The organism is Oscillibacter sp. GMB15532, assembly GCF_041020825.1.
Taxonomy (GTDB): domain Bacteria; phylum Bacillota; class Clostridia; order Oscillospirales; family Oscillospiraceae; genus Oscillibacter.
Window position 1 is genome coordinate 1 of record NZ_JBEVTO010000010.1, and the last position, 114,021, is coordinate 114,021.

120 protein-coding genes, 2 pseudogenes and 2 riboswitches (1 of these 124 only partly in view) are annotated in these 114,021 nt (G+C 52.8%); of the genes and pseudogenes, 95 read left to right on the forward strand and 27 right to left on the reverse strand.

Features of this window, described 5'->3' with window-relative positions; translation table 11 throughout:
* From ABVS15_RS12045 to ABVS15_RS12285, 49 genes and pseudogenes are all read left to right on the forward strand, one after another.
* Positions 1 to 1,945 (forward strand): S-layer homology domain-containing protein (locus ABVS15_RS12045; protein WP_369283928.1); only part of this gene is annotated, 1,945 nt, incomplete at its 5' end.
* A gap of 17 nt (positions 1,946 to 1,962) precedes the next feature.
* A riboswitch (cyclic di-GMP riboswitch) is annotated at positions 1,963 to 2,052 on the forward strand.
* A 496-nt stretch (positions 2,053 to 2,548) separates the two neighbouring features.
* Positions 2,549 to 3,136 carry a recombinase family protein gene (locus ABVS15_RS12050; RefSeq protein WP_369283929.1) on the forward strand — a complete coding sequence of 196 codons (588 nt, stop codon included), beginning with the start codon at positions 2,549 to 2,551 and terminating at the stop codon, positions 3,134 to 3,136.
* A 32-nt stretch (positions 3,137 to 3,168) separates the two neighbouring features.
* Positions 3,169 to 3,366 carry a recombinase family protein gene (locus tag ABVS15_RS12055; protein ID WP_369283930.1) on the forward strand — a complete coding sequence of 66 codons (198 nt, stop codon included), beginning with the start codon at positions 3,169 to 3,171 and terminating at the stop codon, positions 3,364 to 3,366.
* 811 nt (positions 3,367 to 4,177) lie between these two features.
* Positions 4,178 to 4,918 (forward strand): LytR/AlgR family response regulator transcription factor, encoded by a 741-nt coding sequence (locus ABVS15_RS12060; protein ID WP_369283931.1) that lies wholly within the window; start codon positions 4,178 to 4,180, stop codon positions 4,916 to 4,918.
* Entirely contained in the window at positions 4,911 to 6,197 is a 1,287-nt protein-coding gene (locus ABVS15_RS12065) for a GHKL domain-containing protein (RefSeq protein ID WP_369283932.1), read from the forward strand. Before ABVS15_RS12060 ends, ABVS15_RS12065 begins: the two co-directional genes overlap by 8 nt.
* Before the next feature lie 160 nt (positions 6,198 to 6,357).
* The gene (locus ABVS15_RS12070) at positions 6,358 to 8,337 is read left to right on the forward strand and encodes a metallophosphoesterase (protein ID WP_369283933.1); all 1,980 of its coding nucleotides are present in this window, start codon (positions 6,358 to 6,360) and stop codon (positions 8,335 to 8,337) included.
* Positions 8,338 to 8,422: 85 nt separating this feature from the next.
* Positions 8,423 to 8,638 (forward strand): hypothetical protein, encoded by a 216-nt coding sequence (locus ABVS15_RS12075; protein WP_369283934.1) that lies wholly within the window; start codon positions 8,423 to 8,425, stop codon positions 8,636 to 8,638.
* A gap of 37 nt (positions 8,639 to 8,675) precedes the next feature.
* Positions 8,676 to 9,392, forward strand: a complete 717-nt coding sequence (locus ABVS15_RS12080; RefSeq protein ID WP_369283935.1) for a LytR/AlgR family response regulator transcription factor — start codon at positions 8,676 to 8,678, stop codon at positions 9,390 to 9,392.
* The gene (locus ABVS15_RS12085; protein ID WP_369283936.1) at positions 9,389 to 10,159 is read left to right on the forward strand and encodes a sensor histidine kinase; all 771 of its coding nucleotides are present in this window, start codon (positions 9,389 to 9,391) and stop codon (positions 10,157 to 10,159) included. The genes ABVS15_RS12080 and ABVS15_RS12085 overlap by 4 nt, the downstream gene beginning before the upstream one ends.
* A gap of 155 nt (positions 10,160 to 10,314) precedes the next feature.
* Positions 10,315 to 11,952: a bifunctional UDP-sugar hydrolase/5'-nucleotidase gene (locus ABVS15_RS12090; protein WP_369283937.1), complete on the forward strand. Its 1,638-nt coding sequence runs from the start codon at positions 10,315 to 10,317 to the stop codon at positions 11,950 to 11,952.
* Between the two features lie 189 nt (positions 11,953 to 12,141).
* Positions 12,142 to 13,152: a GGDEF domain-containing protein gene (locus tag ABVS15_RS12095; protein ID WP_369283938.1), complete on the forward strand. Its 1,011-nt coding sequence runs from the start codon at positions 12,142 to 12,144 to the stop codon at positions 13,150 to 13,152.
* Positions 13,149 to 13,400 (forward strand): hypothetical protein, encoded by a 252-nt coding sequence (locus ABVS15_RS12100; RefSeq protein WP_369283939.1) that lies wholly within the window; start codon positions 13,149 to 13,151, stop codon positions 13,398 to 13,400. The genes ABVS15_RS12095 and ABVS15_RS12100 overlap by 4 nt, the downstream gene beginning before the upstream one ends.
* Before the next feature lie 161 nt (positions 13,401 to 13,561).
* A complete protein-coding gene (locus ABVS15_RS12105) occupies positions 13,562 to 13,804 on the forward strand; it encodes a hypothetical protein (RefSeq protein WP_369283940.1) in 243 nt (80 codons plus the stop codon).
* A gap of 438 nt (positions 13,805 to 14,242) precedes the next feature.
* Positions 14,243 to 14,431, forward strand: a complete 189-nt coding sequence (locus tag ABVS15_RS12110; RefSeq protein ID WP_369283941.1) for a hypothetical protein — start codon at positions 14,243 to 14,245, stop codon at positions 14,429 to 14,431.
* Between the two features lie 40 nt (positions 14,432 to 14,471).
* The gene (locus tag ABVS15_RS12115) at positions 14,472 to 14,657 is read left to right on the forward strand and encodes a hypothetical protein (protein ID WP_369283942.1); all 186 of its coding nucleotides are present in this window, start codon (positions 14,472 to 14,474) and stop codon (positions 14,655 to 14,657) included.
* A gap of 66 nt (positions 14,658 to 14,723) precedes the next feature.
* Entirely contained in the window at positions 14,724 to 14,981 is a 258-nt protein-coding gene (locus tag ABVS15_RS12120) for a hypothetical protein (RefSeq protein WP_369283943.1), read from the forward strand.
* A 14-nt stretch (positions 14,982 to 14,995) separates the two neighbouring features.
* Positions 14,996 to 15,472 (forward strand): hypothetical protein, encoded by a 477-nt coding sequence (locus ABVS15_RS12125; protein ID WP_369283944.1) that lies wholly within the window; start codon positions 14,996 to 14,998, stop codon positions 15,470 to 15,472.
* An 8-nt stretch (positions 15,473 to 15,480) separates the two neighbouring features.
* Positions 15,481 to 17,664, forward strand: coding sequence for an NHLP family bacteriocin export ABC transporter peptidase/permease/ATPase subunit (locus ABVS15_RS12130; RefSeq protein ID WP_369283945.1), 2,184 nt, complete (start codon positions 15,481 to 15,483; stop codon positions 17,662 to 17,664).
* Between the two features lie 18 nt (positions 17,665 to 17,682).
* Positions 17,683 to 19,893 (forward strand): NHLP bacteriocin export ABC transporter permease/ATPase subunit, encoded by a 2,211-nt coding sequence (locus ABVS15_RS12135; protein WP_369283946.1) that lies wholly within the window; start codon positions 17,683 to 17,685, stop codon positions 19,891 to 19,893.
* Positions 19,894 to 19,918: 25 nt separating this feature from the next.
* Positions 19,919 to 20,137 carry a hypothetical protein gene (locus ABVS15_RS12140; RefSeq protein ID WP_369283947.1) on the forward strand — a complete coding sequence of 73 codons (219 nt, stop codon included), beginning with the start codon at positions 19,919 to 19,921 and terminating at the stop codon, positions 20,135 to 20,137.
* A 49-nt stretch (positions 20,138 to 20,186) separates the two neighbouring features.
* Positions 20,187 to 20,405, forward strand: coding sequence for a hypothetical protein (locus ABVS15_RS12145; protein ID WP_369283948.1), 219 nt, complete (start codon positions 20,187 to 20,189; stop codon positions 20,403 to 20,405).
* A gap of 51 nt (positions 20,406 to 20,456) precedes the next feature.
* A complete protein-coding gene (locus ABVS15_RS12150) occupies positions 20,457 to 20,645 on the forward strand; it encodes a hypothetical protein (RefSeq protein ID WP_369283949.1) in 189 nt (62 codons plus the stop codon).
* Positions 20,646 to 20,708: 63 nt separating this feature from the next.
* Positions 20,709 to 21,089, forward strand: coding sequence for a hypothetical protein (locus ABVS15_RS12155; protein WP_369283950.1), 381 nt, complete (start codon positions 20,709 to 20,711; stop codon positions 21,087 to 21,089).
* A 13-nt stretch (positions 21,090 to 21,102) separates the two neighbouring features.
* Positions 21,103 to 21,660 (forward strand): hypothetical protein, encoded by a 558-nt coding sequence (locus tag ABVS15_RS12160; RefSeq protein ID WP_369283951.1) that lies wholly within the window; start codon positions 21,103 to 21,105, stop codon positions 21,658 to 21,660.
* A gap of 16 nt (positions 21,661 to 21,676) precedes the next feature.
* Positions 21,677 to 21,973 carry an STAS domain-containing protein gene (locus tag ABVS15_RS12165; protein ID WP_369283952.1) on the forward strand — a complete coding sequence of 99 codons (297 nt, stop codon included), beginning with the start codon at positions 21,677 to 21,679 and terminating at the stop codon, positions 21,971 to 21,973.
* Positions 21,974 to 22,023: 50 nt separating this feature from the next.
* Entirely contained in the window at positions 22,024 to 22,947 is a 924-nt protein-coding gene (locus ABVS15_RS12170; RefSeq protein ID WP_369283953.1) for a DUF2156 domain-containing protein, read from the forward strand.
* Positions 22,940 to 23,860: a DMT family transporter gene (locus ABVS15_RS12175; protein WP_369283954.1), complete on the forward strand. Its 921-nt coding sequence runs from the start codon at positions 22,940 to 22,942 to the stop codon at positions 23,858 to 23,860. The genes ABVS15_RS12170 and ABVS15_RS12175 overlap by 8 nt, the downstream gene beginning before the upstream one ends.
* Positions 23,847 to 24,752, forward strand: coding sequence for a hypothetical protein (locus ABVS15_RS12180; protein ID WP_369283955.1), 906 nt, complete (start codon positions 23,847 to 23,849; stop codon positions 24,750 to 24,752). The genes ABVS15_RS12175 and ABVS15_RS12180 overlap by 14 nt, the downstream gene beginning before the upstream one ends.
* Positions 24,753 to 24,766: 14 nt before the next feature.
* A complete protein-coding gene (locus tag ABVS15_RS12185) occupies positions 24,767 to 27,301 on the forward strand; it encodes a SpoIIE family protein phosphatase (protein ID WP_369283956.1) in 2,535 nt (844 codons plus the stop codon).
* 20 nt (positions 27,302 to 27,321) lie between these two features.
* On the forward strand, positions 27,322 to 29,193 hold the full coding sequence (locus ABVS15_RS12190) for a M3 family metallopeptidase (RefSeq protein WP_369283957.1): 1,872 nt from the start codon (positions 27,322 to 27,324) through the stop codon (positions 29,191 to 29,193).
* A 35-nt stretch (positions 29,194 to 29,228) separates the two neighbouring features.
* On the forward strand, positions 29,229 to 30,098 hold the full coding sequence (locus ABVS15_RS12195; RefSeq protein ID WP_369283958.1) for a hypothetical protein: 870 nt from the start codon (positions 29,229 to 29,231) through the stop codon (positions 30,096 to 30,098).
* A 16-nt stretch (positions 30,099 to 30,114) separates the two neighbouring features.
* Positions 30,115 to 30,375, forward strand: a complete 261-nt coding sequence (locus tag ABVS15_RS12200) for a hypothetical protein (protein WP_369283959.1) — start codon at positions 30,115 to 30,117, stop codon at positions 30,373 to 30,375.
* Positions 30,376 to 30,467: 92 nt separating this feature from the next.
* Positions 30,468 to 30,746, forward strand: coding sequence for a hypothetical protein (locus ABVS15_RS12205; protein WP_369283960.1), 279 nt, complete (start codon positions 30,468 to 30,470; stop codon positions 30,744 to 30,746).
* A 13-nt stretch (positions 30,747 to 30,759) separates the two neighbouring features.
* Positions 30,760 to 31,014 carry a hypothetical protein gene (locus ABVS15_RS12210; protein ID WP_369283961.1) on the forward strand — a complete coding sequence of 85 codons (255 nt, stop codon included), beginning with the start codon at positions 30,760 to 30,762 and terminating at the stop codon, positions 31,012 to 31,014.
* Positions 31,015 to 31,201: 187 nt separating this feature from the next.
* Positions 31,202 to 31,447, forward strand: a complete 246-nt coding sequence (locus ABVS15_RS12215) for a hypothetical protein (RefSeq protein ID WP_369283962.1) — start codon at positions 31,202 to 31,204, stop codon at positions 31,445 to 31,447.
* A 127-nt stretch (positions 31,448 to 31,574) separates the two neighbouring features.
* Positions 31,575 to 32,978, forward strand: coding sequence for a radical SAM protein (locus tag ABVS15_RS12220; protein WP_369283963.1), 1,404 nt, complete (start codon positions 31,575 to 31,577; stop codon positions 32,976 to 32,978).
* 26 nt (positions 32,979 to 33,004) lie between these two features.
* On the forward strand, positions 33,005 to 33,466 hold the full coding sequence (locus tag ABVS15_RS12225) for a DUF3574 domain-containing protein (protein ID WP_369283964.1): 462 nt from the start codon (positions 33,005 to 33,007) through the stop codon (positions 33,464 to 33,466).
* 46 nt (positions 33,467 to 33,512) lie between these two features.
* Positions 33,513 to 36,527, forward strand: a complete 3,015-nt coding sequence (locus tag ABVS15_RS12230) for an ABC transporter permease subunit (RefSeq protein ID WP_369283965.1) — start codon at positions 33,513 to 33,515, stop codon at positions 36,525 to 36,527.
* Positions 36,524 to 37,240, forward strand: a pseudogene (locus ABVS15_RS12235) (amino acid ABC transporter ATP-binding protein); the annotation flags it as partial. The gene ABVS15_RS12230 and the pseudogene ABVS15_RS12235, both read left to right, overlap by 4 nt.
* An 816-nt stretch (positions 37,241 to 38,056) precedes the next feature.
* A complete protein-coding gene (locus ABVS15_RS12240) occupies positions 38,057 to 43,465 on the forward strand; it encodes an S-layer homology domain-containing protein (protein ID WP_369283966.1) in 5,409 nt (1,802 codons plus the stop codon).
* 16 nt (positions 43,466 to 43,481) lie between these two features.
* A riboswitch (cyclic di-GMP riboswitch) is annotated at positions 43,482 to 43,573 on the forward strand.
* A gap of 411 nt (positions 43,574 to 43,984) precedes the next feature.
* Positions 43,985 to 44,479: an RNA polymerase sigma factor gene (locus ABVS15_RS12245; protein WP_369283967.1), complete on the forward strand. Its 495-nt coding sequence runs from the start codon at positions 43,985 to 43,987 to the stop codon at positions 44,477 to 44,479.
* 553 nt (positions 44,480 to 45,032) lie between these two features.
* Positions 45,033 to 47,390, forward strand: coding sequence for an ATP-dependent DNA helicase (locus ABVS15_RS12250; RefSeq protein WP_369283968.1), 2,358 nt, complete (start codon positions 45,033 to 45,035; stop codon positions 47,388 to 47,390).
* Between the two features lie 76 nt (positions 47,391 to 47,466).
* Positions 47,467 to 47,670 (forward strand): DUF6870 family protein, encoded by a 204-nt coding sequence (locus tag ABVS15_RS12255; protein WP_369283969.1) that lies wholly within the window; start codon positions 47,467 to 47,469, stop codon positions 47,668 to 47,670.
* 146 nt (positions 47,671 to 47,816) lie between these two features.
* A complete protein-coding gene (locus ABVS15_RS12260; protein WP_369283970.1) occupies positions 47,817 to 49,454 on the forward strand; it encodes a recombinase family protein in 1,638 nt (545 codons plus the stop codon).
* On the forward strand, positions 49,454 to 51,142 hold the full coding sequence (locus ABVS15_RS12265; protein ID WP_369283971.1) for a recombinase family protein: 1,689 nt from the start codon (positions 49,454 to 49,456) through the stop codon (positions 51,140 to 51,142). The genes ABVS15_RS12260 and ABVS15_RS12265 overlap by 1 nt, the downstream gene beginning before the upstream one ends.
* Entirely contained in the window at positions 51,139 to 52,668 is a 1,530-nt protein-coding gene (locus ABVS15_RS12270) for a recombinase family protein (RefSeq protein WP_369283972.1), read from the forward strand. The genes ABVS15_RS12265 and ABVS15_RS12270 overlap by 4 nt, the downstream gene beginning before the upstream one ends.
* A 151-nt stretch (positions 52,669 to 52,819) precedes the next feature.
* A complete protein-coding gene (locus ABVS15_RS12275) occupies positions 52,820 to 53,110 on the forward strand; it encodes a hypothetical protein (RefSeq protein ID WP_369283973.1) in 291 nt (96 codons plus the stop codon).
* The gene (locus tag ABVS15_RS12280) at positions 53,107 to 53,445 is read left to right on the forward strand and encodes an FRG domain-containing protein (protein WP_369283974.1); all 339 of its coding nucleotides are present in this window, start codon (positions 53,107 to 53,109) and stop codon (positions 53,443 to 53,445) included. Before ABVS15_RS12275 ends, ABVS15_RS12280 begins: the two co-directional genes overlap by 4 nt.
* 66 nt (positions 53,446 to 53,511) lie before the next feature.
* On the forward strand, positions 53,512 to 54,198 hold the full coding sequence (locus tag ABVS15_RS12285; protein WP_369283975.1) for a hypothetical protein: 687 nt from the start codon (positions 53,512 to 53,514) through the stop codon (positions 54,196 to 54,198).
* Here the strand turns inward: ABVS15_RS12285 and xerC are convergent.
* The 4 genes and pseudogenes from xerC to ABVS15_RS12305 all read right to left on the reverse strand — a co-directional run bounded on the left by xerC (position 54,103) and on the right by ABVS15_RS12305 (position 56,871).
* Positions 54,103 to 54,873, reverse strand: coding sequence for a tyrosine recombinase XerC (xerC, locus tag ABVS15_RS12290; RefSeq protein WP_369283977.1), 771 nt, complete (start codon positions 54,871 to 54,873; stop codon positions 54,103 to 54,105). The two genes, ABVS15_RS12285 and xerC, sit on opposite strands and share 96 nt — an antisense overlap.
* Positions 54,874 to 54,909: 36 nt before the next feature.
* Entirely contained in the window at positions 54,910 to 55,314 is a 405-nt protein-coding gene (locus ABVS15_RS12295) for an N-terminal phage integrase SAM-like domain-containing protein (protein WP_369283978.1), read from the reverse strand.
* A pseudogene (locus ABVS15_RS12300) lies at positions 55,278 to 56,479 on the reverse strand (tyrosine-type recombinase/integrase). The gene ABVS15_RS12295 and the pseudogene ABVS15_RS12300 overlap by 37 nt, the downstream one beginning before the upstream one ends.
* 2 nt (positions 56,480 to 56,481) lie before the next feature.
* Positions 56,482 to 56,871, reverse strand: coding sequence for a PrgI family protein (locus tag ABVS15_RS12305; RefSeq protein WP_369283979.1), 390 nt, complete (start codon positions 56,869 to 56,871; stop codon positions 56,482 to 56,484).
* 88 nt (positions 56,872 to 56,959) lie between these two features.
* Here ABVS15_RS12305 and ABVS15_RS12310 point away from each other — a divergent pair, with 88 nt between their 5' ends.
* Positions 56,960 to 57,382 carry a VOC family protein gene (locus ABVS15_RS12310; protein ID WP_369283980.1) on the forward strand — a complete coding sequence of 141 codons (423 nt, stop codon included), beginning with the start codon at positions 56,960 to 56,962 and terminating at the stop codon, positions 57,380 to 57,382.
* Between the two features lie 48 nt (positions 57,383 to 57,430).
* Here ABVS15_RS12310 and ABVS15_RS12315 read toward each other — a convergent pair whose 3' ends face one another.
* The 4 genes from ABVS15_RS12315 to ABVS15_RS12330 are packed head-to-tail and all read right to left on the reverse strand — an operon-like array spanning position 57,431 to position 59,479.
* Positions 57,431 to 57,826 (reverse strand): hypothetical protein, encoded by a 396-nt coding sequence (locus ABVS15_RS12315; RefSeq protein WP_369283981.1) that lies wholly within the window; start codon positions 57,824 to 57,826, stop codon positions 57,431 to 57,433.
* A 38-nt stretch (positions 57,827 to 57,864) separates the two neighbouring features.
* Positions 57,865 to 58,332, reverse strand: coding sequence for a septation protein SpoVG family protein (locus ABVS15_RS12320; RefSeq protein ID WP_369283982.1), 468 nt, complete (start codon positions 58,330 to 58,332; stop codon positions 57,865 to 57,867).
* A gap of 56 nt (positions 58,333 to 58,388) precedes the next feature.
* A complete protein-coding gene (locus ABVS15_RS12325; RefSeq protein ID WP_369283983.1) occupies positions 58,389 to 59,255 on the reverse strand; it encodes a VirB6/TrbL-like conjugal transfer protein, CD1112 family in 867 nt (288 codons plus the stop codon).
* Between the two features lie 11 nt (positions 59,256 to 59,266).
* Positions 59,267 to 59,479, reverse strand: coding sequence for a Maff2 family mobile element protein (locus ABVS15_RS12330; protein ID WP_010723056.1), 213 nt, complete (start codon positions 59,477 to 59,479; stop codon positions 59,267 to 59,269).
* A gap of 289 nt (positions 59,480 to 59,768) precedes the next feature.
* Here ABVS15_RS12330 and ABVS15_RS12335 point away from each other — a divergent pair, with 289 nt between their 5' ends.
* Both ABVS15_RS12335 and ABVS15_RS12340 read left to right on the forward strand, forming a co-directional pair.
* Complete coding sequence (locus tag ABVS15_RS12335; RefSeq protein ID WP_369283984.1) at positions 59,769 to 60,230, forward strand: hypothetical protein; 462 nt, start codon at positions 59,769 to 59,771, stop codon at positions 60,228 to 60,230.
* Positions 60,227 to 61,282, forward strand: coding sequence for a serine/threonine-protein kinase (locus ABVS15_RS12340; protein WP_369283985.1), 1,056 nt, complete (start codon positions 60,227 to 60,229; stop codon positions 61,280 to 61,282). Before ABVS15_RS12335 ends, ABVS15_RS12340 begins: the two co-directional genes overlap by 4 nt.
* A gap of 96 nt (positions 61,283 to 61,378) precedes the next feature.
* Here ABVS15_RS12340 and ABVS15_RS12345 read toward each other — a convergent pair whose 3' ends face one another.
* The 7 genes from ABVS15_RS12345 to ABVS15_RS12375 form a co-directional block, all read right to left on the reverse strand.
* Entirely contained in the window at positions 61,379 to 63,205 is a 1,827-nt protein-coding gene (locus ABVS15_RS12345; RefSeq protein ID WP_369283986.1) for a VirD4-like conjugal transfer protein, CD1115 family, read from the reverse strand.
* Positions 63,195 to 63,665 carry a PcfB family protein gene (locus ABVS15_RS12350; RefSeq protein WP_369283987.1) on the reverse strand — a complete coding sequence of 157 codons (471 nt, stop codon included), beginning with the start codon at positions 63,663 to 63,665 and terminating at the stop codon, positions 63,195 to 63,197. The genes ABVS15_RS12345 and ABVS15_RS12350 overlap by 11 nt, the downstream gene beginning before the upstream one ends.
* Before the next feature lie 75 nt (positions 63,666 to 63,740).
* Positions 63,741 to 64,538 (reverse strand): DUF6674 family protein, encoded by a 798-nt coding sequence (locus ABVS15_RS12355; RefSeq protein ID WP_369283988.1) that lies wholly within the window; start codon positions 64,536 to 64,538, stop codon positions 63,741 to 63,743.
* A gap of 51 nt (positions 64,539 to 64,589) precedes the next feature.
* Entirely contained in the window at positions 64,590 to 65,294 is a 705-nt protein-coding gene (locus ABVS15_RS12360; protein ID WP_369283989.1) for an antirestriction protein ArdA, read from the reverse strand.
* Entirely contained in the window at positions 65,287 to 65,640 is a 354-nt protein-coding gene (locus ABVS15_RS12365) for a hypothetical protein (protein ID WP_099204727.1), read from the reverse strand. The genes ABVS15_RS12360 and ABVS15_RS12365 overlap by 8 nt, the downstream gene beginning before the upstream one ends.
* A 299-nt stretch (positions 65,641 to 65,939) precedes the next feature.
* Positions 65,940 to 67,385 carry a ParB/RepB/Spo0J family partition protein gene (locus tag ABVS15_RS12370; RefSeq protein WP_369283990.1) on the reverse strand — a complete coding sequence of 482 codons (1,446 nt, stop codon included), beginning with the start codon at positions 67,383 to 67,385 and terminating at the stop codon, positions 65,940 to 65,942.
* 424 nt (positions 67,386 to 67,809) lie between these two features.
* On the reverse strand, positions 67,810 to 68,811 hold the full coding sequence (locus ABVS15_RS12375; RefSeq protein WP_369283991.1) for a radical SAM protein: 1,002 nt from the start codon (positions 68,809 to 68,811) through the stop codon (positions 67,810 to 67,812).
* A 489-nt stretch (positions 68,812 to 69,300) separates the two neighbouring features.
* On the opposite strand from ABVS15_RS12375, the gene ABVS15_RS12380 reads away from it, so the two are divergent.
* The 9 genes from ABVS15_RS12380 (at position 69,301) to ABVS15_RS12420 (ending at position 74,140) form a co-directional block, all read left to right on the forward strand.
* Complete coding sequence (locus ABVS15_RS12380; protein ID WP_369283992.1) at positions 69,301 to 69,756, forward strand: SufBD protein; 456 nt, start codon at positions 69,301 to 69,303, stop codon at positions 69,754 to 69,756.
* A gap of 20 nt (positions 69,757 to 69,776) precedes the next feature.
* Entirely contained in the window at positions 69,777 to 70,454 is a 678-nt protein-coding gene (locus ABVS15_RS12385) for an alpha/beta hydrolase (protein WP_369283993.1), read from the forward strand.
* 450 nt (positions 70,455 to 70,904) lie between these two features.
* Positions 70,905 to 71,360: a hypothetical protein gene (locus ABVS15_RS12390; RefSeq protein WP_369283994.1), complete on the forward strand. Its 456-nt coding sequence runs from the start codon at positions 70,905 to 70,907 to the stop codon at positions 71,358 to 71,360.
* Entirely contained in the window at positions 71,357 to 71,563 is a 207-nt protein-coding gene (locus ABVS15_RS12395; protein WP_369283995.1) for a hypothetical protein, read from the forward strand. Before ABVS15_RS12390 ends, ABVS15_RS12395 begins: the two co-directional genes overlap by 4 nt.
* Before the next feature lie 57 nt (positions 71,564 to 71,620).
* Positions 71,621 to 71,830: a hypothetical protein gene (locus tag ABVS15_RS12400; protein WP_369283996.1), complete on the forward strand. Its 210-nt coding sequence runs from the start codon at positions 71,621 to 71,623 to the stop codon at positions 71,828 to 71,830.
* Between the two features lie 56 nt (positions 71,831 to 71,886).
* Complete coding sequence (locus ABVS15_RS12405; protein WP_369283997.1) at positions 71,887 to 72,780, forward strand: helix-turn-helix transcriptional regulator; 894 nt, start codon at positions 71,887 to 71,889, stop codon at positions 72,778 to 72,780.
* 66 nt (positions 72,781 to 72,846) lie between these two features.
* Positions 72,847 to 73,287, forward strand: coding sequence for a GyrI-like domain-containing protein (locus ABVS15_RS12410; RefSeq protein ID WP_369283998.1), 441 nt, complete (start codon positions 72,847 to 72,849; stop codon positions 73,285 to 73,287).
* An 18-nt stretch (positions 73,288 to 73,305) separates the two neighbouring features.
* Positions 73,306 to 73,695, forward strand: coding sequence for a VOC family protein (locus tag ABVS15_RS12415; RefSeq protein ID WP_369283999.1), 390 nt, complete (start codon positions 73,306 to 73,308; stop codon positions 73,693 to 73,695).
* Between the two features lie 25 nt (positions 73,696 to 73,720).
* On the forward strand, positions 73,721 to 74,140 hold the full coding sequence (locus ABVS15_RS12420; protein WP_369284000.1) for a pyridoxamine 5'-phosphate oxidase family protein: 420 nt from the start codon (positions 73,721 to 73,723) through the stop codon (positions 74,138 to 74,140).
* 298 nt (positions 74,141 to 74,438) lie between these two features.
* On the opposite strand, the gene ABVS15_RS12425 is transcribed toward ABVS15_RS12420, so the two are convergent.
* The 3 genes from ABVS15_RS12425 to ABVS15_RS12435 all read right to left on the reverse strand — a co-directional run bounded on the left by ABVS15_RS12425 (position 74,439) and on the right by ABVS15_RS12435 (position 76,949).
* Positions 74,439 to 75,110 carry a hypothetical protein gene (locus tag ABVS15_RS12425; RefSeq protein WP_369284001.1) on the reverse strand — a complete coding sequence of 224 codons (672 nt, stop codon included), beginning with the start codon at positions 75,108 to 75,110 and terminating at the stop codon, positions 74,439 to 74,441.
* Position 75,111: 1 nt separating this feature from the next.
* Complete coding sequence (locus tag ABVS15_RS12430) at positions 75,112 to 75,438, reverse strand: PadR family transcriptional regulator (protein WP_369284002.1); 327 nt, start codon at positions 75,436 to 75,438, stop codon at positions 75,112 to 75,114.
* A 1,148-nt stretch (positions 75,439 to 76,586) separates the two neighbouring features.
* The gene (locus ABVS15_RS12435; RefSeq protein WP_369284003.1) at positions 76,587 to 76,949 is read right to left on the reverse strand and encodes a hypothetical protein; all 363 of its coding nucleotides are present in this window, start codon (positions 76,947 to 76,949) and stop codon (positions 76,587 to 76,589) included.
* A 757-nt stretch (positions 76,950 to 77,706) separates the two neighbouring features.
* Here ABVS15_RS12435 and ABVS15_RS12440 point away from each other — a divergent pair.
* From ABVS15_RS12440 to ABVS15_RS12480, 9 genes are all read left to right on the forward strand, one after another.
* Positions 77,707 to 77,874: a cysteine-rich KTR domain-containing protein gene (locus ABVS15_RS12440; RefSeq protein WP_369284005.1), complete on the forward strand. Its 168-nt coding sequence runs from the start codon at positions 77,707 to 77,709 to the stop codon at positions 77,872 to 77,874.
* 295 nt (positions 77,875 to 78,169) lie between these two features.
* Complete coding sequence (locus tag ABVS15_RS12445) at positions 78,170 to 78,706, forward strand: DUF6838 family protein (RefSeq protein ID WP_369284006.1); 537 nt, start codon at positions 78,170 to 78,172, stop codon at positions 78,704 to 78,706.
* A complete protein-coding gene (locus ABVS15_RS12450) occupies positions 78,703 to 79,785 on the forward strand; it encodes a phage tail sheath C-terminal domain-containing protein (protein ID WP_369284007.1) in 1,083 nt (360 codons plus the stop codon). The genes ABVS15_RS12445 and ABVS15_RS12450 overlap by 4 nt, the downstream gene beginning before the upstream one ends.
* 11 nt (positions 79,786 to 79,796) lie before the next feature.
* Positions 79,797 to 80,225, forward strand: a complete 429-nt coding sequence (locus ABVS15_RS12455) for a phage tail tube protein (protein WP_369284009.1) — start codon at positions 79,797 to 79,799, stop codon at positions 80,223 to 80,225.
* On the forward strand, positions 80,222 to 80,623 hold the full coding sequence (locus ABVS15_RS12460; protein ID WP_369284010.1) for a hypothetical protein: 402 nt from the start codon (positions 80,222 to 80,224) through the stop codon (positions 80,621 to 80,623). The genes ABVS15_RS12455 and ABVS15_RS12460 overlap by 4 nt, the downstream gene beginning before the upstream one ends.
* Positions 80,624 to 80,652: 29 nt before the next feature.
* Positions 80,653 to 80,784, forward strand: a complete 132-nt coding sequence (locus ABVS15_RS12465; RefSeq protein WP_369284011.1) for a hypothetical protein — start codon at positions 80,653 to 80,655, stop codon at positions 80,782 to 80,784.
* 60 nt (positions 80,785 to 80,844) lie between these two features.
* Complete coding sequence (locus ABVS15_RS12470; protein ID WP_369284012.1) at positions 80,845 to 82,506, forward strand: hypothetical protein; 1,662 nt, start codon at positions 80,845 to 80,847, stop codon at positions 82,504 to 82,506.
* Positions 82,507 to 82,515: 9 nt separating this feature from the next.
* Entirely contained in the window at positions 82,516 to 83,154 is a 639-nt protein-coding gene (locus ABVS15_RS12475) for a LysM peptidoglycan-binding domain-containing protein (RefSeq protein ID WP_369284013.1), read from the forward strand.
* Positions 83,155 to 83,278: 124 nt separating this feature from the next.
* Positions 83,279 to 84,265 (forward strand): hypothetical protein, encoded by a 987-nt coding sequence (locus tag ABVS15_RS12480; RefSeq protein ID WP_369284014.1) that lies wholly within the window; start codon positions 83,279 to 83,281, stop codon positions 84,263 to 84,265.
* A 38-nt stretch (positions 84,266 to 84,303) separates the two neighbouring features.
* Here the strand turns inward: ABVS15_RS12480 and ABVS15_RS12485 are convergent, their stop codons facing one another.
* A complete protein-coding gene (locus ABVS15_RS12485) occupies positions 84,304 to 84,666 on the reverse strand; it encodes a DUF2500 domain-containing protein (protein ID WP_369284074.1) in 363 nt (120 codons plus the stop codon).
* A gap of 164 nt (positions 84,667 to 84,830) precedes the next feature.
* On the opposite strand from ABVS15_RS12485, the gene ABVS15_RS12490 reads away from it, so the two are divergent.
* From ABVS15_RS12490 to ABVS15_RS12535, 10 genes are all read left to right on the forward strand, one after another.
* Entirely contained in the window at positions 84,831 to 85,247 is a 417-nt protein-coding gene (locus ABVS15_RS12490) for a DUF2577 family protein (protein WP_369284015.1), read from the forward strand.
* Entirely contained in the window at positions 85,244 to 85,663 is a 420-nt protein-coding gene (locus tag ABVS15_RS12495; protein WP_369284016.1) for a DUF2634 domain-containing protein, read from the forward strand. The genes ABVS15_RS12490 and ABVS15_RS12495 overlap by 4 nt, the downstream gene beginning before the upstream one ends.
* Positions 85,656 to 86,747 (forward strand): baseplate J/gp47 family protein, encoded by a 1,092-nt coding sequence (locus ABVS15_RS12500; RefSeq protein WP_369284017.1) that lies wholly within the window; start codon positions 85,656 to 85,658, stop codon positions 86,745 to 86,747. Before ABVS15_RS12495 ends, ABVS15_RS12500 begins: the two co-directional genes overlap by 8 nt.
* The gene (locus ABVS15_RS12505; RefSeq protein WP_369284018.1) at positions 86,744 to 87,286 is read left to right on the forward strand and encodes a putative phage tail protein; all 543 of its coding nucleotides are present in this window, start codon (positions 86,744 to 86,746) and stop codon (positions 87,284 to 87,286) included. Before ABVS15_RS12500 ends, ABVS15_RS12505 begins: the two co-directional genes overlap by 4 nt.
* A complete protein-coding gene (locus ABVS15_RS12510; protein ID WP_369284019.1) occupies positions 87,279 to 88,553 on the forward strand; it encodes a glycine-rich domain-containing protein in 1,275 nt (424 codons plus the stop codon). Before ABVS15_RS12505 ends, ABVS15_RS12510 begins: the two co-directional genes overlap by 8 nt.
* A 3-nt stretch (positions 88,554 to 88,556) precedes the next feature.
* Entirely contained in the window at positions 88,557 to 89,180 is a 624-nt protein-coding gene (locus tag ABVS15_RS12515) for a hypothetical protein (RefSeq protein ID WP_369284020.1), read from the forward strand.
* Between the two features lie 267 nt (positions 89,181 to 89,447).
* A complete protein-coding gene (locus tag ABVS15_RS12520) occupies positions 89,448 to 89,927 on the forward strand; it encodes a holin family protein (protein WP_369284075.1) in 480 nt (159 codons plus the stop codon).
* A 154-nt stretch (positions 89,928 to 90,081) separates the two neighbouring features.
* A complete protein-coding gene (locus ABVS15_RS12525; protein WP_369284021.1) occupies positions 90,082 to 90,279 on the forward strand; it encodes a holin in 198 nt (65 codons plus the stop codon).
* On the forward strand, positions 90,276 to 90,851 hold the full coding sequence (locus ABVS15_RS12530) for a YcbK family protein (protein WP_369284022.1): 576 nt from the start codon (positions 90,276 to 90,278) through the stop codon (positions 90,849 to 90,851). The genes ABVS15_RS12525 and ABVS15_RS12530 overlap by 4 nt, the downstream gene beginning before the upstream one ends.
* Before the next feature lie 219 nt (positions 90,852 to 91,070).
* Positions 91,071 to 92,240, forward strand: coding sequence for a DEAD/DEAH box helicase (locus ABVS15_RS12535; RefSeq protein WP_369284023.1), 1,170 nt, complete (start codon positions 91,071 to 91,073; stop codon positions 92,238 to 92,240).
* A 114-nt stretch (positions 92,241 to 92,354) separates the two neighbouring features.
* On the opposite strand, the gene ABVS15_RS12540 is transcribed toward ABVS15_RS12535, so the two are convergent.
* Positions 92,355 to 93,635: a S1C family serine protease gene (locus ABVS15_RS12540; RefSeq protein WP_369284024.1), complete on the reverse strand. Its 1,281-nt coding sequence runs from the start codon at positions 93,633 to 93,635 to the stop codon at positions 92,355 to 92,357.
* Between the two features lie 267 nt (positions 93,636 to 93,902).
* Between ABVS15_RS12540 and ABVS15_RS12545 the strand changes: the two genes are divergently transcribed.
* The 7 genes from ABVS15_RS12545 to ABVS15_RS12575 all read left to right on the forward strand — a co-directional run bounded on the left by ABVS15_RS12545 (position 93,903) and on the right by ABVS15_RS12575 (position 101,552).
* Positions 93,903 to 94,889 (forward strand): MBL fold metallo-hydrolase, encoded by a 987-nt coding sequence (locus ABVS15_RS12545; protein WP_369284025.1) that lies wholly within the window; start codon positions 93,903 to 93,905, stop codon positions 94,887 to 94,889.
* Positions 94,890 to 94,911: 22 nt separating this feature from the next.
* Complete coding sequence (gene deoC, locus ABVS15_RS12550; RefSeq protein WP_369284026.1) at positions 94,912 to 95,568, forward strand: deoxyribose-phosphate aldolase; 657 nt, start codon at positions 94,912 to 94,914, stop codon at positions 95,566 to 95,568.
* A gap of 74 nt (positions 95,569 to 95,642) precedes the next feature.
* A complete protein-coding gene (deoD, locus tag ABVS15_RS12555) occupies positions 95,643 to 96,359 on the forward strand; it encodes a purine-nucleoside phosphorylase (protein WP_369284027.1) in 717 nt (238 codons plus the stop codon).
* Between the two features lie 150 nt (positions 96,360 to 96,509).
* Positions 96,510 to 97,715: a BMP family ABC transporter substrate-binding protein gene (locus ABVS15_RS12560; protein ID WP_369284028.1), complete on the forward strand. Its 1,206-nt coding sequence runs from the start codon at positions 96,510 to 96,512 to the stop codon at positions 97,713 to 97,715.
* A 234-nt stretch (positions 97,716 to 97,949) separates the two neighbouring features.
* Positions 97,950 to 99,458, forward strand: a complete 1,509-nt coding sequence (locus ABVS15_RS12565) for an ABC transporter ATP-binding protein (RefSeq protein ID WP_369284076.1) — start codon at positions 97,950 to 97,952, stop codon at positions 99,456 to 99,458.
* A 1-nt stretch (position 99,459) separates the two neighbouring features.
* The gene (locus tag ABVS15_RS12570) at positions 99,460 to 100,611 is read left to right on the forward strand and encodes an ABC transporter permease (protein WP_369284029.1); all 1,152 of its coding nucleotides are present in this window, start codon (positions 99,460 to 99,462) and stop codon (positions 100,609 to 100,611) included.
* Complete coding sequence (locus ABVS15_RS12575; RefSeq protein WP_369284030.1) at positions 100,611 to 101,552, forward strand: ABC transporter permease; 942 nt, start codon at positions 100,611 to 100,613, stop codon at positions 101,550 to 101,552. Before ABVS15_RS12570 ends, ABVS15_RS12575 begins: the two co-directional genes overlap by 1 nt.
* A gap of 173 nt (positions 101,553 to 101,725) precedes the next feature.
* Here ABVS15_RS12575 and ABVS15_RS12580 read toward each other — a convergent pair whose 3' ends face one another.
* The 7 genes from ABVS15_RS12580 to ABVS15_RS12610 form a co-directional block, all read right to left on the reverse strand.
* Entirely contained in the window at positions 101,726 to 103,942 is a 2,217-nt protein-coding gene (locus tag ABVS15_RS12580; protein WP_369284031.1) for an ATP-dependent RecD-like DNA helicase, read from the reverse strand.
* A 40-nt stretch (positions 103,943 to 103,982) separates the two neighbouring features.
* Positions 103,983 to 104,303 (reverse strand): hypothetical protein, encoded by a 321-nt coding sequence (locus ABVS15_RS12585; RefSeq protein ID WP_369284032.1) that lies wholly within the window; start codon positions 104,301 to 104,303, stop codon positions 103,983 to 103,985.
* A 42-nt stretch (positions 104,304 to 104,345) separates the two neighbouring features.
* Positions 104,346 to 104,624 carry a hypothetical protein gene (locus ABVS15_RS12590; RefSeq protein WP_369284033.1) on the reverse strand — a complete coding sequence of 93 codons (279 nt, stop codon included), beginning with the start codon at positions 104,622 to 104,624 and terminating at the stop codon, positions 104,346 to 104,348.
* Between the two features lie 9 nt (positions 104,625 to 104,633).
* A complete protein-coding gene (gene ybeY / locus ABVS15_RS12595) occupies positions 104,634 to 105,137 on the reverse strand; it encodes an rRNA maturation RNase YbeY (protein WP_369284034.1) in 504 nt (167 codons plus the stop codon).
* The gene (locus ABVS15_RS12600; RefSeq protein ID WP_312613282.1) at positions 105,134 to 106,120 is read right to left on the reverse strand and encodes a PhoH family protein; all 987 of its coding nucleotides are present in this window, start codon (positions 106,118 to 106,120) and stop codon (positions 105,134 to 105,136) included. The genes ybeY and ABVS15_RS12600 overlap by 4 nt, the downstream gene beginning before the upstream one ends.
* Before the next feature lie 240 nt (positions 106,121 to 106,360).
* Positions 106,361 to 107,551 carry a sporulation protein YqfD gene (gene yqfD, locus ABVS15_RS12605; protein ID WP_369284035.1) on the reverse strand — a complete coding sequence of 397 codons (1,191 nt, stop codon included), beginning with the start codon at positions 107,549 to 107,551 and terminating at the stop codon, positions 106,361 to 106,363.
* A complete protein-coding gene (locus ABVS15_RS12610) occupies positions 107,544 to 107,837 on the reverse strand; it encodes a YabP/YqfC family sporulation protein (protein WP_369284036.1) in 294 nt (97 codons plus the stop codon). The genes yqfD and ABVS15_RS12610 overlap by 8 nt, the downstream gene beginning before the upstream one ends.
* A gap of 125 nt (positions 107,838 to 107,962) precedes the next feature.
* On the opposite strand from ABVS15_RS12610, the gene ABVS15_RS12615 reads away from it, so the two are divergent.
* The 8 genes from ABVS15_RS12615 to ABVS15_RS12650 all read left to right on the forward strand — a co-directional run.
* A complete protein-coding gene (locus tag ABVS15_RS12615; protein WP_369284037.1) occupies positions 107,963 to 108,871 on the forward strand; it encodes a sporulation protein in 909 nt (302 codons plus the stop codon).
* A 151-nt stretch (positions 108,872 to 109,022) separates the two neighbouring features.
* The gene (locus tag ABVS15_RS12620) at positions 109,023 to 109,271 is read left to right on the forward strand and encodes a helix-turn-helix domain-containing protein (protein WP_369284038.1); all 249 of its coding nucleotides are present in this window, start codon (positions 109,023 to 109,025) and stop codon (positions 109,269 to 109,271) included.
* A complete protein-coding gene (locus ABVS15_RS12625; protein ID WP_369284039.1) occupies positions 109,268 to 109,966 on the forward strand; it encodes a ComF family protein in 699 nt (232 codons plus the stop codon). Before ABVS15_RS12620 ends, ABVS15_RS12625 begins: the two co-directional genes overlap by 4 nt.
* Positions 109,967 to 110,100: 134 nt before the next feature.
* Positions 110,101 to 111,126 (forward strand): rod shape-determining protein, encoded by a 1,026-nt coding sequence (locus ABVS15_RS12630; RefSeq protein WP_369284040.1) that lies wholly within the window; start codon positions 110,101 to 110,103, stop codon positions 111,124 to 111,126.
* Between the two features lie 297 nt (positions 111,127 to 111,423).
* The gene (locus ABVS15_RS12635; RefSeq protein ID WP_369284041.1) at positions 111,424 to 112,773 is read left to right on the forward strand and encodes an APC family permease; all 1,350 of its coding nucleotides are present in this window, start codon (positions 111,424 to 111,426) and stop codon (positions 112,771 to 112,773) included.
* Between the two features lie 202 nt (positions 112,774 to 112,975).
* The gene (locus tag ABVS15_RS12640) at positions 112,976 to 113,446 is read left to right on the forward strand and encodes an NUDIX domain-containing protein (protein ID WP_369284042.1); all 471 of its coding nucleotides are present in this window, start codon (positions 112,976 to 112,978) and stop codon (positions 113,444 to 113,446) included.
* 77 nt (positions 113,447 to 113,523) lie between these two features.
* The gene (locus ABVS15_RS12645) at positions 113,524 to 113,916 is read left to right on the forward strand and encodes a DUF3783 domain-containing protein (protein ID WP_369284043.1); all 393 of its coding nucleotides are present in this window, start codon (positions 113,524 to 113,526) and stop codon (positions 113,914 to 113,916) included.
* Positions 113,913 to 114,021: the start of a DUF523 domain-containing protein gene (locus ABVS15_RS12650; RefSeq protein WP_369284044.1), read on the forward strand. 323 nt of this gene lie beyond the right edge of the window; 109 of the gene's 432 nt are visible here — the first part of the coding sequence; the start codon lies at positions 113,913 to 113,915; its stop codon lies off the right edge, out of view. Before ABVS15_RS12645 ends, ABVS15_RS12650 begins: the two co-directional genes overlap by 4 nt.

Consider the following 114,021-nt stretch of genomic DNA (forward strand, 5'->3'; position numbering starts at 1 on the left):
ATTTACCGTTACACCGAAAACCGATCTTGCAGTGGGGAATTATAATGAAACCCTGACCGTAAGCACCGACCACAGTACCAATGCTACGATAGAACTGAGTTTCTCTGTAACGGCGGTTCCGGACTACACCGTTACCTTCAACCCGAACGGAGGCACTGTCAGCGAAACAACGCGCTCGGTTGTACCCGGTACGGCGGTAGGGGCACTCCCGACACCGACACGCTCCGGCAGTTACAGCTTTGACGGCTGGTATACGGCGGCAAGCGGCGGAACTCAAATCTCCGCAGGCACAACTGTCAGTGCAAATGTGACCTACTATGCTCATTGGACTTACACCGGCGGCGGTGGCTCTGGAGGTGGTGGCGGAAGCTCCTCAAACGACAACAGCAGCCCTGTCATCGTCACCCCACCCGCACCGGACAAGCCAAATTCCCCTACACAGGGGGAAATCAAGGTTCCCGGCACAGTGGACGGCAAGGGCAATGTCACAGTGAGCCTCACTGACAAAACTGTGACTGACGCTTTTAACAAGGCATTGGCTGAGGCCAAGAAAAATGGCACGGAGCAAAACGGCATCACAGTAGTTCTCCGTGTGGATACCGGCAATAAGACAGGCTCCAATATTACGGTCAATCTGCCTAAGGCCGTGCAAGATACCATCATCAGCAAGAAAATTGTCAACACCATTGTGGTGGTAGATAACCCCGACATCCGAATCGGCATGGATTTGGCTACCGTGCAGGAAATCAACAAACAGGCAAAATCCGATGTCAACATCGCAGCCACACGCACCGACAGCGGCAAGCTGACTGGTGATGCAAAAAAAGCCATCGGCAGCCGCCCGGTATTTGACCTCAAGGTGAACTATGGCAACGGCAAGGCAGTCAGCAGCTTCGGCGCAGGCAGCGTATCGGTAATTATTCCCTACACCCTCGGCGCAAATGAAAAGGCTGGGAATGTGCAGGCGGTCTATGTGGATGCCAAGGGCAAGGTACACTGGCTCACAAACTCGGTCTATGACAGTGCGGAAAAGGTACTGCGTTTCAGCACCAATCATTTTTCCACCTACGGCATCGGCTATAAACAGGCCAACCCCGCATTTACTGACATTGCAGGCCATTGGGCAAAGGAAGATATTGAGTTTGTGGTAAGCCGTGGATTGTTTAGCGGCACTTCTGAAACCAAGTTCAGTCCGAATGCCGCTATGACGAGAGGAATGTTCGTCACCGCCCTCGGACGGTTGGCAAACGCCGATGTAAGCGGCTACGCAAAGAGCAGCTTCAGCGATGTGAAAAGCGACGCCTACTACATGGGCTACATTGAGTGGGCAAGCAAAAACAACATTGTAAACGGGGTTGGCAATGGAAGGTTTGCCCCGGATCAGTCCATCACCCGTGAGCAGATGGCGGTCATTATGAGCAACTATGCCAAGACCATCGGTTATACTCTACCGAAAGTTCATGTCGAAAACATCTTCGCTGACAATGGCAAGATCAGTGCCTATGCCAAGGAAGCCGTGAAGCAAATGCAGATGGCAGGGGTTATCAGCGGCAAAAACGGCAATCTCTTTGACCCGCAGGGTACAGCCACAAGAGCCGAGGTGTCTGCTGTACTGCGCCGCTTTGTGGAGCTGGCAATTTCCAGTGACACGGCGCAGGGCTGGACCATGAACGATTCCGGCAAATGGATGTACTTCAAGGATGGCAAACCCCTCACCGGCAAGCAGGACATTGATGGTGGCGCCTATACCTTTGACCAGTACGGCGTGACAGCGGATGTACCCAAAAATCTCCGCTATACAACCTACATCGTACAAAAGGGCGACAGCTTCTGGCTCATTGCACACAAGCTGGGATGCACAATGTCCGAGTTGGAACGGCTGAATAACAAGAGCCGGTTTTCTATCATTTACCCCGGCGATGTACTTCGAGTGCCGGAAAAGTAACAGAAACAACAAATCAATAGAGCTATGGGCAAACCCGGTTAAAATCGGGGGACGCAAAGCCGAGGGTCTAAGGTGTCTTAGGGCGCTATGATAGTCTGGCTGCCAAAACCCACAAGGGCGTGCCCTCTCCAAACAGAGGGTGCGCCTTTGTCATTTCTTACGGTTTTTAACGGAATATATGGCATCCAGATACTTTGACTTTGCTATGCGCTATGGCGAAAGGGATGCTTCTATGAAAACTTCTTGTTTTGATATGAGGTGGAAATAAAGACGGTGGACTTTATATCTACCATTTCCTTTACATACAATTTCATATCCAGATTGTAAAAAAGTCAGTATTTTGCCATTGGCAATCTACTGACTTTTTTTAGTGTGCCCGGCATGGGCACACTCTCAAGGGTGAAAGTCGTGTGTTCTGAAAGCTGTCATCAGCTTGCCGGTGAAAGTCCGGTCAAGGTAATCGCCAGTGAGCCTTGTAGCAAGCCTCCAGTGCTCTTGCCGTGGTCGCGCGGTTCATACAGGAGAATAAGGAGCCGGACTACTTCGCGTAGCCCGATTGTTGACCCGCTTTTTCGGAGCAAAAAATAATCGGGAGTGATAAAAATGAATCATACAGCCATAAGCGGAGCTGCCCCAACGGCAGCTCTTTATGCCCGTTTCGGCACTTATGCCCAAACCGGCTTGGAAGTATCCCGCGCGGGCCGCTATGTCAGGCTTTCGCGCAAGGACGGCGACAAAGAGGAATCGGACAGTATCGCCAACCAAAAGGAACTGATCCGCGCGTTTGCGCAGGATAAATCGGATATTGAAATTAAAGAAATCTATGAGGACGACGATTATTCGGGCGTGAATTTTGACCGCCCCGGCTTTCAGCGCATGATGGAGGACATTCGCAGCGGTAAGATCGACTGCGTTATTGTGAAAGACCTGTCCCGGCTTGGCAGGAACTACATTGAAACCGGCAAGCTGCTGGAACGCTTTTTCCCCTTTATGAATGTACGCTTTATCGCCATCAACGACGCCTACGACAGCAAGCATCACAACGCGCAGACCGACAGCCTGATTATTCCGTTCAAAAATCTGATTAACGATACCTATTGTGCGGATATCTCGAAAAAATCCGCAGCCAGTTTGAGGTGTGCCGTCAAAACGGGGAATACATCGGCTCCTTTGCGGCCTTCGGGTATCTGAAAGCAAAGGATGAAACCGGCCGCAACCAGCTTGTGATTGACGAAAATGCCACTCCCATCGTCCGGGACATTTTCCAATGGAAGATTGAGAGGCAAAGCGCCCAGGACATCGCCGATAAGCTGAACACCCTGGGGTCCCCTCGCCGCTGGAATATAAAAAGCAGTGCGGCTCCAACTACACCACGGTATTTGGCAAGGCCGCGCGCTCCAAGTGGACAGCGGTGGCGGTAGGACGCATTCTTAGAAACGATTTGTATGTCGGCGTTCTGACCCAGGGCATCAGCACCACGGCAAATTATGAGATCAAACAGCGCATTGCCCGGAGTTTTATCCTGAATCGTGATTGGACGAATCGGCTTATTGAGATGGGCATAGCGCTTATTATAACGGATTGCCCACGTATGGACAGTGATCTTTACAGAAGAAACACCGCTTTCACTTAGGAGCGGCGTTTCTTAAAAAAACTAAAATATTTTTGCGACCTTACTTGACATCAGCCCATTTGCATTGCTCGCCGGTTTAATCGGAACAAAAGATATAATTGAGCCTTCGGACCACAATTTTTATAAAGATACGAGAAGCGGGGTTGGTCGTTTCTATTGATCGGTGAACTATTCGGCGTTGCGCTTGACACTCGTCTCGGAATGGCTTGGTCACGCCGACTGGAATACTTGGCTGACCTATTGTGCTCACGCGAGCACAAAATTATCCACGATTATTGAAATCGACATTTCCATCGTTTCTTGACTAACCGAGGAATAACTTTTTGTGTATGTCATTGAAACTATACTGATATTCGTATATAATATATAGTGTCTTTTTATATCTGCACGGAGGTGAAATGCTTGAGCAGTTTGCAGGGATATATCTCGGCGCGAGAAGCGTCATACAAATGGGGCGTATCGGAACGGCGCGTACATCAATACTGCCAAGCTGGACGCATTCCGGGGGTCTCCCGCTTCGGGCGTTCTTGGGCTATTCCCGCTGATGCACAAAAGCCTACTGATCCCAGAAAAGAAAATACCATAAGGAAGTGAAGCCTATGCTGCGTATAGCCATCTGTGATGATCAGCCGAAGGAATTGGCAATCATCAATGAACACATAACAGAATACCTTGACACTCATACATTGGAGGCCGAGGTGAGAAGCTTTTCTCACCCAGATCAATTGCTCACCGCCATTGAGTCCGAAAGTTTCCATCTTTACATATTGGATATTGTTATGCCTATGGTCAGCGGCATTGAGCTTGGCAAGGAAATTCGACGTCTTGACCGTGAAGCGCAAATTATTTATGCCACTACCGAGCCGCAGTTTGCTTTGCAGGCCTATGCCGCAAGTCCTATCAATTATCTTGTGAAGCCCGTCGAAAAGCAGACGCTGTTTGATACATTGACCCTCGCCATCTCAAAGGCAGACCTTGCCGAGGAACAGACTTTTGCGGTTAAAACTGCGGATAGCTTACGGGTAATAAAACTGTCAGAAATCTTATGCTGTGAGTATAGTAATCATGCAGTCTTATTTTGGCTGTCAAACGGAGAGAAGGTGCAAAGCCGAACGATTCGAGAGAATTTTACGGAATACACCTCACTTATTTTGAAGGACAGGCATTTTTTGCAATGTCATACTTCATTTGTGGTCAATCTGCGGCGGGTGGAGCGCTTTGCCAAGGATAGCTTTACATTATGCGACGGCAAGATGATTCCCATTGCCGTTAAGCAATATGCGGCTGTACGGGATACTTATATGGACTATCTTATGGCAAGGAGGCGCAGTGATGACTGAACTCATACCAGACCTGTTACGAGCAATCATTTCAACTACTGCCAATGTCCTGCTGATGACATCCCTTTTGCAGCCGAAGTATTCTAAAAAAGCCACGCTGCTGACCATGCTCGGTGTTCTTGCTGCCGATTTAGGTACCGCTATTTACTGCTATGTCAGCGGAAACCTGACACTGCTTTCAAAGCTTGATATTATCCTGTTTGCGGTGCTTTGTTTTGCGGTGCGTCCAATGTTCAAGGACAACTTTATGCAGTGGCTGTTTTCGTATATTACCGTTCAAAATATAAGCGATACCGTAATTATTTTAAGCTTCCAGGGCTCAAGACATTTACCTTATCCTCCCTATGCGAATTCATTGCTGCGCATACTTCTGTTTGGTGCTTTTCTGCTGGTTTTATGGCGTTATGTGCGTCCGCTGTATCGACAGGCGGTGGAGCATTGGACGGCATATTTTGCCGTGGCCTTGGGACTTTACATTACCTTCAACTATTATGTTCTAACTGCGAATGACGTTGTGGCGATGCTGACCGAACAGGCCATACCACTGCTTTTGGTGATTTTTATTGGACTTGCCTCCTATGGTTCCATTTTACTTTCTCTTAAGAATCTTCAGAGAGAGTTTCGGGTCAAAGAGGAAAACCGAAAAATGCAGGCGGAACGGGAGTACCTGCAACTGGCCGCTGGCAATATGTCGCAGCGGTTGGAGTTGATGGAGGAAGTATCGGCCCAGAACAGCCGCGCTGCGCATGACCGCCGTCACTTCAACAATGTGCTTCTGGAGCTTTTGGAGCAGAAAAAAAGCGATGAAGCGGTTGTTTTGCTAAAAAATCAAAATCAAACGGCACACAAGATCAGTAAGGTTTATTGTGAAAATCCAGCTGTAAATGCCGCCGTCTGCCACTATGCAGGGCTTGCGGATCAGGCGGGTATATCCACAGAGATTGAACTGGATATTCCAAGAGACCTGACTGTGGACTCCTTAGAGCTTTCCATGGTGGTTTCAAACCTTTTGGAAAATGTAATCCGTGCCTGTGGAAAGCTGCCGCAAAATTGTTCTCCATATCTCCGCTTTACCTGCCGGAGCGTGGGACGGCTGTTGCTGGAAATGGAAAATCCCTGCACGGAGGATACCGTATTGAATGAAAGTGGTTATCCGATTGCACGTGAAGAAGGACATGGAATCGGCAGCAAAGGCGTGATTGCCTTTGTGAAAAAGTATGATGGCGAACTGCTGTATAAAATCGAAAAAGGTATTTTTCGTGTACGCATTTTGGTGTAAAATCACTCTGCTTCCTGTTTGTCAAGAGCAAATTTTAAGTGAATAGCTTTTTTTAAGTGTAAAAATGAGCCTTTTAAGTGTAAAGGCTCATTTTTTTTGCTTTTCGGGATATTCTCACAATAGAAATTTTAAAAATATCAACTTGTAGGAGGAAACGAATATGAAAGCAAAAATTCTCTCATTGCTGCTGGCGTCCAGTATGGTCATTTCTTTGGCTCTGTTCACAAGCGGCTGTGCGCAAAAAAGCAGTGCGTCTGCTTTGTGGGAGGCTGGGAGTACAAGAAACAAGATTGTGGTCATAAGCGATGTTCACATCGGAGTGGATGACAAGTATGCCGAAAATGTGGCGAACCGTCCAATATTGATTGATTTCTTAAAGCGGCTGCAAAGCACAAAGGATGTGCGGGAGCTGGTCATCGACGGTGATTTTCTGGATGAATGGTTTCTGCCGGTGGATTACCCCAGCTATACCGATGTGCAACAATTTTACAAGGACGTCATTGCCAACAATCAGGGGGTCATTGATGAACTGAACAAAGTAGCTGACAGCGGAATCAAGCTGGTCTACATACCTGGCAATCACGATATGACGCAGGGGGATGCAGTTTTACAGGAGGCAATCCCCAAAATTGTACAGGTTCGGGATGCCAAAGGGCTGGGAACCTATTACACAGGAGACCGAAACGAAATTGCAATTGAGCACGGCCACCGTTACGATGTATTTTCAGCACCGGATACAGTAACCAACGCAGAGTTGGTGGGTAATAACGATACCATGCTGCCGGCTGGCTATTTTTACGCACGTTATGCCGCTACATGGGTATTGGAGGGGCGCCCCAAAGTAGAAAAGAATTTACCTGTGGTAACAACGGTTCCCGACAAATCCGATGCTGACCAGTATGGTGCTTATCTGTATTATTCGCTCCTTAAAAGTATTTCCACAAGAATGACACCCAACGAAGGTCTTGAGGAAAAAATATTTGATATGCACATGGATGGCTTTGACGATTCCTATACTTATCTGGACTTTTATCCTGCCCAGCAGGCGGACGGAACTATTTCCGCGCCGGTGTTGTTCAAGAATATTCAGCGCACATGGGCGGAACGTCAGAGAGTCAATCAGGTCAAGGTTCCCAACAGCTTTGTTGAAGCAGTCGCCGGAGCCGTGGACTGGGAGTACTATTTCAGACAGGCAAAGGCGCAGTATCTGGAAAATCCGGACGAAAACGTGGACGTGGTAGTGTTCGGTCATACACATGTACCCTCATATCGTGCTATGGACAACGGAAAATACTACATTAACGAGGGCACATGGATTGACCATAACACCGACTATCCGGATGCTACCCGTACCTTTGCCGTCATTACCACCGGCGAGAAAACCACCCCCGCACTGTATATGTACAACGAGGACGGCTCTTTGACGGATATAGCCGCTAGTGTCAGCAAAGCAGCAGAAGCCGAAGCGGCATCCTCCGCAGATTCATCGGACAATGTGTCCTTTGATACCAAAGCGCTTGAAAATTACGGCGATGAAAACACACAGGCACGCTATGTAGAGGTAAGCGGCTTAAACGATACGACTGTGCAGGAAAAGCTGAATCAGGCGATGAAAGAGTTTTGCCTTGCACCAGCCTCTTCTTCCGAAAAAGATACCACTTACGATATTATGCCTGTTTTTGAAGTGCTGGACGGCGATTTGCTGAGCCTTAGAACCTACGACACGGCGTATACGGCGGGAGCGGCATACCCGGTTAGCTCCATACGCACCCAGCTTTTCAGCTTAGCTACGGGTGAAACGGATTCAGAAAATCTATGGGGCTTTATAAAGGACAAAGCCGCATTTAAGCAGTTGATATTAGACAAAAAATTTGGTTTTGCAGCGGCGGGAGTCGAGGGTGGAGTGCCCGAAGAAGTTAAAACAGCGGCCTATCAAAAGCTTGCGGAAAGCATCGACGCAGAAGGCTTTGCAACTCAGTTTTACTTTGGCGATGGCGGTAACTTAAATGTATGGTGCGAGGGTGAAAACCATGCAAGCGGAGACTATTGGCTGTTTGATATTCCTGTCACAGAGCTGGAGGGAATTGCAACAGACCGGCTGCTCCCCATAATTGATGCCATCAAGAGTCTTGGTAATTAAAATTCGGATATGATACTCAAGCACAAGCGACATTCCGAATGCTTCGGGATGTCGCTTGTGCTCTTGCCGGAAGGAGCGTGATGGAATGGAAAAGCGCAGGCGTGAGGATGTGCCGCTCCTTGCCCCCAATACAGAGGGAAATGTGTGGCCCAAGCAGGTTTGCCCGGTCTTTGAGCCGAGGGCCGGCGCGCCCGAGGGACTGCGGCAGTGCTGGTACTGCCGGTGCGCCGACTTTCATCTGGACAGGCCACGCTCATTGGATGTGGGCGTATGCTATTGGCCGAAAAAGATATCAAGATAAGATGGTAGAAAATTCAAACGGGAAGGAGGAGTTATCGATGCACATTGCTATTTGCGATGACAGCGCTCATGACAGAAAATCGCTGTGTCAGGCTTTACAGGCATTTTCAGTCGAAAACGGCTTGGGTGCCGAAATCGATTTAATAGAGGACGGTGAGCTTCTGCTCGCCATGGAACCGGAACTCCTCTCCGAAGTAGAGCTCTTTTTCCTCGATATTTACATGGAGCGTTCCAACGGCTTCGATGTAGCCAGGGTTTTAAGGGCCAGAAGGGTTGCGGCACCCATTGTCTTTCTCACTTCCTCTCCGGACTTTGCGGTACAAAGCTATGAAGTGGAGGCGTTTTCCTATCTGCTCAAGCCTGTCCCGCAGGGCAAGCTGAAAGCCTTGATGCAGAGGTTCCTCCAAGGTTACCAGCCCCGCAGCATTTTTCTGGCCGGCCGTCTCTTTGTGCAGGAGGACATCGTATTTGCTGAGAGCGACCTTAAAAACGTTACCCTTCACCTCCGGGACGGAACCAGCGCACGGGTGCGGGAGAAGCTGGATACCGTGGAGCAGCGTCTGAAAGGCTCCTCTTTTCTGCGCTGTCACCAGAGCTATCTCGTCAATCTTCGCTACGTCTGCAGATTGGAGAATGAGACCTTTATCACGAGCCTTGACCGTCCGGTACTAATTCGCAAGCGGGATTTTCCAGAGCTTCGCAAGCGTTATTATGATTATTTGAAATCCGTGGCGGGGGTAGGTGGATCGCTATGACCGTGGGGATATGGGAGGGCATCCGCCGCTTCAGACAAAAGTTTGCGGTTCATTCTGAAATGCGGGCAGAGGAATCCAATTTGAAGCTTTACGATGAGCTGCTGCGCCTCTCGATGGACGGCGTAAAAGCGCAAATTGAGTTGATAGAGCAGGAACACCGGGCTGATCTGGACAGTATGGAACAAATCCGGAAAATGCGCCACGATTTAAAGCACCATCTGGCCGTACTCTCTGCCCTGCTGGAGGAAAACGACTTAGACGGCGCAAAGGGTTACATAATGGAGCTCTCCGGGGAACTGCCGCAGGCGCCGCTGGACGGAAAAAATCGGCTTACCAAGGGATTTCTTCGCAAGTATGCACAGCTGTGCAGGGACGGCGGGATTACGATGATCTCCGATATCAGGTACGACGAGGACGCGCTGCACGACAAGACGCGGTTGGGACTTATTCTGGGAAATGCCCTGCAAAACGCTTACGAGGCTGCCTTAAACGCGCCGGGCGAGCTGCGGCAGCTTAGAATGGAAGGGCGAACAGTGCAGGGTACGTTGCTGCTGGTGGTGGAAAACGGTTACGACGGCCATTTGAATCCGAACTACCGAACCACTAAATCAGGAGCCCTCCACGGCTATGGTCTACTCGGTATACGCAAGGCTGCCGAAAGCACGGGTGGTTATGTGGAGATTGAGTATACTCATCAGAAATTCCGTCTGACCGTTGCGTTACCGATTGGAGAAAGGACATTGCCGCATGAAACAATGCCCCTTTGAGAAATCGGAAATTAGGAGAAGGGCTTGAGCTGTGCTGAAGAAAAGGATACCTCTTTTTTCGGAGAATCATGTGCATGATAAGTGTTTTATTGTGGTGAATCCCACGTAACCGTCTCCCTGAGAAGAATATAGAATCTGGAATGGAGAAAAGAAATATGAAACGACGAAACAACCTCTCTTATATATTAATAATGATCGTACTGGCGGCACTTTTTCTGACTTTGGCTGGTTGTGGCGGGACGGGAAAATCAGAGCGGACCGCAGACATTGCCGTACTCTACACGGGGGACGTCCATTGTGCGGTAGACGAAAATATCGGCTATGCGGGACTGGCATCATTTAAAACGGAGCTGGAGACACAGGGCACCCAGGTGCTGCTGGTGGACACCGGGGATGCCATTCAGGGTGCGCCCCTCGGCTCGATGTCGAAGGGGTCCATTCCTATTGAAATTATGAATCAGCTGGGCTACTGCGCCATGACGCTGGGCAACCATGAATTCGACTATGGACAGGATGCTCTGCGTACGCTGTCGGAGCAGGCCAAGTTCCCGTTCCTGTCCCTTAATTTTGTGGATGGGGTGACTGAGAAGCCGGTTTATCAGCCCTATATCATTGTGGAACGCGATGGAATCAAGATTGCCTTTGTGGGTGTTTCCACACCTAAGACGCTAACCTCCAGCAGACCCGCCTATTTCATGGATGAAAACGGAAATTACAACTACTCCTTTTTACAGGATCAAAGCGGAAAGAAGCTCTGGGATGCGGTCCAACAGACGGTGGATGCCGCTAAAAAAGACGGCGCGGATTACGTGGTTGCGCTGACCCACCTGGGAATTGATACGGCCACTGCTCCCTATCTTTCCACCGAGATGATTGCGGGTACCAGCGGCATCGATGTGGTTCTGGACGGCCACTCCCATAGTGTCGTGGAGTGTGAACGCGTTCAGAATAAGGAGGGTAAGCGTGTTCTGCTCTCTTCCACCGGAACGGCACTCAACCATATCGGCTACCTGCTGATTGGCCGGGACGGCAATCTCTCTACCGGTCTTGTTTCCGACTATACAGAAAAAGACGCAGATATCAGCGCGTACATCAACGGCTTGAAGGCTGAGTCTGAGCAGCAGTTAGCGCAGCCGGTGGCGGTAGTCAAAGACAATTTGGTTACGGATGATCCGGAGACCGGAGTGCGCATCGTACGGAATGCAGAAACCAATTTGGGCAATCTCTGTGTCGATGCAATCCGGGCTGCTGCAGGTACCGATATTGCTGTGATGAATGGCGGCGGAATCCGCGCAGGCCTGAGAGCCGGAGAAATTACCTATGGCGATGTGCTGGGCGTGTTTCCCTTTGGAAACCATCTGCGCACGATTGAGGTGACAGGCCAGCAGCTCCTGGACGCACTGGAGCTTTCCGTCAGTAAGATTCCGGAAGAAAACGGCGGATTTCTGCAGGTTTCCGGGCTGACCTTTACCTTCCGCACCGACATACCCTCCCCGGTTACATGGGACGATGCGGGTATGTTCAGCGGTGTAGAGGGGGAACGGAGGGTTCAGAGTGTGATGGTTGGCGGCAAGCCATTGGAGTCCGCGCAGACCTATTCCCTGGCGGGCACTGACTATACCCTGCGTGACAGCGGTGATGGATATTCCTTGTTTGCCGGCTGCCCCGTGCTGGAGGCGGATTTGGGACTGGACTTCGATGCCCTGTCAGATTTTCTGTCAGACGGATATTTAAAAGACACGTCTTTGTATGCGCAGGCTTATGGAGATGGGCGAATTGTGGCGGTTCCATAAATAAAGCAAACCGGCGAAACCGTTTTGCATCCGCAGCGGACAACAGATAGAAAAAGAAATCGATGGAAAAGACGTTTGGGAACATCATCTGCATATTCTGTCGTAAAATCTGCGGAAAATGGCAAACCCATTGAGGTGTTTTATACAAATCGCTACACTGAACATAGACTTGGGAAAGGAGGAATCAGGGTGACGAATGAATGGTGTGCGGAATTGATGAGCTGTGCAGAGGGACTGTATGTATTGAACGAAATAAGCAAGGAAATCATCTGGGCCAATCCCTATTTTACGGAGAGACTAAAAACGCCCTGCGTGGGTGAGACTTGCTGGAAGGTGTTTCTGGGACGTAAGACTCCATGTCCTTTTTGCCCAAGGCTCTCTGAACAGGATGGCGTCTATGCTTGGGACTATTATGAGCCGCAGAGCAGACGCTGGATGAAGATTAAGCACCTCGTTTTCCGCAGGGACAACCTCCTCTATAGGGCGGGCAACGTCAATATGATGGATGATGTAATGCGCCTGAACTATGAGACTGTACAGGAGATAGCCATGCTGCAAACGGTTCTGTCGAAAACACAGGGTGAAATGGCCAGCCTGACGAAGGAAGCAATTTATGATACCCTGACCGGTCTTTTCAACCGCAACTGCTTTCAGATGGATCTGGAGCGGGAATATGCGAAAATCCCGGGGCTTGGTATCCTTTACTTTGACCTTAATAATCTGAAATTCATAAATGATAAATACCGGCATACGTCGGGAGATGCGCTGCTGAAACGCATGGCAGATGTGCTGCGGCTGGTGTGTTCACAGGTCAAAAATGCCAAAGGTTACCGCATCGGTGGTGATGAATTCACTCTGTTACTCGCCCAAAGCACCGAGGAGGAGTTGGCGTATTGTGCAAATCTGTTCACCGGTTATTTGGAGGATTATAACAAGGGAGCAGAGCATTCCTGCAGCGTCGCTGTAGGACGAGCATTTTCCAAAGAATTATGTGACCCGGAGCTGTTGGTATCCAGAGCCGATCATGACATGTATTGCTGTAAACAAAGAATGAAAGAGAAAACACGGGAGGAGTCACCATGGACGTGGAGAACAGAGACTAAAAAAGCGGACAAATTGACCAAAGATGAGCTGGAGCAGGAAGCGCAGGTTGATTCAACAAACGCAACAGATAACGATAAAAGGAGGAAATTACTATGACAACACAAGAAGTAATCACGATCGCCAAGGAAAAACTCGGCAAGGACATTACCGAACAGGAGGCGCAGGATTATCTCGACGGCAAAGCGGCCATCCCCGACGAGGCAATGGACATCGTGAGCGGCGGAGGGGATTGCGGCATACAGTCCATATGCCCTGTATGCCAGCAATCTCTGGCGTATGGAGGAATCTATACCTCTCCTTACTGCAATAACCCCAATTGCTCCAGGTACCGCCAGAGCGTGTGAGCGATATCAATCGATATCAGTAAGGAAATTCCAACCTGAGCTTCATTTGGAGCTACTGTTTCCTCTTCCCGGAAAATGTGCCGGTATTGTGGGAAAGAAGAAACAGAATACGAAGAATAGCAGGAATTCAGCACAAAATTTTAATTTAGGAGGAAATTATTATGACAACGCAAGAAATCATCGCCCTCGCCAAAGAAAAGCTTGGCAAAGATATAACGGAACAGGAGGCACAGGATTATCTTGATGGCAAAGCGGCCATCCCTGATGAGGCGCTCGACCTCGTGAGCGGCGGCAGTGGCTGCAGGACCCTAACGTGCTTCAGCTGTGGCTCGACCAATGTATACGACGGTATTACTTATTCGAAGTGTCTTGACTGCGGATATTCCAGATCTCTCTTCAGGTGAAAACGCTAGTCAAATTGCAATAATTAAATACCAATTAACATTCAAACTATAGGGAGGGAATCACAATGACAACGCAAGAAATCATCACCCTCGCCAAAGAAAAGCTTGGGCGGGACATCTCGGATCAGGAAGCACAGGACTACCTCGATGGCAAAACGGCCATCCCTGACGAGGCGCTCGACCTCGTAAGCGGAGGCGGGTGCATCAAATATGTAACGTGCTCCCGCTGCGGCTCGACCAACATACACGAGGGTATTACTTATATTAAGTGCCTTGATTGCGGACTCCTAATGTGCCCTTGCTGCGGCTCGACTAACATACAAGATGGTATTACTTATACTAAGTGCTTCAACTGCGGATTTTCCAAGCCTTCTGGCAGGTAGACTCCAAACACCATTCAGCTTCAAGTCCGACTGAGACCATAAGGAGGAAATTACAATGACAACACAAGAAATCATCACCATCGCCAAGGAGAAGCTTGGCAAAGACATCACTGAACAGGAAGCACAGGACTATATTGACGGCAAAGCGGCCATCCCCGACGAGGCGCTGGACCTTGTCAGCGGGGGCGGAGCCACGATGTATCCACCTCATATCCCGGAGGAATATAAGAAGTGCGGCACGTAAGCAATCTAGCTTGCCAACCAACAAACAAGGAGGAATCAGTATGACCATACAGCAAATTATCGCCCTCGCGAAGGAAAAACTCGGCAAGGACATCACCGAGCAGGAAGCACAGGACTATCTCGACGGTAAAGTAAAAATTCCCGATGACGCACTTGATATCGTGAGCGGAGGCTACGGGAGGTGGGATCTCCCCTATGTCGAGGGAGCAGGCGGGCAGTGCAGCTAAACCTCGATTATGCAAGAAATTTGGATAGGACGCTAAACAAACGCAAATAAACGATTGGAGGATTTTATGATGACAACACAACAGGTAATGGCATTGGCGAAAGAAAAGCTTGGTCGGGACATCACCGAGCAGGAAGCGCAGGACTATCTCGATGGCAAAACAGCCATCCCGGACGAGGCGCTGGACCTTGTAAGCGGCGGCGCATCTTGTGGTACATGCTCTGTATGCGGGCAGCCTATTTCTCGAGGATCATTAGGCTTTCCTTACTGCAATAATCCGGACTGTTCCGAGTACCTTGCCGGACTTACTCCCGGTCTTAAGTAAGAGGAGATATCAATATGAGCAGTAACACTATTTTTCGAAAGGCAAGCTTGGATCGGGTGTCATCGCCGGAACAGCTTAACGACTACATAAAAATTTCCCGCCCCGGCGTATGGCTGATTTTAGGAACAGTGATCGTGCTGCTCATCGGTGTCTGTGTCTGGGGTGTGTTCGGCACACTAACCTCCACAAAAGACGTGGTGACGGTGGTGCAGGACGGCAAAGCTACCTGCTATGTCACTGCAGAGGAGGCGAAAAGCTTCGCACCCGGCATGGAGGTGCGCATAGAAGACGGCACGGGCAGCATCACTTCCATTGCTGATACTCCTGTGAGGATTACCGGTGACTTCGATGACTATGCCCTCTACCTTGGCGGAATGAAAGCGGGCGACTGGGTGGTTCCAGTAACGGTGGACATTTCCGTTCCGGACGGCGCATATACGGCTAAGATTGTCCTTGAAACCATCTCGCCCATCTCCTTCGTGCTGAATTGAGGTGGCGTATGGCAGAGAATAAAAGGAAATTAAAAAAAACAGTTGAAAAGGGATATGCGAAGGTTCCCGTCGTGATGCAGCTGGAGGCGCTGGAGTGCGGCGCGGCCAGTCTGTGCATGGTGCTGGCCTATTATGGCAAATGGGTACCGCTGGAACAGGTGCGTGCCGACTGCGGTGTCTCAAGGGACGGCTCCAAAGCCTCCAATATCCTCAAAGCGGCGCGGGGCTATGGCTTAAACGCTCAGGGCTATCGTTATGAGCCGGAGAAGCTCAAGGAAAACGGCCGTTTCCCCTGCATCATCCACTGGAACTTCAACCATTTCGTGGTGCTCGACGGCTTCAAGGGCGACAAGGCATACTTGAATGACCCTGCCAAAGGGGTGTACAGCGTATCCATGGAGCAGTTCGATAAGTCCTTCACCGGCGTCAGTATCTTTTTCGAGCCGGGTGAAAGCTTCGTGCCGGACGGCAGGCCGAAGAGCACTTGGAGTTTTATTAAAAAGCGCATGGCGGGTACCGGCGCGGCGGTGGCCTTTGTGGTGCTCACCACAGCCATTACTTCGCTGATCGGGATTATCAACCCGGCCTTTTCCCGGATATTTATGGACAGGCTGCTCACCGGCAAAAATCCGGAGTGGTTTTATCCCTTCCTGTTCGGGCTCTCCCTGCTGACCGCCGTATCGCTGGTCGTGGCATGGGTGCAGGCGGTCTATACGCTGAAGCTGAACGGCAAGCTGGCCATTGTGGCCAACTCTTCGTTTTTATGGCATGTGCTTCGGATGCCCATGGAGTTTTTCTCCCAGCGCATGGCAGGCGACATTGCCATGCGGCAGTCCCTCAACGAAGGCATTGCCAATGCGCTGATTTCCACCTTCGCCCCGCTGGTGCTCCAGACGGGTATGATGGTGTTTTACCTGGCTGCCATGCTGCGTTACAGCGTCCTGCTGACGGCTGTGGGCGTTGCTTCGCTCCTCATAAACCTCGTCATGGCGCGGATTATTTCACAGAAGCGGATCAACGTGACACGGGTACAGATGCGCGACGCCGGTAAGCTGGCGGGTTCCACCGTGGCAGGCATTGAGATGATTGAGACCATCAAGGCCAGCGGCGCGGAGAATGGCTTTTTTGAAAAATGGGCGGGCTATCAGGCCGGCGTGAACACTCAGACGGTGAAATTTGCCAATGTCAACCACTATCTGGGGCTGGTTCCTACGCTGACGGCTACCCTTGCCTCCACCGCCGTGCTGATGCTGGGCGTATATTTAACGATTCAGGGGCAGTTCACCGCAGGCATGATTTTGGCTTTTCAGGGTTTCCTGACAGGCTTCACGGGTCCCGCCCAGTCCCTCATCGGCGCGGGGCAGACCATTCAGGAGATGCGTACCAATATGGAGCGTATCGAGGATGTGATGGAATACCCCATCGACGTAAACTTTGACGGCAGCTTTGATGAAACCGCCGAATACGGCAAGCTTTCCGGCGAGGTGGTAATGAAGGATGTGACCTTCGGCTACTCCCGCCTGGGTGTGCCGCTGATTGAACATTTCGACCTGCACTTAAAGCCCGGAAGCCGGGTGGCCTTTGTCGGTCCCTCCGGCTGCGGCAAAAGCACCCTCTCCAAGCTTATTTCCGGGCTGTACCAACCTTGGAGCGGCGAGCTTTTATTTGACGGCAAGCCTATAAAAGACATCAACCACAGTGTTTTTACCGGCTCTGTTGCGGTGGTGGATCAGGACATCATCCTTTTTGAGGACACAATCATGGGCAATATCAAGATGTGGGACAGCTCCATCGAGGATTTTGAAGCTATTTTGGCCGCAAGGGACGCAAGCCTTCATGAGGACATCATGGGTCGGGACGGCGGCTACACTTACCGACTGACGGAGGGCGGCAAGGATTTGTCCGGCGGGCAGCGGCAGCGGCTGGAGATTGCCAGAGTGCTGGCCCAGGACCCTACGATTATCATTATGGATGAAGCCACCTCCGCGCTGGACGCCAAGACGGAGTTCGAGGTGGTGAACGCCATCAAAAACCGCGGCATCACCTGTATCGTCATCGCCCACCGGCTCTCCACCATCCGGGACTGCGACGAGATTGTGGTCATGGAGAAGGGCAAGGTAGTAGAACGCGGTACCCACGACGAGCTGTATGCCAAAGGCGGGATTTATACCTCGCTGGTGGCAAGCGAATGAGAGGAGTGTGCGAGGACGATGGGATGGTTTGACGAACAAATTAAACAGCGCATCAAGACGGATGACGAAGCCTTCGCGGACGCCTTTGCCTCCATGGCGGGGGTCGTCATGGGGAGAGGCGCACAAAGCGCCCAGGCGGACGACCGGCAGAAAACGAAAAATGCGGTGGACGAAATTCTTAAGTTCTACCGCGTAAAATCTACGGAGCTGCCCGACGAGCTCCGGGACATTAACGAACAGCTGGAATACTTGCTGCGGCCCTCCGGCGTCATGCGCCGGGTGGTCAATCTGGAGGGCGACTGGTACCGGGATGCGGTCGGCGCCTTCCTCGGGACACTCAAAACTGGCGGGGTGGTGGCACTATTGCCCCATGGTCTCTCCGGTTACGCTTTTTTCGACCATCAGAGCGGCAAAGCGGTGAAGCTGAACAGGCAAACGGCACTGCTTCTGGAAACAGAGGGCATCTGCTTTTATAAGCCGCTGCCACTAAAAAAACTGGGAATCCGCGACCTGCTCTTATACATAGCTCAGATACTTTCACCGGCGGATTACGCCATGGTGGGCATCGCCACTCTGGCAGTCACATTGATTGGATTGCTGGGCCCGAAGCTTAACAGCATCATCTTCTCAAACGTCATCGAAAGCGGCGATATGCGGCTCTTTCTGGCAGTGACGGTGATGCTGGCGGCCACCGGCATCGCAGGGCTGCTGGCTGACACTGTGAAAACAATCCTTCAGGAACGGCTTCAGACCAAAACCGGCACGGCGGTGCAGGCGGCCGCTATGATGCGGGTGTTGTCCCTTCCGGCGGAATTTTTCAAAGACTACAGCGCCGGCAACTTAAGCAGCCGCACCCAGAGTATCAACAGCCTGTGTGTTATGCTGTCGAGTGCCATCCTGACCACGGGGCTCACCTCGGTGTTCTCCCTGATCTATATCACGCAGATTTTTGCCTATGCTCCGGCACTGGCGGTTCCGGCCATCACGATCACACTGGCGACGGTGTTGTTTACGCTGCTGTCCACCTGGGCGCAGATGAAGCGCTCCAAACAGACGATGGAGCTTTCTGCCAGAGAATCGGGTTTGATCTATTCCTTTATCAACGGTGTGCAGAAGCTAAAGCTTTCGGGCGCGGAGAAGCGGGCCTTTTCCAGGTGGGCGGCGCTCTACCGCCAGAAGGCCAGCCTCACTTATGACCCGCCCGTGTTTCTCAAGCTGAACACGGTAATCTCCACTGGCATTTCGTTGGTGGGAGCCATCGTGCTTTACGATACGGCGGTGCGTTCCGGGGTATCCGTGGCGGATTATTTTGCTTTCAATGCGGCCTACGGCATGGTGAGCGGTGCGTTTCTCTCCCTTTCCGGTATTGCCCTGACAGCGGCCAATATAAAGCCGGTGGCGGAGATGGTCAAACCCATTCTGGAGACAGTGCCGGAAATAGCCGACGGCAAGAAGGTGCTCACCCGCATTTCCGGCGGAATCGAGCTGAACAATGTCTCCTTCCGATACGCCGAGGGTATGCCCATGATTGTGGACAATCTTTCCTTGAAAATCCGCCCCGGCCAGTACGTGGCTCTGGTGGGAAAGACCGGATGCGGAAAATCCACGCTGATGCGGCTGCTGCTGGGCTTTGAGACACCGCAGAAGGGCGCGATCTATTACGACGGCAAGGATTTAAGCACCGTGGATTTAAAATCCCTGCGGCGGCGCATCGGCGTGGTAATGCAAAACGGCAAGCTTTTCTCCGGGGATATTTTCTCCAACATCACCATTTCTGCTCCCTGGCTCACCATGGACGAGGCGTGGGAGGCGGCGGAGCTTTCCGGCATCGCGGACGATATCCGGGATATGCCCATGGGAATGAACACGATGATCTCCGAGGGCAGCGGCGGCGTCTCCGGCGGGCAGCGCCAGCGGCTGATGATTGCCAGGGCGGTGGCTCCGAAGCCCCGTATCCTCATGTTCGATGAGGCGACCTCCGCACTGGACAACCTGACACAGAAGACGGTGGCCGATTCCCTGGCGAATCTCAAATGCACCCGTATTGTAATTGCCCACCGGCTCTCCACGATCAGGGAGTGCGACCGAATTATCGTGCTGGATGCCGGGCGGGTGATTGAGGACGGCAGCTATGACGAGCTGATTCAAAAGGACGGCTACTTTGCGGAGCTGGTGGCTCGCCAAAGGCTTGACGACACCCAGTTCGTGGGCAAGACTACGTTGTTTTAATAAAAAATTGAAAGGAGCTGTTTTTATGGAAAGCGACAAAAATTTGGAAAAACAGGCGGGCGCGCTGAAAGAGGAAGATCTGGATCGCGTGGCGGGCGGAATGAGAACACACGGAAGTCTTAATCCTCATTGCCCAAAATGCGGATTGGAGATGTTCATTGCCGAAATAAACGGTGCTCCTTCCAATTTTGCGTACTGCTCGAAATGCAGCTATGAATGCAGGCTGATGGCAACATTGATATAAATGAGGGTAAAACTAAATTGTTTTAAGAAAATTGAAGGAGGTCATTTTCATGGAAAACGACAAAAATTTGGAAAAACAGGCAGACGCGCTGCAAGAGGAAGAACTGGATCGCGTGGCGGGCGGAATGAGAACGAGCGGAAATTGGAATCCTTATTGCCCAAAGTGCAACTCGGAGATGAAAGTGTACGCAAATAATTTAGCACGCTGTACAAAATGCGGCTATGAATATGAAGTGTGGTCCTTAATCACTGTGAATAACAAAGGTTAGTAAACGTAAACACGCCATGGATTAACAAAAATTAAATGGAGGGAAATGATTATGACCGACAATAAGAATTTGGATAAACAGGAAAACATCCTCACCGACGAGGAGATGGATCAGGCGGCAGGGGGCTTAGTAAATCAGGTGGGCATTGTGACGAATCCGTGTGAGGGCATGTTAGGCACGCCGGACCATGCGAAGCCCACAGAGCAGAAATCCAATCCGTTTCCGCAAAACTGCGGCTAATGCGTTTGCTTTCACAGCCACGATTGTTTCGACAGGCAAAAGGTTGAAAAGGAGTGTGAAACAATGACTGCACGAGGCATCCCCGATGTCGTCGGCATGACAGAGGCAGGACGGCCGATTATCACGTCTACCGGATGCTGCGGGCATTTTGAACGGCAGAAGGGCGCACTGACCAGCGCGCGGGAATGCTGGTATTGCAAGTACGCCGACTTCCGGGAAAACACGGAGCAGCAAACGCATTACGGGATATGCCGTCTGAAACGCAGCAAGCCATCGCCCAGGCTGTCCGACGACGAGCTGGACGCGGCTGTGGGCGGCATAGCGGAATCCGGGCAGGCTATCTCTGCCGGAGGCGGTTATCAATGTAAGTGCGGAGCCGTCTTCTACTGCCCGATGCCCGAATGCCCGGTCTGCCATAACACGGAAATTAGAAAAATTACATAGAAGGGTACAAACCATGAAAGAAATCAGAATAACAGAAAGCAACATGAGCGAAGCGCTGACGCAGATCGACACGCTGGACGGGCTCAGCCCCAAAGACAGCGGCTGTCTGCGGCTCCTTACGGAAGAAATGTTCTCCATGTGCAAGGAGCTTTTGGGAGCCGGCACACTGGATTTTGAGGTAAGGCGCGACAATGGGCGGTATGCCCTGCAAATCAGTACAAAAACGCGGGTGAACGAGGAGGCCAGACAGCACTTCCTCTCCATGAGCAGCAGCGGCAAAAACGCCGCAAACCAGGGGATTAAAGGAATGCTGGGTGCTGTTTTGGAGGCACTGGAAAGCGGGGCCGGGCAGGAATTGAGCGCTTCCGTCTGGGCCTATGGGCTGAGCGCCCCGGGCGGCGAGTACGTCTCCATGTGGACACTCTCACAATATATCGAATCAGCCCCGAAGGAGAAAATCAAAAGCGAATGGGACGGCATGGAGAAATCCATCATCGCAAACTTTGCAGACGATGTGTCCATCGGTGTCCGCAACAATAAGCTGGAAATGACTGTAATCAAAACACTTTAATTCGGAGGAAAAGAAAATGACAATTAACAAAACTTTGAACGCAACCGAACTGACCGTGGCTCTGACCGGTCGCCTTGACACCACGACGGCCCCCCATCTGGAAGCGGAGCTGAAGACCTCGCTTACCGGCGTGGATTCCCTCGTGATGGATTTTGCCGAGCTTGAGTATATTTCCTCCGCCGGACTGCGTGTGCTGCTCTCCGCTCAGAAGGTAATGAATAAACAGGGAAAAATGGTAATCCGCCATGCCAACGAGACCATTCTTGAGGTGTTTGAGGTAACTGGATTTGCCGATATTCTGACGGTGGAATAGGGAATAAAAAGGAAGGCGGAATAATTGTCACCCGCCAATGGAGATATATGATGAATTTTGAAGCTGTAACATTGAAACACAAGAAAATAATTAACCCGTACCTGTACAAGTATGGAGAAGGCTCGTGCCAGCACTCCTTTGCTGCCATGTTCTGTCTGGCGGACAAATACTGTGACTCCGTCTGTGAAAAGGACGGATGGCTGTTTATCCATCGTGCCGGCATAAGCAGTAAAACTGAAAGAGTCTATCTATTCCCTATGGGAGACTATTCCAATGAAGGTGGGCTTAGGGACGCAATCGAGGCGATTCTTGAAGACGCACATTTTCATGAAGCAACAGTTCGCTTTGAAACTCTGACTGCAGCGGCAAAGGATGCTGCAGTCAGGCTGTTTCCGGGCAAGTTTTCGGTAACGTCACTCCGTGATTATTCGGAGTACATTTATACTTATGACAAGCTGGTGAATTTGCCTGGACCTCAATTGCGCTCCAGACGGTATGATATCAGATCCTTCTATCGCAACTATGGCAGCAGAACCCGCATCGAAATAATCGAAGAGAAGCATCTGGACGAGATCCGGCGGTTTCAGAAAATGTGGCTTGAAACCCGGCTGAATGGCGAGGAGGATGTTCAGCTTGCGCATGAAAATATTGCAATACAGCTTGGGCTTTCCAACTTTTCAGAGCTGGAGCTCACCGGAATCGTAATGTATATTGATCATGTTCTATGCGGTTATGCATATGGTGTACCGCTGTCGGCGAACAGTTTTGATGTGATTATCGAAAAGGGTGATCGCAGGATTCCTGATATATATAGGGCGCTGAACCGTGATCTGGTGAGAATATGCTGCAGCGAGTACCAGTATATCAATCGTGAGGAGGATGTTGGCGTCGAAGGCTTAAGGCGCGCAAAACTATCCTATCAACCGGATATCTTACTTGAAAAATATCTGCTGTGCGAGGTAAACAATGAATAAAACAGAAGCAAATCTTTCACTTTTTATCATCACTTTTTTTGCGGCGATCCAGTATGTTTTTCTTGCCAATGTTCCGGAGTCCGTTTCGAACTTCGCATTTCTTGCAATTACGAATCTGATCGGCTTTTGTATTATGCTGGTCCTATTTTGGGGCGAGCTGTTTCGGATCGATAAAAGTCAGATTCTGCAAAGCTTGATCTTGTCCGCAGAGCTGTTTGGATTCAACCTTTTCGTACTGCTTGGAACTTCAGGCGTAGGCGCTACCATCAGTGCATGCGTGCTGTCGGCGTATTTTGTGTTTATCCCTGGCATTTCATTTGTACTTTACAGAAAAAAACCGAACCGATCCAACTTAATTGGTATTGGGGTAGTACTTGCGGGTTTGTTTCTGATCATGAATGCAGACCTTGCAGGTGTACTGAATATCCATATCCTTTATCTTGTTGCGGCCGATATTTTTGTTGCAGTATACATCATTATGACCGGAGATTTTACAGCAAAATCGAATCCGTCCATCCTTGCCATGGGACAGATGTTTTTCAATGCGCTTTTTGCTCTGGCATTTTGGTTTGGTGAGGCAAAGCTTAAAAACATCACAATGTCACTGCCATCCGATGCGGCATTCTGGTGGAGTGTGCTGTTTATCAGCCTTTTTATCCGTGGGTTGTATGGCATTGTGCAGATATACGCCCAAAGATATGTCAATGCTCTGAACACCTCTTTGATTTTCTCCTCTGAAATTGTCATCACGATGCTGATGTCTCCTGTTCTTGCAAGATTATTTGGTACACAAGCTGAGACAATCACTTCATGGAAGCTTGCAGGAGCAATCATAATGGTAGCAGGAATATTGATTGCGGACTCCTCTTTTACGATGGCTGTGAAAAGGAGGCTTGCACGTGAAAAAAATTGATTTTGAGAAACATATTCCGCTGATATTGGGTTCCGTAGCGGGATACTTTTTGCTTGATTTATCGGTGAGAATGACTGGATTTCTGGAATTTGGTGCTTTTATCGGCATTAAGAACTTTCTTCCTGCTACCCTGGGATTGTTGTTTGGCTGGTATGGAACTCTCGGATGCTTGATTGGCAGTATGCTGGCTTCAATCATTACCGACGCAGCATTACCGGAACTGTTGTTTGAAGAAACTAGTATTTTGGTGTTTGGCATGGGAATATGGCTATTGTGGCATGGAAGAGTAACACCACACAGCGTTCACTTGAAAAAGAAGAATGATTATTTCAGATATATTGTGCTGACAGTGATCCTTTCGGCAATTTGCGGAGGCATCAGCTTTGCATTCCTGACAGGCGGTTCATTTTTAACGGTCTTTATTGCGTATCTTTCTATGAGCGTGCTTGTGGCAATTCCAGTAATTATTCTGCTGACTTCCATTGTATGTGTCAGCCCAATTCTGCCGTTCTGGGCGCATATACTGCCGGATGTTTCTGGCAGCGTTGCTTCCGATCCGGGCAGTCTGGACAATTTCAATGATCTGCTTGCGGAATACTTCCTGCTTCATAAAATCGACAGAAAAAATCTGTATGGCATACAGAACTGCATTGAAGAAGTGATGATCAGGATTCTTGCCGAACAGCCTGATGCTTCGGTCAGTATTCGGTTTTATGAGAGCGATAGTTTTTCTCTTTGGTTTGAATATCAGGGCGGACATTATAATCCCTTTGTAGCAGGTAAAGATGAAGAATCGGAAGATAGGTTCGGACTCCAGCTGATCAAGCACCGTGCACTTCGGGCATCTTACAAATACCGCCGGGGAATCAACCAAATCCACATTGTCATATAAGGGGGCACAGATCAATGGATAAAAAAAGAAGGCCGATCCGAAAAAAAGTACAGACGATGGTTCTTGCAATATCAGTTACGGCATTGCTGCTTACCAGCATTGTAAGCGTTTTCAGTATGTTGAAAATACAGAGTGATGTACTGTCGGCAGGAAAGGCTCTGGGAGATACCGCAGCGAAAAATGGAGCAGAAGCACTGCTTACCCAAATGGAACGGAATTTGCTTGATATTGTATCGAGCAAAGCAAAGCTTGCAGATTCGGAGCTTGGCAAATTTTCAAGTTATGCCGGTCAATTTGCAGCATATGCCGAAAGGCTCTATAATAATTCATCAGATTTTGTCCCGGTAGAGGTGTTGCCGCCAGATAAAGAAAATGCAAATGCGCTGACCATGCAGCGTTATCTGGCAAAAAAGGACATTGCACTCAACAATATTCATGATGAAATAATGCTGCTCGGAAACCTTGAATATGTTTTTAAACCGGTCATCACCGCAGAAAAGGAGATGATCACAACAATTTACATAGGAACAGAAAGCGGATTTATGCTCAGCTATGACAGTCGATCCGACTTGGGAGACACGACAGCCGCCGCAGAGGAATATTACGATTATTTTGATGCATCCTGGTATGCTTCCGCAAAGGAAGCCGGGAAACCCATTTTTACCGATACCTATCCCGACACTTACGGACGAGGCCTTACCATCAGCTGTGCGGCACCGTTCTACGATGAGGACAAGTGTTTCGCTGGTGTGGTCTGTATGGATATATTGATCACTGATCTTAATAAAACGATTATAGATATCGACCTCGGAAAAAACTCTTATGCCATGCTGATTGATAAAAATGGAAGAATCATCGCCTCTCCGCAAATGACATCGGAGCAGAGTGAATTTGAGAATATATTGAAGGATACCTCTCTTCCCGCTTATGAGGCAAAGGACAAATTGCTGAGCGGAAATACCGGTGTCACCCTAACCTCATCTGATATTTATTATGCGTACACGCCTGTTGCCTCTGCGGATTGGACCCTTGCCATCTATGTTCCCGCATCGGATATCACGGAACCTGTGGCACAAATACGCGAGAGCATCAACACTATGACTGATGATACCGCTGCATCCATGCGCCGGAATATACTGACTGCGATTTTGATCTTTGTTATATCCTTTGCAGTCATCATTTTCATCGTTATTATCCTTACGAGGCGTTTTGCTGTACAGTTGACAATGCCATTGCTGTCACTGCGAAACGATGTGGGAGAGATTCGCGGGGGAAATCTGGAATATAGGGCAGAAATTACTGGCAATGACGAAATTGGTGATCTGGCAGATTCCTTCAATCATATGGCACTATCCCTTGAACAATATATCAACGACCTAACGTTAGTCACAGCCGAAAAGGAGCGCATCGGGGCGGAGCTTGACGTAGCCAAACACATTCAGGCAAGTATGCTTCCCAGCATCTTCCCTGCATTCCCCGAACGACCTGAATTGGACATCTACGCCACTATGACTCCCGCTAAGGAGGTAGGCGGCGACTTCTACGACTTCTTCCTGGTGGACGATGACAGACTGGCTATGGTAATGGCCGATGTATCCGGTAAGGGCGTCCCGGCGGCTCTTTTTATGGTGATTGCCAAAACTCTCATCAAGAATGTGGCTCAGACAGGACTTTCGCCAAGGGATGTGCTGGAAAAAGTCAACAACCAGCTCTGCGTGGGCAACGAGGCTGAGATGTTTGTTACGGTCTGGCTGGGAATTTTGGAAATTTCCACTGGTAAGCTGACCTGTGCCAATGCAGGACATGAATATCCGGTGCTCAAACGCAGGGGCGGCGACTATGAACTGGTGAAGGACAAGCACGGCTTCGTGCTGGCCGGAATGGAAGGCTCCCGCTATAAGGAATATGAACTTCAGATGGAGCCTGGTGACCGATTGTTCCTTTATACTGACGGTGTGGCTGAGGCTACTGACGCTCACAATGAGCTCTACGGTACCGGTCGGATGCTGGATGCATTGAACCGAAACAAGGAGGTCAACTGTGAAACCCTGTTGCACTGCATGAAAGAGGATATTGATGCCTTTGTAGGAGAGGCACCTCAATTTGACGATATCACGATGCTAAGCCTTGAGTTAATGCCTCAGAACGGCCCCGGCATGAGAAAACTGAAGCTAGCTCCCTCACTGGAGTCGATGGAACAGGTTACTGCCTTTGTAGAGCAAGAGTTGGAGACTGTGGGTATTTCCATGAAAGTAATTACCCAAATAAACATCGCAGTGGATGAGATTTTCTCCAATATCGCCCGATATTCAGGCGCAAACGATGCTACTGTCGGTGTGAGCATGGAAGACGGACGCATTATATTGCGCTTTGCCGATAATGGCCTCCCTTATGACCCCACCGGGAAGCCGGACCCAGATACTACTCTTTCTGCCGAGGATCGCAATATTGGTGGGTTGGGCATTTTCATGGTGAAGAAATCCATGGATACCGTGGTATATGAATATCACGACGGGCTTAATATCCTGACACTGACAAAGAAAATTTGATTACAAAGGAGGAAGTGTTTATGAAACGAATGTGTTCATTTCTGCTGGTACTGGCGATGGCACTGTCGCTGACGGCCTGCGGCTCCAATCAAGCGCAGAACGCAAGCGCGACAGCGGAACAGTCTGTCACTCCACAAGAAATAGCGTGGGATTTAAGTACCATTTATCCGGATGAGGAAGCATTTGAAGCGGAATTTTCTCAGGCAGAGACTCAAATAAAATCGCTTACTGCACTGCGCGGCAAGCTGAACACGGTGGATCGTGTGATCAGCTATTATACAGGCTATGATGAAATGAACCGTCTGACTGGGAGGTTAGATGCCTATACCGGCCTGCAGGTGTATAAAGATCAATCCGACAGCACCGCCAAAGAGCTGTCCGGCAGGGTAAGTAATTTAATTACTAAATTATCTACTGATACGGCTTTTGCATTGCCGGAGCTGTTTGCAAACGGCAGCGACTTTCTGGATAAGGTGGCGGGGGATGCACGCATGAAGCCATATCTCACTTGGTTCAACCGTGACCGTGCGCAAAGCACCCATACGCTGCCGGAGGCACAGGAGCAGCTTTTACAGCCGCTCTATCAGCTTCGTGATGGAGCATACTCCTTGTATGGCTCTCTTACAGGCAGTGACCTAACCTTTTCTAACATCAGATTTCCGGATGGAAGCGAGCGTGAGGCAAACGAAAATAATTATTCTGCCGCCTATAACAAGGATTATACACAAGAATTTCGCATCGCATATTACAATGCCATGATGCAGCCTTACCATCAATTCCGCAACACCCTTGCCCAGAATATGCAAAATTATTATACTGCCGTAACCAAGAGTGCCGTCAGTCATAAGTATAGCTCGGCATTGGAGGCTGCCTTAGCACCGGAGGATACACCTATGTCAGTTTACTCCAGTGTCCTGTCTGCGGCAGATCAGGCAAGACCCGCTATGGAACGGTATTTCACGCTGCTGGAGAAGTCTCTGGACGTTACAGAGCTCTATAATTTTGAGACAAATGCAAGCATCGCCGACGACCCCGGCACAGCATACTCCTATGCAGAAGCCCAGAAGCTTGTGAAAGAGGCGCTGGAGCCCTTGGGTGAGGATTATGCCGCGAAGTTGGAGGTGATGTTTTCGACCGATGCCATTGATGTCTATCCCGCTGAAAACAAGTCTACCGGAGCTTTTGCTGCATCAGTGCCAGGTACGCACCCCTATATTCTGCTCAACTATACCGATAATTTTAGCAGTGTTTCCGCCTTGGCTCACGAGCTTGGGCACGCAGTACATATGATGTATTCCCAAAACCAGGAGAGCAGTTATGACCAGAATGTCAGCAGTCTGACCAGCGAGGTGACAAGCACCTTAAATGAACTGCTGCTCTCCGATTATCTGATGGAAAATGCCAAGACGGAGAAAGAGCGGCAATATTACGCTGCCCAGCAGATGTTTACGTTATATAGTACGTTTTTCACCCAGACCTTCTTTGCTAATTTCCAGGAGACAATGGTACGGGAGGTGGAAAATGGAGGAACGCTGACTGCTGACAAGCTGGACGAGCTGTGGCTGCAAACAACTAGTGACTGTTTTGGCCCTGAATATGCCGTAACCGATGCTTACGCTGCCGGTTGGGCACGCATTCCTCACTTCTACAACGGCTTCTATGTTTACCAATATGCTGTGGGTATCGCTGCCGCCTGCAACATTGCCGAACGCCTCCAATCTGGTGAAGAGGGTGCGGCAGAGGACTACCTGGCGTTCCTAAAGGCGGGCGACAGCGGAAACGTCGTGGAGATGCTGAGGTTCGCCGGGGTGGATATTGAGAACAGCGGCTACATTGATGCGTTCACCTCGCGCTTTGACCGGCTGATTACGGCATTTGAGGAAACGCAATGAAGTAAGAAGTCCATCTTATGAAAAGAGGAGGCACTATGAAACAAAAAGGATTAATAATTCTGGTCTTGTCGCTTGTGATAACGCTGGGTCTGCTTTCAGGATGTCAGAATACGCCTGCACTCAGCCCATCGAAAGCATCTGCGCTGACCATGGATCAGGCAATGGAGGTCAATAGGGCGGCTCACCTGCTGGAAAACTATAAGACCATCACCTACTCCCAGTTGGATTACATCGGTGGAGACACCATGCATGTGACCTATTTTAAGGACGCAGACGGGAATTGCTGCGTCACGGAAGACGATCCCGGTTATACCGGCTATGGGACGGACAGTCTCACCTTCTCCCGGGAAAAGGGCAAATCCGCCTATAAGATATCCGCCACAAAAGAGTCTCAAGTCAGCAGCTACTTATTTATGGTGCCTGGGAGCGAATTTACCTCCCAGACCACCGATGTCAACGGCAATCTGGTATGTGAAACTCAGGCGGACATCAGCCAGGATTATGCCGACCAGCTCTCCGTGACCTGGAAAGCCACCACTGAGGATAAGATGATAACAACGACCGTCTTTGCCGCTGATGATTTCCGCGTATTGTCCCTTGATTTCTCCCTCCGCCGTCCCGATGGCTCGGAGGAAAAAATCGCCTCCGGTGTGATGCTCTATGACCAAGAGGTGCGGCACACCGATGCGGTACAGGAATATCTGGATGCTGATAAGGCCACGGTATCCATACAGATGGAAGACAGTGCTATCCGGACGGCGGAAATTCCCATGGGCGAGACCTTTCGCTGGAGTTGCGACGACGGCTACGCCCTCTATCTGGACAAGGACCGCAAAACGCTGATTTCCGAAGAAGCTGGTCCCGTTCAGAGTGCTTTAACCTTGTATTGTCTGCCGAAAAAATAAAAGAAGGAGAATTACAATGACAACAGAACAAATCATCACCCTTGCCAAAGAAAGGCTTGGCAGGGACATCACAGAGCAGGAGGCGCAGAACTATATCGACGGAAAGACTGCACTTCCGGACGAAGCACTTGATATCGTCAGCGGCGGTGGAGACTGCCTGACAATAAAATGTCCGCTATGCCATTCGACAAATTTAGTAGACGACCCAACAAATTCTGTTTATAAGTTTCTGTGCCAGGACTGTGGGTACACATTTTTGAAAGTTGTAGATTTTTGAGAGCCGAAAAAAGGAATTTGACTGGCGCAATACCCTATTTATGAGTTGATTTGAAACCCAATAAATAGCAAAAGCATAGGAGGAGAATTACAATGACAACAGAACAAATTATCACCCTTGCCAAAGAAAGGCTTGGAAGGAATATCACAGAACAAGAGGCACAGGATTATATAGACGGCAAAACGGCACTCCCGGATGAGGCGCTTGATATTGTAAACGGCGCAGGGCACAGCAATGCAACTTGTGGAAGTCCGATACAATGCCCGCAATGCGGCTCGGTGAATCTCAGTACATATTCTGCTTTCGGTGGGAGTGTATCTTTTATTACAGACTACACCTGCAATGACTGTGGGCATGGATGGAAAGGTTAGGAGGAAAATAACAATGACAACGAAAGACGTAATTGCCCTTGCGAAGGAGAAGCTCGGCAGGGATGTCACGGAACAGGCAGCACAGGATTATATCGACGGAAAAGCGGCTCTCCCGGACGAGGCCCTTGATATCGTAAACGGCGGTGGGAATTGTAACTCACGAAGCTGTCCCCAATGCGAGTCACCTGACGTAGGAATTGGCTCTAACGGAACTTATGTCTGCCATGCCTGTGGGTACGCATGGAGCTATACCCCAATTGCAGGCTGATTCAAAAACGGAGAAACCATTTTGCATCCGCAGCGGACAGCAAACCCGGAAAAGGCCATGGGCATGGGAACATCATCTGCATATTCTGTCCTAAAATCTGCGGAAAATAGCAAACCCATTGAGAATTTTTAAATAAATCGCTACACTGAAAACCACAAATTATTGGTTTAACGAGGAGAAAATCACAATGACAACAGAAAAAATCATTACCCTCGCAAAGGAAAAGCTCGGCAAGGATATCACGGAACAGGAGGCGCAGGACTATATCGACGGCAAAGCGGCACTCCCGGATGAGGCACTTGAAATTGTAAGCGGCGGCGCAGTTTGCGTAGATCCTGTTTGTACCTACTGTGGCTCTCATTCCTGCGATGTATCACCAACAAATCCCGGGTGGTATCTCTGTAACAGCTGCGGGAAACCCTTTAGGGTTTAGGATATTTCATTGTTAAATGTTCGTTTATGAAATTCAATCATAAAGGGTGGACGTAAAGCAAGACTGTAAAAGGCGTGGCTGTATGCCATGCCTTTTACAAGATATGTAGCAAAAGGAGGAAACGACAATGTATTACAAGCTTTGTGAACCATACCGCCTGCGGGGCTTTGATGGTCTGCCTTTTTGTTTGGCAAGGCCACATGCACTAACACCGCGTATGTTGTCGCAGGAAGAATTTGCGGTACTTTTATGCTGTGATGGTGTGACGGAATTCGGTGAGGAAAGCGACGAGAGAATTGGTCAAGTCCTTCGGACTATGCTGGAAGACGGCGTTATCTCTGCCTCCCAATTGCCGTCGCCCATCCTGGAGGTTCAAAAATTCCGTAAGCATCCGAACGGGCATATCCATAGCGTGATCTGGAGCATAACAGGCGACTGTAACCTGCGCTGCAGGCACTGCTATATGTCCGGGGGACGCAATAAATATGAAGACCTGACAAAAACCCAGCTTTTTGATATGATTGCCCAATTCGATGAGGCGGGTGTCATGGAGGTGGAGCTCTCCGGTGGAGAACCTCAGATGTCACCGTTCCTGTGGGAGGTGGTAGACGAGCTGCTGCGCCGCGATATGGTCATATCGCACTTTCACACAAATGCAACGCTGCTTAACGGCGACTTTTTCGCTGAAATGAAAAAACGGAACCTGTCCTGGACCTTCGATTCCAGTCTTGACGGAGTGGGAGCCCATGACGAGCTGCGTGGAATCCCCGGTTCAGAGAAGATCGCGATAGAGGCATTTCGCATGATACGCGGGCAAGGATATCCGCTGCTCGTTAATTCAAAGTTTCACGCGGACAGCGTTTATACGGTTCTTGACACCTACGAGCTCATGAAGGACATCGGTGTAACCACATGGAAAGTCAGCTTCGTCTTCCCCATCGGCGAGGCGGTATCCGGTGTCACATCCGCTCCGGCGGTCACTTGCGGCGAATACCTTGAATTGCTGGAGCGCTATAAGACGGACGGCAATCCCTTTGGGCTGAACCTTGTGGAGGGTGTAGTAAAAGGGTACCGGGGCGGCGGTTTTTCCTTCTGGGAGAACGATAAGGAAGACCCCTTTAACCAGCGGCGCGTTTCCTGTGGTTTGTGCCGCAACCGTCCGTATATTCTTCCTGACGGTACACTTGTGCCCTGCATAGGCTGGGTGTCCACGCTGGTTGAAAAGCGGCTGCCGAAGCTGACCGAAACACGCCTGTCCGAAATTTACGGCGACCCGGATTCTTATTTCCGCGCTCTTGTGGGAATTAAGGTTTCCGATATTACCGATCACAACCCAGAATGTCTTGAGTGTGAGCATAAGCTGGCCTGCGGCGGTGGCTGCCGTGCCGACGCGCTGGCGACAAATCACGGCGATGACGCGATACACCGGCGGGGAATGATGCTATGCGGGATTTACAAAGGCGGATTTATGGCAAAAGCAAAGAGGATATGTGAGGATAGTAACATAGGAGGAAACAAAGCATTGCTTTGATAGAATATAAAAAAACAGGAGGCACTATGGAAAAGAAATACATAAACCGAATGCTTGCGGTGCTGGTGACATTCAGCCTACTTCTCTCCGCATCGCTGGCGGGCTGGCTCATCTATGACCATATTCATACGGCATCTTTCTCAGGAGAACCCATGCAAAAAGCGAGCAAGTACACACTTTATGTGGGGACGAATAATCCTGTTACCCATACGCAGACAGCTCCTACGGAAGAAATGAAAACACAGGTGGATGCTATCTGCGAAACGCAGGTGGAAGGCTTCACCGTTTTCCGCGCAAATGGAAATTGGTTTGATGCCACGGGTACGCAGGTAAGAGAGGATACACTGGTCTATTGCTTCTACAATGCGACGGACGACCAGATGAAGGCTGTCATGGATGAGGTGCTGGAAACCTTTCATCAAAGTGCGCTGGTGCTTGAGAAAGCGGACGCTGACATTATTTTTTACAGTGGCGGATCGCAGAAATAGGTATCCGGTACACACTCAAATCCAACGCAAAGAAAGGTGATTCACCATGAGACAGAAAATTCCAAGGGTATTCGCGCTTGCGCTTGCCCTGCTAACTTTATTAAGCCTGCTTGCGGGCTGCAATACCGGGACAAAGCAGTCCGCCACCGTGGCTTTGCAAATGAATGATACGGCCTATACCATCGGCGTACCCTCCGGTGCTACGGCGGTAAACGCGGTGGAAAACGCCCTGCCAAAGGCGAAGATGAAATATTACAACAGCCTGCCGGACGCTTACCTTGCTGTCCAGCAGGGTAAAGTGGATGCTTTTGCCTTTGACCGCTATCTGCTGGGCTTTGCCGTTGCAAACGGACTTACGGGCGTCAAGGTGCTCTCCGGCGACGTGGGGGCGAGCGACGACGTGGCCATCGGCATTTCCAGAAACTCCGGTATACCAGACCTGCAACAGAAAATTAACGACTGTTTGTCCGAACTGCGCGCCGACGGCACCCTGGACGATATGTTTGGGCGCTGGGTCGAAAAGGCCGACGATACCATGCCGGATATTCCAAAGCCGGAGCATCCCGCGATGACGCTAAAGGTGGGTACCTCGGGTCTGGTACAGCCGTTCAGCTATTACCAAGGCAGCGAGCTGACAGGCTACGACTTAGAGCTGGCGGCACGTCTGGCGCTATATTTGAACGCAGACCTTGAGATAAAAACCTACGACTATGACGGGTTCCCCTCGGCGGCAGAGAGCGGTGCGATTGACTGCATTCTGGCTAATCTTAACGCTACTACCGAGCGCCGGGAAACCATGGATTTCTCCACATCCCTTTATCAGACCCAAACAGCTCTGCTGGTACGGGACGATAGTGAGAAAAACGGAGACAAACAGGAATTCGCAAGCGATGCGCAGCGGCAACGCATACCGGTGGAAACCGCGCGCATCGGCGTGATGGAGGGCTCTACCAACGAGGTCTATGCCGAAGAACACTACCCTGATGCCGACAGGCAAAGCTTTAAGAATTATGTGGACAGCACCGCCGCACTGGGCGCAGGCAAGCTGGATTATGCCATGATGGACTACACCAGTGCACTGCGTTTTATCCGCAGCAATCAAAACTTGGAAATTGCCTCCGACGCTCTGACGGATGAAAAACTTTGTCTGGGAATCAGCAAAAGTCAGCCCGAGCTTGCAGAAAAGGTAAATGAGGCAGTAGAGAAGTACTTAGCTGACGGCACCATGGATGAGATCATTTCCCATTGGATTAAGCCTGACGGAAGCGATTACGATGTCGTTCGAACACCTAAGCGAGAAAACGCGCCCAAGATCAAGGTGGCTATCGTATCCTCGAGGGAGCCGACCACTTTTATGATGAATGGTCAATACGCGGGCCTTGATGTGGAGCTCATCGACCGAGTCCTCTATGAGTTGGGTTATCAGGCCGAATATCTTGATATGGAGTGGGGTGCGGTCATCACAGCTATGGGCAGCAATAAGGCCGATATGGCCCTGGGAATGTACAACACCCCTGAGCGGGCGGAAAAACTGTTGTTTACTGAGCCCTACTTCGCCAATCCCCAGGTGCTGGTGAGCCGGCAGGATGCCGTGACGGGGATGGATAAACCTCAATATACCGCCTTAAGTCAGCTCTCAGGGAAGGTGATCGCCTGTCAGACTGGCAGCATTGCGGATGTTTTGATAAATAGCACAGTTTCGGATGTAACCTACAGTTATTTCAACAACCGTACTGATATGCTAGCAGCGCTTAAAAACGGTAAGGTAGAGGCCATGCCGGCAGATGAGCCGGTGGCGAAGCTGATAGCTTCACAAAACCCCTCCCTCGCTGTACTGTCCGATCGGATTGTGGAGGATCACTACGGCGTTGCGCTGCAAAAGGATAGCCCCCTGACCGACCAGATAAATGAAGCTATCACAAAGTTAAAGGCTGACGGTACGCTGGAGGCGATGAAGGAAAAGTGGACGGGAGCTGACGAGAAGGTCAAGGTTCTTCCAATACTTGACTATCCCAGCGCAAATGGAACCCTGCGGGTGGCGCATGACATCACCGCGGAGCCGATGGAATACGTCGGCGCGGGCGGCGAGCCGCTGGGTTATGATTTGGAGCTGATGCTACGTGTCGGCGAGCTGCTTGACCGCAAGGTGGAGTTTACCGGCGTGGATTTCTCCGGCCTGATTCCTATGCTCCAAAGCGGCAAGGCGGACGCCGCCGTGGGTTGCATGTCCATTACCGACGAGCGTAAGAAGACGGTGGATATGAGCAAATCCTACTATGACGGCGGACTGTATTTCGTCGTACGTAAGGTGGCCGAAGCCTCGCCTTCCATTTCCACACCAGCGACAGTAAGCTTCTGGGATAACCTAAAGATCAGCTTTACCCGTACCTTCCTCACGGAAAACCGCTGGAAGCTGGTGTGGGACGGCCTTAAGGTCACGGTCCTCATCTCTATTTGTGCCGGACTCCTTGGCTCACTGATGGGCTTTGGTATCTGTATGCTCCGGCGCAGCAAAAAGCGCGCTGCCTCGCTTCCTGCGGCAGCTTTTATTCGGTTAATCCAGGGAACGCCCATCGTGGTGCTGCTGATGATCCTTTACTACATCATTTTCGGAAAGGTGGACATTTCAGCCGTTTTGGTTGCGATTCTCGGCTTTGCGGTCAACTTCGGGGTCTATGTATCCGAGATGATGCGCACTGGAATCGACGCGGTGGACAAGGGGCAGATTGAGGCGGCCTACGCCCTTGGCTTTACAAAGGTCAGGACCTTCCGAAAGATCACTTTCCCCCAAGCAGCCAGACATTTCCTGCCTGTTTTCAAAGGCGAGTTTATCTCCATGGTCAAGATGACCTCGGTGGTTGGTTATATTGCCATTCAGGATCTCACCAAGGTCAGCGACATCATCAGAAGCCGCACACTTGAGGCGTTTTTCCCCCTGATTGCCACAGCCGTCATTTACTTTCTGGTGGCAAATACCCTGACCATGCTGCTGTCGCGTTTGGAAATAAGTTTGGACCCTAAGCGTCGTAAACGAATTGTGAAAGGAGTGATGATGAAATGATTTCCATCCGGCATTTAAAGAAAGTATATCCCAATGTTACGCCTTTCTTTGACGTTAACGTAGAAATAGAAAAGGGCGAGGTTATTTCCATCATCGGCCCCTCTGGTACGGGAAAGTCAACGCTGTTACGATGTCTTAATCTGTTGGAGATACCAACCGCCGGAGAGATACTTGTGGACGGAGAAGCCATTACAGAAAAGGGTGCGGATATCCCTGCCATTCGGCGCAAAATGGGGATGGTGTTCCAGTCCTTCAACCTGTTTTCCCACCTGACGGTGATTGAGAACGTCATGATAGCCCCGACAGATTTGCTAAAGCTGTCCAAACAGGAGTCATATGACGAGGGAATGCGTCTGCTTGCCACCGTGGGACTTGCTGAAAAGGCGCTCAGCTACCCGGATGAACTGTCCGGCGGCCAGAAGCAGCGCGTGGCTATTGCTCGTGCACTGGCCATGAAGCCGGAAATCATCCTTTTCGATGAACCTACTTCGGCACTGGACCCCACCATGGTGGGCGAAGTACTGGCAGTCATCCGCTCCTTGGCTCGGGAAGGGCTGACCATGATGATCGTCACCCACGAGATGAAATTTGCCCGGGATGTATCCACCCGCATCTTTTACATGGACGAGGGCGGCATCTACGAGGACGGTCCCCCGGCACAGATCTTCGACCATCCTAAACGGGAGCGCACCCGTGCCTTCGTTAAACGCCTCAAAACCTTTGAACGGGAGATCGCATCGCCCACCTTCGATTTTATTGAGGTCAGTACCGGCATAGAGAAATTTGGCCGCAGACAGCTTCTGTCACAACGTCAAATCAACAATCTGCAGTTAGTGTTTGAGGAACTGTGCCTCCAGACACTTCTGGGGCGTGGCGATAAAGTGCTTCCCCTGCGTTTTTCGGTTGCGGTCTCAGAGTTGGACGGCTCCTGTGAGGCGGCGATCACCTATCGAGGTCCGTCTTTTGATCCATTTACAGAACATACTGATGAGCTGTCAATCAGAATGGTGATTGGCTTAACCAAAGAGCATACATGGAGCGGGGATAATGAGAATCATATCACTCTTATTTTATAAATGACAAATCAATAGCCAAAGAAAAACCCGGCTAAATCCGAAGGTTTATGAAATCATGCTATCTTCCGTTTGTCAAGAGCAAATTTCAAGTGAATCTCTTTTTTTAAGTGCAAAAATGAGTCTTTTAAGTGTAAAGGCTCATTTTTTCTTTTTTCTATTATATCCTCATAGCTGAAATATACAGAAAACCTTATGTATTTTAGCACAAAGGAGTGTGATGGAATGGAAAAGCGCAGGCGTGAGGATGCGCCGCTCCCCGCCCCCAATACGGAGGGCAATGTGTGGCCCAAGCAGAGTTGCCCGGCCTTTGAGCCAAGAGCCGATACGCCCGAAGGTCTGCGGCAGTGCTGGTACTGCCGTCATGCGGATTTTCATCTGGACAAGCCACGTGCTCTGGATGTTGGCATATGTTATTGGCCGAAAAAAATATCAAAATAGGAGGATAGAAACGATATGAGAAAAAGACTTTTGAGCATTCTGCTTTCGGTGTGCATGGTGCTGACCCTGCTGCCTGTTTCGGCTATGGCCGAAGAAGTCAATACTTCGAATGGCACGGCTGGGGAAATTATAGCTTTTGCGGCGCTGGATGAAACAGAAAAAAACGTTGCGACCGGCACACAGATTGAGGATTTGGAACTCCCTGAAAGCCTGACGGCAACGGTGAGGACAATGAGGACTGTTGACAGCGGGACGGCAGAAGGAAATGTTCAGGATTCAGGAAATCAGGAAGGGGGTTCTGTGTCCGGTAACGTGACGGTTGCAACCACCGGTTCTGCCATAGAGACGGAAACAATCAGGCAGCAAGAACCTTCTGCTCGCGAATGGGAGGAAACGACCGTTGATATTCAGGTTACATGGACTGCCGAGCCGGAATATGACGGAAACGAAAACGGCGATTATATATTTACACCTGTAATAGAGGGCTATACGGTCAGCGCCGACCTGCCTGAAATCACCGTAACGGTAGGCGCACAGCCCCGCATGATGGCTTTGCGTACGGGTGCGCCCGCTGACTACGGGGATTTTTCCGTCAGCATAGAAGGAGATGGCGCTGCACCAATATTCAATGACACCAGCCATACGCTTACCTTTGACACAGCGGGGAAATACACCGTTGGCATGGCAGATGGAAAAGACTCGACTTCCAATACTATCGTGGTCAGCACTTCTGACGTGACGCTGAACCTTGACGGCGTGACAATCAGAGTGCCGGCAGCAGCATCTGCGACGATATCCGGCGCAAATGCTCTGACGGTGACAAGCGATTCAGTCGCCTTGAACGTGATTGCGGATAGCTCCCTGACAGGTGGTGACGGCTGCGCCGGTAGCGCGGGAACCTCTGGAAGCGACGGCGGTGCCGGTATTTACGGCGATGTCGTGGTTACGGGCACGGCTACGCTCACTGTTACAGGTGGCAGAGGGGGAACGGCTAGTTTGGGGGAGAGTGGTGATAATGGCAGAGCCGGTTTTGGCATCAAAGGAAATGTGGATGTTTCCGGCTCGGCTACCTTGATCGCCGTAAGCGGCAGCGGTGATGCCGGTATGGCCATCATCAGCGCCAGCGGCAGCGGCGGCGGCACAATCACCGCAGGTGAGGGCTATACCGTATATGCCGGGGCAGATGCCACAAGTGCGAGCGCCATGCCCTCTGATTCAACTTTCAGCAACGCACTGTATGTCAAAATTGCGCCGTCGGCTACCAAATACGGTATATGGGTCGGCACGACCGAGGTCACCAGTGCAAACGCAAGTAACGTGCTTGGCGACACCTACACTCCCACCGTCACTTATGACGCGGACACCAACACCCTGACGCTGAACGGCGCGCGCATAACCACGCTGCAGGCTCCCCCCGACAACGGCCACACCTCTTGGCGCGGCGGTATCTTCAAGAGCAGCGGCGACTTGAACATTGCTCTCATTGGGGATAACATCGTTGATATCAGCGATGTTACAGGTCAAACCCAGGTTTTCGGAATTTGCATTTTTAATGGAGCGCTAAGCATTACAGGCGCGGCGGGAAGCTCTCTCGACGTTACCAGCGCGCCATCCGAAGGGAACAGCTACGGTATTTGGGGCGATAACGGCGTGACAATCAGCAACTGCACGGTGACCGCCACAGGGGGTGATTCCACCGGAGTGGCCGGCAATACAGTCGGCGGCATCTTCATGCAGTCATACGGAACCCTTTCCATTACAAACGCCACTGTCACAGCCAACGGCGGTTACACAGCAGGTAACAGCATTGGCATTTCCTACGGCACGGCTGAGATTTCCAACTCCACCGTTACCGCCACAGGATATACACGCGCGCTTCAATTAGAAAACCTTAATCCCGCAGGGCTTGTGGCGATTGCCTCGGAGAATAGAACGGACGCGGACGCGGCTGCCGTCACACTCAATACTTCCGTTTATGATCTTAGCAACAGCTATAAGTATGTCCAAATCTCACCCGCGCCCCAGGCGCAATGGGGAATTGCCACCGGCGCGAGCAATGACCAACCGCCCGGCTCCGACGCTTGGACAAGCGGCAGCCTGACCGATGCTATGGCCTATGCCAACGGTTTAGGCAGCGGCACGGCGTACATTCAGCTTTTGGAGAATGTGGACATCGCCGCCACGCTGGAGTTTGCGTCGAGCAAGACCACCATGCTTGACCTGAACGGCAAGACCCTCGACGGCAGTCATATAACAAGTGTCAGGGATAGGAATGTCCTTGGCGTGAGAGGCAATCTGACCCTTTGTGACAGCAGCACAAACATCGTTTCCAGTCAAGGCAGTATCACCGGGGGACAAGGCACCGAAGACGGCACGGGCGGCGGCGTTTATATCGGTTTTTATGGCACCTTTACCATGACCGGCGGCAATATCACAGGAAACACCGCTGCAAACGGCGGCGGCATAACAAACATGGGCGCATTTAATATGACGGGAGGAAGTATTGCCGGTAATTCCTGCATTTTGATCAGCGGTTTGATGCCATGCGGCGGCGGCGTGGCAAACGAGGGCAGTTTCACCATGAGCGGCGGCAGTATCACAGGCAACACCGTAGCCGAAGGCGGCGCGGGCGGCGGTGTGTTTGCCGAAGGGATGACGCTGTCCGGTAATGTGAATATCTCCGGCAACACAGTCGGCGCGGCGAGCGACAATGTTGCGCTGATGAGTGTTGGCAGCGGTATTGCTTTTATCGGCATTACTGAAGCGTTCACATGCAGCACAGCAATCGGCGTAAGCCTCGTTAATATAAATTTTAATACTTATGCGGTTACTCGCCAAGAGGGTGTGTTCACCGAGGGAAATACCGTTAACAACAGCGCTTACATCTCAAAATTCGTCAGTGACAACAGCGGCTTTGCCGTTATTGCGCAAAACGGTCAGCTCAAGCTGGCGGCGGCGAAGGCAATCGCCAAGGAAGACACCTCAAACGGCAGCTTCACAGTGAGGGTAAACGGCAATGAGGTTTCCTCCGCGACAGAGGGGCAGACGGTCACCGTCACGCCCGCCGCAAGCAGCGGTTATGAATTAGACACCATTTCGGTTTATAAAACCGGGGATTCAGACACAACAGTGACGGTTACAAACGGCAGCTTCACCATGCCCGCATATGGGGTGACGGTCAATGTTACCTTTCGGGAAAGCAGCGTTCCTGCCTACACCATCAGTGGAACGATCAAGGGCAGCGATACCGGCGCGGGTATCCCCGCAAGCTTGCAGCTCAAGGACGGCGGCGGAAATGTACTCGGCACGACAACGGCGGCAAACGGCAGCTACAGCTTTACCGGAGTACCCGCCGGAAGCTATACTGTCGCGGTTAGCTGCACGGGTTATGACAGCGGCACAATCACAGGTATTACGGTATCAACCGCCAATCTTACTGGCAAGAATTTGACGCTGACCAAAAGCATCTCCGGTCTTACCGACGCGCAAAAGCTTGCCGCAGCCAAGGCAGCGATTATGGCGGCAATCAACCGGATGTCATTCTCCAACAGTACAACGGCGGCGGATATTTTAAGTGTCGCACAAGCCGCTTCACTCTATGGTGTGACCGTGGCATGGGATAACACGAATGAATTTACAAAAACGCAGGCGACCACCTCTGCAACAGGCTCTATCAGGGGCACCTTCCAACTGGTACTTAACCAAGAGAGCGACAGTATCGGGATCGACGCAGCTATCGCCAAGCTATCCACAAACGGTGATAACGGCGGTGGCGGCTCCGATAGCGGCGGTTCCACAACCTCTCCGTCTACCAAGCCCACTGAGCCGGTCACCGGCAGCACGGAAAACAAGGCCACGGTGGACAATATGGGCAACGCCAATGTTGGCCTGACCGACAAAAACATCACCGACGCCATTGCGGACGCAAAGGCTGCCGCAGCGAAAAAAGGCGTGAACGCAGGCGATATTACGGCAGTCATTCATGTCACCACAGGCGGCAAGGACGCAAACACTGTGACAGTCAATTTGCCCAAGACTACACAGGAGCAAGTCATCGGCAACAGGATTGCCAGCGTTCAGCTTGCTATTGATCGCCCTGATCTTACCATCGGCATTGACCTTGCGGCGGTGACGGAGATCAACCGCCAGGCAAAGGCCGACGTCCAGCTTTCCGCTACCCGCATGGACAATGCAAAGCTGACCGGCGATGCAAAGACCGCCATCGGCAACCGTCCCGCATATGACCTTAAGACAACCTACGGCAGCGGAAAATCCGTGACCGATTTTGGCAAGGGCAGTGTCAGCGTGGAGATTCCTTATACCCTGCAAAAAGGTGAGATTGCAGGTAACGTCTACGCCGTCTATGTGGACGCAAAAGGCAAAGTGACCTACCTCACCGATTCCAGCTACGATGCAAAGCGCGGAACGGTGGTGTTTTCCACCAACCACTTCTCCACTTACGGCGTAGCCTACAAAGCCAGCTTTAACTTTACTGACATCGCCGGTCATTGGGCAAAGGACGATATTCTCTTTGTCGCAAACCGCGGCCTTATGACCGGCACCAGCGCCACCACGTTCAATCCCAACGGTTCTATGACACGGGGTATGTTTGTAACAGCACTCGGACGTTTGGCAAATGCCGACATCAGCGCCTATAAGCAGTCGAGCTTCACTGACGTAAAGGCTGACGCTTACTACATGGGATATATCGAATGGGGTGTGAAAAACAATATTCTCGTCGGTATTGGCGGAGGTAAGTTCAACCCGGACGGTCTTGTGACTCGTGAGCAGATGGCGGTTATGATGGACAGATATGCCACGTCTATCGGCTTTAAGCTGCCGGAGGTTCACGCACAGAACACCTTTGCTGACAATACCAAAATTGGCGCGTGGGCGGCTCCTTCCGTAAAACGCATCCAGATGGCGGGTATCATCCAAGGCAAAAACAATAACTTTTACGATCCGCAGGGAACGGCCACCCGTGCCGAGGTTTCGGCAGTGCTGCGGCGCTTTGTGGAGCTGACGGTTTTCAGTGATACTGCGCAGGGCTGGGTAAAAAATGATTCTGGCCAGTGGATGTTCTTTAAAAATGGAAAAGCTCTCACCGGATGGCAGACTATTAATGGCAAGGTCTACTGTTTTGACAGCATTGGCGGTGCCTTCGCAAGCGGCTGGAAGCAAAACGCAAAAGGCGAATGGTTCTTCCTGTCGTCAGACGGCAGTGCCGTCACAGGCTGGAAAGACATTGGAGCGAGCGGAAATTCAAAGCGCTATTATTTTGATACCCATGGTGTCATGATTGCTGGCAAATGGCTTCAGATTGACGGAAAATGGTATTACTTTTATGCCGACGGCTCTCTTGCCAAGAGGACCAAGGTCGATGGTTATGAGGTTGATAAAAATGGCGTGAGAAAGGCCAAGTAACCAAGACAACAGAATATATTGCCAAGGGCAAACACGGTGAAAACCGTGGGCGCAAAGCTACAGGGTCTAAGGCGTTTCATAAAGCGCTACGATAGCCTGGCTGCCAAAAACCGCGCAGGGCGTGCCCTCTCCAAACAGAGGGCACGCCCTTGCTATTTCTTACGGATTTTGACGGATTATTGGGATATCGGGATACCGGCTTTCGCTTGCTCTGGCGAAAGGGGTATCTCTATGGAAAACAACAACTGCCCTCTCACATGGAGGTGTAGATAAAGACGGTGCAATCCGTCTATGCCGCCCTCTACATATACAATTTCATAAGTCTATTCTAAAAAAGTCAGCATTTTGCCATTGGCAATCTGCTGACTTTTTTTATTCGACAAGAAAATATAAACCCCGACCGGTATTTACATACTTTTACAATTTATCTCTCGATCAGGCAAACACGCTTTTACATTGTCGTTCCCCGCCCTCCGGACCTTGAATTTCACAAAAATTCAGAGTTCGGAGGAAAGGAACATGAAAAATTACAAGGAAAGTGATTATGCCCTCAACAAGTACAGTGAGGGGATTGTATATAAATTTGCCGACCGTGTCCGTTTGGAGATCACTTTAGAGGATTATCTGGCGGAAAACCCCGGCAAGACGGCGGAGGACTTTCGGGAGCTGAAAGCCCTGTCGGATGAAATCTATCACCGGCAAGTCGTACACGAACATCGGACAAGCCGTCTGGATGTGACTATAAACGGGCTGGAGGAAACCGAACCGCTTTCCGCGCCGCCCCCCGATACCATGCTGATACATAATGCCGAGAAAAACAAGGCATTGAAAGCTGCCCGGCAGCTTCTGGACAGTGGGCAGCTGACCGAAACACAAAGGCGCAGGTTTATTCTGCATTTCTTTCAGGGATTGTCCATACGACAGATTTCGGAAAGGGAACAAGTTCACCAGCGGGCGGTTTGGGACAGTTTACAATGGGCTTCAAAAAAATTAAAAAAATTTTTTAAAGAGTGACTCGTCACCCCCCTCCTTTTTTGACATTAGGTGAAAGGTTCTTTTCGCCTTTCGCCTGTTCCTTGACAAATACCGGCCACGCTGTCGGTCATATCGGAGCATCGGGTACATTACCTCCCGCGCCGCGCGCCAGGACCGCCTGTTTCAGCATGAAGAAGCAGGTGCGAGCGCCCGCTTTCGGCATATGACGAAACCGGCAGACAAAAGGCACGGGAGCCATAATGATACTTTTCCTCACGGAACCCGCGAATTGGCTGCGCGGGGGAAGCGTCGCCCCGGCTGGGAAAGGCCGGGGGGAGCTTTCATGCGTGACACTTGCCGTCACGGCCCGATGCTGCCCCCCTCACATCCGGGAAGCGTGGTCAAATAGGATGTTTTTTAAAATAGCTACCGCTTAAATTGATTTGGTTTGGCGGCAGAGCTACTGCGGCGGGGCGGCCATGCACCATTGATCCGTTATGCCCAAGGGCAGCGGAATCGCCAAGTGTAATCGTGAGCCATGCGCCGCACCGCCGTACCACTGTGCCGCCAGACCCTTACAGGGGGAATACCTATGAATACGCCATACAACGATATATTACGGGAAATCAGCCGGGAGATACCGCCCGACATTGCCGCCCGTTTCCGGGGCGACGCCTTGTTCTTTGCCTATGGCTGCATCCTGCTGGAACGGGATACCGGAAAGGGCTATGTATACAAAGCCGTCAATCTGGAAACCGGCCGCTCCGCTACCATCAGCCGCAGAACCCGGCAGCTTGCCCTTTCCGGCGTTCCGGAAATTCTGGAAAGGCTCAAAGCCTCCGGCATAGCAGGCTCCGGCCGCTTTTGTGCGGAGATGCCGCCGGGCAGGAACCTGTTCCATGACCGGCTTGCTGAAATGATGGAGGATACCTTCCGCAGCCTGCTTCCGGCCCATGGCTACGGAATACGGGAAAAGCAGATCGAGCTTGCCGAACACATTTTAAATGCCATCGTCCGCCGAAACGTGTCGCTGGCCGAGGCTGAGGTGGGCACCGGGAAAACCCACGCCTATCTCATTGCCGCACTGCTTGCCAAGCGGGGGCGCGTCAACGACTTTTGGCTGCGGGGCAGTTACCCGAAGCAAAGCTACGCGCAGAGCGCACATATGCCGGTGGTGGTATCCACCTCCAGCATCGCCCTGCAAAATGCCGTTACCCGCGATTACCTGCCGGAGCTGTCCGGTATTCTTATGGAGCACAAGATCATTCAAAAGCCACTTACAGGCGCGATCCGCAAAGGCAAGGAGCATTATCTCTGTGAAAAAAAGCTGCTCACCTGCTATCAGAACGCGGACGATGCCACAAAGCAGATGCTGGAGCCGTTTCTTGCCTCCGGTTCCGCCGACCTTGCCGACGCGGAGGGGCTGACCGCCTATCTGAAACGGAAAATCTGTGTGTCGGGACGCTGCCCAAAGGACTGTAAAAACTTTGCATACTGCCGCTATCAGCAGTACCTGCGGCGGGCGCAATCCAATGAGATTGACGTGCAGGTGTGCAATCACAACTATTTTCTTGCTGACCTTCTGCACCGCACCAAGGGACAGCCTCCCCTTATCCCTCATTATCAGGCGGTTATCATCGACGAGGCTCACAAGTTTCTGGACGCCGCCCGGCAGATGTACGGTGTGCATCTTGATAACCATGCCATTCCTGCCATTACGGAAGAAATCCGCGGCTTTACCTACCGTCAGGGGGAAAGCGGCGTGCAGATTACAGACCTGGCGAAAAAGCTGACCCGCCAAAGCCACCGGCTGTTCCGTGCGCTGGACGCGTGTATTCCCCAGGAGGAACTACAGGACGATGCGGAACGCTTCAAAACCGTGATTGACGGCAGAGCGGCCCGGCATCTGCGAAATATCAGGGAAATCGCACTGGATCTGAGCGCCGCCCTGCTGGAGAGTAAACCCCTTCCTCGCTACCGGGGCGGATGCGCGCAGGCTCGGTGGGAGCTTGACCGTACCATGGAACAGGCCGCCGTTTTAGAAAAGCACATCGAGCTGGTCTACTGGCTGGAGAAGCCGCCTGTTCACCGGGGCGGCGGCATGGATCAGACAAGCCTCTGCGCCATTCCGAAGAAGCTGAATGAAATGCTGGCCGCCGACCTCTGGAGCCGCAAGCTGCCCATCATTCTGACCTCCGGCACCCTGTCGGCCTCCGGGGACTTTACCCATATCCGCCGTGTCTTGGGGCTTGACAGACTGCCGATTGCCCGCCTGACGGAAACCAGCAAGCCCTCTCCCTTTCACTACGAAACGCACGCACTGCTGTACATCAGCGAAGTTGTACCCTTTCCCGATATCCGGGACAAACAGTACATCAATGCCCTTGCCGAGGAAGCAAAGCACCTGATCCTGGCCTCTCACGGTCACGCGGCGGTTCTCTTTACTTCCTATAAGGCAATGGATATGGTACACGGGCTGCTGGCAGGGCAGGCTTTGCCCGTTCCGCTGCTGCGGCTGGATCGGGGCGGCGAAAGAGCGATTGACCGGTTCCGCGAAAGTAAGAACGGCGTCCTGTTCGCCTCCGGTGCGCTGTGGGAGGGCATTGACCTGCCCGGCGATATCCTCTCCATGCTTATCATCGCCAAGCTGCCATTTGCAGTGCCCGATCCCATCAGTGATTACGAGCGGACGCTGTACGACAGTATGGAGGAATACAAAAACCGCGTTGTAGTGCCGGAAATGCTGATTAAGCTCAAACAGGGCTTCGGGCGGCTCATCCGCTCGGAAACCGACACCGGCGTGGTGGCGCTGCTGGATTCCCGCGTCCGGGAGCATGGAGCCTACCGGGAACGGGTGTTGGCCGCACTGCCGGACTGCCCGGTCACAAAGGACATTGCCGCCGTTGCGCGGTTCCTACAGGAGAACAAGGAACCGGACTACTTCGCGTAGCCCGGTTCCTTTCCAATCGGTGGACATATTCCCGACTTGGGAATATGCCGGAAATTTGAAAAAGGAGGCGCAGGCCATGGAAGCAATCAGTCATGATTTAGTGGATATCCGGGAAATCACCGTGAATAAGAACCTTCCGAAAGAAGAACGGGTTGCGGAATTTGTTCGGCAGATCAAAGACCCCTATCATTTCAAATGCGGAGATTTTACGGTCCGGGCCCGTTTTGCTGAAAACGGCGTCACTCTGGAGGACTGTCTGCAAAGACTTTTCAGCGAATGAGCAACAAAGCGGCAAAATGGACTTTTTCTCCGCACCATGGTACTGTGGATATCGGAAAAAGAATGAAAAACCGAATCTGACGACGATACCATGATCACCCTTTACGGTGCGGGGAATTCCCCCATTCTTCAAAGGAGTGATTTTTCATGTCTGAAACAAAGTATAAAGCAGTGAAATATATCCGCCTGTCCTACACCGACGATAAGGACAACGAAAGCGACAGCGTTGCCAATCAGCGCAAACTTCTGGACAGCTTCATCGAAAGCAGTCCGGATATCGAAGTGGTGTCGGAAAAGGTGGACGATGGCTGGAGCGGCATTTTATTTGACCGTCCGGCCTTTAAGGAAATGATGTCGGAAATTGAGGCGGGAACCGTTAATTGTGTCATCGTCAAAGACTTATCCCGCCTGGGACGCGATTATATCGAAACCGGGCGATATCTGCGCCGGATATTCCCCGCCTATGGCGTGCGTTTTATTGCGCTCAATGACAATATCGACACCCTGAAAGACAGCGGTGATGATTTGGTGGTATCCGTCAAAAGCATCATCAATGACGCCTACTGTCACGATATTTCCGTAAAAACCCGCAGCGCCCTGTCCGTAAAGCGCAGTAACGGTGATTATGTCGGTGCCTGTGCCGTGTACGGCTATAAAAAATCGGAGGAGAATAAAAATCAGCTTATACCGGACGAATATCCGGCAGGCGTGGTACAGAGCATTTTCAAGCAGAAGCTGGACGGCATGAGCGCCGCCAGAATTGCGGAAGAGCTAAACCGCACCGGTGTTCTCTCTCCATTAAGCTATAAAAGAGATCGGGGCCTGCCCCATCCCAAGAAAGGGTATGCGGACAAAGCCGATGCCAGATGGTCTGCCACGACGGTAATTCGCATTCTGAAAGATGAAATCTATACCGGAGCGCTGATTCAGGGAAAACAGGGCACCTTTAACTACAAGCTGAAGGATTTAATTGATAAGCCGGAAAATGAGTGGGTACGCATAGAGGATGCCCATGAGGCCATCATCCATAAGCGGGATTTTGACCTGGTACAGCGTCTGATGCGTCTGGATACCCGGACTTCTCCGGGGAGTGACCGGGTGCAGCTCTTTTCCGGCATTCTCGTCTGTGGCTGCTGCGGAAGCCGTATGACCCGCAAAACCGACCGGTACAAGGGGAAAACCTACCACTATTATTATTGCCCTGTCGGAAAAAAGGGTGGCTGCGAAGCGCCCGCCCACATCAAAGAAAGCGATTTGACCGCCTGTGTGCTGGAGAGCCTGAAAGCCCATATCCGCAACATCGCTTCTCTGGAGGCTGTGCTGAAAAATGCCGATACCGAGGCTCTTAGCAGTCGGATGACGCGCAGGCTGGAGGCACAGCTTGCGGAAAACCAGAACCAGCTGAAACAGACCGCTGCATTCAAGTCCACTCTGTATGAAAATATGATTACCGGCCTGCTCTCTCCCGAGGATTACAAGACCTTCAAGGCCAAATACCTTGAGGATGAAAAGCGGCTGAACCAGGCGCTGTCCGCGCTCCGGCAGGAGCTTGAAAATGTCAGGAACCATACCAGCGAACGGCTTGTCTGGATGGAGCATTTCAAGCAGTTTGAGGGGCTGACAGAGCTTGACCGGAAGACGGTTTCCCATTTGATTCAGTCCATTCGGATTGCAGGCAAAAACGAGCTTCAAATCACCTTCAACTATCAGCCCGAATATGAAAAAGCCCTTGAGGTCTACCATACCCCGGCTGTGGAGAAGGCTTCCGGAAAGGTGGTGGCATAATGGCAAGAAAAAGCAGAAAACACCTGCCTGATATACCGGAACAGGCCTGTGAAAGCTCGGTGTACCGGGCGTGCGGCTACATCCGCCTTTCGGTGGAGGACAACAAGAAAAGGGGGGATTCTCTGGAAACACAGAAAAGTATTCTGGAAAGCTATATTTCCCTTTCTTCTGATCTGCGGCTCCACGATTATTATATCGACAACGGTACGACGGGCACGAATTTCCATCGCCCTGCCTTTCAAAAAATGCTGGAGGATGCAGAAAAAGGCATCATCAACTGCATTATAGTAAAAGACCTGTCACGGTTTGGCCGAAACGCCATTGACACCGGCTATTACATTGAAAAATACTTACCCTCTCTGAACGTTCGATTCATTTCGATCAATGACAATTTTGATACCGCCCATATAAATCCCGGCGACGGCATTATGCTGCCCCTGAAAAATATGATTAACGAAGCCTATTCGCTGGATATCGGGCGAAAAATCAAGGCACAGCAAAGGCAGAGCATGAAGGAAGGACAGTTTGTCGGGGCAAGGCCGCCCTATGGTTATCTGAAAAGCCCGGATAACTGCCATCAGCTTATCCTTGACGAGGCAACCGCGCCGGTGGTAAGGCAGATTTTCCAGTGGGCGTATGAAAAGGTAAGCCTGAATGACATTACCCGCCGCCTGAATGAGGCAGGCATCCCCACACCCAGCCATACGAAAAAGGCGGCTGGATTGATTGCCCATGAAAACCTCATCGGGAAAAATGCCTGGCAGACATGGACGATCAGTAAAATTCTTTCCTGTGACACCTACACCGGCGATTTGGTGCAGGGGAAAACCAAGACTGTCTGCCATAAGCAGGCGCCTGCTGAGGAAAGCGATTGGATTATCATAGAAAATACCCATGAAGCCATCGTCAGCCGTGAGATATTTGAAGCGGTTCAGATCTTTCGCCAAAAGGTTGCGGAGGAAGCCGTCCAGAAGCCAAAGAAGCCTTACACCCCCAATTTCTTTAAAGGGAAAATCTTCTGCGGGCACTGCGGCGGCAGCCTGCACCGGCAGCGCTGCGCGCGCAAACGCGGCCCGGATGTGTATTTGTTCCATTGTCTTTCCAACAGCCGCAGGGCGCGCGGCTCCTGCGAACCCTACTCCCTGCCGGAGAAGGAGCTGGTGTCCGCATTGTTATCCATTCTCCAAAAGCAGGCGGAGCTTGCGGCGGGAAACGCTCTTATTTTAAAGAGAAAACGCCCCGACATGGAGGCGCGTCAGCTCGCTGTCAAAGCCCGGCTGGATTCCCTGAGACAGGAGCTTGACCGGGACCGGCGAATGCTGAAAAGCCTTTACGAAAGCCTTGTAATCGGCATTTTGAACGACGAGGAATATCGGCGTATGCGCACCGATTATGGCGAAAAGATTGAAAGCAAATCAGTTCTGATGCAGGAGCTTACCGGACGGCTGCGGGAGGTGGAATCGCAAGCCGCGGAATACATCGACCTGACCAATCTGATTGCAGGAGTTAAAGGCAAAGAGGATATTACGGCAGCACTCATTGACCGGCTGGTTGACCGGATTCGGGTATTCTCCGACCGCCATATCGAGGTGGATTTTCGCTTTGAAAGCGGCTTGAACCAATTAGAGAGAACGGAACATTCGCTGAATGCTCTGCTTGCGAACACAGAAGGGAGGCCGGTAGCATGAACCAATATGTGATTGCCATGTATATTCGTCTTTCCCTGGAGGATGCGAAAACAGACAGTTTAAGTATTGCCAATCAAAGACTTCTCCTCCAGCGGCATATTGCCACTTTGGAGCAGGAAAATGTAAAGATCACGGAGTTTGTGGATAACGGCTATTCCGGAGTCAACTTTGAGCGCCCTGCCATGCAGGAGCTTTTGGAATTGGTTCGTCAGAGTAAAATTCACTGCATTATTGTGAAGGATTTTTCCCGCTTTGGCCGCAACATGATTGAAACCGGGTATTTTCTTGAAAAAGTCTTTCCGCTGTACCGCACCCGCTTCCTTTCCGTGAGCGATGGTTTCGATACAAAGGATTACAAGGAGGATACGGGCGGAATGGCGGTAGCCTTTAAGTACCTGATGCACGAATACTACAGCATGGATTTATCCCGCAAGACCAAAAGCGCCAAATACGCAAAAATGAAACGTGGGGAGTATCAGAGTAGGGTTTGCTGTTACGGTTACCGGAAAGGCCCGGATGGACGGCTTGGCATTGATGAAGAAGCGGCGGCGGTGGTGCGCAGAATATTTGCGTTGGCACGAGAAGCGAAACACGCCGGGGACATTGTAAAAGCACTGTATGCAGACAAAATCCCCACCCCCGGTGAATATCGCGCCGCTAAGGGTAAGGGGTTTCATGACATATCAAGGTGCATCGGTATCTGGCAGCGGTCAACGGTGCTGCGTATTCTGACAGACGAACGGTATATCGGCACCTATGTGATCGGCAAGCGTACACTCCGGGAAATCGGAGGAACACGCTCCCGGCTCAAGGATGAAAGTGAATGGTATAAAATCCCGAACCATCATTCTGCCATTGTGGAAAAAGAGGTCTATGACCAGGTTCAGACCAAGCTGCGGCACTTTAAATGCGACAAAAAGCCTCGAAGCTATTCTCTCCGGGGCAAGGTGATCTGCGGCAGCTGCGGACACGCCATGCAGAGAGCTCCGCGAAAGGAACCGGTCTTTGTCTGCCGGTACACCAAGGTGGATGCATCGGCTCCCTGCCATCGGCTGGAGGTAAAGGAAAAAGATTTAGAAAAGCTGTTATTTGAGGTGATCTCCAAGCAGGCGCAAATCCTTTTGAATGCCGACCATCTGCATGAAATCAATGAATTGGGGCTGCAAAGTGAGCAGCAGTTGGAATACAAACGGCAGATTGACATGTGCCAGTATGAGAAGCAGCATTTATATGAACAGCTTATTTTGAAAAAAATCAATCTGGAACAGCATAACGTCCGAAAAGCCGAGTTGGATTCGGAACTGATCCGCCTGCGGAGTGCCTATTCTATCCTATCAGCAAAGACTGCGCAGCTTCAAGCGAAGAGGGATAGTACGAATAAGGCGGCTGTTGTCGCAGAGGATGTTCAACGGGCAGATTGCCTAACGCAACCGCTGGCGGACTTGTTAATTGATAAGATTTATGTGTACCCGGACAGGCGGATTGAGACTGTCTGGAAGGTAGCAGATTTTTTAAATCCAGAATAATAAATACGGGCTGATTTAACTTGCTTTTGTTGAGTTGATCAGCTCGTGTTTACTATTAAGCCGATGCTATAGAGGATTGTGATAATCAGGAATAAGTTGTATAATATGATTGTTACAACCTAAATTAAATAGAAACGTATGGAGGAATACCATGGGAAACGGAGAAAAACTGACAACCGAAGAATTTGAAAAAATAGAGTCACTGGTACAGCGGGCTGTAAACGCCAGCAATAAAAAGGAAGCGAAGCCTTTTATAGACCGTCTGAATTTTATGAAAAACACGCTTACTATGCAGCCTTATGAACGGATTGTTTATAGCGAGCTTGTATCTTATACGACCGCTGCATCAGGCCAGGTGAGGGATAAGCAGCATTGGTTGAATGCTGTCAATCAAAGCCTTTACAAATTGAAGCCTCTTTACGGGGAAGGCGATCCGCAATGAGATATTCCAAAAGAAAATTGAAAGGATTGCCTGTTCCTAAAGAGATTATTGTTAAGAGCTTGGCCGATTATATCGCCTTATTTTCAAACAATCAATATGAAAACTACATATTCCGCGGAGAGCCCACTAATTATCATGACACCATTTCATCGGCACTCAGGAATGGAGAACATCCATTTATCAAAATGAAAAACGAGTTTAGCCGTGAGATATTTCACAGGCTTTCTCCCGATGAACGCAATCATTTCTTGGCTTTTGCTCAGCACCATGGGATACCTACAAATCTGATTGACTTTACAAGGTCACCTTTAGTCGCATTATTCTTTGCCTGCTAGCCTTTTTGTAGTTCGGATGAAAGCTTTGAAAAGGAAAGAGGATTCGTATATCTTCTGGAAGATGCGTTGGTTGACATTACAGACTTGCTCTCGCAAAATGAAGATAAGAATTTTCTTAACCTTTTTATGCGGAACGAGGATAATATTATAGTTAGACTATACAAGGCCTTTGAAGGTTTTTATAAGCAGTATCCTGAAAAATTTTATTACTATTACAAGCGTTTGTCGGACGATTGGCAGTATTATTTGGTTGACATGCAGCCATATTCCCCTAAAAAATCCAACTTCCCCACATACAACGATGGGAAGTATAAGAACGAACTGAAATATGAATATGTCAGGGAGAATAACGACCTTGTTGCAGAGATTAAACACCAATACGGAACGATTGAGCTGATCGTATTGGAATACACTTTAAAGCTTCAAGCATTTTTAAATCAGGCTTCAAATTGTGGGGCAACCGTTTGGTGGCTCAACTGTATTCCTAATTTTCTGTATACCCCCATATTGTCATTTGAAAGAGGGAGAAATCAGCAAGGGTTGTTTATTTATCAAGCTTATATATCCTATGATGAAAGTCTTTATAACACTCATATTCTTTCTCATCAGCGCGTTTGGCCTGATATCATAATTGTTGTTGAAGATAAAGAGAAAATATTAAAAGAGTTGGACTTTATGGGCATAAACGAAAAATTTATATATGGTGATTATGATAGTGTTGCGAGGTATATCAGGAAAAAGTACGACTATTAAAATCGAGGGCACAGTAGCTGATAACAATAACTGTGCCCTCGGCTTTTTGGAGATATGTGTTAATATGGGAGCTATATCTATAAATACACATTGAAAAAATCTCAAATTATTTTTCGGTGTGTGCTTGACATATGGGTGCCGCAAATCGTGAAACCGCACATGCTTGCATTCGGCCCGTTCCAATATGAGCTGGAGCCGCTTGCGTACCGAGCCGGGGGTCATGGGGCAGTCCTCCTTCACCGGGGACGGGAACATCCAGCGGGAATCCACTGTTTCTTTGTACTCCTTCAGCACCGCAACCACCGCGGTCGGCAGCGTCAGCTTGCGGATGGAGGTCTTGGTTTTCGGCATGGTGAGTTGCAGTTGCCCCTTCACATTGTAAATCTGCTTGTTCACACTCAGCACCCCGGTCTTGAAGTCCAGATCATCCCATTGGAGCGCCATCAGCTCGCCACGGCGTAAACCCGTAGCCAAGTCCAGAAGGAACAGTTCATAGTACCCCTCCGCCTGGGCCTGAATGAGAAACCGCTGGAGCTCGTCCTTGTCCAGCACCTGCATCTCCCGCGCCTTCTTGGGCGGTAACTTGCAGCCGATGGCGGGGTTGGTGTGGATGAGCCCCTCCTGCATCGCCTTTTCCAGCGCGGAGCGGCAGGTGGCGTGGCACATTCTCACCATCCGGTCGGACAGCCCCTCGCCGTACTGGTCTGTAAATCACAGACGGCCGGCCTTTTTGAGCCGAGCATAGAATTGCTGTAGATCGTTTTGTGTCAACTTATTCAGCGGGATCTTTCCAATCTCTGGCACGATGTGCAGACGGATGCGGCTCTCGTAATTTGCCTGGGTGGTGGGGCGGAGCTTCGGCTTGGAGTGATTTTCGTACCAGTATGTGAGCCAGTCCCCGAAGGGCATCTCGGGGCGCAGCTCCGTGGACTTCATCCCTCCACAGGATTCCTTGAGTGTGTGAAGCTTTTCCAGACACTCGTTTTTTGTCTTAGCAAGCACGTTTTTGGTCTGGGGGTAGCCGTTGTCGTCGTAGCCGATGACAACCCGCCCCTCCCGGCGTCCGTCCTTGCGAAGTCTTACGGTTCCGTCTCCGCTCTTTCGCTTTCTTGCCACGGTTTCAACTCCTTTCCAAAGAGGTCTTCCATAAAGCCGCCTACGATACCGCTGGCAGTCTTCTGCATATCCTGGGTCACATGAGTGTAGGTGTCCAGCGTGAAACTGGCGTTGGTGTGGCCCAGAATACCGGAGAGAGTCTTGGCGTCCACGCCGCTGGCGAGGGCGTGGGTGGCAAACGTGTGGCGCAGATCGTGGAACCGGATGTCGGGCAGCCCCGCCTGCTTCAGCAGAGCTTTCAAACGGCTGTACGCCGAGTTGGGGACACGGGCAGCTCGGGTTTGATGGGGTTGGGGAAAATCCACTGACTGATGGAGTTTTCCCTGCGCCGCCGCAGAAGTTCCGCCGTGCTCCGTGGCAGAACGATGGTTCGCATGCCCATCCCCGTTTTGGTGTCGCCCAGAGAGAATACGCCCAGCTTCTTGCTGTGGAGGGTGCGGCTCACCTTTAACGTACCAGCCTTTTCATCGAAGTCCGTCCACATAAGACCGCAAATCTCACCCCGCCGCAAGCCTGTGGTCAGGTCGGTGTAGAAAAAGTCATGCCAGATTTCATCCTCCTCGATGACGGCAAGGAACACGTCCAGCTCCCGGTCGTTCAGCACCCGCTTGGCGCTGCCGCTCTGCTTGGGGATGGTGGCGCCCTCGGTCGGGTTCTTGGCGATGATGTGCGCCTGCACCGCGTCCTGCATGGCCAGGTGGAGCACACAGTGGACGCCGCGCACCGTGGAGTCGGCAAGCTGGGAGCCTTTTTCGGGGTGCTCGTTGGCGCGCCCCTCCTTTTTGAGCCGCCGGTACATCCGCTGAACGTCCTGCCGGGTGATCAGGGAAATCTGCTTGTCGCCCAGCTGGGGCTTGATGTACTGCTCGATGATGCTCTGGTAACCGCGCAGGGTACCGGCGCGAACGGTGTCCGCCTTGTACTCCGCCATCCACCGATCCAGCCACTCGCCAAGCGTCATGCGGCTGTCCTCGGTCAGCTCCGCGTCGCGGTAGTCCTCAATATTGCGGTGGAGCTTGTCCATCAGCTCTTTCTGCGTCTTGGCGTAGACATGGCGGAAGATGGAGTCACCGTTCTTCTTGTGCCCCACCACGATGCGCCCCTCCCAGCGGCCGTCCTCCCGCTTGCGCACCATGCCGTCGCCGTCCGGGCGTCGTTTTGCCATGGCTATTCCTCCTGTTCGGAACGGGCGGGCGTTTTGCTTTTTGCGCCATTCGGTGAAACCTCCTTTCCGGGGTTGCTTAGATACGCATAGAAATTCTGTGTCTGATATGGCCTTGTACGGGGCCACAGGAATTTGGAGCGGACAATATTTCGCACTACCTTTTCAAAGGGAAGCCCGTCACGCTCGTACATGGCGAAGAAAAAGCAAGGGAGCATAAAAGCAATCATCAGGAACATGGCCCCTGTGTTGCCGATAGCGGTACGGGTGAACAGATAGGCCGGGATACCGATTACCGCCGCAGCTCCGAAGCAGATTAACTGGCGTTTGGTGAGGTTAAACGCCAGCTTGGTCTTAACTTTTGATAAATCATTGGGTACGCTTACATATGCCAATTGTGAAAATCCTCCTTTTTAAGAATTGAATCAATTTCAGTATTTTGTTACAATATACTAATGAATTTAAATTGAAGGAGCGTTGACGATGGTTACTCCCTATATTACGTTCGCTGGGAATTGCAGCGAAGCGTTAGAGTTTTATAAAGCGGCTTTTAATGCAGACATTCGTATGTCACAGCCTTATGGTGACTATGTGCCGATTGGGGTTGTTGCCCCACCCGAAAATCTTAGCGACTGGATTCTGCACGCTGAAATGATAATCTGCGAAACAACTTTTTGGTTTGCAGATGAAATAGCAGAACCGGTATCTAAGGGCAATATGATAAAACTCACTTTAACGGTGCCTAACGCTAAAGAGGCGCAGAGAATTTTCGATAGTCTTAATGTTGATGCATATATTTGGCTTCCACCAACAGAAACATTTTATAGTACATTTCATGGGGGACTAACAGATAGGTTTGGTGTTAGTTGGAACATCGTTGCCGAAGAAGCACCTAACAAAAATTAAATCTCTACAACTCTACGCTGATACTTCGGGCCAAGTTGGCTCAAAGTATCAGCGTTCCGCATTATGGACAGAAACAGTCTGCCGGGCCGGGGCCTTTTCAAGCCCTGCCTGCCGTATACGCCAATAGTCCGGGTTATACTCCCGGATAGACTTGTTGATGTTTTCCTCAAAAGCGGCTTTGTCCTTAATGCGATCAGGAACGGCCCACAGCCTTTTATCCAAAAGCTCCCGGAAAGCCACATCTTCCTGCGAATCTTCCTCAAAGCAGAGAAAACCGCTGTGATTAAAACCGCATTTCCGGGCGTCGGGAGAGAGAACCGCCGCCATATCCTTAGAAAACATTGTGCCGCCATGACTGGCGGTGCTTACAAGAAACACGCCGGGGCAAAGGGTTTCGCAATGCTGAACCTTGCCCCACGGCGATTTTTCAGGCTGTTGATACATAAAAACTCCTTTCCACTTCGGGCCAAGTTGGCCCGAAGTTACCGTTCTGCACTTTTGGTATTGCTGGCTTTTGCGGGAGCAGTCCGGGTAGCGTTATCTTTATCTGCCTTTTTCTTGCTCTCGGCAAGCTGTTCCGGTATGGACTGTTTTTCAGGAGCGGCGACGGTACGGGCCTGTAACTTTTCAACCGCCGCATGGTAGGCGGCAATCACGGCCCTGGTTAGTTCCTTACGAAACTCGGCGGTAATCGGCTTTGCCGTATCCCGGTAGCCGGTCTTGCTGGTCTTATCCGGTTTGCTGGGCATACCTACAAATATACCCTTGTCACTCTGCAAAATCTTGAAATCCTCCACAACAAAAGCATCATTGAACTTGACACTGGCAAAGCCCACAAGGTTTCCTTTTGGCTCGATAGGCCGGGCAGTAACGTCCAGCTTCAGCGGCATTGTTGCTTGTTCGGGTTGCTGTTCCGCTTCCTGCGGAACGGTGTTTTTTTCATTACTCACGTTAATGCAACTCCTTTCCACTTCGGGCCAAGTTGGCCCGAAGTTATCCTGTGGGGTTAATGCGCACCAAAAATGGATTTGGCAACGCCCCCGGTCTTGAACATGGTGAAGCACAGCAGGACAGTATAGCCAATCAGTGTCCATATGGCCCCGATAGGGTCGCCGCTGATGGCGATACTCTGCACCAGCTTTGCGTAAATCCCCACGCAAACCAAAATCAAAAGGCCCTGCATACCAACGGCGCACAGGGATTTCAAATAGTTCTGGCCCATATGTCCGATTTCCCGGTTGACCATCGTTGCCATCGGCATAGGGGCCAAGCTGGTAAGCAGATATATTTCAATCATTCTGCCGTAGACAATCACGAAAACCACGATATTGATAGCTACAACCACCAGCTTTATGAGGAAGGATTGAAGCCACAAGCCAAGCAGGGGGCCAATGTCCATTGCCATGAGTTCGTCACGAAAAGCGTCCAGCATATCAGGGTTTACCGCCGTATTGCCTTGAATCATCCCCCCGGCATTACTGATGACGCTTTGGGAAACATCAAATATTGCCACCACAATGTTAAAGGTATTGGACAGTATCAGCACCGCCACCGCTGTTTTGAAAATCCACTTGAAGAAAATCCAAGTGTCAATATCATGCAGATTGTTACGGTCAATGATAAGCTGTATCAGCTCATAGGTGGCAACAAAGGTCAGCACAATCCCGGCAATCGGCAAAACAACCGTTTCAGATAGGTTGCGGATAAGGGAGAACACTCCGGGGTTCCAAGCCCCCGGAGTGGTTCCCACCTGTGTCGCAATCTCCCCGATCTGGTTGTTTACGTTCTCAAAAAGCCCGCCTAAGTTGTCCATGATACCGTCAACCAGCAGGCCCTTTATCCATTCGTTAATCCAGTCGGTGAGAAAATCCATAGGCTAACCTCTTAAAACAGACCGGACAGCAGGGGGACAAGCGTCGTACCTAAAAGGATAATTCCACCGCCAGCCATAAGCTGTTTCATGCCCTGCGATTTCGCGCCGGGATTGTCGGACCCGTAACCTTCCAAAAGGTTAATCACGCCCCATACGGCAAGGCCCGCACCAAGCGCAACAACAAGGGTCTGCAAGGTACTAACTGCACTCGTAAAAAATCCCATAATCAATTACCTCCATATTTTCATTTTGTTTTCGGGTACAAAAAAACCGCCATTTCTGGCGGCTCAGCTTTGGGCCAACTAGGCCCGAAGTTCTATATTGGGTTATACAGTGGATAAGGCGGCCCACGAACCATGAAAAACACCTCTTTTCTCGTTGTTTTGTGGGAAGTTTTGGTTTATAATGAAAATAACCACTTGCGCAAAACAAGTGGTTATTGAATATACAGCTTATTAATATGTGACGCCATGGTGTAATAGCTGAACTAAAGAAGCAAAGGAGTGATGAACAATGGCTATTATTGGTATTCGTGCATCTTCTCAAGAAATAAGGTACGCTATTTTAGATAAAAACGAAAATGGGGAAATTGTTTTCGTCAATCAAAATACCGAAAACAGACTGAAATATCCAGCAAACGTTGATGCTGTGGAAGATAAATTGCATTGGGTTAAAAGCGAGGTTGACCGAATACTTAGGCAAAATGAAGGCATTGAAAAAATAATACTAAAAATGAATGAATACGCTGGAACAGAAAATTCTTCAAAAAGAGAAACTACCTATGTAGATGCAGTTTTATTACTTTGCGCGATCGAAAATGGAATTCAAATTGAAAGAAGATTGAATTCGCAAATTTCATCTACAGCGGCAAAAGCTAAAGAGTTGGCTGAAAGAAGAGTAGGGCGAACAGAAAATTATTGGAATAATACTATTGCAGATGCAATTTTGGCGGCCTTTTGGGAGATGCGCAAATGAAGTACACAAAAGGAGAAAACATATATAAATTCCAACTTCTATCATATATAGGTGGGGGGAATTTTGGTGAAGTATGGCGCACCCATGACAAATCATTAGATTCAGAATGTGCATTAAAATTACTTCCTCAAAACAATACATCTATTGATGAACGTCTGTTAGAAGCTCAAATAGGAGCTAAATTGCAGCATCCTAACGTTGTTAATATTAGGTATGCCGACATTATACAACACGGTAATCCACCAGAACCAGTAGTAACCATTGCAATGCCGCTATATCAAAAAGGTTCTGTTGTTTCAATTATAAATAGTTGCAACTTCTTGGATACAAAGTTAGCGGTAAAGTGTCTAATAGATTTGCTAAGAGGGCTAGAATATTTGCATGAAAACGGCTACTTTCATTGTGATATAAAGCCAAATAATATACTTATTGGAGATCGAAATGAATTTGTTTTATCTGATTATGGTATAACATGCTTTTCACCAACCCATGAGGCAGTGCAACCCAGACAATGCTATTTGCCACATACAGCTCCAGAAACTTTTGGCGAAAATAAATACGATGAGCGCACTGACATATATCAGCTTGGATTAACAGCATTTAGATTATTCAATGGAATTTCTACAATCAAAGCAGAATTCATAGGGAATCAAATAAAGTTTCAAGAAGATGTGGTAGCTGGAAAACTAATAATAGATAGTAAATATCAGCCATTCGTGCCCAATAAGATTAAAAGAATTATATCTAAGGCCACAGCTTGTGATCCAACAAACAGATACCAAACGGCCTTGGAAATGAGAAGAGCATTAGAACAACTATCTATAAGAGGAACATGCACATCTGATTCGGACGGAAATATCATCTTTTGCGTAGATGGATACACGTATAGATATGAGATACATTCACTCGAAAATAAAGCGTTTAACTTTTATGCATTCAAACAAAATGCTAAGTCTGGGAGAGAGACTAGGGTGGCAAAATATTGTGCATATAGAATAAAGAAAAGTGAGTTACAGAAACAAATTAGGCTAATGGCAAATGATTTAGTTTGATATCTCATGTTAATTTTAATGTTTATGATAGTTATAATCACCCGCCAGGTATAAATCTGGCGGGTGATTTCCACTTCGGGCCAAGTTGGCCCGAAGTCAGGCAAACGCTTCGGGGTCGTCCACATCATCATAGTTGAGAATGTCCTCGTCTATGGCGGCGGCTTCCGCTTCGGCGCTTACTTCATAAAGGGTATACTGCTCATTGGGGTTGAGCTTTTTCATGCGGCGGTTTATCAGCTTTGAAGCGTCAAAAGCGTTGCGCTTGTCGGCTTCGGCTGTACGCCCGTAATTGGGGTGCTTCTTCAAATCATATTTTGGGGAAAGGAAAGGCCGCAATCCTCGTAATTGCAGAATACACTTGTTTCCCGGCATGGTGGTCATTTCGTCCATTGTCATAAGCTCTTTGCCAAGCCGCTGCATATTCTGTCCGTAGCTTTCCGACTGGCCCCGTGTTCGGCTTTCCGTCTGCATGGAAATGGTTTCTTTCCCCAAAACCTCCGAAAGCTCCTTGATGGTGGAATGTTCCCGTCCACCAAGAAAAATCACGCTGTCCATATTGCCCATAATGGTTTCAGCGTGGTCTTTGTATAAGGCTTTCAGTTGGCTCTGTGCCTGCAAAAACAGGCACAGACTGATTTCACGGGAGCGGATAACGGCAACCAGTTTTTCCAGTTGAGGAACCTGTCCCGTATTGGCGGCTTCGTCCCACAGTACCCGCACATGATGGGGCAGTCTGCCGCTGTGTACTGTGTCGGCTCGTTCGCAAAGTAAATTGAACATCTGCGAAAAGGCAAGGGCAACTATGAAGTTATACGTTGTATCCGTGTCGCTAATGATGAAGAAAGTAGCGGTTTTCCTGTCGCCCATGCGGTCTAATTCCATTTCATCATAGCTTGTAATCTCCCGAAGCTCTCCAATATCAAAGGGGGCCAATCTGGCTCCACATGAAATGAGTATGCTTTTTGTGGTCTTGCCGCTTGCTAATTTGAACTTTTTATATTGCCTTACGGCGAAGTGGTGCGGGTTTCGCTTCTCCAAGCCCATGAACATATAGTCCACGGCGTTCTTGAAATTTTCATCATCTTCCCTCGTTTCCATGCTGTTAATCATATCCACCAGAGTATTGATGTTGCGTTCTTCCTCCGGCCCCTCAAAGACGATATAGCCGATTAAGGCGCAGTACAAAAGGGTTTCTGATTTCGTCCAGAATGGGTCGCCCTCCTTGCCGTCCCCCTTCGTATTTTCAATCAGAGCATTTACAAACTTCAAAATGTCGCTCTCTGTTTTGATGTATGACAAGGGGTTATAGTGCATGGATTTTGAAAAATCTATGCTGTTGAATACCTTGATTTTATAGCCCTGCTTTTGCAGGAATGTACCCACTTGCCCCAAAATGCCGCCCTTTGGGTCAACCACGACAAAGGAAGAATGGGCTTGAAGCAGATTCGGGGTCAGCCAAAACCTTGTTTTACCCGAACCGGACGAACCAATAATACAGCAATTAAGGTTTCGGGCGTTGGCGGGATTGACGGGTCGTGTGTTCGTTGAGAGAAATTCTGTGCCTGTCAGTATCACGTTGTTGCTGAATTTGGGGTCGATAAAGGGTTTTATGTCCTTTTGCGTTCCCCACCGGGCCGAGCCATATTCCACATCCCTCCGAAACTTTTTTGCGTTTTTCACTTTATACCATACCACCAGCCGAAGAATTACGGCCCCGGAAAGGCCAATAAGCCAATCGGACAGTACAAGGCCCGGCGTTAAGGTTTCAAACGCCGGGCCTATGGTTTTCACTATGCCAATCAGCTTATTGCCGAAGTCTGCGCCGGGGGCCATTCGGTAGGCTGTGCCGAGCTTCAGGAAAAACCAAAGTGCAAACAAGTACGGAATGTTCGGCAATACATATTTTCGGATTTTATCGTTCATTCCGCACCGCCTCCCGTTTTCGTTCACGCTGGCGGGGCTTGGTGCGCTCCCGGTCTGCAAAGGATTTAAGCTGTTCCAGAATAGAGGGGCGGCTCTTGCCCCGGTTCAGTACCAGCTTGCTGTATTCGCCAAAACAGGCGGTAATTGCGTCCGCCTGTCCTGCCTTAAAGAAAAGTAAATACTTTTTTGGCCCGGTCTGATGAAAGGCATAGTCTACATTGTATTTCCGGGCCACACGGTCAAAGAGCTTTGTATCCCCGGAAAGATCAAGGCTTTTGGTGGAAACGCCGTGGTTCATCAGCTTTTTTACGCTCTGCTTTCCTTGTGGGGCCTGTCCTTTTTGGTAGTCCTTTTGGATCTTCCGCCCCACCGCCCCTAAAATCTTCGCTAACGCCCGGGCCGTCAGCTTTGTGGCATTGACGGATAGGGCAACGGTTCGGCGTTCTATTTCTTCCTGCATGAAAAACCTCCTTTCCTGCCAGATAGGGCAATACCACAGGCGGGAGGACTTCGGGCCAACTTGGCCCGAAGTGGTTTACCGCTCCGCATTGGCAGGGCGGGGCCGCTCTGCGGTGGGAGCGTCCTTTTTGGCCTGTGCAATTTTTTCATTGTGTGTTTCAAGAGCTTCCCGGATTGACAGTTTTTTCTCTGCCGCCCGTTCCTCCAGCCGGGATATTGCACCAAGCGCCTTGTCCGCACTCTTTTGCATAGCGGCAAAACAGGAACGCTCGACCCGGAACGGATATGATACGGCCGCTGCCAGTTTACCGGGCTGTTTGGCTTCCTGTACAGCTTCTCTGCCAAACATGGCCCGGCCCATGTTTTTCAAATGCCGCCCGGTCTGATGGTATTCGGTGCTGATGGCTTCAATTTTGGCGATAGCCTTATCGTCATACTGAATATCCTTTGTAAGAGTATCCCGCATGGTTTCCAGAATGGGGCGCACCTTGAAGAACCGGGCCACGTTATCCAAAGCAGAAATGCCCTTTTCCTTAAAGGCGGCAACAGCGCTTTTACAACCGTTTATGACGTTTTGTTTTAGCTCCGCTAATTTATCCCGCAAATCCAATACTTGCCCCTGCATAACAATGACTGCCTTTTGCAAAGCGGTCTTGACCGGGTGGTTTTGCTCCTGTGCAATTTTTAATTCCTGCCGCATGGCGGCAAGCTCCTTTACAGCGGTTTTAAGCTGTTTTTCCATTGCGCCCACCTGATTGAGAATCGAAAGAAAATCCTTCGTGGAGGGGGAATTGTTCTCCTTTAATATCGCTAAGAGTTCTTTCACATGCTCATTGTCCAGTATCGGCTCGGCGGCGGTTTTTGTTTTTGCCATAGGCTTTTTACCTCCTTTCCCAACATCGGGCCAACTTGTCCCGATGTGGTGTTATCGCTCCGCATTGGCAGGCTGGGGGCGCTCATGGGCGGCGGTGACGGTTTCGCCTATCAGCTTACCGTAGCTTTCCAGCGCTTTTTTGATGGATTTTTCCGGTTCAGGGTAAGCAAAAATCCGGTGTTCTTCGGGTAAATCCCCACGGCTGCCATAATGCTCGATAAAGCTGTCGCCTGTCCGCACCACATAGCCGCCATCTGTAAAGCGCCCGTCCTCGTCCAAGTTCATATCCCGCCCATAGGCTTCATAATCAATATAGTTCTGCAAATGCTCCGGGATTTCCAGCGTACATATTTCTTCAATATAGTACCGGCCCAAATCTTCCTCGTTGTTCACATCTGAATAAAACTCGAAGCAATCCAGATTTTGAGTAAGGTTGATTAGGGCCGGTACGCTGTTGTACTCCCCGAAGTCCACGGCGGCGGCAAACTTTTCGACTTCCCATTCCTCCATATCGTCCAGTAATGCCGCCAAATAGTTTAGCTCGTCAATGCTTTCATTCTCGCCCATGCAGCTACGCAAACCCGAAATGCCGGTAATATAATCGGTAATGAAAATTTCTTCATACCGTACACCGTCTACATGGATTCGCTTCAAAAGGCCCTGCACTTCCTCGGTAGTGGCGGGGAGCTTCAAATACTCCCCATCCAAATATCCCTCATTGTACCGCCCAAGATTGGTGATAAAAGCTTCAAGCATTGTCTTTCGCCCGGCCCTGTGTTTTCACGGTTAAAATCCCGTCCAGCGTGGTTGCCGTGATATTCAGCCGCCCGGCAATGGCAATATCGTTTTTCATATCCTCGTCAACCTCATTGCCGCACACCACCAGTACATGAGAGCGGCGAAGCAGGTCACGCCCCATGTCAATGCCGCTTTTGTGTTCCTCCGGAATAGCGGTATTGAGAAATAAGGGCAGATACAGCAGGGGGCAGATGGGCGAAAAGCCTGCTTCATAGACTGCCCTGCAATACTGCGCCGCCTGTTTGGTGTCCGTATCGTGATCGCCGCACCATGCGGCGGTAATATATGCTAATGGTCGTTTCATGGTAAAGCACCTCCGTTTCTGTTGCGTTAAGTAATCAACCTATCCCCCGCCCTTTCCACTCATGGAAAGGGGGCGGCTCAAAGGAATATATATCCCCGTCGCTTGACTGCCTTAAAGCATATCCGGGAGAAATCCGTCAAGAGTGCGAAGCACCGCCTACGGCGGCAGGCTCTTGACGGATTTTCCCGGCTATGCTACCCAATAAGCGGCGACGGGGAATACATTATATCCTTAGAGCTTTGGGGTGCGGGGCAACGCCCCGTAAAAGAAAACTTCGGGTCAACTTGGCCCGAAGTGTTTTATTTCTCTTGCTCGGCTTTCTTTTCCGGGGCTGAAATGTCTTTCAGCTTATCCTTGTTTTCCTCAAGCAGCTTCATAATGGTGTCTTTCATTTCCCTCGGCGTTTTTTCCTTGCCGAAATACTGGCCCAGTTCTTGGCTTGATAAAATCACTTTGTCTACCTCCTTTTTTTCTTCGAGCATAATACCGTCAATAACATCCGGGTTTAACAGCTTTTTACCGTCAAGCTCCCGCATACGCTGTGCCTGCGAGAGTGAGGGAGCCGACTGCTGGCCCTCAATGGCAACGGCAATATATCGCTGATTTTTGGGCGCAATGAACGCAAGCTCCACAGCGGGGGTGAACGCTATTTTTTTCTCATCCACCATTTTCATAAGGTCAGGAACCAACTCATTGAGTTTGATATACCGCTGAACCTGCTTGACCGTCATTTTGTTGCGTTCGGCTACAACTTCATTGGAACGCTGCCCGTTGCCGGTTCGTGCGCCCTGTTTCTTGATGGCCTCCAACTGCATTTGCAGGGCTTTGGCCCGTTCACTTGGTAAAATGGCTTCACGTTGGGTAGTATTGTCCTCCACCATCTGCGTAATGGCCTGTTCGTCTGTCAGGTTGCGGACAATACAAGGCATATTGGTAAACCCGGCAAGTTCGCTTGCCATCTGGCGGCGGTGGCCCGATACGATTTCATAGCCGCCATCTTCACGGGGGCGGACAATAGCGGCTTGCGTTATGCCTTTGTCCTTGACGCTTTCCACCATTGCCGCCATTTCCTTGTCTTTGCGGACTTGAAAAGGGTGGCCTTTGAATGGGTGAAGTTCGGCAAGACTGATATATACAATCTGTTCCTGTTCATCGGAGCGGGGGGTCTCCCTCGGTTCGGGCGGCTGAACAGGGGCCGGGGGCAGCGTTTCCTGCTTGGGCTGTTCTGTGAATTTTCCCGAAACAGAACCGCCGCCGATTCCCGCCGATTGCTTTTGCTTGGCGGTTTTATCCGCTTGGGCGGCTTTGTTCTGTTTTTCCTGCTTGGCAGGGCGGGAGGGCTTCTTGTCCGCTTTTTCGGTGGCTTTCGGCTGGCGGGGTTTGGGCTTGCTGTCAGACATATTCGACTCATTGCTCATTGCTTTTTCCGGGCCGGGTTTCTCCGGCTCTGCTTTTTTATCGGCGGGAGCCGATTTATCCGCTCCCTGTTTTTCGGGTGGAGCCTGTTCCGCTTCCTTTACCGCCGCCTGTTTCCCGGAAACAATCTCATTGATTTTGTCAAAGGAAACTACTACATCACTGGGGGTATTTTCTTTTGTGGCAGCAGAGGGCTGAATCTCTTTAGCAATCAAATCCGGGGCAGTTACCTTTTTCAATTTCGGGTCAACTTGACCCGAAGTCTTTGTATCCTGTACTTTCTCGATGCCATCCTTGACATCCATTGTTTTGATAGTATCGTTTGCCATATGGCTTTTACCTCCTTTGTCATGGCATGAAAAAAGGGCCTAACTTTTCAGTCAGACCCAGCGTGGAATTTTGTCAGCATTCCTCCTTTGATATATTTTATCTATACAAAAACACCGCCATCAGTCCCGATTGGCGGCGTTTGAGTTTCAGTATTTATTGTAATATTCGCTTGTTTGTGCCGAAAGACCTTATTCTATGCGGGTTTCCAAGTTTGTCCTTATGAACACTCGTACCATTGAAAAGACCGCTGACTTTCGTCGGCGGTCTTTTGCTATTCCTGTATTCATGTGTGTCTTTGAATATCCAATTTAAGCCTCTTAAAAATGTTGAACGTAAAATTGAGGGAGAGGAGCAATTCGGATTTGTTATAATATCTGTAAAAATACTTAAAGCAGTTGGGGAATAGGGATTAAATTTGTAGAGTCACGAGATATATAATATTGGCATAGAGGGCAGTTGCTGCGATAGTTCCTTTCTTAAAAAGGACTCGACTTCTGCACGTACATCATTTCGATAGCAGTATTTTCCACGCCCCCGACCGGTCATGGACTCCCGGTTGAAAAGCTGTGTGGCATTGGGGAAAGCATCCGTGTTAATGGCATTTTGGATGAAGCTGTACGTCATCAGTATGATTTCTATAAACCCAGTCTGTCTGACCTTTTCGCTTAACTCGTCTGCCAGCTGCTCAATCAGTTCCCCATATAGCCGCTTCCAGTCTGGAAGCAGAATCACTGGCGCAATTAAAAGACCCACCCGGTATCCGGCTTCTGCTACATCGTTAAGTGCGCGGATTCTTGCGCGCAGCGGTGATGTACCCAGTTCTACGCGATGTATGATCTCTTCGGGATTCACGCTCATACGAAAGATCGTCTTTCCCTTGTGATCAAGCGCAAGCAACGGATCTACCATGTCAAATTTCGTTGGGAAAGTCAGGTTTCCGCGGCCTTCTCGGGCAAACCGCTCAATTGTAATGTGCAAATTATCCGTGATGCTATTTTCCAATACCAGGTCGCTGTTGCTTCCAATTTCAAAGGTCTGAGGCACAACGGCCTCGGCATCTTTTTTAAGAAGTCTATCCAACATTTGCTCGCGGTTTACAAACAGGCGGAGGTACGCACATTTATTATAATTGCAAACCAGATAGCAATATAGGCACATGGCTGGGCAGCCGGAAGAGGTATATGGTACCAGCCAGTCGGAGACCTTGTGGTTTACCACATATCGGTGTGTCTTTCTCACTCCGACAATAAGATGCCGTTTTAGCTTCGGAAAATCCCGGTTATCCGCCGCTGTCAATTCTGGTATACGGTTATGACTTTCTATTTCCACCCAAGGTAAGTTTGCGTATTTGGAGCGGAGCATTTGCCCCAGCTCATAGTCAAGTGCATTTGGCTCGTAATACACTGTATCGAAGCGTATATCCATTTTTAATTCCTCCATAGTATTATATAGTGTGCCACAAATAGCGGATGCTATGAAGAACCGACAAAAAACAGCCGTGCGTACGGTTCCCTGCTTATAAGAGAAATGAAAATGGCATTTGAAAAGTAACTGCATAAATACTGCTTGTTGGCTATCTTCAAACCATTGACATTTATGAGCTTTGTCGGATACTATAATTACACTTCGACCAATGCGAATGCATGGAACCGCGGCATATCCGCTCGGAAATAAAGCGCAAACTACAAGATCGCCGCCTGATACGCTTGAACGATTCCTTTTGCTTCTGTTGGAGTGGCGGAATGTCGATTCGGGTTCGGTACAATGGTTAAAATAGAATCAGGATCAAAGCACGAGGTGCGCCGTGGCGAAAACGGCCGATTACATCGAATTTGTCTGTAAGCAGCCTGCGGGCATCGCAAATTTTGCGCCGATCACGCCGCTGCCGAAACCCCAAAAGAAAGGAGCTGGTGCATGATGGAACGGTCGGATTTCCTTGCCCGCCTTACCGACAAAGACGCGGTTTCGGCTTGCGCATTTGCCGATCAGATTGTCCGCGAGAGCCAGGGGAGCGACTGCTGGTATGTATATTTTGACGAGGCAATCGCGCTTCTTGCCCACAAAAACTCGCTGGTGCGAAACCGTGCCATTGAGATTATCTCCGCCAATGCCCGCTGGGACAGGACGGGCAAACTCGACCCCGTGATAGGCGCATTTCTCGCCCACGTCACGGATGAAAAACCCATCACGGCGCGGCAGTGCATCAAGGCGCTTCCGGAGATTGGCGCGGCCAAGCCGGGGCTTATCTCTCAGATCAAAGCCACACTGGAGGGTGCAGACCTCACGGGCTATCGGGACAGCATGCAGCCGCTGATTTTGAAGGACATCGTTGCGGTACTGCGGCAGTTGAACGAAAAGGACTGGAATTGAAATTGACGGAACAACAATTTATGATTGACCATATCCCCGCAGTGCTCTATGGTGAGCCATCCCAGAAGGTATACCTGTTTGTCCATGGCCAATGCGGGTGCAGGGAGGAGGGCTTGGCTTTTGCCGAGATTGCCTGCCCCGCCGGGTACCAGGTGTTGGCTATCGACCTGCCGGGGCACGGGGTGCGCAAAGGAGAAGAAAATCGTTTCAACCCGTGGACAGTGGTGCCTGAGCTACAAGTCATCCTAAAATACATGAGGTCCTGCTGGGCCAGTATCAGCCTAAGAGCCAACAGCATTGGCGCACACTTTTCTATGCTGGCTTTCGCGGATGAGGAGCTTCACAAGGCGCTATTCGTCTCTCCCATTGTCAATATGGAGCGGCTGATCAACCACATGATGCAGTGGGCAGACGTCACCGAACAGGAACTGGAAACCAGACGCGAGATCGTCACCGACTTTGGCCAGACCCTCTCGTGGCACTATCTCACGTGGGAGCGGCAGCACCCAATGCAAAGCTGGCGCTGCTCTACGTCCATTCTCTATGCAGGGCGAGACAACATGACCAGCCGCGAGACGGTGGAGCAATTCGTGGCTGCCCACAGCGCAATGCTCACCGTTATGGAAAACGGTGAGCACTGGTTCCATACGCCGGAGCAGCTGGCGGTATTGCAGGCGTGGGAAAAGTCCCAGATGTAAGCATCGAAAGGGATGAATTGTCATGGCGGCTGATTTCAAGAAAATGCGAGGGAGTTTATCTGCCCAAGAGCACCCCTCGAGTTATGACAGCGCCCAAGGCAAATGGCATTGCCGTGCGCAGGGAGGCAAGCATATAGCCTTGCAGCCGAACACGCGGCGGTAATATACGTTGGCGGAAACATAGGTATGAGATATATCGGCCTCCAAGATATTAGATGCCTGCAAGCAGTTCCGCCAGCTTTTTGCGAGACGCTGTGTTTTACTCCGGCCTGCGCTTGGGCAAGCCCTTGAACGGAGCACCGTCATTGCGAATTTTCTTTGCAGTGTGGCGCTGGAAGCACGGACGAAACCGGAATGGAGAGGAATCACCCTGCCAGTGCAGGAGGACAAGAACTAAGGTGACTTTCTCATGCCTCCATGTTATAATGAATCCAAGAGGGGAGTGATCCGATGCTGTTCGGCTGGCTTAACTTAACAGGCCTTCTTATCATCGGGCTGATGATGATTCCCAATCTTATCTTTTACCATCGCACTCCCCGTATGGAGAATCAATGCACCTGGAAACCGCTCCGGATGATGGAGCAGGTTGGGCGGTACGGCTCCATGGCGATGATGGTGTTCCCCCTGTTGGTGGGGGAGTTTGGCTTTAAGTCTGAAGAGGTGTTTGTGATCTGGCTGTTCCTATGCGTGGTAATGCTGGTGGCTTATTTCGTTTTCTGGATAGTCTACTTCCGCAAGCCATCATTGATCACCGCATTGTGGCTGGCAATTCTGCCTGCTGCCATCTTCATCCTGCGGGGCATATTTCTGCGGCACTGGCTGCTGGCGGGATTTGGCATTGTGTTCGCCGTGGGACACATCTATATCACCTGGTATAACCACAGACCGGAGGTGGAGAACAAATGAGCAAATATGATCCCCTTTGGGCGGCGGTTGGGAAGCATATCGAGGACAGCTTCATACTGACCTATTCTGAGATTGAGGCCGTCCTCGGCTTTCCCATCGACCATTCCTTTCTGACCTTCAAAAAGGAGCTGCCTGCCTACGGTTACGAGGTCGGCAAAATCTCCATGAAGGCGCAGACGGTGGCATTCAGGCGCTTGGTTTGACAAGCTGCGGCGTTTCTGATATCATCGGATTCACACATTTTTGAAAGGAGTTCGGATATGGAAAAATTTATTTCCTTCGAGAAGCTCTCCAAAAAGGAGCAGCAAAAACGAAATGCCGCCCGGCGCGGCAGCTGGTACGGGCTGAATCCCGTGACCCGAAAGCCGGAAAATTCAAAAGCCTACAACAGACGAAAGGCACGGAAGTGGAGTGATGATTCCACGACCGTGCCTTTTTTTGTGTTTTTTTATGATACCGGGACACTTTAATATGACTTGCAGATGTCATATGATCATTCTATAATTAAAACAATGGGGGTGATACGATGCAGATTAACAGGCTGTTTGAAATGGTGTATCTGCTGCTGAACAGAGAAAGTATGACCGCTGGGGAGCTTGCGGCACATTTTGAGGTTTCCCCGCGCACGATTTACCGGGATGTGGAGCTTCTATCCTCGGCGGGAATCCCAATCTATATGACCAAGGGAAAAGGCGGGGGAATTTCGCTTCTCTCTGACTTCGTTCTCAATAAAGCCGTGCTGACCGATGGCGAAAAGTCGGATATTCTCTCGGCGCTGCATGCTGTAAATGCGGTCAGCCCGGAGCAGACCAACACCGCAGTGCAAAAGCTGTCCTCCCTGTTTGGAAACGCGAATGCCGATTGGGTTGAAGTGGATTTCTCCGGGTGGGCCAATGCCGATGAGGAATCAAAGCTATTCCGCACGCTGAAGGCTGCCATCATAGGAAAAAAGAAAGCGGCGTTTTTCTATCATGGCAGTGAGGGGAGCACGCAGCGAACGGTAGAGCCGCTGAAGCTCTGCTTCAAGGGGCAGAGCTGGTATCTTTATGCGTTTTGCGCGGTGCGCAGGGATTATCGATTTTTTAAGCTGCGGCGCATGAAGGAATTGAAGCTGCTGGAGGAGCACTTTGAACGCAAGGCGCCTGCAAAGATATTCAACGACAGCAAGGTCTTTCAGGATGACTTCGTAACCATCACGCTTAAGCTGTCGGAAAAAATGGCGTACCGTGTGTATGATGAATTTTCACAGGTCAGGACGCTTCCTGGCGGCGAATTCATTACACAGCTCACCATGCCCAGAGGCGATTGGGTCTACCAATACCTCGCGACCTTTGGAGAGTATTGTGAGATTTTGGAACCGGAGGATATCCGGCTGCAAGTAAAAGAGAAGCTGCAAAAAACGCTGATGCGATATTTATAATATGACATGCTGCTGTCAATTGGCCTTTGTTATGATGACAACATCAACAACAAGGAGGACAATGAAATGAACTATGAAATTGTGAGCTTAGAGGAGAAAACGATTGTCGGGGTAAGTGCGGTGACCGGCAACAGCGACCCCGAAATGGGGAAAATCATTGGCGGCCTGTGGGAAAAGCTGTATCAGGGCGGCGTTAATAACGGGATAAAAAACAGGGTGAATGCATACGCCATTGGGCTGTATTCCGATTATACGGACAGCGGATATTGCGTGACGGTAGGCATTGAGGTTTCAAAGGCGGAGAATCCCGGACTGGCCGTCAAAACGATCCCTGCCGGGAAATATGCAAAATTTCTGGTGCAAGGGGATATGGTGAAGGCAGTTGCGGATGCATGGGGAGAGATCTGGCAGATGAATTTAGACCGCAGCTTTACAGGTGATTTTGAGGAATACCTGAGCAGTGATCCTGAAAACTGCGAGATTGCTCTCTACATTGCCCTGAAGTAAAAAAGGGAGGGAACGCTTATGAGATTAGACGGTTTTGGAATTTTTGTAAAAGATATGCCGACCATGGTGCGCTTCTACCGGGATGTGCTTGGATTTGAAATCAAGGAGGAGGAAACCGCCAGCAATGTCTATCTGGTGAAGGATGGAACCTTGTTTTTGCTTTATCGCAGAAGCGATTTTGAGCAAATGGCAAATAGGCCGTTTTCTTACGCGAGTGGTATTAATGGACATTACGAAATTGCGATGGGTGTCGAGAACTATGCCGCCGTGGATGACACATTCGCAGAAGTTGTTTCAAAAGGTGCCGTGCCTGTCTTGGAGCCGACCACAGAGCCATGGGGACAGCGGACCTGCTATATTGCGGATCCGGAGGGCAATCTCATTGAAATCGGCTCCTTTACGAAATGAACCCGAAAGGAAGAAGAACAAGCAAATGGATTACAGAAAAGAATTTGACCGCATGATGCAAACACAGGCATCCATCGCGCTTGCAACAGCAGCAAACGGAGTGCCAAATGTGCGCATTGTCAACTTTTATTATGATGCAGAGCTAAAAACCCTGTATTTTTCCACCTTCAGCGACAATCTAAAGGTTGCGGAGCTTCAGAAAAACCCTCATATCGCATTTACAACAATTGCAGTAAAAGGGGAAGAGCATGTTCGGGTCAAGGAGGGGACTGCCCGGGTAAGTTCTGTGAAGATTGAAAACATCAAGGACAAGTTTTTGGCCAAGCTGCCGGAATATATTATGAGTATTCCTGATGTGCTTCCCGCACTGATTTTGTTTGAAGCCACTTTTGAACAGGCAGATGTGGTGATTGATTTTGAACACATGGATACCGTTAGATTATAATCTGAAAATTTAGCAGCGGCAGGCCGACGAAAGCGTTAATTGCGACTGTCCCGCAGGGCACACCGTGGATTTTTTACGGTGTGCCTTTTTCAGTCCAGCGGAAGGGGATACGGCCGCAAGCGCTTCTATTTTTAGAAATGTGCATAAAAAACAGAAATGGCGCAGCGATTGCTGCGCCATTCCAAAAACCCGTTTAGCTGACTGCGCCGTCTGGCACGGTATGCATTGCACAGCGCTCCGGCAGGCGGACTGCTGAAAAAGCGTAGATTCGAAACAAGAAACACCTTTGTTTGATATATTAAATTCTCTCCAACAGTTTATGAGCAGCATAGAAAGCCAAAACAACGGCACAGGCAATGAAGATGTTGACTGTGAAAAGGATTTTTTGGCCAAGCCATGCAATCAGTAAAAACAGGAGAATCTGCCCTGCGCCAATCATAAATATTTTTATACGTTTTCCGCGGATGTGCTCGATATGAAACGAGTTCTTAAGAATCGCCGATGTGATAATAAAGGCGGCGGGGATGATGATACCGATGGATATCACGCTCCCCAGAGAAACGGCCATCGAGAAGTCAAGCGGCTTTCCGATGATGGCGTTGCGAATGAGGAGAATCGCGTCGCTGGAAATCACAATATTGATCAGCCCGAGGATAGACAAGCACCAGCAGACTGTATCAAAAAAATCAATGATTCGTTGCTTTCGTGTTTCTGGAGGCAGGCTGGCAATTACATTGTCACAAAATGCCTGATAATCCCCTCCAATAACGGAGCGGATAGATTCCCCCCGCTGCTGGGCGGAAAGCACCATTTCCGTTAAATCCTGCCGGACAAGCTCCTGATGGTATGCCGAAATTTTTGCTCCCCGCAAATAGCAGATCATATCTGTAAAGGCCTCCTGGTTTTCAGCGCTGATCTGCTGATCCAAAGCGTTGTTGCTTCGGTTAAGCTCTCTGGTTTTTTGATTCATTTCATGGTTCTCCTTTTTGAAACAGTAAATTCACTGCGTTTTCAAGCTCACACCAACTGGAATAGAAGTGGTCAAGCTCCTCTTTTCCCGCTGGAGCGAGAGAAAAATATTTTCGCTTCGGACCTACCGGAGACTCCCGGTACTGCGCAGTAATCAATTCGTTCTTTTCCAGCCGCAGCAGGAGCGGATAGATTGTCCCTTCCGAAATATCCGCAAAACCGTAAGCCCGCAGATTTTCTGATATTTCATAGCCGTAGGTTTCCTTTTGGCTGATTACCTTTAGAATGCAGCCCTCCAGCGTCCCTTTCAGCATTTGCGAGGAAATCATCGGTTCACCACCTATCTTGCATTGCAATGTAGATTGGCTATATTGTAACGCAAGGTAGATGTTTTGTCAAGCGCCTTGACAATCGGAAAAAGGAAATGGAGCATATGAAAAGTCAGGACCTGTAAAAACTCTAAAGGCGCAGGGAAGTTGACAGGGGAGGGGAACGTGCTTGGGTGCGGGACAAGTCTCCTGCAAATCGGCGGATTTGATGAATACATGTGAGATTTTAACCGCCAAGTCAAAAAGGCAGGCACACAAATTTTGTGTGCCTGCCTTTGTTGCGGTGTACCTTACGACGTGGTATAGGTTAGGGAAGTCATACCAAGGGAACCGATAAATCCCAGCTTTTTTATATCTGAGAGCTGATTGAAATAAGAAAAGGTCAAGAAGAAAAATGCAGAGTGCTGCTCTGAAGTTCTGGCCTTTTGAGGAAAACCGCACAGGGGGATTCAAACAAGGCCCCAGATCGATATGCCGGACACATGCTCCGTCGACTGGCTGAAAGCCAGCGTTTTCCCAGTATTTAAGAAAACAAAGCTCCGCGTTTTGGGCATCGGTCTGAATCACGTCGGCAAAGGTGACAGGACAAAAAGAATTGGATGTGGAAAACAGGTCGTGGAAGACCGTGACTGTTCCATTTAGTATGAGGCATATTTGTGTGGAATCGCCATCCACAATGCCCTGTGGCCCCGCAGGGCCCTCGGTGCCGGTGGAACCTACCCGCAAGAAACAGGAAAAATGATTAGGGCGCAACAGAAGCTGCCAAAGCCATATGAGAACTTTTTCAGGATTTTGAAGGCAGCATGCGTAAATCGTCACACCACCAACGCACGTTAAAAAGCGAGGCAGTTATTATCTCGCTGCATTTATTTCTGCAATTATGAGCGCATTTAACTATTTCGTGCCTGTTCTCCGCTGAAAAAGCGCCGTCAGGCGCATGATTGCTCCATAATTTTATGTTACGAGGGTTGTCTGCCTTCAAAGGAGCGGTGATTTTTTTCTGGCCTTATCATCGGCAGGGTACTATAATGGAAAGTGGTACCAATACATACGGGGCGCCTCGCAATAAGGAGATTTCCGTATGGACGCTACGTTAGAACTGGCTCTTGAGATACTTTCTACACTCTCAGAGGCGGACCGGCGGTACATCATTGCTCTCGCTGCCGCTTTAGCATCTCAGCAATAATCCTGTTCTGATTTTCCGGCGTCAACTGCACAAAAATTCGCGCGAATTCATCAGCAAGGCCGCTGCTCTCCGGAGTGGTGGCTTTGCTAGTTTTTTCAGTTGCGGAGGGGAAAGACTTCGTCTTTGGCCCCTCACCAGTAAGCAAATACTCTGTGGTGGTGTTCAGCACATCAGCTATCAGGGAAATACACTTGGTATATGACTTTGCTCTCCGCGTGCGCCATGTGCTTACAACCTGCGGCGTTTGTTTGATTTTCTCAGCAAAATCTTTTTGTTCCATGCCCAACTCATCAAGTAAAGAAAAGATACGATCAACCGTGTCCATAGGCAGCATCTCCATCGTAATGTCAAAAATATTGATTATTATTTGTAAACAACCAACAAAATATTAAAAATTAATAATTATCGGTTGACAATGTCAATAAAGTGGATTATATTATAGCCACAACATAAAACGCAGCAAGAGAACAATCGTGGGTAAGCGGAATGAGACTGACCAATAAGTCGTCTGCCAGCAAGGGGCTAAAGTCTGGGGTTTACCGTGAAAAGCGTAAAACGCTTGATGGATAGTAGGACAACCTATGAAAAGGCAGATCCTGCGTTAACCGAGTTGCAAAGTATTCTTCTGCGTCTCGCAAACTTCATGATCCATTCGTAATCCAGTAAAAGAGTGCCACAGATTAAAAACTGAGCATACCGACCTCAAGGTATCTTTAAATCAGGCACTGTTCTCTTCCGTAAGGGTTTCAAACGTATCATTATACGGCGCAAGCGCCCAGACGGAGAGTTACATAGTTGGGGATTTTTGGAATGCAGTCAAAGCGATTTTGAAGATTAAGACTTTATCCACAAGTAAGGCCCCTAAAATTAGTTTTTAACCATTTTATCATCTTAAAGGGGATGTTTCAAGTCTGGAGGAAGGAAGAAGCCATATGCATATCAAAAAACTTGTAAAAGCACTTGGCCCCACCTGCTTCATTTGAATTTGCTAACTGCATGTACACATCTTGGAATCAGGTTAAGCAGCGTACGCGAAGGAACGAAAGAAAGGGATTGAAGTGAACGCCAGAAGCGCTAAACCAATGATACAGGACAAATGGCTGATTTGTCCACGGTGTGGCAGAGGCAAGGTGCTGAAGCTAAACCCGGGAACCAGAGCAAAAGATCTGACGGTGTTTTGCAAAGTCTGCGGCCAAGAATCCATTATTGATATTGATGAGTGCCTGTGCCTGAGTGCCTGTGCCACATGATCCGCAATCTGCGGGGACATGCTGGTGCAGGTGCTTTTATTTTACAACCTATGGTATTGCTGGCGGAAGCTCGGCCGCAGCCGGAAACTGGCATTATCAAGAGCAGGCATCACGGCAACCAAAGCAAGCCACAAACCTCTCCGGGGGATACCGGAGCTAACAATGAACTTCTCCGCATAGCGCAGGGTGTGCAGGAGTAGGAAAAACAATATGGAGGTTTTAAGTATGATTTATCAGAGATTGCCGAAAGAAAGAGGCGCGCCGCCAAAGAGCGTGGCGAGGGGACAGACGCTCCTTGAAAAATCTGTGGATTCTGTCCGCGCCAAACCCCAATATGCCCTTGCGTGGTCCAACCCAAACAATGATTACGCCCGATGAGATCACGGCGGCCGTAAGCGGTGCATTGCGGGAGCTGTTTCCCGAAGAACCGGTCTATGAAAATATAGCTCCACAGGATTTTTTAAGGCCCTGCAATCTGATGGAGCTAACCGGAATCGCCTTGGGCGAGATATCCCCCGGCGGTGTGGAGCTGCTGTACACCTATCGTATTACTGATTTTGTGGAGGAGGGGCAATACAACAACGGCCCGCTTCCTCTGCTGGACCTGCGGACCATGCTGCTGTTGGGGCTGTTTGCCAAGGGGTATCTGAAGGCCGGGGACCGGGCGCTGAAGGTGCGAAGCTGTACAACTGTCCGCAAACTGGATCTCACCGAAACAACGGCAATTCTTTCCCTGGCTTACAACCGGACGGACTTTGACTCGGCGGCGGTGCTGCCGATGATGGAGCAGCTGACGCTGCAAACAAACACGAAGGAGGACACAAGCATATGAGCACTTTGACCATGCCCGGCATTGACATTGTCTTTAAGCAGGCCGCGTCCACGGCGCTGGCCCGGTCCCAGAAGGGGACGGTTGCGCTGATTCTGCGGGACGCGGCGCTGGCGGACACAAGCTACACGCTTACGGCCCCGTCCCAGCTTCCCGCCACGATGGGAACGGACAATCAGGCGGCGGTACGGCGGGCGTTTCTGGGATACGTGAAGCCCCCGAAAAAGATTCTGGTGTATGTGATGGATGAAGAGGACGCCATCACCGCCGGGTGCGCGGCCCTTAACTGGCTGGCCACCCAGCAGTTTGACTATCTGGCGGGGCCTGCCGATCTGACGGCCACCGAAGCAGGCGTACTTAAGGCTTGGGTCATTACCCAGCGGAGCGACAACCATGCGGTTTACAAGGCGGTTCTGCCCAATCTTGCGGCGGACAGCGAGGCGATGATCAATTTTACCGCCTCCGGCATTGACATTGGCGAGACGGAGAAGCTTACAGCCGCCGCCTACTGCGGGCGGATCGCGGGACTTCTGGCGGGCACGCCTATGAGCATTTCCGCCACCTACGCGCCCCTCCCGGAGGTCCGGGACGTGGAACGTTTGACGGAGGCGGCGCTAAACGCCGCTGTGGGGGCCGGGCAGCTCGTCCTGTTCTGGGATGGGGAAAAGGTGAAGACCGGCCGGGCCGTCAACAGCCTGACCACCGTCACCGGAAAGAGCGACGAGTGGAAGAAAATCAAGATCGTGGAGCTTCTGGACATGGTGCAGCACGATCTCCGGGGAGCCATTGAGGATTCTTACATCGGCAAGTATGCCAACACGTATGAAAACAAGCTGCTGCTGGTGACAGCCATCACCGATTATCTCCGCTCCCTCGCCCGGGACGGCCTGATTCTGGAGGACTTCACCTGCGGCATTGACGTGGACGCGCAGCAGGAATGGCTGGAGAGTCAGGGAACCTCTACCGTGGACCTGAGCGAACAGGAGATCAAAGAAGCGGGCACAGGGACCCGTGTGTTTTTGGCGGTGGTGATCCATCCCGTGGACGCCATTGAAGACGTCAGCGTGGGCATCACGCTGTAAAGGAGGATTGTATGGACGGATACAGAGTAATCAACGGCACGTTTGGCAGTGTCTGGGCCGATGGCAGCGAGGTGGCGGAAGTCAACGCGTTTCAGGTGAAGATTGCCAAAAACAAAAGCACCCTCAACTTCTGCCGCCAGATGGCGGAGGACAGCAAAATTACCGGGGTGAAAATCACCGGCAGCATGACGCTCCACAAGATTTATTCCCGGGGAAGCGACGACGTGGAGCAGGTGCAGGCGGGCCGCGACCTGCGCAAAACGCTGGTGGGTGCGCTTGCCGACCCGGACGCCTTCGGCGCGGAGCGCATCGCCGTGTACGGCGTGAGCTATGACGAGGTGACGGTGATGGATTGGGCCGCCGCCAAGGAGGGCAGCATCACCATTCCCTTTACCGCCACGCGGGTGGAATATCTGGACAAGATTGAGGCGCAGGGATGAGTGAGGATTTGAAGAATCTCAGCGTGCTGGAGCTGCTGCTGAAGCCGGAGCTGCCGGACGTGCGGAAAGTGCTGCCGGAAAAGAAGGTGGAGGTGCCCCGCCTCAGCGAGCTTGCGGGGGCGCCGGTGGTGTTCACGCTGCGGGGCCTGAGCTATGATCAGGTGCGGCAGGTGCAGGAAAAGCCCCGGAGCGATCAGGCGGCGTTCGGTGTGCTGTATGGCTGCGTCAGCCCCAAGTGGGGGGATGCGTCGCTGCTGGATAAAACCAAAGGCATCGCCACACCGGTGGATGCCATCAAGGCGCGGCTGATCTCCGGAGAAATTGACGAGCTGTACATGGAGATTCAGCAGCTCTCCGGGTATCTGCGCAGGACCCTCGGTGAGGTAAAAAACGGCTAGAGGCGGGAGACGACCCGGAGCTGTCATTATTGTTTTACCTGTTCCGCGCCCACCATTGGCCGCTCAGCGAGCTGAAAGAGCTGTGGGAGGCGCGGGACGGGTGGCAGGAGATCATCCGGGAGCTTTCCGCCTTTGAGTGCGAGCTGCGCAACAGGCGATAAAAAAGCCGCCCTCCCGGCGGGGAGGGCGGCGGCAAAGCCAACAGAAACGAGGTGAGGCGCATGGCGGAGATATCCATTTCATTCAAGGCGAGCGAAAGCGTCAGCCCGATCATGCTTACAATCACATCCAGCGCAAAAATGCTGAGCAAGGAGCTTGAGGAACTGGAGCGGCGCGGTAAGGCGCTTCGGTCCGAAAATGAGAAATTACAAAAGAAATTCGGCCTACTTAACGAAGAAATAATTACGGTCCGGGATTCCGTGAAAGAGGCCGAGAAAGTTTTTAAGAAGACCGGAGACGCAACAGACGGAATCGAGCTATCCAATGCGGTAGAAGAATACGAACGCCTGGCATCTGCTATCAATGAGACGAAGGATGCTTCCGGAATCATGACGGACGCCATAAAGAGCAATGCCGATGAAATGCAAAAGCTCCTTGACAAAGCCGCGCAGGCAAGCGGAGGCGCCGAGGGTGGCGAATCCATGTCGAAAGATACTGGAGGCAATTTAGGCACCAAATTAGCAAAAACCAAGGTTTTTGAAAATCTGAGTAACAGCGTTGGGGATATGGTTGGTACACTGATGGAAAGCGCTGTAGGACAGCCTGCGGCTTCGGCCATAGGTAATGTGTTGTCCGGGACGTTGTCCGGCGTGGCGGCCGCCGCAGGTGGCGGGGTTTACGCGATGCTAGCCGCCGGAATTATCGGTGCAATTACTGGTGGATTTAATGCATGGAATGAGATCTATAAGCAGCAGGACGACGCGTTTAAGGATTATTACAAAAACCTGTATGAAACGGGAAAATCCAAAACGGCGGAAGATCTCAAGGCCGGCATAACGATTGCCAGGAGTCAGGACCCTGAATACGACGCAAAAATAAGTGCTCTTGACAATGAGATGAATGAAATTAAGGCCGCCGCGGGTAAAGGCTACATAGAAGAGCGGCAGGAGTCTGTTGATGCCAACTTAAACGCTTACGGAGGGGTGCTGGGAGACAAGCTGGCGGAGCTGGGTGTCGTGGGCGGAAAAGTGCAGGCGTACAGCGAGAATATGCAAGATCAGTATCAGCGAGAAGCGCTGAGCGCAGTGCTGCTGGGGGAGAAAACCACCGCCTTCACGCCGGAAGACGCGGAGAAGTTGGAAGGTCTGCGGGCGCAGTATCAGGCGGCGGAGGAGGCCTGGAACAACGGCAGCATGGAAGCCGGGCAGACCATGACTGACATTAAGGAGCAGGCCGAAGCACTGGCTACGGGTGCGTTTGAATCCAGCGAGTGGTCGGAAAAACTGCATCAGGCGGAGTTAAACCAGATCGAAGCTACGCGGAATCTGACCACAGAAATGTCGGCGGCTACTTATGCACTGGAGAAAAGCAATGCTCTTTCAAAAGGCGGAGGGTTTAATCCAGAAACGGCTGGCTATACCTATGACCTGATTACAAATACATATTCAGACGAAAATGGTAATTCCTATGACCCAACAACACGTGTACATTATTACAACAGCTCCGACGCCTTCGGGCTACGGCGGGTGCCGGAGACGGGACTGTATCTGCTGCATCAGGATGAGACGGTAAAGACGGCGGCAGAGAGCCGCGCGGAAAGTGGTTTCTTGACCGGTGTTACCGTCACCGGAAACGCCTTCACTATCCGGCAAGAAAGCGATATTACGGCGGTTGCCATGGAACTGATGCGACAAATCAATCTGGCCCAAATGCGGTCGGGATAAGGAGGGCGTATGCAATTTTGCTTTCGGAACATAAAGACCAATTTAACGCTGAATATGCCCGTGACGCCGGACCGGTTCATGGTGGAGGCGGGGCGCAGCGCGACGGTGCTGGACATGGCGCAGACCGGCGCGGCAGCGTTTCCGGGGCTGTCCGCCCTGTTTAAAGAACAGCTTGAATTTCTTCTGCCGTCCGAAGCCCGGAACTACACGCAGGGCGATTACAGTGGCAACCCTTACGCCATGGTCAATACTCTGGTGGGCTGGTCGGAGGCAGGCGAGGTGCTGCGGCTGATTATCACGGACACGCCGATCAACGTGCCCATTTTGCTGGGGCCTGTGCGCTATGGCGAGCAGGACGGAACCGGGGATGTATACGTGACGCTGTCCATGCAGCGCTACCGGGATTTGGCGGCGGAGACGGCGGGCATTACTGCCGAAACCGGGAATAACAGCCGCTCGGAGGCCCGTGTGGCGCAGGCGGAGCGGGTCCACACTGTCGTAAAGGGGGATACCCTGTGGGGGATTGCTCGGAAGCAGTATGGGAATGGGGCACTCTGCTGGAAGCTGGCCAGCTATAACGGCATCAAAAATGCCAACCTGATCTATCCCGGGCAGCAGGTGAAATGCCCGGATAAGGGCAAATTGTGAGCGCATCCATCGGCACTATCCGATGCAAACCAGCGCAGTGTTTGCGGAGAAAGAGGACGAGCCCCGGAATGAGAGAGCTTTGGCCGCAGGCTGAAGCGAGGAATATGAAGGAGGTGAGGACGAGGTGGCATTTGATGATCTATTGAAAATCCGAACATGGAGCCTGGACGGGAAAAAGACGGAGCACATCACGCCGTTTGTGCAGAGCAAGGCGTGGAGTGGGAGCTACACGGACTGCGCCCGGCAGCTTTCTTTCAGCGTGACCCCGGAGGCGCTGTGTGAGCTGGGCGGGCTGACGAGGCTGTATCATGAGGTGGACATTTTGTTTTCCGGGCGCATCGTATCCCGGCAGCGGGACAGTTTCGGGCAGACCGTGGACTGCACTGCTTTCGACAACGGTCGGTTTTTAAAACGCAACAGCACCTATCTGGCGGTGCGCAATCAGACGCCGGAGGCGGTGACGCGGCAGCTGTGCCGTGAGTTTGGAATTCTGACCGGCAGCATCGCGGCAACAGGAATTTCCCTCAGCCGCAACTTCCTGGGCGTGAGCCTGTATCAGATCATCCAGACGATGTACACGCTGGCGTCGGAGGACAACGGGAAAAAGTATCAGATTCGCTTTTTGTCCAATCAGCTTCAGGTTGTGGAAAAGACCATCGGGGCGGACAGCCTGCGGCTGGTCCCGGGGAGCAATCTGCTCTCCTGCACCAGCGCAGACAGTATTGAAAAGCTGGTGACCCGTGTAGGCGTTTACGACGACAACAACAAGCTGACTGCCCATTTTGACAGCCCCAACAACTATGTGGCGCTGTACGGACTGATGCAGCAGGCCATTCAGGCCACCGACAGCGAAAAGCCGGAGACGACAGCCAAGCGGATTTTAGAGGACAACGGCATTGAAACCACCATCACCGCCCAGTGCATTGGAAGCCCTAAGCTGATCACCGGAAACGCGGTGGTGGTGGAGGAGCCGGTCACGGGCACTTACGGCCAGTTCTGGATCACGGCCGACAGCCACAGCTTTTCGGAGGGTGTATACCGAACCAAGGTATCGCTGGATTTCCGCAACCTGATGGACAAGCAAACGGCGGGATCTGTACCTGAAAAATAAAAAGATGACCGGAGAACCGGCCATCTGTCTGCTGTTCGTTATCCAACACTGCGCTCAAATTCAAGATAGCGTGTACCTTGAAAGGTCAGTTTCCCGAAATCCTGCTCTGTCAGCATTCCGTACTCCGTGCCCTGGACTGTGAATTCCATACGGTCACCGCTGGCAACCTGAAAGGTGACATAGTACGTAGTCGAAGAGGACGTATACGCCATATCGTTTGCGCCGGTGTGATGGTGGTGGGATACATCTGAACGCTTGGCGATAACGGTGGCGTCCACGGTAAGTACCGGAGAATTGTTATTCTTTTTCCACTGCTGGGCTCCTTTGGCGGCACGTGTAATGAGAATTCCAAGCATCACAATAAATATGACCCCCATAAATAATGGGACGATACTGAACATGAGACCACTGAATCCATCTATGCCTAATGAAATCACGATAATCCACCCCTTAAAAATAGTATTGATTTTAGAATACCATTCTTACCAACAAGAAGCAAGTTCATTTGCAAAGGTGCCCAAATTGGACACGAGTTGAAGAGAGATGCGAGAGGAGCGAGGACGACATGAAGGGCGACCCATTCAGCGGCCTATACAACCTGATGCGGACAGCCGGGCAGGAGGACGCTCCCACCGGGGCCGCCCGTCTGCGGCGGGGCACGGTGCGGACCGTCTCCCCGCTGACCATCGACGTGGCGGGGACGACGCAGGAGGCGGACCGTTTTTACATCAGTCATCGGCTGACAGCCGATCATGCGGAAAAGCTGACGGTATCCGGCGACCGCATATCCGGGGCGCTGGATGTCAGCGCCGGATTTATACCCGGCGACCGCGCTTCCATGACTATTTCCGACGGCGCGGCGGTATTTAAGGCTGTGGCCACGCAGGACGACCCGGTGCTGCAGGAGGGCGACGAGGTGCTGCTGCTGACGGCGGACGACCAGACATTTTACATTATTGACAAGGTGGTGAGCTGCGTATGAGTACTATTTTCCCGGCAGTCCAGCCTGAAATGGAGGAAACCACCAGTGCCCTGCCGCTGGCGCAGGAAGTCAAATGGGGCTATCAGGCGGGCACGCCGGTATTTTCGGCGGGTGCGCCGGTGATTGTCACTGGGGCGGAGGCGGTGAAGGTCTGGTGCTGGAAGGCACTGAAAACACCCCGGTACCGCCACGACGTGTATTCCTGGGCCTACGGCAGCGAGGCGGAGGACTTGATTGGGCAGGCATTCACGGCGGACGTGAAGCGCAGCGAGGCAATCCGGCACGTCCGGGAGGCACTGCTGGTCAGCCCCTACGTCACCGGCGTGGGCGAGATATCCGTGGAGTTTACGGGGGACAGGCTGATGGTGCAATGCTCCGTCAGCACCGTTTATGGGGAGGTGGATTTAAATGTATGAGGATTTGACGGAGGAGCAGGTGAAAGCCCGCATCATTGCGCGGCTGCAAACGCCGCTGCTCACCGGGGAGGGGAGCTTTACCGGCGACATTATCGCCGCTACTGCTGTGGAGCTCTGCCAGCTCTATCACGCCATGGACGCCATGATGCCTGCGTTTTACGTGGACGAAACCAGCGGGCAGTACATCGACAAGCAGGCGGCTGTGGTGGGCATCACCCGCAAGTCGGGGACCCTTGCAGCCTGTCCGGTGACGTTCACCGGCACGGACGGGGCCGTCATCCCGGCGGGCGCTCCGTTTTACACAGCGGCGGGACTGACCTTTTATCTGGATGGAGCCGTCACAATCACCGGCGGTACGGCCACCGGGACGCTGACAGCGGCGGAGGTGGGTGCGGCCTACAACATTGCCGCAGGCGAAATCGTGTCCACTCTGCGCAATTACAGCGGCGTGACGGTCTATGCCAACGGCGCGGCAGCGGGCGGCACAGACGCGGAGACGGACGCCGCGCTGGTGGAGAGATATTATTCCCGGATGCGCCGTGCGCCTACCTCCGGAAACCCCTATCACTATCAGATGTGGGCCGGGGAGACGGACGGTGTGGGCTATTCCCGGGTAATTGCCAAGTGGAACGGGGCCGGAACGGTCAAGGTGCTGCTGGCGTCACCGGAGGGCGGCGCGGTGGATGCGGAGACGGCGAGCGCGGCTGCTGCCCACATTGAGGCGGCCCGTCCGGTGGGCCCCTCGGTGACAGTGCTGTCCGCCAAGGTGAAAACGCTGGCCGTCAGCACCGCCGTGACCATTGACGGCTCGACCACGAAAGCGGTGGTGCGGGACGCGCTGGAGGAGGCCGTGGGGGCCTATTTCAAGTCCCTGGTATCCGGCAGCTTCACCCGCAATCTGGACGCGGAGCTGGATACGCTTGCAGAGCAGACCTACACCGTGCTGTACAACCGGGTGGCGTTTTTGCTTTTAAGCATCCCCGGCGTAGTGGACTACACCGCCCTGACGGTGGGCGGCGGAGAGGACAACATTATCATCGCGGCCGACGAGGTGCCGGTGCTGGGTGAGGTGACTGTATCGTGAGCACATTGTTGACGCGATACCCAGCGTATCTGCAAAAGGGCGCGGAGTTTGCGGACATCCAGCAGGCGTTGGAGCCGGAAGTTTTGGCCCTGTGGCAGGCCCGGGACGGAATGATGGAGCAGCTAAATGTGGACAGCGCCACATGGGGCCTTAAATATTGGGAGCAGGCGCTGGGCATCCCGGTGGAACTGGCAAAGCCCGCCGCCTTCCGCCGCAGTCGGGTAAAATCCAAGCTGCGGGGCGCGGGCGTGACCACTGTGGCCATGATCCAGAGTGTGGCCGAGAGCTTCAGCAACGGCGACGTGGAGGTTACGGAACTACCGGAACGATACCGGGTGGAGATTGAATTTGTAGGGTCCATCGGCACCCCGCCCAACATGGAAGACCTGACGGCCGCCCTGGGGGAAATTATGCCCGCCCATCTGGGGTGGGACTACGTGATCATCTACAAGACGTGGGATGGGGTAAAGAAGAACACGTGGAATGAGCTGAGCGCTTACACATGGCAACAGGTAAAGGAGAGTGATTTGAATGGATAATACTGCAAATCTGGGCTTGCGGCTTCCCGCGGGCAACGATTATGCCGATGTGGCCGATTTCAATTACAACTTCGAGCAACTGGACGCGGCAATGGCGGCGGCGCGGGCAGCGGAGGAGTATGACGGCGGAACGGCCTACTCGGTGGGAGACTACTGTATTCGGGACGGCAAGCTATATAAATGCGTGGCGGGCATTACAACGGGGGAAGTGTGGAACGCAGCGCACTGGGCGGAGACGAACATTGACGCAGAGTTTAAGGCACTGTATGCAGCGCTGGCGGGCAAGGCGGCAGTTGATCACACTCACACAGCGGCGCAGATTGGGGCGGACCCCTCCGGAAGCGCAGCGGCGGTGCAGGCCAGCCTGAATGCCCACACGGTGCGCACAGACAATCCCCACGGGGTTACGGCGGGGCAGATCGGGGCAGTTTCGGCTTCCTCGGTAAGAGATATTATAGCCCAACAAAAATGGGCCTTGTTGGCAACATACTTTACCGCAGGGGCTTTTACATTTGCTGTTCCTACTGGGTACACAAAGCTTGGAATATACATGGTTGGTGGCGGTGGCTCTGGTGGATCATGCTATTACTATAACACCATTGCTGGCGCTTCTACGGGCGGAGCCTCTGGATATGGAAAAAATGTAATACTAGATGTAACTCCTGGTCAACAATTTTCCGGGATTATCGGTGCAGGTGCGGCAGCTGTTAATGGGAATTCAAATGGGCTTACTGGCGGATCAACATCTTTTAATGGAATCTCTGTGCTTGGTGGGAGCGGGGGAAAATATGTCTTGGAGTACTCAGTTAGAAATGTGGCTGGCTCGGATGGAGGACAAGGCTCAGATGCGTGTGGAATAACAACAAAAGTTGATGAACTCAATAGGAGACTATTTGGTGGCGTTCAAACTGAATCAACTGTACATGCCCCCTCTAATAGCTGGGGCCGTGTATACCTAGGGGGGCGTAGTCAATCACCAAGAGAATCCCAAAACCTATTTGATACATCAATGGTAACTCTTTGTGCTGGTGGATGGGGTGGTTATCCTAGTAGTACACTTTGTGGCCAAACGATGGCTCCTACAGACCTTGGTTATAAAGGCGGGAATGGTAGCGGAACCTATGACAATGCTCCAAGTAATGCTGAGAGCGGGGTTGGCCCTGGTAGCGGCGGCGGGGGAAAGTTTCACGGCTCAACTACATTTGCATCCTGCTATTCTGGAGCAGGTGCTCCTGGAGGCATTTTTATTTATGGTATAAGAGGGTAGTGTATGAGAATTGTTCGAGTTGAAAATGGAACCGTTGCAGAAATCATACCAGAGTATGCGATCCCTGTTGAGATCTGGTATGGCTCAGAGTTTGCATCACAGTGCGTTGAAGCCCCTGACGAAGTGGAACAGGGCTGGACACGCAATAAAGATGGTTCCTTTAAGGAACCCACAATGGTGAATCAAACGGCGGTGGAGATCAAGGAGGAGCGCAGCACAGCCATTAAAGCCGCCTGCGCCGAGGCCATTATTGGCGGATTTGACGCAGACGCGCTGGGGCGGGGGATGCTACATTACACGCTGACACAAATCCAGCAGCGTGACCTTCAGACCCAGTATGTAGCCATTCAGGCCGGAGCCACGGAGGTCCTTTGGCGGGACAGCAGCCGGGTGACGCACGAGGTTTACACGGCGGCGCAGTTTACGGCGCTGTTCCAGACGGGCTATGCCTACATCATCTCCTGCAAAATCCGTTCTGACTGGCTGGAGCAGCTGGTCCACGATCTGGCCGATGCGGACAAGCTCACGGAGGCCACTAAGGTGGGCTGGGACACGACACTGCCGGAAGACTACCAGACACAGTGCAACGCGCAAATTGCGGCGATGCTGGGAAACGGCAACGGGTAACTTTTGTCCCACTCGCCCGAAAGCCCAGCACAGCGGGTTTCGGGCGAAAGAGGAAGCGCAGCGGAGTGAGCGAACTCGCGCAAAAGGCACGGGAGAGGGATACGTAGCTTGAGGAGACGAGAGGGCCGGGGGCACGATTTTAAGAGGCCTGCTGGCGTGCTTTGCGGGAACGGCGTACTTTCTCATGGAAGTAGCGTGGAAGATTGCCTAGGATACCCCCAAGGCATCCATTGTACTATGCTGGCGCTTGGGGAATAGAAAGGAACGATAAAAACGGACAACGACGCTTTAACCAATATAAAAGTCGGAATTACCGCCATTCTCGCGGCATTGACGGCCTTTTGGGGCTGGTTTGGATGGCTGGTGGTAGTCTGGGTGGGCATGATGCTGCTCGACTGGCTGATTGGCAGCGCAGCTGCCTTTAAAAAGGGAAAATGGAGCAGTGCAAAACTGCGGGCCGGCGCGTGGCACAAGGGCGGCGAAGTGGTGATTGTGGTGGTTGCGCTGGTGGCGGACTGGCTGATTGGTCTTGTGATCGCAAACATTCCCGGGGTTGCGCTGCCGTTTGAGTATACGGTGCTGCTGGGGCCTCTGGTCATCGTGTGGTACATCATCGGGGAGCTGGGCAGTCTCGCGGAGCACGCTGTGACATTTGGCGCACTGGTGCCTACGTGGCTGGTGTCCGCACTGGAGGCGGGCAAAAAAGCCGTGGACAGCGCAGGGGACAAGCTGAGCGGCAAAAGGTGAGCTGTACCTCAGTTAGTGAGGGCCATAAAGAAAAGCTGTGAGGGTCTATTGTAATCAATACCAACGCGAGGCTTCAACGGTATGGTAGGGCGGAGTATTTAACTGGTGGGGCGGGGGAAACCCCGCCCCTTTTGCATTAAAAGGGAGGATACATATGAAAGACTGGACGACATGGGCAAAGGCAGCGGGCGTGCGGGCTATCAAGACCGTGGCTCAGACAGCTGTGGCGACCATCGGCACGGCGGCCGTGCTGGGCGCGGTAGACTGGCGGATGGTGGTATCCGCGTCTGTGCTGGCAGGGGCGCTGTCTTTGCTGACGAGTGTGGCAGGACTGCCGGAGGTCAAGGCATGAGTGTGAAGACTTACTCTCAAAAGCAGAGCAGCGGCGTACTGCTGTCCGCAAACTTTAAGGTTGCGGAGTTCGCCTGCCACGACGGCAGCGATTCCGTGCTCATTTCCGGGGAGCTGGTGGCATTGCTCCAAAAAATCCGAAACCATTTTGGGAAGCCCGTTACCATCAACAGCGCCTACCGCACGGCAGCGTGGAACACCAAGCAGGGCGGGGCGCCGAAATCTCAGCACCTTTTGGGCAAGGCGGCGGACATCACCATTACGGGGGTGCCGCCGCTGGCAATCGCGCAGTATGTGGAGTTTTTGCAGCCCACGGCTGGAGGCATCGGGGTTTATCAGGCCTTTACCCATGTGGATGTGCGGGATGCACGGACACGGTGGGACAGCCGTTCGGGAAATGAAAAGATTGTGACCGGCTGGCTGGGGTATACAGAGGTGTCGGAGCTGGAGCGGGCCGTAGACAGGCTGGTAAAAGCCGGGGTGATCGACAGCCCGGCGCGATGGAAGGCCGGGGACTGGACGGAGCGGGCTGTGGAGCTGTTGCTAATTAAAATGGCGGCGGCTCTGGTGTAGATAGATTAAAAGACAGTTTGTTTTCCTTTTATGGTATGCTTCGTGGAGCCGGGGCCCAGTTGGACCTCCGGGATCGCCGGAAGCCGCCGTTTTGTACCGGACTTTACAAATACCGGAAAAACGGATATAATAACAGTAATTTATTAAAAAAAGAAGAAAACGCGGCCTGGTTTGGACCGGAACCGCTGAAAAACGAAATTTGAAAAGGACGAAGCAACTATGGAACTGACACAAGGCGTCCGGTTTGACAGTCTGGGGCTGTCACCGGAGATGATGCGCGCTCTGCGCGAGCGCAATATTGAGCTGTCCACCCCTGTGCAGGCGGGCTGCATTCCGCCTATGCTGGCGTGGAAGGACGTGATTGCCAAGGCGCCCACCGGCACCGGCAAGACCTTTGCCTACGGCATCCCCATTGTGGAGCATATCGACCCGGCAGACGAAAGCGTGCAGGCGGTGATTCTGGCTCCCACCCGGGAGCTGGCCATCCAGATTACGGATGAGCTGCGGGACATCGCCTCCTACCGCGCTGGGGTGAGGATGGTATGCCTTTATGGCGGGCAGCCCATTGGAAAGCAGATTGACATTCTGAAAAAGCGGCCCCAGATTGTGGTGGCTACCCCCGGTCGGCTGTCGGACCATATGAAGCGGCGCACTGTCCGGGTGGACACGGCGCAGACCGTGGTGCTGGACGAGGCGGACCGGATGCTGGATATGGGCTTCATCCACGACGTAACCCGGCTGCTTGACCGGATGAACAAGCGGAAAAATCTCGGAATGTTCTCCGCCACCATTTCCCGGGAGGTCATGGACATCGCCTGGGTCCATCAGCGGGACGCGGAGGAGATCACCGTCCGGGCGGACGAGGAAAACAAGCCCGACATCCTTCAGTACCGTCTGGAGGTCACCCACGACGGCAAGGCCGAGGCCATTGCAAAAATTATGGATGGCGGCGAATTTGACCGGGCCATGGTTTTCTGCAACACCAAGGGCTCCACGGAGCGAATCGCAAAGTTTTTGCAGATGCGGGGCGTGGACGCGGAGTGCATCCACGGCGACATTCCCCAGAAAAAGCGGGAGCAGGTAATGGACAAGTTCCGCAAGGGCGAGCTGCGGGTGTTTGTGGCTACCGACGTGGCGGCCCGGGGTATCGATGTGGACGACGTGGATGTGGTGTTTAACTGCGACGTGCCGGATGAAAATCAGGACTATGTGCATCGCATCGGCCGCACCGGCCGCGCCAGACGGCACGGCATGGCGGTGAGCCTGATTGCCGACTATCCGTCGAAAATGCGGATTGATAACATTGCCAAGTGCACCGAAAATGTAATTGTTCCCGCCCGGATGGACGCAGACGGAAAACTTACGGCGGAGTCCACCCCGGGAAAGTAAAAAAGCGGCTAAAATAAGAAGAAACGCCCGGCGTTCCATACGGAATGCCGGGCGCGTTTGCGTTTGCGGGCCTGCCGGAGCATTGCGCGGGCAGAGAAAGGGGGGAGGAGATTCTCAGGCGGCCTTTTCCGTCCGGGCAGACTCAAGCTGCTTCACCTGCTCCAGGGTTTGACCCTTACCGGTAAGATTGGCGGAGAGCACCGGGTCGATGGCTACCGCCAGATACATGTTGTTCCCAAAAAGGAATGCGCCGGAGGTCACGCCCACCGCCTGACCGTAAACGTTCAGCAGCGCGCCGCCGCTGGAGCCCTGAGAAATGTCGGCGGTGGACATGATGCAGGGCGCGTCGTAGCCGTCCGTCGTCCGGCTGGCATCGCTGACGATCCCGGCGGAGACGGCCAGCCCCAACCCAAGGGGGCTGCCGATGGTATAGATTTCATCGCCCATCCGCAGCGTGTCCCGGGATGCGGTTTCAAGATATACAAAGCCCGGTGTTTCCGCTCCGGAGAGGGAGGTGTGCCCAATGCGCAAAACGGCGATATCGTTGCCCACGTCGTAGTAGACCACTTCCTTCACCGAATACTGCTCCCCGCTGACGAGGGTGGCGATGCCGGCGGCGCAGTCTGCAATGGCATGGTAATTGGTAACGGCCAATCCGTCCCCGCTGATGAAAAAGCCGCTGGCGCTGCCGTCAGGCTCCTTTAGGTCAAGGTTTTTGCCGTCCTCATACATGCTTAGCTGAAATACGGCGGCGGTATATCGGTCGGCGGCCTGCCGTGCTGTCAGCGCGGGACCTGTAAGATTCAGTCTGTCGGCCGCTGCTGCTGCGGACGGGCTGACGGAGGTCAGCTGCGCAAGAATCGTGTCGCCGTCCTTATAGGAGGCATACAGTGCACCGGCGGTCAGCTCAAAAAGGTCGCCCCGGGTCAGGGTTTCCCCGTAATCCCGGGAGGTGATTGCCATGTGCCGGGCAAAAGTAAGTGCATTTTCATAGGAAAAGTCCTCGCCGGTATAGCCCAGCAGCCGCCCCAGTGCGGCGCAGTAAGCCGTGGAGGTGATGACTTCGGAAGAACCGAAGGTATCCCCGGTGACGCCCCGAAGCCAGCCCTGCCCATAGGCATACCGCACGGACTGCACCGCGTAGGCGGGGACGTCCTTAAAGGGAATGGAGGTCTTGTCCGCAGCGGCGGCGGCCTCCGCCCCGGCAAGGCGGACCAGGATCACGGCGGCCTGCGCCCGGGTGGCAGGGTCGTCCACGTTGTACGCACCCCGGACCACGTTCAGGGCGGAGAGGGTCTGGGCGGCACGGGTTCCCTCGCCGGTAAGCGCCCCGGCGGGAACGGCGCAAATCAGCAGCACAGCCGCAAGGGCCAGTGCAAAAAACTGTTTTTTCATGGTGAGCAACGACCTCCAAATAAGATTTTTTAATTTTAACACGGGCTAACGTGGTTTTCAAGACGGGTGGAAAAATACCGTGTGGGTCGGAACGAAAAAAGAGGGACGTTTTTTGCCGCGCAGCGCGGCAGGCGTGGACACGCGGTAAAAAAACTGGTATAATAGCCCTGTAACAGCGTTATGCGGGCTTGCGGCCGGCTGATGAAGCGGCGCTTTTCACCTCAAGCGGCATGCCGGTAAATTTATAAGGACAAACAGGAGCGACACATGGCAAAGGAGCTTGCGCCGGGACTTTGGCGCCTTGATATCCCGCTGGTGGGGAATCCCCTGAAAAATCTCAATAGCTATCTGATTGCGGGAGAGCGGAATCTTTTGATTGACACCGGGTTCAACCAGCCCGCCTGCCGGGAGGCAATGGACCGGCAGCTTGGCGAAATCGGCGTGGACCTGACCCGGACGGACATCTTTCTGACCCATCTGCACAGTGACCACACCGGCCTTTCCACCTATCTGCACCGGCCCGGCCGGGCCGTGTTCCTCAGCGAGTGGGATGCGGACCGGCGGGAGGAGTACAGCCGGGGCGATGCGCTTTGGAAGCGGACCTACGCAGGCTATGTGGAAAACGGGTTTACCCGGGAGGAGGTGGACTGGCTGGGCGGCGGAAATCCCGCCCAGACGGACGTTCCCGAGTCTTTGGGAAGGCCCTATGACCGGCTGAGGGACGGGCAGATGCTGGAATACGGCGGGCGGAAGCTGCGCTGTATCCTCACCCCGGGGCACACGCCGGGGCATCTGTGCCTGTACGACGAGGAACATGAGACGCTTTTTTCCGGTGACCATATCCTCTTTCACATCACGCCCAACATCTGCCGCTGGGAGGGAGTTCCCGATTCTCTGGGGGACTATCTTGAAAGCCTTGACGCGGTGAAGGATTTGCCGGTGAAGACCCTGCTTCCCGCCCACCGGGAGGAGACAGGGGACCTGCGTCTGCGGGCGGAGGAGCTGAAGGCCCACCACGCGCAGAGAATCGAGGGTGCGCGGCGGATTGTGGAAACGACGCCGGGGCTGACGGGCTATGAAATTGCCGGGGAGATGCAGTGGAGCATCCGCGCCCGGAGCTGGGCCGACTTTCCCCTGACACAGAAGTTTTTCGCGGTAGGAGAGGCACTGGCCCATCTGGATTGGCTGGAGGTGCGGGGCCGCATCATGCACCGCCGGGAAGACGGAAAAATTCGGTATTATCCCAATGAATGATATGATAAAGGAGCGGACTGAAATGGACCTGAAAGACATTTTATCCAGATGCGACCATACGCTGCTTTCCCAGACGGCGGTCTGGGAGGAAATCAGGGCCCTTTGCGACGACGGGATAAAATATGGCTGCGCCAGCGTCTGTATTCCCGCGTCCTATGTGGCGCAGGCTGCGGAATACACGGCGGGAAAACTGCCCATCTGCACCGTCATCGGCTTTCCCAACGGATATTCCACCACAAAGGCCAAGTGCTTTGAAGCGGCCGACGCAGTGGAAAACGGCGCGGACGAAATCGACATGGTGATTAACCTCGGCTGGGTGAAGGATCGGAAGTGGGACGAGCTGCTGGGCGAAATCCGGACGGTGAAGACCGCCTGCGGAGGAAAGCTTTTGAAGGTCATCATCGAAACCTGCTTCCTTACCGACGAGGAAAAAATCAAGCTGTGCGAGCTTGTCACCGCCTCCGGCGCGGAGTATATCAAAACCTCCACCGGTTTTGGCGGAGGCGGCGCGACACGGGAGGACGTGGCCCTGTTCAAGGCCCATGTGGGCCCCGGCGTGAAAATCAAGGCCGCAGGCGGCATCGCAGACCTCAAGGATGCGGAGGACTTTATAAACCTTGGCGCGGACCGGCTGGGCACCTCCCGGGTGGTGAAGGCGGCCAAGGCGTTGGAGCGGTAAGCGTCTGAAAAACGGAACTTCTGTCCGGGAATCCGCCCGGAGTAAAATGAAAAGAGTATAAGGAGGAATTTACAATGTCCACTCCCCATAACAGCGCGGTCAAAGGTGATTTTGCCAAAACGGTCCTAATGCCCGGCGATCCTTTGCGGGCGGCGTATATTGCGGAAAATTTTCTGAAGGATGCAAGGCTTGTGAACAACGTCCGGGGCGTGCAGGGCTATACGGGCCTTTATAAGGATGTGCCGGTGTCTGTCATGGCCTCCGGCATGGGAATGCCCAGCATCGGCATCTATTCCCACGAGCTGTTCCACTTTTACGACGTGGAAAACATCATCCGCGTGGGCAGCGCCGGGGCGCTGACCGCAAAGCTGAACATGAAGGATGTGGTTTTGGGACAGGCCGCCTGTACCAATTCCAACTTCTCTCACCAGTTTGGCCTCAGCGGCGTGCTGTCTCCCGTGGCGGACTATGAGCTGCTGGAAACGGCGGTGAACGTAGCCCGCAAATCCGGGGCAAGCTGGGCTGTGGGCAGCTTTCTCTCCAGCGATATTTTCTACAACAAGGCGGACGACTCCCTGAAATGGGCGGAGTACGGCGTGCTGGCGGTGGAGATGGAGTCCGCGGCGCTGTACTGGAACGCCATGGAGGCGGGCAAGCGCGCGCTGACCATCTGCACCGTGTCCGACAGCGTGGTCACCGGCGAGGGCCTGCCCGCTGAGGAGCGGCAGACGGGTTTTACGCAGATGATGGAAATTGCGCTGGACACTGCCGTGGAGATGGCAAAAAAATAAAAAAACGCGTTCCTACGATTAATTTAAATAAAAATGACAGGAATAGCAGTTGAAATTTTTCGGACAAATTGATATAATTTTCCATGACACGGGGACGGGCGGTTCTCCGCCCGTCCCCGTATCAAAATTTTGAAAGAAGGTTTGATCCCAATGAAGAAGTTTCTTGCACTGGCTCTGGCATTGGTCATGACCGCGTCTCTGGCTGCCTGCGGAGGAGAATCCACGCCTCCCGCCGGTTCCGGCAGCGGCACCGAGCCCACCTCCTCCTATAAGGTGGCAATGATCACCGACTACGGCGATATCACCGACCAGTCCTTCAACCAGACTACTTATGAGGCCTGCAAGGCATTCTGCGAGGCCAACAATGTGCAGTTCAACTACTACAAGCCCAACGGCGATACCACCGCCGAGCGCGTGGCCATGGTGGACGCGGCTGTGGCCGACGGGTATAACGTCATCGTGATGCCCGGCTACGCCTTTGGCGGCACCATCGTGGAAACTGCTTCCCAGAACCCCGATGTGAAGTTTGTCGCGCTGGACGTGGCCGAGGGCGACCTCCTTGAACCCGCCATCACTGCCAAGGGCGAGGAGTACGACTATAACCCCGCCAACTGGACGCTGTCCGACTATGCTGACCTGAGCAACGTGTACTGTGCGGTGTATCAGGAGGAGCTGTGCGGTTACATGGCGGGCTATGCCGCTGTGAAGCTGGGCTATGATCACCTGGGCTTCCTGGGCGGCATGGCGGTTCCCGCCGTGGTCCGCTATGGCTACGGCTTTGTGCAGGGCGCAGACGCAGCCGCTGGTGAAACCGACACGAAGGTGGCCATGGAGTATGTCTACGGCAACCAGTTCTTCGGCGACGGCGACATCACCGCTTATATGGACACCTGGTATACGACCATGGGCGTACAGGCCGTGTTCGCCTGCGGCGGCGGCATTTACACCTCTGCTGCCGAGGCTGCCGCCAAGGTGGACGGCGCCAAGGTCATCGGCGTTGACACCGATCAGGCCGCCATTATCGACGCTTACGGCGCGGACATGACCGTTACCTCCGCTATGAAGGGCCTGGCCCCCACGGTGAATACCCTGCTCACCGAGATCGTTCTCAACGACAACTGGGGCGAGTACGCCGGCAAGATTCAGACCCTGGGTCTGGTTTCCGGCGACGATCCCGCAGCCAACTACGTCCAGATCCCCATGGAGAGCACTCAGTGGGGCGACGGCTTCAGCCAGGACGACTATAAGGCGCTGGTTTCCAAGATGTACAGCGGCGAGGTCAAGGTGTCCAGCGACATCGGCGCCGAGCCTGCCGTCTCCAACATCACCGTCACCTACTACGGCAATATTAAGTAATCTCACAGTTTGACCACGGGGGAGGACGGGCAACAGCCCGCCCTCTCCCGTTTTTTCGTTTAACGCGTAAAATTCTTAAAGAATTGTAAATTTACTTTGATATATGGAAAGGGACATAGTATAATAAGCGGATAGAAAATCGGTTTCCTTCTGATCTCTGAAACAAGGGGACAAGGGAGGCGATGAAAGGGACAAAGGAGGTCGCGGAGCTTGGAAGAGACATATGCGGTGGAAATGCTCAACATCACCAAGCGGTTCCCGGGCATTATTGCCAACGACAACATCACCCTTCGGTTAAAAAAGGGAGAGATTCACGCACTGCTGGGAGAAAACGGCGCGGGGAAATCCACGCTGATGAGCGTGCTGTTCGGCCTGTACCGGCCGGAGGAGGGCTCTATCCGCATGGGTGGACGGGAAGTCTCCATCAAGGACCCAAACGACGCAAACGCACTGGGCATCGGTATGGTCCACCAGCATTTCAAGCTGGTGGAGTGTTTTACCGTGCTTGACAACATCATCATGGGCGTGGAACCCAGCAAATACGGATTTTTGCAGAAGGCGGAGGCCCGGGAAAAGGTAGTGGCCCTGTCGGACAAATACGGTTTGCGGGTGGACCCGGATGCCAAGGTGGAGGACATCTCCGTGGGCATGCAGCAGCGCACCGAGATTTTGAAAATGCTGTACCGGGAAAATAAAATTTTGATTTTCGACGAGCCTACCGCCGTCCTCACCCCTCAGGAGATTGAGGAGTTGATGGAGATTATGCGGGGGCTGAAGGCCGAGGGCAAAAGCATTCTATTTATCACGCACAAGCTCAACGAAATTGTGGCCGTGGCGGACCGGTGCACTGTTTTGCGCAAGGGGGCCTACATGGGGACCGTGGATGTGGCCGATTCCAGCAAGGAAGAGCTCAGCCGCATGATGGTGGGCCGGGACGTGGACTTTGCGGTCCGCAAGAAGGCCCGCGCGCCGGGGCAGGTGGTGCTGGAGGTGGAGGGCGTGACCGTGGCGTCCAAAATGCACAAAAACAACGCGGTAAAAAACGTGAGCTTTCAAGTCCGGGAGGGGGAGATTGTCTGCCTTGCCGGAATTGACGGCAACGGACAGACCGAGCTTGTCCATGCGCTGACGGGACTTGTGAAGCCTAGTGCAGGAAGCTTTTCCCTGCGGGGTGTGGATATGACGCGGGACTCCATCCGGGAGCGCTCCAAGCTGGGGCTGAGCCATATTCCCGAGGACCGGCACAAGCATGGGCTGGTGCTGGATTATACGCTGGAGCAGAATCTGGTTTTGGAGAATTACTGGAAGCCGGAGTTTCAGAACCGGGGCTTTATCCGCTTCAAGGCAGTGCGGGAGTATGCCCAGCGGCTCATTGAGCAGTATGATATCCGGTCCGGGCAGGGTCCCGTGACGAAAGCCCGGTCCATGTCCGGCGGCAACCAGCAAAAGGCCATCGTCGCCCGGGAAATCGATAAGGACCCAGAGCTTCTGGTGGCGGTACAGCCTACCCGGGGTCTGGACGTAGGTGCCATTGAGTACATTCACCGCCAGATCGTGGCCCAGCGGGATCAGGGAAAGGCGGTGCTGCTGGTGAGCCTGGAGCTGGACGAGGTGATGAGCCTGTCCGACCGCATTCTTGTCATGTACGAGGGGGAGATTGTGGGCGAGCTGGACCCCAAGACCGCCACGGTGGAGGAACTGGGACTTTACATGGCCGGTGCAAAGCGGAAGGAGGCGGTGTGATATGGAGAAAACGAAAACGCGGAATTCGCTGCTGCGCAATGCCGGAGTCCAGTCCCTGCTTGCCTCCCTGCTGTGCATTCTGATCGGACTGCTGGTGGGGTATCTGGTGTTGCTTGCCATCAATCCCGCCGGGGCAGGAAAGGCCATCGCCACCATCGTCAGAAACTTTTTCTATTACCCCAGCCCGTCTGCCCAGATGAAATACCTGGGCAGCACGCTGGTAAAGACCTCGCCGCTGCTGCTGTGCAGCCTGTCGGTGCTGTTTGCCTATAAGGTGGGCCTGTTCAACATCGGCGCGGCGGGGCAGTATGTGGTGGGCGCGGGCGCGTCTTTGTACTGCGCGCTGGCGCTGGACATGCCGTGGTATCTGTGCCTGCTGGCCGCTGTGGCGGCGGGAGCGCTGCTGGGTGCACTGTCGGGCGTGTTGAAGGCATACTGCAATGTGAACGAGGTCATCTCCTGCATCATGCTCAACTGGATCAGCCTGTACATGGTGAATACCCTGCTGACCAATGTGAAGGAATACTCCAGCCCCTATACCCTGACGCTGGCCAGCACGAATCCGGGGGCCCTGATTCCGTCGCTGGGGCTTGGCAGCCTGTTCAACAACAATCAGTATGTCACCATCGCCATTCCTCTTGCCGTGCTGGTCACGGTGGTGATTTGGGTGCTGCTGGAGAAGACGAAGCTGGGCTACGAGCTGAAGGCTACCGGCTTTAACAAGGACGCGGCCCAATACTGCGGCATGCGTGAAAAGCAGAATATCATTCTCACCATGGCCATTGCGGGGGGCCTTGCGGGCATGGCGGCGTCGCTGCTCTATCTCACCGGGTTTGAGCAGTGGTCCTGCACCCAGTCGGCGGTTCCTGCCATGGGCTTCAACGGCATTGCCGCTGCATTCCTTGGCGGACTGAACCCCATCGGGACCATTTTCTCCTCGTATTTTATCCAGCATATCACCTCCGGCGGCGCGTATGTGGACAAGACCATGTACTCGTCCCAGATTTCCGACTTTATCTCCGCGCTGATTATCTACCTGTGCGGCTTCGTGCTGTTCTTTAAGTATGCGCTGAACAACCGACTGGACCGCCGTGCGGAGCGGGAGGCCAGGGCGGCGCAGGCCGCGGCCAATCAGGAAGGGGGCGAGCGGTAATGGCACTGCTGGTGCAATATACCCTGATTTTCGCCTCTGTTCTGGTGCTGGTGGCTTTGGGCGGCTGCTTTTCCGAGCACTCCGGTGTAATCAACATCGGACTGGAGGGGATCATGGTCATGGGCGCCCTTGGCGGCGCACTAATGCTGAATTTCCTGCCGCCCGAGACGTCGGCTTTCATGGTGGTGGTGCTGACCGTTTTGGCGGCGGTGGCTCTGGGGGCGGTATACTCCCTGCTGCTGGCGGTGGCCGCCGTCAGCTTCAAGGCGGACCAGACCATTGTGGGCACCGCCATGAACCTGCTGGGAACCGCCGCGGCCACCGTATTTGTCAAGGCCATGAATACCTCCATCAATCCAAATAACGTGTCTTCCACCATCCAGTACATTGCCGCCAAAAAGGCGTTTCTGGTGAAGCTTGGCGGCTTTGAGTTCAACTGGTTCATGCTGCTGGCCGCCATTGCGCTGGCATGTTCCTACGTGCTGCTGTACAAAACCCGCTTCGGCCTGCGGCTGATGGCCTGCGGTGAGCACCCCTCGGCGGCGGACAGCGTGGGCATCAATGTCTATAAGATGCGCTACGCGGGTGTGCTGATCTCCGGCATTTTGGGAGGCCTCGGCGGCATCGTGTACATCACCGCCGGCGTCAGCGAGTGGAAGTTTGAAAATGGCGTGGCGGGCTTTGGCTTTTTGTCTCTGGCCGTGATGATTTTCGGCCAATGGAGGCCCTCCCGCATTGCGCTGGCAGCGCTGCTGTTCGGCTTGTTCCGGGCGCTGAGCAACGTCTACACCGGCTTTGACTTCCTGATGGCGCTTAATCTGCCCAGCAGCGTGTACAACATGCTGCCCTACATCATCTCCCTGGTGGTGCTGGCGTTTACCTCAGGGAAATCCCGCGCCCCCAAGGCGGAGGGAATCCCATACGACAAGGGGCAACGATAAGAAGGCGAAAACGCGGGGCCTTTCCCATTGGGAAAGGCCCCGCGTGAGATTTTATGGGCACGCAGAGACGAACAGGCTCAGAGACGCACAGACGCACAGCCTTAAAAAGCCGAGGAAACAAAGCCGCCCTGTGGTTAGGTCCAGCGGAAGGCAAAGGCCCTGTGCGAAATAAATTACGTCACCGGGCAGTCGCCGCCGCACAGCCGCCACTTCAAGCCAGAGTAGCGCCGCTGGCGGCGGTCGTTTTCCGCCATGGCGGATACCGCGGAGTCGTCTCCCACCACAATTAAAAGCTCTCTTGCCCGGGTGAGGGCCGTGTAGAGTACGCCCCGGACCATCAGCGCCGGGGCCGCGGGCATCGCCGCCAGAATCACCGCCCGGTATTCGCTGCCCTGCGCCTTGTGGACCGTCTGGGCATAGGCCAGATCCAGCTCCGATAGCTGGTCGGCGGCATAGGTGCACACCCGGTCGTCAAACACCACGCGCAGCCAATCGCCACCGGGGTCGATCTGGGCCACCCGGCCCACGTCGCCGTTGAAAATGCCGGTACCCATGCTGCCGTCGGTCTTTTGCCAGATCACGTCATAGTCGTTCCGGGTCTGCATAATGCGGTCCCCCTCCCGGAAGACCCGCTCCCCCCACTGGCGCTGGTGCTTGTCCGGCGCGGGCGGGTTCAGCGCCGCCTGAAGCAGGCGGTTCAAATTTTCCGTGCCGCACTCGCCCTTACGGGTGGGGGAAAGGACCTGAATCTGGTCCGCAGGAACCCCCATTTTCTCCGGCAGGCGGGATTTGCACAGCTCCACCACGGTGCTCACCGCCCGGTCCGGGCTGCGGCGCACCATGAAGAAAAAGTCGTTTTGGTCGTTGATGAACCGGGGCGGCTGGCCCAGATTCACCGCATGGGCGTTGCGGATGATGGCGGACTGCTCCGCCTGACGGAACACCTCCCGCAAAAACACTGTTTCCACACGCTTGCTGCGAATGAGGTCGGAGAACACGTTCCCCGCCCCCACAGAGGGGAGCTGGTCCGCGTCTCCCACCAGCACCAGCCGGGTGCCGGGGCGCAGTGCCCGCAGCAGTGCCGCGAAAAGAGACACATCCACCATGCTCATCTCGTCCACAATTACCGCGTCCGCTTCCAGCGGCTCCTTTTCGCACTTGGCAAAGGCGGCCTCCCGGGTGGTCTCGTTCCATGTCACTCCAAGCAGTCGGTGGATGGTCTGGGCCTCCAGTCCGCCGGACAGCTCGCCCATCCGCTGGGCGGCCCGACCCGTGGGTGCGGCCAGCACCACGTCCAGCCCCATCCTCTGAAACAGGGAGACAATGCCGCGCACGGCGGTGGTTTTTCCCGTACCCGGTCCGCCGGTGAGGATGAGGACGCCCGTCTGCGCCGCCAAGGCCACGGCCTGACGCTGCTGCTGGGCATAGGTAATGCCCTGGGCCTGTTCGATTTCCGCAATGACCTTATCAGGGTTCCGTCCCCGGTCCGCGTCGGCCGATAAAAGCGCCAGAAGACGGGCGCAGGAGCCTATCTCCGCCTCCCACAGGCGGCGGAGATAGCAGGCGGAGACGTTTGCCACCTGCTCCTGCACCACCGCGCCCCGGGCGCGGAGATCGTCCACGGCTTTTTCCGCAAGGTCGGTTTCACAGTTTAAAAGCTGCGCTGTGGCGACAGTCAGCTTGCTGCGGGGGAGAAAGACGTGCCCGTTGCCCTCGTTGTGGTTCAGCTCAAAAATCACCGCCGCCTGAAGGCGCGCGTCGCTGTCGGCGGCGACGCCAAGGCTCATAGCGATCTCGTCCGTGGCGGAGAAGGGCACGCCGCACTCGTCGGAGGAGAGGATGTAGGGATTGGACCGCACGGCCTCCATTGCCCCGTCTCCATGAAGCTTGCGCAGTAAGATGGCAAGGGCCGGAGAGAGGCCGTACTGCGCCAGAAACGCCATCAGCCGCCGCAGGCCCATTTGCAGACGGAAGCTCTCGCCGATTTCCCGGGCCTTCTTTTCAGTGATGCCCCGCAGACAGGTAAGCCTTCCCGGCTCCCGCTCCAATATGTCCAGTGTTTCTTCCCCAAACCGGTCCACAATGGCCCGGGCGGTGGCAGGGCCGACCCCTTTGCAGATTCCGGAGGAGAGGTAGTTGAGAATCTCGTCGACCTCCTCGGGAAGACGGCGCTCCAGCTCCAGAGCCTTGAGCTGCTCCCCGTGCTGAGGGTGAGTTTCCCACACGCCGTTCACCGTCAGGTGTTCGCCGGGGGCCACACAGGGAATGCAGCCCACCACCGTGTAAAGCTCCCCCTCCTCCGTCACCAGCCGCAGGACGGTATAGCCGTTGTCGGCGTTTTGAAAAATGAGGCTATGTACCGTGCCGTCCAGGCAGCAGAGTTCGTCCATGCTGTTTCGTCTTCCTTTTCTCCAGTGTAATTGCGCGGGCTCAGTCAAAGCGCAGATCCTTTGCCTCCACCAGCTCCACGTTGCGTCGCAAGTGGCAGAAGTATTCCGCCGTCTGCCGCGCATCTTCGGTGATCCCGCAGTCCACCAGCAGGATTTTTGCCGAGGGCAGAGTGTGCCGGGTGCGCAGCAGCTCCCGCAGATCGGCCTCCAGCGTGGGCGCGTCACCTTGCAGGGGGAGAAGCAGCCGTACCTCCGGATTGCGGCATCTGCCGGGGAGAAACGCCCCGACGACCAGCCAGACGCAGGTCGTTATCCCCACCGCGGCCAGAAATGCGAGAACGCCATCCTGAATGAGTTCCATACTATCACCTCAGGACAGTGTATGCAAAAGCAGGCCCGGCGGTCAGTCCTGAAGCTTGTCCGAAGAGCTTGGCTCCAACTCGTCCGGCACAGGGGATGGCTGCTGTGCCAGTAGCGCGTCCAGCTTCTTTTCGATGTCCTTCTGCTTGGCGTGGAGCTCGGTCAGCTTGATGTAAATGCAGGTCATAAAAGCGAGAAAGCCTGCCGCGGCCAGTATTGCCCAAAACGCCCCATCCAGAAAGCCCAGGGAACCCAAGCCCCAAACGGCCAGAACCATACCCAAAAAATATAAAATCCAAAGACCGATCAAATTTCCAACCACGGAATCCGCCTACCTTTCCAGACCCAGCTCCTTCATAATCGCTTCCTCTCGTTCCCGCATCTGGACTTTCATCGGCCCCTCGTCCAGATGGTCATAGCCCAGCAAATGCAGCGTGGAATGTACTGCGAGATACGCAAGCTCCCGCCGATTTGAGTGACCGTATTCCTTGGCCTGCGCCGCTGCCCGCTCCATGTTCAGCACCATGTCCCCCAGAGGGAGCAGGCCGGTAAAATCCAGAAGGTCCCCGGCAGTGTCAAGGGTGGGCGGCTCGCCCGGCGTAAAGTCAAATTCCGGAAAGCTCAGAACGTCGGTAGGGGTGGGGACCTTCCTCTGCTCCATGTTGATTTTTTGGATGCCCTTGTCTCCGGTGAGGAGTACGTCCACCTCGCAGGGCAGGGTCACGCCCTCCATTCGGAGGGCGGTTTTAATTGCCTTGCGCACAAGGGCGCAGGTTTTCTCGTTGGAAGCGCCCGGCACGTCCGCGGTGACGGGGATATAATGGCTTTTTCTCATGACCGTTTCGCCTTTCTCCCGGCGCTTTTCAGCCGGGCCAGCTCGTCCCGTTCATAGGCCTCCACAATCCGCTGGACCATGACGTGACGAACCACGTCCGCGTTGGTGAGCTGGCAGATGCCGATGCCCTCCACGCCCTGCAACACCCGGATGGCCTCCTTCAAACCCGAAACCTTGTCGGAGGGGAGGTCGATCTGGGTCACGTCGCCGGTGATGACGATTTTGGAGCCGAAGCCCAGCCGGGTGAGAAACATCTTCATCTGCTCGCGGCTGGTGTTCTGGGCCTCGTCGAGAATGATGAAGCTGTCGTCCAGCGTCCGGCCCCGCATATAGGCAAGGGGGGCCACCTCAATGTTGCCCCGCTCCAGATATTTCTGGTATGTCTCCGCGCCCAGCATGTCGAACAGCGCGTCGTACAGGGGGCGGAGATAGGGGTCCACCTTGCTCTGCAAATCCCCGGGCAAAAAGCCCAGCCGCTCCCCGGCCTCCACGGCGGGACGGGTGAGGATAATGCGGTTGACCTGCTTGTCCCGGAAGGCGGCCACGGCGGCGGCTACCGCCAGATAGGTCTTTCCGGTGCCCGCCGGACCAACGCCCACGGTGACGGTGTTTTTCAGCACCGATTTCAGATATTGCTTCTGGCCGATGGTCTTGGGCTTTACGGGGCGGCCCTTGGCGGTGATGCACAGCACGTCGCCGGTCAGCTCCGCAATCTGCCCCTCCTTGCCGGAGCGAACCAGAGAGATGACGTACCGCACGTTTTGCTCTCCGATGGCCTCGCCCCGGGAGGACAGGGTCAAAAGTCCCTGCACGGCCTTGACGGCCAGCAAAACGTTCTCCGGCTCGCCGTCTACCCGCAGCTCCCCGTCCCGGTTTACTACGGCCACTGAAAATTCCTGTTCCACCAGACGGATGTTTTCGTCAAAGGAGCCGAAAATGTTCACCGCCTGCTCCAGCCGCTCGATGCTGATTCGCTGTTCCAAATATGACCACTCCCGTTTGCCGGGCGGCGGCGCGTCCCCGCCGCCCGAATCTGAATGATGGTTTCCGTGGGGGAAACCGGCCGTCTCCCGGACGGCAGTAAATAAACTTGTAAAGGAACGCGCCTTGAAAGAGAAGTATTCCCCAAAAGCGCTCCAGAGAAAACACTGTAAAGGGGTACGAATTAGAAGAAAAACGCAAAAAGTGATCTGAAAAGCGGCGTAAAGCCACTGGAGGGCCGGTTATTCCGCCGCCGCTTCCAGCGGCACGGTGCGGCCGATTTCCTCCACGCACTCCGCCGTCAGCGTGACGCGTAGCACGTCGCCCGATTGCCGGGAGGAAACAAGGGTGGAGCGGATTTCTCCGTCATCTCCCATCAAAGAGGCGAGATACGCGGTGAGCGCCGTTTCTCCTGCGGCCTCTGTCTCCTGGGCCGAGCGGGTCCGAACCGTGGGCTCGAAGGGACGGTAAGTCTCCGTCTCCACCGTCACGGGCAGGGACAGACCGAACAGGGATACCCGCTGCCGTGTGACCATTTTATCATAGAATGCCCCAAAATAGCTACTGTTTCCATAGAATTTTATCCGCTGGGTTCCGAGAATCAGGGACCGGCGCGTCTCCTCCTTCCCGGCGGCGCTCGTTTCCGATATTGTCAGGGGGAAATTAGCCTCCAGCCGATACCAGGTTCGGGCGGTGATGGAGCCTGCCGCCGTGGTAATCCGCGCGCCAAAAGTGTCCAGGTCCTCAATGCCGGAAATTAAAAGCTGGTCCTTTTCCACCGTGTCGCCGACACTGACGCACTTTTTTCCCAAAAAGGCGTGAACCTCCAGAATAAGACCGTCCCGCCGGGCCGTCACGTTACTGGGGACACGGCGGTCCACCGGCTCCGGCGCGGCAACCCGCTCCCGCACCTGCACATAGGCCCGGCAGCCGGAGACATTGACCGTCAGCCAGCTCAGGTCGGGGATTTCCAGAAGGATATGATTGCGTAAATCCTCTCCGTCGATGGAAAAGCCGAAGGTGCCAAAGCCCACGCCGTTTTCTTCCAGTGCCCGCAGAATTTTCTCCTCCGGCACCGTCACCGCGCCGTCCACCGTAATTTCCCAGATGAAAAAGCTGCTGAAAAACAGCCCCAGGGCGCAGAGTACCAGTCCCGCCGCCAGCGCCTGCCGGCGGAGGAACTTCCCAACGAAAAAGGGAGCGCCCTCCCGCTTCTGCACATGAAGTGTGCAGTCCAGATTCCGGATCAGCAGACGCAAAACCCGGAAGTCTCGCCGGGAGAGAACGCACAGGAATGTGTCGGCGCTTTCCCAGCGTACGTCCCACAGCTCCAGCCTCCGCTGGGCGCACAGATTCAAAATCCGCTCCGGGAAGGGGCTTTCCACCCGCAGCCGCACCTGCCCCCGCAGGCGGTTTACCAGCTCGTCAAGCATCCGTTTTCACCCATTCCACCCGCTCCACCGTTCCGCCGATGCGCAGCTCTTCCCCCGTCAGGGCCTCCAGCGTCAGGCTCCGGCCGGAGACGCGCAGAATTCCACAGGGGGTATTGACGTCAATGCACTGGTCGCTGTAAGCCAAAATGCCGCTGTGGTGCTCCACAAACAGCCGCCTGTCTCCGATCATTTCCAAATGGCACAGTCCCGCCACCACGTCGCCGGGGAGGTCAAACAGCTCCGCCAGCTCCGTCAGCGGCGTGTCCCGCCGCTTGCGCTTTTCCATCGTCTCACCTCGCTCAACTCTATGAGCGAGATGGAGAAAACTTGCCGGAGGGCAAGCCTTTTTCCATCGAATGGCAGGCATGACCAAACTTTCCGGCGCATAGTGTGTCCCGAGGGGGCGGTGGGTTGAAAAAGAGGGCGGTATTGTGTCTTGCGGCGGCGCTGGGGCTGGCGGCGCTGCTGGCGGACGCGGAGGGAGTTCGCCAAAGTGTGAGCGAGGCGCTTTCCCTGTGCGCCGGGACGGTGATTCCCTCCCAGTTCCTCTTTCTCGCCGCCACCTCTTTGTTGGTGATGCTGGGGGTGGGCGAGGTGCTGGCGCCCCGGCTGGAATTTCTGATGTGGCCTTTGTTCCGGGTGGATGGGGCAGGGGCAGCGGCGCTGCTTTTGGGCCTTGTGGGGGGGTATCCCATCGGGGCCAGAACCACGGCGGAGCTGTATCAGGAGGGGCTGCTGCGCACCGACGAGGCGGAGCGGCTGCTGGCCTTTTGCAACACGGCAAACCCGGCGTTTCTCATCAGCGTGTTGGGCGCGGGGGTGTTTGGCAGCGTCCGGACGGGTGTGTGGCTGTGGCTGATTCATATTCTCTCCGCCCTGTTGACGGGGATTTTATTTCGCCGAGGAGCAGAGCGAAGAAGCGGGTCGCGGCGGCGGATTACGGCCCGTGCCGTTCCGTTTTCTCAGGCCTTGGTGCAGTCGGTGCGCCGGGCGCTGGACTCCATTCTGGGCATCTGTGCCTTTGTCGTTGTATTCTATGTGCTGGCCCGGCCCCTGCGGGGCCTGCCCGGACTTGGGGGTGCGGCGGCGGTGGGCTTTGTGGAGCTGTTTTCCGTCATCCCCCAACTCACTGCCAATCGGGCTGGATTTGTTCTGGCGTCGGTGCTGGCGGGCTGGGGAGGCGTATCGGTGCTGTGCCAGACCCTGGCAGTGCTGGCAGACAGCGGCCTTTCCACCCGTAATTGTCTTGTGGGCAAGGCAGTGCAGGCGGGCATCGCCGGTGGGCTGGCGCTGCTTGCAGCGGGGTATGTATTGGGTTAAAGTTCCTGTTTCCGGGGGAGCCGCGCTTTGTGGGGCGGTTTCCCCGGAATGCTATTTTTTTATTTTTTAAAAGATTACCCAAATATCTGATTTTAAGATAATGAGTGAATATCTTATTTCGAGATATATATACTCCCGGTAGGTGATAAACATGAGAAATGAAATTCTGAAATATGAGCGGATTCGCAGTCTGCGGATTGACCGGGGACTGACGCAGAGAGAGGTTGCGGAAGTGCTGCACGTAAAGCAAAACACATATTGCCAGTACGAAATTGGCGTGCTGAATTATCCGCTGGACGTGGCGGTTCGCCTGGCGGAGTATTACGGGGTCAGTGTGGATTACCTGGTAGGGCTGACGGACGAGCCGTTGCCCTATCCCCGGGGACGGAGAACGAGATGAAGGCGCTGGGAGCGGTGCTGGACCTGTTGTTTCCGCCTAAATGCCCTTTCTGCCGCCGGGTTTTAGACCATACGGGCGTTTGCGGAGCCTGCGAAAAGGTCCTGCCATGGACGGAAGAGGAGACGGGCCTGCACAAGGGAGCGGGTGGTCTTATCTGTGCCGCGCCGCTTTTTTACGAGGGCCCGGTGCGGCAGAGTCTGCTGCGCCTGAAGTTTCACGGAGAATCGCATCTGGCCGGGCCGCTGGGCACGCTGATTGCCCGCTGCGCGGCGGAGCGGTTTTCGGGGGAATTTGATACCGTGACGTGGGTCCCGGTGGGGCCGAAACGGCTGCGGGAGCGGGGCTACGATCAGGCCCGGCTGCTGGCGGAGGCCGCCTGCCGGGCGTGGGAGGTCAGCCCGGAGCGGCTTTTGGAGAAAATCGGGGACAACCCGGCCCAGTCGGGCCTTGCGGATTCCGATGCCCGGCGGGCCAATGTGCTGGGGATGTATGCCGTCCCATTCGCCGCACAGACGGAGGGGCGGCGCATCCTGCTCGTCGATGATATTTGCACCACCGGGGCAACGCTGACGGAGTGCGTCCGCACGCTGAAGGAGGCCGGTGCGGCGAGCGTGGTCTGCGTAACAGCGGCCCTTGGAAGGCCGGAAAAAGAGCCGTCGGGAAATCAGGCGAAAAAGGGCTGGAAATTTTCATAATTTACAGAATGTACTTGCAATCCGCCGTCTTCGCCGATATAATGTACCCGTATGATTGTGTGCGGCGAAAGCCGCTTCTCATAATTTTCAAAAGAACGGCAGAGAATACTGCGGAAAGTGCATGAGGTGGAGGCATGGCCATGGCAAGGGATATCGGTATCGATCTCGGTACCGCTTCGGTTTTGGTATACGTCAAGGGCAAAGGAATTGTGCTGAACGAACCCAGCGTGGTGGCGCTGGATAAAAATACGGGGAAGCTGCTTCAGGTTGGGTCGGACGCGCAGGCCATGCTGGGCCGTACCCCGGGCAATATCATCGCTATCCGTCCTCTGCGCGAGGGCGTGATTTCCGACTATGACATGACGGAGCGGATGCTCCGGGAGTTCATCCGGAAGGTGGCGGGCTTTTCCTTTTTCAAGCCCAGAGTGATTATCTGCATTCCCTCCGGCATCACGGAGGTGGAGGAGCGCGCCGTCATCGACGCGGGCATTCAGGCCGGCGCACGGAAGGTGTATCTCATTGAGGAGCCGGTGGCCGCGGCCATTGGCGCTGGCATCGACATTGCTAAGCCCGACGGGCATATGGTGGTGGACATCGGCGGCGGCACCGCCGACATTGCCGTAATTTCCCTCAGCGGCATTGTGGAGTCCGCGTCCATCAAGGTGGCGGGCGACCAGCTCAACGAGGCCGTGGTGAAATATATGCGCCGCAAGCACAACCTGCTGGTGGGCGAGCGGACCGCCGAGGATATGAAAATCAAAATCGGCTGCGTTTTCCCCAAGGAAGAGGAGGAGACGCTGGACGTGAAGGGCCGGTGCCTGCTGACGGGCCTGCCCAAGGTCATCACCGTCAGCTCCACGGAGATGATGGACGCCTTTGAAGAGCCGGTGGAGCGCATTATGGAGGCGATCCACTCCGTTTTGGAGCGCACGCCCCCCGAGCTGGTGGCGGACATTTCCACCAACGGCATTGTCATGACCGGCGGTGGCAGTCTGGTTTCCGGATTTGACAAGCTGGTGGCCGCCCGGACGGGCATCCACACCATGGTGGCGGAGGATGCCATCTCCTGTGTGGCCCTTGGCACCGGTAAAAGTCTGGAGGAGCTGAACAACATGCAAGACGGCACCCAGAATCTGAGCCGTCGCCGCCAGATGAACTAAAAAGCCGAACGGCTTTGCCGATCGGGCTTTTTAGACGGTTAAAGAATCAGCCTGCGTTTTTCAAACATAAGGTCCGCCGCCTCTGGGCGGCGCAGGGCAGGGCCCCGGGGAGTGAGTTTCCCGGGGCCCTGAATTTTTGCCCTTGACCGGGGCATGGCGGAAAAACGGCGGGGAGATAGATTTTAAAAAATAGGGTAAATATAAAAAAGTATCTTGCGAAATATACAATAGTCTGCTATGCTAAATAAGTTAAATTGTATAAATTCAACACTTTAAAGCAAATAAACGGAGGAAAACATGGAAAACGGATTAGAAAAAAAGTACGGCCTGCCCACGGCCATTTGCATGGTGGTGGGAATCGTCATCGGCTCCGGCGTGTTCTTCAAGGCGGAGGCGGTGCTGGTGCAGACCGGCGGGAACATGCCGCTGGGAATTCTGGCGTGGCTGATTGTAGGCGCAATCATGATTGTGTGCTCCTATGTGTTCGCCACCATGGCCACCCGGTATGAAAAGGTCAACGGCGTGGTGGATTATGCCGAGGCAACGGTGGGAAAGCGGTATGCGTATCTGATGGGCTGGTTTATGGGCACCATCTATACCCCTGCCCTCACCAGCGTGCTGGCGTGGGTTTCCGCCCGATATTTTTCCGTGCTGGTGGGCTGGGACATCACCGGCGGGTCCTGCCTTGTGCTGGCCTGCTTTTTCCTGTGCGCGGATTATGCGCTGAACGCGCTCTCTCCCCGCATCGCGGGAAAGTTTCAGGTTTCCACCACCGTGATTAAAATGGTTCCTCTGCTGCTGATGGGCGTGGTGGGCGTCGTCGTGGGTCTTGTCAACGGGCAGATGGCGCAGAACTTTGCCACCATCTCCGCAGCCACGGTTTCCTCCGGCGAAGGGCTGATGAAGGCCACCGTGGCGGTGGCGTTTGCGTATGAGGGCTGGGTGCTGGCCACCTCCATCAACGCGGAATTGAAGGATGCCAAGAGAAATCTTCCCCGGGCGCTGGTGCTGGGGTCCTTCGTTGTGGTGATTACCTATATCCTGTATTACATTGGCCTCAACGGTGCGGTGACCACCGAAGAGCTGATGGCCAGCGGGCAGGCCGCCGCGAAGATGGCCTATCAGCGGGTGTTCGGCGAGGCTGCGGGCACCGTGGTGTTCGTGCTGATTGTCATTTCCTGCCTTGGAACGCTGAATGGCCTGATGCTGGCGAACTGCCGCAGCTTTTACGCGCTGGCCGCCCGGGGACAGGGCCCCAAACCCGAGATGTTCCGGCAGGTGGACCCGGTGACCAACATGCCCAACAACTCCGCGATTTTCTCCTTGCTGTTCGCCGCGTTCTGGCTGCTGTATTTCTACGGGGCCAACCTGACGGCGGGCTGGTTCGGGCCCTTCTCCTTCGACTCCTCGGAGCTGCCCATTATCACGCTGTACGGCATGTATATCGCCATGTTTATCCAGTTTATGCGCAAGGAGCGGACGCTGGGCGCGTTCAAGCGCCTTGTCATGCCGGCTTTGGGGCTGTGCGGCTGCGGCTTTATGGTGTATGCCGCTTTTGCGGGCTATGGTGTCAAGGTGTTTTACTATCTGGTGGTTTACGCGGTGTTTATGCTGGTGGGCAACTTCTTTTACCGCAAAGACGCCTGAGTGCGGCGCCAATTTTAAACGGTTTCCGCCGGTCCGGGTAAAGGGCGCGCCGATTGGGCGCGTTTCACCGGGACCGGCGGTTTTGCCTTGCCATTTGCTGGGAATGAGGTATAATAATAACAAAGCGGCTATGATGCATGGATCCCACAATGGCAATGTGGGCCTGTGAGATAATTGATAAAAAGGACTGTGGGGGGATTTTGTGTTAAACACCACGCTGTGCTATCTGGAGCGGGGGGACGAATACCTGATGCTCCACCGCGTGAAAAAGAAAAACGACTTGAACCACGACAAATGGATTGGCGTGGGCGGAAAGTTTCTCGAAGGGGAAAGCCCGGAGGAGTGCCTTTTGCGGGAGGCGAAGGAGGAGACGGGGCTGACCCTGACCAGCTGGCGCTATCGGGGGCTTGTGACCTTCCTCTCCGATGAGTGGGAAGGGGAGTATATGCACCTGTTCACCGCCGACGCGTGGACGGGGGAGCAGACCGTGTGCGACGAGGGGGACCTGCAATGGATCGGAAAAAAAGATTTGCGCAGGCTGCCTCTGTGGAGCGGGGACAACATTTTTCTTGACCTTTTGGAGTCCGACGCGCCCTTTTTTTCCTTAAAGCTGCGCTACGAGGGACAGACACTGGCGGAAGCCGTATTAAATGGTATGCCCTTGGCGCTTTAACGAGGAAACGGGAAGGGCGCGTTCTGAAAAATCACCGGATTTTCCGGTGAAGGCTGAATTTGGAAAGGAGCAAAGGCATGGGTACGATTTTGCTGTACGGCTTTGAGGAGCTGAACGATATTCTGGTGATTAAGGCCGCCGTGGGACCCTTTGGGGCGGAGGTGAGGCCCGTCTTCCGGGACGGATGGCGTACGCCTGTGGGTGCGCTGGCTGGGCGGGAAACCCGACCTGCCCGGGAGGGCGTATTCTCCGGAAAGTTGGGGGGCCAAATGATGGTTTTCTGCGATTTGGAGCAGCAGTTGGACGGGCTTTTGACCGCCCTGCGCCAGGCGGGCGTGGGCGCAGGATGCTATAAGGCGGTGCTGACCAAATGGAATCAGGAGTGGGACGGCATCGCCCTGTTTACGGAGCTTCAGCGGGAGCGACGGGAGATTGAGGCCCGCAAGCGGGAGCAGGCGGAGAAGAAATGAAGCTACTGGTTTCTGCATGCCTGCTTGGCCTGCCCTGCCGGTACGACGGCGGGGCCAAGCGCCTTGAGGGGATCGGCGCGCTGCTGGAGCGGCACGAATGTGTTC

Bases quoted from the DNA above. Each gene is read 5' to 3' on its own strand.
- ABVS15_RS12405 (WP_369283997.1), top strand. From the start codon at position 71,887: ATGCAGATTAACAGGCTGTTTGAAATGGTGTATCTGCTGCTGAACAGA.
- ABVS15_RS12125 (WP_369283944.1), top strand. From the start codon at position 14,996: ATGAGCAGTAACACTATTTTTCGAAAGGCAAGCTTGGATCGGGTGTCA.
- ABVS15_RS12175 (WP_369283954.1), top strand. From the start codon at position 22,940: ATGAATAAAACAGAAGCAAATCTTTCACTTTTTATCATCACTTTTTTT.
- ABVS15_RS12220 (WP_369283963.1), top strand. From the start codon at position 31,575: ATGTATTACAAGCTTTGTGAACCATACCGCCTGCGGGGCTTTGATGGT.
- ABVS15_RS12240 (WP_369283966.1), top strand. From the start codon at position 38,057: ATGAGAAAAAGACTTTTGAGCATTCTGCTTTCGGTGTGCATGGTGCTG.
- ABVS15_RS12380 (WP_369283992.1), top strand. From the start codon at position 69,301: ATGATGGAACGGTCGGATTTCCTTGCCCGCCTTACCGACAAAGACGCG.
- ABVS15_RS12570 (WP_369284029.1), top strand. From the start codon at position 99,460: ATGGAGAAAACGAAAACGCGGAATTCGCTGCTGCGCAATGCCGGAGTC.
- ABVS15_RS12270 (WP_369283972.1), top strand. From the start codon at position 51,139: ATGAACCAATATGTGATTGCCATGTATATTCGTCTTTCCCTGGAGGAT.
- ABVS15_RS12365 (WP_099204727.1), bottom strand. From the start codon at position 65,640: ATGAAACGACCATTAGCATATATTACCGCCGCATGGTGCGGCGATCAC.
- ABVS15_RS12325 (WP_369283983.1), bottom strand. From the start codon at position 59,255: ATGGATTTTCTCACCGACTGGATTAACGAATGGATAAAGGGCCTGCTG.
- ABVS15_RS12210 (WP_369283961.1), top strand. From the start codon at position 30,760: ATGACAACGAAAGACGTAATTGCCCTTGCGAAGGAGAAGCTCGGCAGG.
- ABVS15_RS12280 (WP_369283974.1), top strand. From the start codon at position 53,107: ATGAGATATTCCAAAAGAAAATTGAAAGGATTGCCTGTTCCTAAAGAG.
- ABVS15_RS12390 (WP_369283994.1), top strand. From the start codon at position 70,905: ATGCTGTTCGGCTGGCTTAACTTAACAGGCCTTCTTATCATCGGGCTG.
- ABVS15_RS12435 (WP_369284003.1), bottom strand. From the start codon at position 76,949: ATGGACACGGTTGATCGTATCTTTTCTTTACTTGATGAGTTGGGCATG.
- ABVS15_RS12455 (WP_369284009.1), top strand. From the start codon at position 79,797: ATGGACGGATACAGAGTAATCAACGGCACGTTTGGCAGTGTCTGGGCC.
- ABVS15_RS12440 (WP_369284005.1), top strand. From the start codon at position 77,707: ATGATACAGGACAAATGGCTGATTTGTCCACGGTGTGGCAGAGGCAAG.
- ABVS15_RS12070 (WP_369283933.1), top strand. From the start codon at position 6,358: ATGAAAGCAAAAATTCTCTCATTGCTGCTGGCGTCCAGTATGGTCATT.
- ABVS15_RS12275 (WP_369283973.1), top strand. From the start codon at position 52,820: ATGGGAAACGGAGAAAAACTGACAACCGAAGAATTTGAAAAAATAGAG.
- ABVS15_RS12350 (WP_369283987.1), bottom strand. From the start codon at position 63,665: ATGCAGGAAGAAATAGAACGCCGAACCGTTGCCCTATCCGTCAATGCC.
- ABVS15_RS12430 (WP_369284002.1), bottom strand. From the start codon at position 75,438: ATGATTTCCTCGCAAATGCTGAAAGGGACGCTGGAGGGCTGCATTCTA.
- ABVS15_RS12230 (WP_369283965.1), top strand. From the start codon at position 33,513: ATGAGACAGAAAATTCCAAGGGTATTCGCGCTTGCGCTTGCCCTGCTA.
- ABVS15_RS12115 (WP_369283942.1), top strand. From the start codon at position 14,472: ATGACCATACAGCAAATTATCGCCCTCGCGAAGGAAAAACTCGGCAAG.
- ABVS15_RS12490 (WP_369284015.1), top strand. From the start codon at position 84,831: ATGAAGGGCGACCCATTCAGCGGCCTATACAACCTGATGCGGACAGCC.
- ABVS15_RS12485 (WP_369284074.1), bottom strand. From the start codon at position 84,666: ATGTTCAGTATCGTCCCATTATTTATGGGGGTCATATTTATTGTGATG.
- ABVS15_RS12090 (WP_369283937.1), top strand. From the start codon at position 10,315: ATGAAACGACGAAACAACCTCTCTTATATATTAATAATGATCGTACTG.
- ABVS15_RS12525 (WP_369284021.1), top strand. From the start codon at position 90,082: ATGAAAGACTGGACGACATGGGCAAAGGCAGCGGGCGTGCGGGCTATC.
- ABVS15_RS12580 (WP_369284031.1), bottom strand. From the start codon at position 103,942: ATGGACGAACTCTGCTGCCTGGACGGCACGGTACATAGCCTCATTTTT.
- ABVS15_RS12585 (WP_369284032.1), bottom strand. From the start codon at position 104,303: ATGGAACTCATTCAGGATGGCGTTCTCGCATTTCTGGCCGCGGTGGGG.
- ABVS15_RS12085 (WP_369283936.1), top strand. From the start codon at position 9,389: ATGACCGTGGGGATATGGGAGGGCATCCGCCGCTTCAGACAAAAGTTT.
- ABVS15_RS12110 (WP_369283941.1), top strand. From the start codon at position 14,243: ATGACAACACAAGAAATCATCACCATCGCCAAGGAGAAGCTTGGCAAA.
- ABVS15_RS12195 (WP_369283958.1), top strand. From the start codon at position 29,229: ATGAAACAAAAAGGATTAATAATTCTGGTCTTGTCGCTTGTGATAACG.
- ABVS15_RS12460 (WP_369284010.1), top strand. From the start codon at position 80,222: ATGAGTGAGGATTTGAAGAATCTCAGCGTGCTGGAGCTGCTGCTGAAG.
- ABVS15_RS12335 (WP_369283984.1), top strand. From the start codon at position 59,769: ATGGCTATTATTGGTATTCGTGCATCTTCTCAAGAAATAAGGTACGCT.
- yqfD (WP_369284035.1), bottom strand. From the start codon at position 107,551: ATGCTTGACGAGCTGGTAAACCGCCTGCGGGGGCAGGTGCGGCTGCGG.
- ABVS15_RS12345 (WP_369283986.1), bottom strand. From the start codon at position 63,205: ATGAACGATAAAATCCGAAAATATGTATTGCCGAACATTCCGTACTTG.
- ABVS15_RS12215 (WP_369283962.1), top strand. From the start codon at position 31,202: ATGACAACAGAAAAAATCATTACCCTCGCAAAGGAAAAGCTCGGCAAG.
- xerC (WP_369283977.1), bottom strand. From the start codon at position 54,873: ATGGTGAGAATGTGCCACGCCACCTGCCGCTCCGCGCTGGAAAAGGCG.
- ABVS15_RS12120 (WP_369283943.1), top strand. From the start codon at position 14,724: ATGATGACAACACAACAGGTAATGGCATTGGCGAAAGAAAAGCTTGGT.
- ABVS15_RS12410 (WP_369283998.1), top strand. From the start codon at position 72,847: ATGAACTATGAAATTGTGAGCTTAGAGGAGAAAACGATTGTCGGGGTA.
- ABVS15_RS12255 (WP_369283969.1), top strand. From the start codon at position 47,467: ATGGAAGCAATCAGTCATGATTTAGTGGATATCCGGGAAATCACCGTG.
- ABVS15_RS12135 (WP_369283946.1), top strand. From the start codon at position 17,683: ATGGGATGGTTTGACGAACAAATTAAACAGCGCATCAAGACGGATGAC.
- ABVS15_RS12575 (WP_369284030.1), top strand. From the start codon at position 100,611: ATGGCACTGCTGGTGCAATATACCCTGATTTTCGCCTCTGTTCTGGTG.
- ABVS15_RS12205 (WP_369283960.1), top strand. From the start codon at position 30,468: ATGACAACAGAACAAATTATCACCCTTGCCAAAGAAAGGCTTGGAAGG.
- ABVS15_RS12140 (WP_369283947.1), top strand. From the start codon at position 19,919: ATGGAAAGCGACAAAAATTTGGAAAAACAGGCGGGCGCGCTGAAAGAG.
- ABVS15_RS12150 (WP_369283949.1), top strand. From the start codon at position 20,457: ATGACCGACAATAAGAATTTGGATAAACAGGAAAACATCCTCACCGAC.
- ABVS15_RS12200 (WP_369283959.1), top strand. From the start codon at position 30,115: ATGACAACAGAACAAATCATCACCCTTGCCAAAGAAAGGCTTGGCAGG.
- ABVS15_RS12375 (WP_369283991.1), bottom strand. From the start codon at position 68,811: ATGGATATACGCTTCGATACAGTGTATTACGAGCCAAATGCACTTGAC.
- ABVS15_RS12420 (WP_369284000.1), top strand. From the start codon at position 73,721: ATGGATTACAGAAAAGAATTTGACCGCATGATGCAAACACAGGCATCC.
- ABVS15_RS12540 (WP_369284024.1), bottom strand. From the start codon at position 93,635: ATGAAAAAACAGTTTTTTGCACTGGCCCTTGCGGCTGTGCTGCTGATT.
- ABVS15_RS12310 (WP_369283980.1), top strand. From the start codon at position 56,960: ATGGTTACTCCCTATATTACGTTCGCTGGGAATTGCAGCGAAGCGTTA.
- ABVS15_RS12190 (WP_369283957.1), top strand. From the start codon at position 27,322: ATGAAACGAATGTGTTCATTTCTGCTGGTACTGGCGATGGCACTGTCG.
- ABVS15_RS12645 (WP_369284043.1), top strand. From the start codon at position 113,524: ATGGGTACGATTTTGCTGTACGGCTTTGAGGAGCTGAACGATATTCTG.
- ABVS15_RS12265 (WP_369283971.1), top strand. From the start codon at position 49,454: ATGGCAAGAAAAAGCAGAAAACACCTGCCTGATATACCGGAACAGGCC.
- ABVS15_RS12250 (WP_369283968.1), top strand. From the start codon at position 45,033: ATGAATACGCCATACAACGATATATTACGGGAAATCAGCCGGGAGATA.
- ABVS15_RS12630 (WP_369284040.1), top strand. From the start codon at position 110,101: ATGGCCATGGCAAGGGATATCGGTATCGATCTCGGTACCGCTTCGGTT.
- ABVS15_RS12165 (WP_369283952.1), top strand. From the start codon at position 21,677: ATGACAATTAACAAAACTTTGAACGCAACCGAACTGACCGTGGCTCTG.
- deoC (WP_369284026.1), top strand. From the start codon at position 94,912: ATGGACCTGAAAGACATTTTATCCAGATGCGACCATACGCTGCTTTCC.
- ABVS15_RS12075 (WP_369283934.1), top strand. From the start codon at position 8,423: ATGGAAAAGCGCAGGCGTGAGGATGTGCCGCTCCTTGCCCCCAATACA.
- deoD (WP_369284027.1), top strand. From the start codon at position 95,643: ATGTCCACTCCCCATAACAGCGCGGTCAAAGGTGATTTTGCCAAAACG.
- ABVS15_RS12535 (WP_369284023.1), top strand. From the start codon at position 91,071: ATGGAACTGACACAAGGCGTCCGGTTTGACAGTCTGGGGCTGTCACCG.
- ABVS15_RS12245 (WP_369283967.1), top strand. From the start codon at position 43,985: ATGAAAAATTACAAGGAAAGTGATTATGCCCTCAACAAGTACAGTGAG.
- ABVS15_RS12155 (WP_369283950.1), top strand. From the start codon at position 20,709: ATGACTGCACGAGGCATCCCCGATGTCGTCGGCATGACAGAGGCAGGA.
- ABVS15_RS12475 (WP_369284013.1), top strand. From the start codon at position 82,516: ATGCAATTTTGCTTTCGGAACATAAAGACCAATTTAACGCTGAATATG.
- ABVS15_RS12625 (WP_369284039.1), top strand. From the start codon at position 109,268: ATGAAGGCGCTGGGAGCGGTGCTGGACCTGTTGTTTCCGCCTAAATGC.
- ABVS15_RS12160 (WP_369283951.1), top strand. From the start codon at position 21,103: ATGAAAGAAATCAGAATAACAGAAAGCAACATGAGCGAAGCGCTGACG.
- ABVS15_RS12395 (WP_369283995.1), top strand. From the start codon at position 71,357: ATGAGCAAATATGATCCCCTTTGGGCGGCGGTTGGGAAGCATATCGAG.
- ABVS15_RS12495 (WP_369284016.1), top strand. From the start codon at position 85,244: ATGAGTACTATTTTCCCGGCAGTCCAGCCTGAAATGGAGGAAACCACC.
- ABVS15_RS12560 (WP_369284028.1), top strand. From the start codon at position 96,510: ATGAAGAAGTTTCTTGCACTGGCTCTGGCATTGGTCATGACCGCGTCT.
- ABVS15_RS12170 (WP_369283953.1), top strand. From the start codon at position 22,024: ATGAATTTTGAAGCTGTAACATTGAAACACAAGAAAATAATTAACCCG.
- ABVS15_RS12565 (WP_369284076.1), top strand. From the start codon at position 97,950: ATGCTCAACATCACCAAGCGGTTCCCGGGCATTATTGCCAACGACAAC.
- ybeY (WP_369284034.1), bottom strand. From the start codon at position 105,137: ATGAGAAAAAGCCATTATATCCCCGTCACCGCGGACGTGCCGGGCGCT.
- ABVS15_RS12545 (WP_369284025.1), top strand. From the start codon at position 93,903: ATGGCAAAGGAGCTTGCGCCGGGACTTTGGCGCCTTGATATCCCGCTG.
- ABVS15_RS12530 (WP_369284022.1), top strand. From the start codon at position 90,276: ATGAGTGTGAAGACTTACTCTCAAAAGCAGAGCAGCGGCGTACTGCTG.
- ABVS15_RS12470 (WP_369284012.1), top strand. From the start codon at position 80,845: ATGGCGGAGATATCCATTTCATTCAAGGCGAGCGAAAGCGTCAGCCCG.
- ABVS15_RS12620 (WP_369284038.1), top strand. From the start codon at position 109,023: ATGAGAAATGAAATTCTGAAATATGAGCGGATTCGCAGTCTGCGGATT.
- ABVS15_RS12515 (WP_369284020.1), top strand. From the start codon at position 88,557: ATGAGAATTGTTCGAGTTGAAAATGGAACCGTTGCAGAAATCATACCA.
- ABVS15_RS12360 (WP_369283989.1), bottom strand. From the start codon at position 65,294: ATGCTTGAAGCTTTTATCACCAATCTTGGGCGGTACAATGAGGGATAT.
- ABVS15_RS12370 (WP_369283990.1), bottom strand. From the start codon at position 67,385: ATGGCAAACGATACTATCAAAACAATGGATGTCAAGGATGGCATCGAG.
- ABVS15_RS12510 (WP_369284019.1), top strand. From the start codon at position 87,279: ATGGATAATACTGCAAATCTGGGCTTGCGGCTTCCCGCGGGCAACGAT.
- ABVS15_RS12315 (WP_369283981.1), bottom strand. From the start codon at position 57,826: ATGTATCAACAGCCTGAAAAATCGCCGTGGGGCAAGGTTCAGCATTGC.
- ABVS15_RS12050 (WP_369283929.1), top strand. From the start codon at position 2,549: ATGAATCATACAGCCATAAGCGGAGCTGCCCCAACGGCAGCTCTTTAT.
- ABVS15_RS12330 (WP_010723056.1), bottom strand. From the start codon at position 59,479: ATGGGATTTTTTACGAGTGCAGTTAGTACCTTGCAGACCCTTGTTGTT.
- ABVS15_RS12145 (WP_369283948.1), top strand. From the start codon at position 20,187: ATGGAAAACGACAAAAATTTGGAAAAACAGGCAGACGCGCTGCAAGAG.
- ABVS15_RS12105 (WP_369283940.1), top strand. From the start codon at position 13,562: ATGACAACGCAAGAAATCATCGCCCTCGCCAAAGAAAAGCTTGGCAAA.
- ABVS15_RS12080 (WP_369283935.1), top strand. From the start codon at position 8,676: ATGCACATTGCTATTTGCGATGACAGCGCTCATGACAGAAAATCGCTG.
- ABVS15_RS12260 (WP_369283970.1), top strand. From the start codon at position 47,817: ATGTCTGAAACAAAGTATAAAGCAGTGAAATATATCCGCCTGTCCTAC.
- ABVS15_RS12355 (WP_369283988.1), bottom strand. From the start codon at position 64,538: ATGGCAAAAACAAAAACCGCCGCCGAGCCGATACTGGACAATGAGCAT.
- ABVS15_RS12450 (WP_369284007.1), top strand. From the start codon at position 78,703: ATGAGCACTTTGACCATGCCCGGCATTGACATTGTCTTTAAGCAGGCC.
- ABVS15_RS12500 (WP_369284017.1), top strand. From the start codon at position 85,656: ATGTATGAGGATTTGACGGAGGAGCAGGTGAAAGCCCGCATCATTGCG.
- ABVS15_RS12425 (WP_369284001.1), bottom strand. From the start codon at position 75,110: ATGAATCAAAAAACCAGAGAGCTTAACCGAAGCAACAACGCTTTGGAT.
- ABVS15_RS12065 (WP_369283932.1), top strand. From the start codon at position 4,911: ATGACTGAACTCATACCAGACCTGTTACGAGCAATCATTTCAACTACT.
- ABVS15_RS12400 (WP_369283996.1), top strand. From the start codon at position 71,621: ATGGAAAAATTTATTTCCTTCGAGAAGCTCTCCAAAAAGGAGCAGCAA.
- ABVS15_RS12610 (WP_369284036.1), bottom strand. From the start codon at position 107,837: ATGGAAAAGCGCAAGCGGCGGGACACGCCGCTGACGGAGCTGGCGGAG.
- ABVS15_RS12385 (WP_369283993.1), top strand. From the start codon at position 69,777: ATGATTGACCATATCCCCGCAGTGCTCTATGGTGAGCCATCCCAGAAG.
- ABVS15_RS12225 (WP_369283964.1), top strand. From the start codon at position 33,005: ATGGAAAAGAAATACATAAACCGAATGCTTGCGGTGCTGGTGACATTC.
- ABVS15_RS12060 (WP_369283931.1), top strand. From the start codon at position 4,178: ATGCTGCGTATAGCCATCTGTGATGATCAGCCGAAGGAATTGGCAATC.
- ABVS15_RS12130 (WP_369283945.1), top strand. From the start codon at position 15,481: ATGGCAGAGAATAAAAGGAAATTAAAAAAAACAGTTGAAAAGGGATAT.
- ABVS15_RS12415 (WP_369283999.1), top strand. From the start codon at position 73,306: ATGAGATTAGACGGTTTTGGAATTTTTGTAAAAGATATGCCGACCATG.
- ABVS15_RS12635 (WP_369284041.1), top strand. From the start codon at position 111,424: ATGGAAAACGGATTAGAAAAAAAGTACGGCCTGCCCACGGCCATTTGC.
- ABVS15_RS12340 (WP_369283985.1), top strand. From the start codon at position 60,227: ATGAAGTACACAAAAGGAGAAAACATATATAAATTCCAACTTCTATCA.
- ABVS15_RS12185 (WP_369283956.1), top strand. From the start codon at position 24,767: ATGGATAAAAAAAGAAGGCCGATCCGAAAAAAAGTACAGACGATGGTT.
- ABVS15_RS12100 (WP_369283939.1), top strand. From the start codon at position 13,149: ATGACAACACAAGAAGTAATCACGATCGCCAAGGAAAAACTCGGCAAG.